Here is a 113,259-nt window from a genome sequence, read left to right as displayed (position 1 = left end):
AAATCTCAGACTTTCTTTTCTTTGTCCAAGATTTGGGGTGCGGTTCAGTGAGCGGGGCTTCTTGGTGAGCAGGGTCTCTGGGGTTAGCGGATGAACTTCGCTAGGACTCGGGCGAGGAGGCTGGGCTTCTCGGGGCGTCGCTGGATGCCGGAGTGGCTGGGCGCCTGCATGGGCTCGTTGATGACCTGCGCCTTCACCGGTACGGGCTGGGCTGCGGCCTCGGCGGGCTTGGGGGCAGCCTGCGGCTTCGCAATCGCTTCCGCCTCGGCGGCTTTCGCGGCGGTCTCGGCCTCGAGCGCGGCCTTGTGGGCGGCTTCGGCCTCCCTGGCCGCCTTTGCGGCTGCGGCTTCCGCCTTGGCCACGGCCTCCACCTTAGCCTCGGCTTCGGCCATCTGCGCCTGACGCTGCTCGTTCATGAGCTTGCGGGAGTTCGCATTGCGTGCGGCCTTAGCCTTGGCAGCCGCCGCGCGGGCGCGCTGGGCCTCCTTGATGAGGAAGTCCTGCGACTCGAACTTCGGCTCGTCGGGCTTGGCCAGCTCGCCGAGCTTGGTATAGGTTCCGTCGGCCTTCAGCTCGCGCAGCTTCGCCGTGTCGCGCAGGCACGTGGCGATGTAGTCGAGCACCTGGTTGCGCAGCCCCTCGTCGAGGATGGGCCATGCGATCTCGACGCGCTTCTCCATGTTGCGCGTCATAAGGTCGGCGCTGGACAGGAAGATCTTGATGTTCTCGCGCGGGCCGAAGCCGTAGATGCGGCTGTGCTCGAGCAGACGGCCCACGATGGAGACCACGCGGACGTTGTCGGTGTAGCCGGGCACGCCCGGGACCAGGCATGATATGCCGCGCACGAGCAGCGTGACCGGCACGCCCGCCTGGCTTGCCTCGGCGATCTTGACGATGATGTCCTTGTCGGTGACGCTGTTAGTCTTGAAGAACAGGCCGCACGGCTTGCCTTCGCGTGCAAGGGCGATCTGCTCGTCGATGTTGGCGATGATGCCGGGCTTGATCTGCAGCGGCGCCACGGACAGGATGTCGTAGTTATCCGAGGCGTTCTCCAGCTGCATGTTGCGGAAGAACTCGGTGGCATCGCGGCCGATGGTCTCGTCGGCGGTGATGAAGCTCAGGTCGGTGTAGAGCTTCGCCGTCTTCTCGTTGTAGTTGCCCGTGCCCAGCTGCGTGATGTATTGCAGGCCGTTCTCGGTTTGGCGCGTGATGCAGCAGATCTTGCTGTGCACCTTGTAATCGCGGAAGCCGTAGATGACGTTGCAGCCGGCCTCCTCGAAGCGTTGCGACCACTCGATGTTGTTCGACTCGTCGAAGCGCGCGCGCAACTCGAACAGCGCCGTGACCTGCTTGCCGGACTCGGCGGCGGCGATGAGCGCCTCGGCCAGGTGCGACTGGCGCGCCAGGCGGTACAACGTGATCTTGATGGAGATGACGGTGGGGTCTGCCGCGGCATCGCGCAGCAGCTGCACGAACGCGTCCATGGACTCGTAGGGGTAGCTGAGCAGCACCTCGCGCTCGCAGACCTGCTCGATGATGGAGCGGTTGCGGTCAAGGCATGCCGGCCACTGCGGGGTGAACGGGGGGTTGGACAGCGCCATGCGCTCCTGCTCGGGCAGATTGCTTCCAAGGCCCCAGGTCCAGCTCATGTCGAGCGGCACGCTGGTGACGTAGGTCTGATGCGGCTTGAGGTTTAGGCGATCGAGCAGAAGCTCCTGGAGCACGCTGGAAAGCGGGCGCTCGGACTCCAGGCGCACCGGTGCCAAGCGGCCGCGCTTCTTCAGGATGCGCTTCATGTGCTCGCGATAATCCTCGTCGGACTCGTCGGTGTTCTCCGTGGCGTCCAGGTCGGCGTTGCGCGTGACGCACAGGACGTTGGTGTGCTTGACGGTGTACATGCTGAACACCTGGGCGGCGGTCATCTCCACCGCGTGCTCGAGCAGGATGAACTGGAAGCCCTCGCCCGGCAGCTTGATGACGCGGGCGCACTGGCGCGGCATGGGAAGGATGCCCACGGTGACGCCCTCGGCGCCCAGGTTCTCGCTTTCCTCGGCGGAAGGATGGATTTTCGCGGCCTTGACGGTTTTGCCGTCCTTGGCCTTGTCCTTCTTCTTGGGCTTCTTCGGGCCCACTTCCTCGTTAAGGCGCACGATGACGTAGAGCGACCCGTTCTCCAGATGGGGGAAGGGGTGGCGCGAATTGATGATCTGCGGGGACAGGAACGGCATGATGTTGGCGGCCGTGTAGTCGGCCAGGAAGGCGCGCTGCTCGTCGTTGAGATCGGCGGGGCGCAGATGGCGCACGCCGTGTGCGGCCAGGGCCTGGCGCACCTCGGCGTAGGTCTGCTCCTGCACGGGGTACAGCTCGTGGCAACGCTTGTGGATGGCGGAAAGCTGCTCCGCCGGCGTCATGCCCGTCTTCGAGTCGAGGACCTGCTTCTTCAGAAGCGACAGGTCGGTCAGGCTGCCCACGCGCACCATGAAGAACTCCTGGAGGTTGGACCAGAAGATGCTGATGAAGTTCAGGCGCTCGAGCAGTGGAACAGTCTCATCGGCGCCTTGGTCGAGCACGCGCTCGTTGAACGTGAGCCACGACAGCTCGCGGTTCTGCATGTAGGGTGTGGATCCTATATGCGTTGTGGATTCGTTTGCTTTCATGGCGTTCCCTTCCCTCGACGTCATAGATGAAACGTGCGTCGGGCGATGCGTCTTCGTTGATTCGATGTGCGGGCGGCCGCCTGCGGGCGGCCAAGTGGAATCGATGATTGCATAACGTGCGACGCCAAGGTGACGGGGTTCCCCAACAACCACGTCCCCTCAACTCATATTTTACTCTGTTTTGATGCTGCGACCGGCCGAATCCGCCACCAGGCTCGGAAAAATGGGGTGAAAAAGGTAACGATTCGGTTTCGGATTCGATCAGTCCGCTTGCGGGGGTGCCGACACGGCCCCGAGCATGCGCTCGATCAGGTACCCTTCGCGCACGCCGTGCTTGCATACGACCAGCTTATCGGCGCCAAGGTGGCGGAACAGCTCCGCTAAGATGACGCAGCCCGGCACCATGGTGTGCACGCGTTCGGCGGACGCCTTTAGGGCCGCGTGCCCGAACGCGGAGGGGTTCTCGTGGCAGGCGCGCAGGATCTGGAGCACCTGCTCGGCTTGGATCTCGCGCGGGCGGGTTTGCAGCTCGTCGAGCTGCTGGACCAGTTTGGCCGCCGCGCGCGTGGACCCGCCCACGCCGTAGAGCGTGGGAGCCTTGTAGGGCTCGAGGCTGGGAAGCTTGCGCAGGTTGCCGCGGAACTCACAGGCTATGGCGTTCATCTCGATAGGCGCGGGCAGGATATTGCGGACGAAACGCGCGAACGACGACAGCGATCCCTGGCTGAGGCTCACATCGTCGCTGTCGCGGCCGCCCTCGACGCGGGTGAGCTCGGTGGAGCCGCCGCCGATGTCGACGAGCGTGCCGCGCTCGAGCGGGGTGGAGCAGCGGGCGCCGACGAACCCGAGGTGCGCCTCGTCGCGCGCGGACAGCAGCGTGACCGCCAGCCCGCAGCGCCGCTCGATTTCCGCGACGGCCTTGGCGCAGTTCGCGGCGTTGCGCAGCACGGCGGTGGCGAACACGTCGACGCGCTTACAGCCGAAGTAGCGCACGCGCTTCATGTGGCTTTTCAGCACGTTGACGGCGCGGTCCACGCCGTCGGGCGTGAACACGCCATCCTCCACGAACGCGGCAAGGCCCGCCATCACCTTGTCGTTGATGATGCTTTTGAAGTCCTTGCTGGAATAGGTGCTGCGACGATCGTCCTTCACTTCGTAGATGACAAGGCGAATGGAGTTCGACCCCAGGTCGATGACGCCGTAGGTGGGCATTGCCGTTTTCCTTCCTCGATGGTGCTGCGCGCCGATTGCGCTTTGCGACGATGCCGGCGCGATGCGTCGGCATGAAGTGAACCTTACCCATGATAAAGGTTGCGGGCCTTCGCTTGACGTGCGCAGGCGTCGCTGACGGCTTTCGAGAGAAGATTTTACGCTCCCTTAACGTTGGAGCGTTCGGGGGGGGGAGGGGGAGGGTGGCGAGGCGGCGTCGACCGGCGCCGGCTCGGCCGATGATTCCGCTTCGCCCGCCGACAAGGATGCTTGCGAAGGCGCTGATACCGCATCGCCCGAAGGCGGTGAAACAGGCTCCAAGGCCGCCGGGGAAGCCGCCGATGCGGGGACGACCCGGCCGAGCGCGCCGCCGGCGATGAGCCGGCGCAGCAGGGGTCCTGTACCCGTTCGGCAAGCTCATGGCCAGCGGGTATGTTTATGCTTGCGACGAGCGGGGCGATTTGACGAAACCCGTCGATGAGAACGACCCCGAGCGCAACGCCATCTTCGCGCGCGACGTCACGAATCTCATCGTCGACTATCACGTTGCCAACATACCCAAGGGTCTGTGCGAGGGCTTGACGAGTCTGACGTCGGTGCGCTTCGAGAACGACCGTCTGGATTCCATAGGCGATTTCGCCTTCGCCGCCTGCGCGAAGCTCTCCTTCATCAGCTTCTCGGATATGCATATCGGTTCGATCGGCGCGCAGGCGTTTGCCGGCTGCTCCTCGTTGACCAGCCTTTCCATCAAGAAGCCCGCTGAAATCGGCGCTTTGGGTGAAGGCTGCTTCCTGAAAAGCGGCCTTGAGTCCACCGGTTTGGGGAGTGTGAAGGGCCTGACGTCCATCCCCGCCGACGCATACGAGGGGTGCCAAAACCTGTCCGATACGGGGTTGGGTCAAAACCAGCAGATCGCCTCGGTTGGCAACTGGGCGTTCGCCAACTGCCCCAACCTGCACCTGACGGGCCTTGAGACGAACACGTCGGTAAGTCAGCTGGGCGACGGATGCTTCTCCGGGTCGAACCTTGACGGCGGCTTGATCTTGCCGAACGGCTCGCGGATCGAGCTGCTGCCCAGCCGGACGTTCGCCGGCACGAACTTAGACTATGCGTATTTCCAGTGCGACCATGCGGTGCTCATCGACGTCGATACGTTCCCCAAGCGCGGGATGCAGGTGATGGTGCCATCTGACTTGGTCGGCCTGTATCGGTCGGGTTTCCCTGAGCTGAATTGGGACGGCTGCAACGGCGCAACCCCCGTTAGCGTATCCGAGTGCTTGAGGGACCTTCGGATCGAGCACGACCCTAACGTTATGGAGTACGCCGAGGACGATAAGGTTTCCCTTGCCGGCATGAAGGTCACGTTCAACCACGGTTACGGCAGGAGCTCGTTCGATTACGAGGACTTGATGAACTGCGCATTCGCTCAGTTCATCGAGGTGTATCCCGATGACGGGTACCTGTTCCGCTCAAGCTTCCACGGCCAGCGTATCCACATGACCTATGACGACGGCGAGGTGTACCTGGACGCGTACTCGGCCGAGCCCATGCGCGAGCGGGGCAATACCGATCTGGCGGTGGATATCCAGTACAGCGGCGCGCTCTCCTCCGGGGACAGTGCGACCGGCGCGGGCCAGTACAAGCCCGGCGAAACCTGCGTGGTGGTGGCCAACGCCATGACGCCCGGCAGGACGTTTGCCTATTGGACCGACGAGCAAGGGGACATCCTTTCCGAGGACCAGTGGTACGAGTTCACGGTGGAACGCGACACGCTGCTGACGGCGGTGTTCGCTGACAGTGCAAAAGTGGCGCCCGAGGTCCGCCTGGGCAGCGCCGACGGGCGGCAGGTTATCGGCGCAAAGGCCAGCGTGTTGGTCGACGGGCGCGACATGGGGACGAGCTTCACCACGTATTCGGGCAAGGCCGTGACGCTGACCTGCAAATACGATGCGTCGAAGTACCGCTTCGACCACTGGGAGAGCTCGCTTGACAAGCACTATTTGGGAAGCCGCCCCGGCGACACCATCGAATACGAAGCCGTTGCGGGTGAGACGCCCATCGCCGTGCTCGTGGAGTACGGGCAGGCCAACGTGTCCGCGGCGCGCGCTGACGACCCGGAAAAGAAGTACAAGCTGGTGGAGTGGCCAAAAGCGACGATTCGGGACGCACCGTCATCGACCGCGCCGATGTGTGCGAGTACCGCGTGGACGGCAACGGGCGCGTCACGGCCGTGATGGACGGCAAAGACGCTCATTCCGTTCGCGCCCGTGGCCGACTGCGCGGTGGCCGCTCGCTTCCAGCGTCTGTGCAAGGTGAGCGTGGTGGCCGAGCCCGTCGATCAGCTTGCCGGCAAGTACACGGTGACCGGCGACGGCTACTGCGTAAGCGGCAAGCCCGTCACGCTTTCCGTGAAGCTTTCCGACGACGTGCGCGACAAGTTCACGTTCAAGGGCTGGTACCTTGGCGATTCCGGGGTTCCCGTGGGAACGGACCCTGACCACCTTGAGCTCACCCCCGAGCAGGACACGATGGTGCGCGCGGTGTTCGTCCCCAAACGTTACCGCATAAGCGTGGAGACCGATTCGCGCCTGGTCGAACGCGGCACCGTCGAAATCGAGGGGCATCCCGGCGCGGACGCGGTCATGGTGGAATACGGAAGCACGGCGACCATCAAGGCGAACCCGAACGAGGGCTTTCGGTTCGCCCATTGGAAGGACGGCAAACGCAAGAAGCATCCCGAGCAACAGCTGACCGTGCGCGTGACGGGCGACCAGACGTACAAGGCGGTGTTCAAGGGAGCGGAGCCCGAGGTGGTGATCGCAGCCGACACGTGGCTTGGCGGCACCGTCACCTGCAACGGCATCGAGGTCACCCCGGCGACCGATTCCTTCTCGCTTGGCCAGACGCTGCACTTGAAGGCCGAGCCGAAGAAGGGGTACTTCTTCTGGGGCTGGTACGTGAACGGCATCTTCACCAGCCTTGATATGGAATGCGATGTGGTGGCGAAGGGGCTGACCGGCAAATCGGAGCGGTGCACGGTCACGGCGGCGTTCAAGCCTTACGAGGTGGTTTGCCTGCCCGTGGCGAGCCCTGCCGACGGCGGGTCGGTGCGGGCCAGCCGCGTGTTCACCGAGCGCGGCGCGGAGGTTGCGCTCAAGGCGCAGGCGTCGCCCATGAACGTTTCTGCAGGTGAAGGTTATGGCAGCGCCACGGGCTCGGGCACCTACGCCGCGGGCGAAGTGGCGTGCGTCAGCGCCGTCCCGGCCGCCGGGGCGCATTTCATCGGCTGGTTCAGCGGCGGCGCGTGCCTGTCCACCGACGCCATGTACCGCTTCCCGGTGAGCGCGGATATCGATTTGGAAGCCGTGTTCGGCATGGGCTCGTTCACGGTGAGCATCATCACCGCGTCCCAAAGCTCCATTTTGCGCGGAAAGGCATTCCTGACCAGCGGGAACGGCTTGACAAGCGCTACGAAGACCTGCGACAAGGGCGACCCGTTCGTGGCCATGGCCATCCCGTGGTCGACCTACCGCTTCTCGCATTGGATCGATGAACGCGGAGCGCCGGTGGGCTTCAGCCCGATCATCGTGCGGCCGGCGGTGGCGAACAAGACCTACACGGCATATTACGTAAGGGATTCGTGGGACGTCGTGGCGGTCGACCCGCGCGACGGCGGGTACATCTATGGCTCGTCGGAAAACGATGAGTGGGGATGCGCCCTGGTCGGCAAGGTGGAGAACGGCTCCTCGTGCACGTTGCGCGCCGTGCCTGATGAAGGCTACGTTTTCGATGGCTGGTATGCGATCGGGGAAGACGGCGCCGTGAGCGGCGAGCCGCTGAGCACGGACGCGGCTTGGACGTTCACGCCCGACGCCGACGTGACGGTGACGGCCAGGTTCGCGGAGGCGCCGAAGTTTGAGGCGAAGCCGGAGCCCGATCCCGGGCCGGGACCCGTAGACCCGGACAACCCTGATCCGATCAACCCGCCGGAGCCTGGTCCGAATCCCGATCCGGATCCTGACAACCCGGATCCGGGTCCGACTCCCGATCCCGACAACCCCGACCCTGACCCGGGCGATCCGCCGAATCCTCCAGAGCCGGGTCCGGGACCTGATCCCGATAATCCGGACCCCGGTCCTGGTCCCGACCCGGCAAACCCGATCCCGAACCTGGTTCCGGCAACTCGGACGACTCGAATTCGGACAATTCGGGCAACCCTGGCGACTCGGATAACCCGGACGGCTCCAACGGTTCGCCGTCCGGCTCAGGTTCCGCCAATGCTTCTGTAGCTGCAGCGCTTGGGCAAACGGGTGACGCTGCCGCTAAGACCGGCGCCGCGGCAACCGGTGTCGCGGCGCTCATCGCGGCGGCGATGGCTGCCCTTGCGGCCGCTCTCGCGACGCGCCGGCATCGCAGGTAAAGTCAACGGTTGGTTACGATTCCCCGTCGCCGCCGTTCCCGCTTCGGCGTGTGCTAGCATGAAAGGAAGGATTCCCGCCATGCTGCACGCGCCGTTGCGCTGCTCGGGGCCGCTAGCCGTGTGGGATGGTATCGATTGCGAAGGGGAGGGCCGCCTATGCTGGAGACCGTCGATTTCTCTGAGGAACCGCTTCCGAAGGAAGAGTACAAGGCACGCCGCGATGCGCTGACCGAGCGTTTGGTGGTGCTGCAGCAGGAAGCGCGCGTCGCCGGCGTGGGCCTTGTGGTGCTGTTCGAGGGCTGGAACGGCGCGGGCAAGGGCAGCCGCATCTCCGACCTTATGTACAACCTTGACGCCCGCGCCACCAGCGTGTACGTCACCGAGAACTTCAACGCCGTCGATGCGGCGTCGTTCGCGGGCGCCGAGCACGGCGTGGGCGGCTTCTATCCCATGATGCAGCAGTTCTGGAAGGCGCTTGGCGGGCGCGGCACCATCACGTTCTACGACCGCGGCTGGTACACATCGGCCGTGCAGCGCATGCTCTACACCCAGTTCGGCGAGGTGAAGATCAAAAACGGCAAGGTCCTCCACCCCCGCGCCACCGTTGCGCGCGCCGTGCGCGAGGCCGCCGAGGAGCGCCACATCGACGCCCTGCGCGGCGCCCTTGCCAGCTCTGCCGACTTCGAGAAGCAGCTCACCGACGACGGCTACGTGGTGGTCAAATTCTTCGTCCACGTGACGAAGGAGGCGCAGCGCAAGCGTCTGACGCGCCTGCGCCGCGACCCCGCCACCGCCTGGCGCGTGTCCGATGGCAAGATGGCCACCATCGGCGAATACGAGGAGGCGTACCGCCTGTACGACAATCTGCTCGAGGGCAGCGACTTCTCGTACGCGCCGTGGCACCTGATCAACGGCGAGGACAAGCGTCGCGCCAACCTCAAGATCACCGAGACGCTGGTCGACGCGCTCGACAAGGCGCTTTACGCGAAGAAGGACCCCGCCGCCCTTGCGGCGGCCGCGAAGGCGCAGGCCAATAGCGCCGGTGCGGCTGAGGAGGTGCCGTTGGAGGGCCGTTCCCCCGAGCAGCAGCTTGCCGTGGCGCAAGCCGCCGCCGAGCAGGCTGCCGCGCAGGCCGCTCACGCCCCGCGAGCGAGTCGCTTCCGCATCGTGGACAGGGTTCCCAGCCTTGATGAGGTCGATCATGGCCTGGTGCTCGATTACGAAGAGTACAAGGATCGCCTGAAAAAGCAGCAGAAGCGCCTGAACAAGCTGGAAATGGAGATGTACCAGGCGCGCGTCCCGCTCGTGCTCATGTTCGAGGGCTGGGACGCGGCGGGCAAGGGCGGCGCCATCAAGCGCGTGGCCCAGGCCCTCGATGCGCGCGCCTACACCATCTTCCCCAGCCCGGCGCCCACCAAGCCCGAGCTTGCCCACCCTCACCTGTGGCGCTACTGGACGCGCCTTCCCAAGGCTGGGCACGTGGGCATCTACGACCGAAGCTGGTACGGCCGCGTGCTGGTGGAGCGCGTGGAGGGCTTCGCCACCGATGCGCAGTGGGCACGCGCCTACGACGAGATCAACGAGTTCGAGCAGGAGCTGGTGCGCTGGGGCGCCGTGCTGCTGAAGTTCTGGGTGGATGTCAGCCAGGAAGAGCAGCTGGCCCGCTTCCGCGCCCGTCAGGAAGACCCTGCCAAGCAGTGGAAGATTACCGACGAGGATTGGCGCAACCGCGACAAATACCCGCAGTACAAAAGCGCCGTCGAGGACATGTTCCGCCTGACGTCCACGCCGTTCGCGCCGTGGATTGTGCTGGAATCCGACGACAAGCGCTTCGCCCGCGTCAAGGCGCTCGAGGTCATCAACGATGCGCTTGAGGTGCGGTTGCACGGCGAGTGAAGGCGCGGTAGTATTGCTGGATAACCACATTGGGTGCAGGGCGCCGGCCGGTTTAGGAGTCGGCAGACGCATATATAGATGAAAAGGGGTTGCATCATGCCAAGTTGGACGATTCCGGTCATAGTCGCGGTCATAGTCATCGTGATCATCGGCTTCATCTTGAAGGGCTTTCTCGACGAGATGAAGAAGAAATAGGCCGAACGCGGAATGCCTGGCGGCAGTCCGAGGCGAGGGAGCGCGTCGTGCGTCGTGCACGGTGCGCTCCCTCGCGTTTTCGCGCGCGATGGCCTCGCCGCCCGCTGCGCATCGCATGCGGTTTTTGCGGGCTGCGAGGAATTTGAGCGCGTAAAGGGCGTGCTTTGAAGGGGAGGCGCCTTGGGTGCCTGTCGGGCGGCTGTTCGCGGCTGCGCCGTGCAGGTGCTGGGCGGTTTTTCGAACATCCTGCGTTGATTTGGGGCATTTCGCGGGCGGCATGTCCCCCGACCTGGGGATGTTTCGTACTATGTAACAGGTAGATGAGGTTTCCGAGCTACTGCGGAGGCGTCTTGCGTGTTTTTCGCGCTTCGACGCTTGGGAAGGCGTGAATTGTCCGAATACCAGCATAACCGCGTGCAATCGCGCGGCGCGCACGCAGCCCCGCAAGGGCAGGGTCCCGTGCGGCCCGTTTCCGTTTCCCAAGGTAGGCGTAAGCCCAAACGCTCGGGCGGCGTGTGGCGCGTGGTGTTCATCATCTCCCTCATCGTGTTCTTATGCGCCGCAGGCGCGCTGGCCTTCATCGGCTACGGCTATTGGCACGGCCAGCAGAACAACAAGCAGCTCGAGCAGATCGGCTTCAACGCCCCCGATGCCGCTGCGCTTCAGCGCATGGACCTTGCAAGCTTCACCGTCGATTGGGACGCTTTGCGGGCCATCAACCCCGACGTGGTGGGGTGGATCTACGTTCCCGGCACCACCGTCAACTTCCCCATAGTGCACGGCACCGACGACGAGCACTACCTGAAAACCGACTTCTACGGGCAGACCAGCTGGGTGTCGTTCGGCAGCATCTTCCTGTCCGCGGCCAATGCCGCCGATTTCTCCGATGCGAACAACATCGTGTACGGCCATCATATGAACGACGGCTCCATGTTCTCGCCCTTCGCCGATTTCGGCGACGCGGACACGTTCAACGGCCACCGCATCGTGTACGTGTTCACGCCCACGGCGAACTACCAGCTCACCACCTTCTCCATCGTGCATTGCGCGGCAGACGACCCTTTGGCTCAAACGGTGTTCGCCAGCGAGCAGGAGCGCCAGGCCTACGTGCAGGACAAGGTCGACCGTTCCGTCGTCACGGTGGCGGGGCTTCCCTCTGCCGCCGACATGAAGCACACGTTCGTGTTCTCCACCTGCGACAACCTGGCCAGCAACGGCCGGTGGGTGCTGTTCGCGTACGAATCCGGTTCAACAGCAGCGGCCAGCAGCGTCGTTGCCGCTGATAGCAACATCAACCCCGAGGACGTGGCCGCCGTCAGCGAAGCGGCAAAGGAGACAGCAGCATGAGCACCTCGATTCTGCCGGGAGAGCGCCCCGACCGCTTGGAGGAGGAGTGCGCCGTGTTCGGCGTGTTCGCCCCCGGCGAGGACGTTGCACGTATGACGTGCTTCGGCCTGCAGGCGTTGCAGCACCGTGGGCAGGAGTCGGCCGGCATCGCCGTGGGCGATGGCGAGACCATCATGGTGTCGAAAGACCTGGGCCTGGTCACCCAGGTGTTCGACGAGTCGCGCCTGGCCGCGCTCGAAGGCTATGTGGCCGTGGGCCACGCGCGCTATTCCACCAGCGGCTGCGCGGCGTCGTGGGAGGCCGCGCAGCCGCACATCTCGGCCATTGATGAGATTCTTATCGCGCTGGCGCACAACGGCACCCTGGTGAACACCAACAGCCTGCGCGCCCGCCTGATCGACGAGGGCATCCAGCTGCGTGCGGGCACCGACTCCGAGGTGGCCGCTAAGGCGATCGGCAGCGTCACGCAGAAGACGCACCACCTGCGCGAGGGCATCCGCTACGCCATGCAGTACATGGAGGGCGCCTACGCCATGGTGCTGGCCAGCCCCGACACGCTGTATGCGTTCCGCGACCCCAACGGCATCCGCCCGCTGTGCATCGGCAAGCTGCCCGAGGGTCGCGGCTGGGTGGTTTCCAGCGAAACCTGCGGCCTGGATATCGTGGGCGCCGAGTATGTGCGCGACGTCGAGCCCGGCGAGATCGTGCGCTTCAACAAGGAGGGCGTCACCTCCGAACAGGGCGTCGAGCCGCGCAAGCGCGCCAGCTGCATCTTCGAGTATGTGTACTTCGCCCGCCCCGACTCCATCATGGACGGCCAGTCGGTCTATCAGGCACGCCGTAACATGGGCCGCATCCTGGCCCGCGAGGCGCCGGCCGATGCCGACCTGGTGCTCGGCGTGCCCGACAGCGGCATCCCGTCGGCCATGGGCTTCGCCTTCGAAAGCGGCATCCCGTACTCCGACGGCATCGTGAAGAACCGCTACGTGGGCCGCACGTTCATCCAGCCTACGCAGGCCATGCGACAGCTGGGTATTCGCCTGAAGCTCAACCCGCTGCCTTCCGTCATCCGCGGCAAGCGCCTGGTGGTCATCGACGACTCCATCGTGCGCGGCAACACGTCGAAGAAGCTCATCGAGATGCTGCGCGACGCCGGCGCCACCGAGGTGCACATGCGCATCGTCAGCCCCGAGGTCATGTGGCCGTGCTTCTACGGCATCGACACCGACACGCGCGACCAGCTGATCGCCGCGAACATGACCAACGACGAGATGTGCGAGTGGATGGGCGCCGACTCGCTGGCGTTCATCAGCCTGCAGGGCCTGCGCGACAGCCTGCCCGACGTGCGCACGCCGGGCTACTGCGAGGCATGCTTCTCGGGCGAGTACCCCGTGGACATCCCCGCCTACACCGCGCGCAACAGCTTCATGACCAAGGCCGACTTCGCCGCAGCCTACGAAAAGGAAGCGCAAGAAGCCGAGAACACCCAAGTCAGCGTCTAACAACCGCAAACACGCCAGACAGTTCGGGGGCGTAGCGTTAAGTGTCCGGAGTTGGGCTGCATGCCGCCATGTGAACGGGGGACGGAAGTGCGTTCGCTGTTCGCCGTTTGCGGTCCGTGGTTCGCGCGAAACTGGACAGATAGGGGCATGTCCCCAAGTGTCCGGGTTTTGGAAGGTTAGCGGTGCGGGAGCGCCGGCCGGTTCGCCGGTCGGGTTCCCGCCTATCAGATAAGGAGCATCCAGTGACGAAGCAGGAAGTTACGTACCAGGCAGCAGGCGTGGACACCGCCGAGGGCGCGCGCGCCGTCGACGCCATCAAGGAGACGGTGCACTCCACGTATCGCCCGGAGGTCGTCGGCGACATCGGCGGCTTCGGCGGCCTGTTCAGCATCGCGGCGGCCAAGGACATGGCCGAGCCGCTGCTGGTTTCCGGCACCGACGGCGTGGGTACGAAGCTCAAGGTTGCCCAGCTGGCCGGCAAGCACGGCACGGTGGGCATCGACTTGGTGGCCATGTGCGTCAACGACATCCTGGCGTGCGGCGCCGAGCCGTTGTTCTTCCTGGACTACATCGCCATCGGCAAGCTGCGCAAGGAGCACGTGGCCGAGGTCGTTGCCGGCATCGGCGAGGGCTGCCGTCAGGCGGGCTGCGCGCTTATCGGCGGCGAGATGGCCGAGCACCCGGGCGTCATGGATCCCGACGACTACGACCTGTCCGGCTTCACCGTGGGCGTTGTCGACAAGCAGAAGATGCTCGACCCCGAAAGCGTGTCCGAGGGCGACGTGCTCATCGGCCTGGCATCCTCGGGCCTGCACTCCAACGGCTACTCCCTGGCCCGCAAGGTGTGCGTGGAGGGCAAAAGCCGCGAAGAGCTGCTGGCGCCGGTGGAGGCGCTTGACGGCCAGTCCGTGGCCGACGCGCTGCTCACGCCTACGCGCATCTACGTGAAGCAGGTGCTCGGTACGCTGAAGGCATGCCCGGGCGCCGTGCGTGCGCTGGCCCACATCACCGGTGGCGGCATCTCCGAGAACCTCAACCGCGCGCTGAACGAGCGCGTTGACGCGCAGGTTGACCTGGGCACCTGGCCCGTGCCCGCCGTGGCGAAGTACGTGTGCGACGCTGCCGAGCTGTCCGAGCCGCAGGCGCTCAAGACGTTCAACATGGGCGTTGGCATGATCTTGATCGTGGACCCCGCGCGCGCCGAGGAAGTCGAGGCCGCTCTGGCCGAAGCCGGCGAGAAGACCTATTGCGTCGGCCGCATCATCTCCGGCACCGGCGAGGTGCAGTACACGGGCGAAGGCAACCTGTACGGGTATCAGGGGTAAACTCCGGCATCTCCGTTACAACTTGCATGACCGCAAGGACCGCGTTTGCGGTCCTTTTTGATTAATGACTTCAGTCTGGCGCGCGCGTAGCCGCGCCAAGTAAACTTCGAGACGCTCACGAACCCGCTCATGAAGGTGACGCATATCGCTGGCGTGAAGCGCACGGTGGGAGAGGGGATGCGCGTGGAGCGCCACTGCGCCAACGCGCTGGCGGTGGCCCGCTACCTGGAGGGCGTGCCGTGCGTGAAGCGCGTGCTGTACCCCGGGCTGGAAAGCTCGCCGTATCACGAGCTGGTGAAAACCCAGATGAACGGCTTGGGAACGGGGATCCTGTCCTTCGAGTTTGCCGACGACGTCAATGGTGTGGGGCCTCGGCCCGAGGCCCCACGCTAGCGCATGAGCGGAGCGGCGCCATGGCAGGTGATGGCGCCGAGCAGCGGCGCCGCTTCTTGCGGGTCGACGCGTTTGCCGCGACGCACCCATTCGCGGTAAAAGTCCAGCGCCGTGGTGCGGATAAAGTTCAGCACCAGCTCCTCAGCGTCGGCGTCCATCCATGCAAAAGGGTCCTGCCCAGCGGACTTATAGCGCATCATCTGCTCACGATAGATATGGTTGCCAAAGTCGTAGGGTCCGGGCGAACAGATAAGCTTCTCAATGGTAGGAGTTTGCCCGACAAGGAACATAAAGAAACGCTGCGCATGGCCGTCAAGGTCTTTTGGCTGGTCGGCAGTGGTTTCGTAATTATCGAAAAAGTCGTTCATAACTTCATTCATCACGCTGTCGTACAGCGCTTCGATAGATTCGAAGTGCAGATAGAACGTCTTGCGGTTGATGCCGGCGCGCTCGGTTAAATCCTTCACCGTGATTCTCGCCACGCCCACTTCGCCCACCATATCCATGAACGCATCGCGTATGAGTTTGCGCGTGCGCACGACGCGCAAATCTGTTTTGCTTTTGGTCATGATCCCCCCGTACCTTGGCTGCGCCCATGCGTTTCGCCACAGAAAAAAGCACGTGTGGCGAAATCCCCTTCGTTCGAAATGTGTCGATTATACCCCGGTTTCTTGCGTTCGTCGCCTAAGCACCATATCGCGAAGCTGGGCAGTGAACGAGGTTTCCATACCCTCCATAATGCAGGTGCGAAACGGGTCCGGTATAAATCGGTCATCGTAATTATATCTCTTTTACCTGGGAAAACGGGATATGCGGAACGAAGGAGAGGATATGGAAAGCAGCAAAAGGATGCGTGCGGTGCTTAATCGTCGTAGCTTCCTCAGGCTAGGTGCTGCCAGCGGCGCACTTGCTGCTGTGGGCGGTATGGCCACCACGCAGGGCTGGCTGGCACCTGCGCAGGCAACAGCGGCGCCTGAGGAGCGCACGGCGTTCACCTACCACAACGAGCATTGCCTGTGTAACTGCATGTTGCAGTGCACGGTGCGTGACGGACGCCTGGTCATGGTGCAACCGCGCCCGAATAGTGACAAGCGTTTCCAAAACGTGTGCCTTAAGGGCATTTCCGAGATCGAGCACATCTATGGCGAAGCGCGTATTCAATCGCCTATGCGTCGCGTGGGAGAACGCGGCAGCGGTCAGTTCGAGGTAATCAGCTGGGACGAGGCGTTTAAAATCATCGCCGAGAATTTTCAGGCCACCATCGACAAGTACGGTTCGCAAGCGTTGTGGATTCAATACTCCACGGAGGCTTCGCAGCGCTTCAGTCCGCTACTAGCTTCCATTTTGGGCGCGCAAGCTGGCGGTTTGAACGGCTACGACATGGGCCAGGGCAACGGTCAGGGTCAAGCGTTCGGCTGGTCGGGCATGTTCGCGCTCAACACCATATGGGAGTGGAAGCAGGCTAACGTGGTGCTTATGGCCAACTGCAACGTGCTGGAAACGGGCATGATGTGGTCGCGCGCTTTCCTTGATGCTCAGGCTGCTGGCACGAAGATCATCGTACTCGACCCGCGTTTCACGGCAACGGCAAGCAAGGCGGACCAGTGGGTTGGGCTGCGCCCGGGTACCGACCCGGCGTTTTTCCTGGGAATGGTGAAGTACCTGCTGGACAACGACTTGTGCGATCGCGAGCACATGCTGGCGCACACGTCGTTCCCCTTCCTTGTGAACGCGAAAACAGGTGAGGTGCTCGGCGAGATGCACGATACAGTGGATAAGGAAACTGGCAAGCCGAAGCAGGTGAAAGCCCCGTATGTGTGGGACAGCGCAACGGGTGCGGCTGTGCTGCATGATACGCCGGGCGCGCAGCCTGCGCTCGAAGGCACCTTCACGGTGGATGGTGTGCAATATATCACCGAGTATGACTTGCTCAAGCAGCAGATGGCCGACTACACGCTCGACTGGGCCGAGGGCGTTACCGGTGTGCCGGCCGATACTATCGCCCAGGTGGCGCGCGAGTATGCAAAGGGTCCGTCTATCATCTGCAATGGCGTGGGCGGTATCGATAAGTTCTTCAACAACGACATCGCCGGCCACTGCTATGCGCTTATCGCCTCGCTAACCGGCAACTATGGCAAGCGCGGTACCGGTTGTGGCATCTACTGCTACCACACTGTCCTGTCCGAGGCCAAGTTGGGCGCCTGGAAGCTGCCTGAGGACAGAAAGCCCACGCCTAGCAAAAAAGGCTTCTACGACATTGTGAACACCGACGACGTGCACGCGGCCATGTTTTTCGGCGATATTCCCACGCAGAAGGCGGCGAACTGGGCAAAAACGCAGCGTTGGTTGGATTCGCTTGACTTCGTGTGCCTGGCAGACATCTATCACAGCTCGGTTGTTGACTATGTTGACCTGGTGCTTCCCGTGTGCAGCAAGTTCGAGTGCGCCGACAGCGTGGGCGGCGTGAAGAACGCCAACGGCTACATTCTGGAGAACCAGAAGGTGCTTGACCCGTTGTTCGATTCCAAATCCGACTTCTACATTGAGAAGGGCATTGCCGAAGCCATGGGGCTGGGCGGTTTGTATCCGGAGAATGGCGAAGAATACGCTCGCGCTATCTTGACCACGGACGACCCGTCGTGTGAAGGTATCACACTTGAAGCGCTGAACAGGGAAAACGGTGCCTGCAAGCTGGTGCTGGATTGGGACGATACCGTCGGCGAGGAAGTGGGCATGACCTACGCAACGCCTTCGACCAAGCAGGAGCCGTACTACGAGAACATGCTGGCGTGGGGCCAGGCGTTCCCGCAGTGGGAGCGTCCTAACGAGGCGTACCCGGAAAACCCGCTGCGCGAAAAATACCCGCTGCAGTTCAGTCAAGCTCGTTCGCGCTTCCGCGTGCATTCTGCCTATTCGGGTGCGAAGTGGATCCAGCAGCTGTTCGAGCCGCATATCGAGCTGAACCCGTCCGATGCCGCTGCGCGTGGCCTTGTCGATGGCGACGAGGTTGAGGTGTACAACGATCGCGGTTCGTTCCGCACGAAGCTGCGCCTGAACAACGCCGTGCAGCCTGAAAGCGCGTTTATGGCCGAAAGCACGTACCGTCAGTATCTTGAGGGGACGCTGATGCAAAGCGTATCCAACGATACGATGAACCCGCGCGGTTACGACATGATGTTCGGTCCCATGATTCCGTATAACGACACGCTCATTGAGATCAAAAAGGCAGGTGAATAGCCCATGACGAAACTGGCTATCGCAATAGACCTGCACCGCTGCATCGGGTGCAACACGTGCTCGATCGCTTGCAAGATGCAGAACAACGTCCCTGATGGCATGCTGTGGAACCGCGTGCTTACCGAGGGCGTGGAGATGTTCGACGACGCTGTTGGCGTGTACCCCAACCTTTCGCGTACGTATCTGCCGGTTGCTTGCCAGCACTGCGAGAATCCTGCATGCATGAAGGTGTGCCCGACCGGCGCCACGTACAAAGATGAGCAGGGTCGCGTGGAGATTGATTACGACCGCTGCATCGGCTGTCGTATGTGCATGGGCGCCTGTCCGTATAACGCCCGCGTGTTCAACTGGAACGAGCCTGTACGCGCGACAGGTTTCCACTATGGCGATGCCGACGTGCCGGTTCGCCCACGCGGCGTGGCCGAGAAATGCAGCCTGTGCAAGGAGCGTACCGATCGCGGCGACGAGCCTATGTGCGTGCATTGCTGCCCGGGTGATGCTCGCGTGTTCGGTGATCTGGATGATCCGGATTCGGCAGTGTCGAGGCTTTGGCGTCGTGGCGGTCATGTGCTGCTCGAGGAAAAGGGCACGCGCCCGCAGATGTTTTACGTGAACTAGGGGGTTGATGGATGGATAAGCGAAAAGCCCTGTTCAGCGGGCGAACTATGGCGGTTGTTGTCGTGTTGGCGGCGGTGGTTTTAGCCGCGGTGGGCTGCTGGGTTGCCCAGCAGACGTACGGCCTGGGTATCACGGGCATGAACAACTCCAACTCATGGGGCCTGTACATCATGGCGTTCATGTTCTTCGTCGGCCTGTCGGCTGGCGGTCTGATTGTGGCAAGCTCGGCGCACGTGTTCGGCATAGAGTCGTTTAAACGCGTGTCGGTGCCGGCGGTCATCACATCCATCGTATGCATCTGCTGTGCTGGCGCGTTCGTGCTCATCGACCTTGGCGGCGTGGCGCGTGTGTGGCGCATGTTCGTGGGGTTGAACTTCGTCAGTCCGCTTGCGTGGGACATGATCGTTATCACGTGCTACCTGGTCATCAACGTGCTTGACCTGGTGTGGTTGGTGCGCGGCGACGAGCGCAAGGTGGCAGTGCTCTCTCGTGTGGCGCTGCCGGTTGCCATCCTGGTGCACAGCGTGACGGCATGGATTTTCGGCCTGCAGATTGCCAAGGCGTGGTACTCGGCGATCATGGCTCCCATTTTTGTGGCATCGGCCTGCGATTCGGGTCTGGCATTGCTGCTTATCTGCCTTTTGGCGCTTGACCGTGCGAAGTTGTTCAAGTTCGACCGCGATTTGATGAAGTCGCTGGCGGGGCTGCTTGCGGTGTTCGTGGCGGTGGACGCGTTCTTCATCGCTTGCGAGTGCCTGACCATGGGCTACCCGGGTGCGGGCGAGGCCGAGGCGCTGGCTATCATGACCACCGGCAAGACGGCGCCGTTCTTCTGGTTTGAGGTTATCGGTGGCTTGGCTGTGCCGTTCTTGGTACTCGTGTTCGCTCGGAATCGCGAAAATCCGGCGTGTGTGGTGCTGGCGAGTGCGCTGATAGTGCTTGGTGTGTTCTGCAAGCGTGCGTGGCTGTTATTCACCAGCTTCACCGTGTCGAACGTCTATGGCGGCAACGGCATTACGTTGGGTACGGCTGCCGCTCAGGTAGGCGATGCCGGCGACGTGTGGACTACGCTGGGCGTGTATGCGCCTACGCTGCCGGAGGTCGTAGTGTTTGCGGGCGTGGTGTGCGCGGGTGCGCTGGCGTACATGATCCTATCGAAGTGCGTGCTGCCAAAATGCGGTAGTGAACAATAGCTATGGCGTGTAGGAGTCGGTTGCAATCGGTGACCGGCTCCCTTTTTCGTGAGAGGTAGCGGATTGCGATGATGGTGGATAGGGAAACGTTTGTGCAGGTGGCGCCCTGGCTGGCGATTGTCGGCAACGCGCTTTTAACGCCGCCCTTGCAGGCAGGTGTGCAGAGTGCGGCTATATTTGATGCTTGCCTATGGGAAGAGCTTGCGGCGTGCGGAGACGCCGAGGTGGCGAATGCGGTAGATAAGCTGGTGAAGTATCTTGACGGGTGCGAAGAGGCGGCGGTCGCGTCGCGGGAAGCGCAAGCCGGTGTTTGTATTTTAGACGCCAGGGATGGCGCGAGTAATCTTGATGATCGAGTGCAACGCGCATCGGTGGAGTTCGCGCATCTGTTCGTGGGGCCGCCGAAACCGGCTGTTGCCCCGTGGGAGACGTTTTATTGCCAGCAGGGTTGTGCCGTCGGGTTCGGCGAGGCGACTCATCAGATGCGCGCGGCCTTGCGCGGCAACGGTTTGGAGTTGGCGCAGGCGGGTAGACAGTATGAGGACCATATGGGCATCGAGCTTCTGCTGGCAAGCGAATTATGCCGCCGAGCAGGTGAAGGCGAGGATTGGGGCGCAGATGCAGGGTGTGCTTCCTCTGCTGCGAGCGAAGGCGCGGATGCGAATACGCAAAACGCCCTGAGCGCGGCGCAGCATGCTGTCGACTTCGTGCGCACCCGCCCGCTTTCCTGGATGCCAGCCTTGCGAGAAGCGGTAGAACGTGAATCCCCCAACGGTTTTTACGCACCTCTGTTGCAGCTAACCCAAGCGTTGTTGGAACTGGTTGCGTAAGGAGGGGATATGTCGTCAGCGGTAACATAGCTGATAGTGTTTGAGGTTTGCGCTCTACTGCCCGTTCAAGGCGATGCTCGTATAATCCTGGCTTACGTTGCGTGCAATCCAGAACCTCGAAAACGGCGATAGCGCGGCAGTGGCGGCGGATTTTGAGGTGCACTGAAACGTGCTTGCGCCAGCGCATGCTGCCCTGGTTTCCTGATTTCTCCGAGCGAGCCATGCAGCTTGTCCAGATCCGTTTCTATCGTAGTGTTTTGCGCATGGCCGCCGGATGGTTTGCGTTCGATACCGAAACCATCGATAGCTTGAACGAGGCGATCAGGTAACGAGGATCGAAAAGGCATGTCTTTGCTCTTTTCCTTGAGTATTGGATGGCGCTTGCCCTACGCCGATTCCTAGGCCGCCGGCGTGCAGATCGCGCCCGATGCTTGCTCAGCAGGATGACGAGATTTGGGCAACGTGTAGGGTGGGGAAGCGTTTCTTGTGACTTGCTGATTAACTTGCTAGCTGTTTGGCAAGTTGATCGGCTTGCGGCATTAGTCGGCTGATGTTCGCTCAGTAACCATTCGCGAGAACGCACCTCCGCCCTCTGCTCGGTTTGTGGTCACTTTGATGCAACGTGACCGAAATCTGCCAGAAATCAAGTGCGGATATGCTCGTCCTGTTTACTTAGGCTGTGAGAGGGAGAGATCATGGGGCTGAAGAAAGTGCTCGGAAAGGGCGTCCTTATGCTCACGGGCTACGCAACGGTGGTGGCATCCGGTTTTGCCATCGGCGTCGGTGGCGCGGCGGAAGCGGCGGGACCTATGGCAAGCCTGAGCTATTGGGTTATCGGCGGTCTGGCGACGTTGGCAACGGCTTTCGTGTTCTCTGAGCTTGCGACGATGTTCCCGAAATGCGGTGGCATTTGGGAATACACGAAGCAGGTGTTCGGGAAGGACCATCCGGTATCTTTCATGCTGGGGTGGATCTACTGGTTCGCCTTGCTGTTCGGCCTGAACGTCGAGCTTGTGTCGGTTGGCATCTACGTTCATGTGCTTGTCCCCGCGATTCCTCAGTGGGTCGGCTCCGTCGTCTGCTCTCTTATCTTCTTGGCCGTCAATAGGGTTGGCGTGAAGCTATCGGCGCTGGTTGAGGCGGCGTTCGGCGTTATCCTGATCGCCTCGAGCGCGCTGTTCGTCGTGATGGGCGCGACGATGATCGACCCGACTAACTATCAGCCGTTCGCCCCGTACGGCACGGTCGAGCCGTTTCTGCAGACGCTTCCTTACGTGGTGATTGCGTTCTGCGGCTTCGAGGTCGTTGCGACGCTTACCGAGGAATCAAAGAATCCGACGAAGGATATCCCTCATGCGCTTATCGGCGCCGCCATCTTCCTTACCGTGTTGTTCGGCGCTTTCGCCACGGTCCTGTACGGCTTGTTCCCGGCCGATGGTTTTGCCGAGCTGGGAACCGATGCTCCGCTTATCGTCGTCGGCGGCTCTTTGTTCGGCCTTGCGGGCATCGTGTGGATGACCATTCATTGCTTCACCGGTTCGATGAGCACTGCAAACGGCGGCGTTATGGGTCAGACGCGCGTGCTGTACGCTATGGCGCGCGAGGGCTGGTTCCCGCGTTCGTTCTCGAAGCTTGACGAGAACGGCACCCCGACCACAGCGCTGCTCGTCACGGCGGTTTCCATGATCTTGGTCTCGTTCCTGCCGATCGTGACGCCGGACGCTTGGACGCTTGCGGGCTTCCTGGGCGTGTTCGGTTACGGCCTGTGCTACATGTTCGCATGTGGGCTGCTCATCTACCTGCGCGTTAAGCGCCCGGAGCTTGAGAGGCCTTTCCGTTGCCCGCTTGTCCCCGTGATTCCCGCCATCGGCATTGTTCTGTATGCGTTGGCGATCGCGTTCTCGGGTATCCAGGTTATCGTTGTCGGCGTTGTTTGGTGTGCGGCGGGTGTTGCCTATTACTACCTGGTGGGACGCCGTTCGCGCGCAAAGTATCTGGCGGAACAGGGAAGCGAGACGGTGGTTTCCCCTCGGAATGCGGTGGCGCAGCCTGCTGCCATCGTCTCGGAATAGGTGAAGCATGAAGGTTAACGATCGCTATTGCTCTTTCTATTACGAAGATGACGACGATTGGGGCGAGGTTGAGATCGACCCCGAAACCACGGCGCTGCTCGTCATCGATATGCAGCACGTGTTCATCACCCGTCCTGAGATTGCGGATCCCACGGAGGCGCAGCGCAAGCGCGCCGAGCGATGGGAACAATTCTATCGGGCGATCGACGAGGTGGTGGTGCCGAACAACGAGCGCATCCTCGCCGCCTTCCGTGAGCGCGGCATGAGCGTGAACTTCGCGCGCATCGCGTGCTTGAAGCGCGACGGATCCGATAGATCGCTTGTCCAGCGAAGCTCGGGTTACAACGATCTTCTTGTCCCGCTCGACGATCCGGTCGGGCAGATCGTGCCGAAGCTTGCGCCGAAGGATGACGAGATCGTGTTCACGAAGACGACCGACAGCGCGGTTGCGGGCACGAACCTGTCGCTTCTGTTCCGCAACATGGGCATCGACACCGTGGTGTGCACGGGCGTGCTGACCGACCAATGCGTGTCGGGAACCGTCCGGTCCCTTGCCGACGAGAGCTTCAAGGTGTGGCTGATTGAGGACGCTTGCCGCGCGTCAACCGAGGAGATTCAGCGCGCCGAGTTGGAAATCCTCAACAACATCTACTGCCACGTGATCAACACTGATGAACTGCTCGCCGCATTGGGCGACGCGTAGGGCGGGGAGCGCTTCTTGTGGCTGCTGATCAACTTGCTAACCGTTTGGCAAGTTGATCGGCAAGCTGAATAATGATCGGCAATGGTCGGTCGATGTTGGTTGCGCACGCGAACAGGGGGACGGAGGGCGAACGGGGGACGGAGGCGTGTTCGCGTTAACCTTTCGCGCTCCTGAACGCTGTTCCGTGAACGAAACCTCGTCCCCTGTTCACCAGGCGACCGTTCGCGTGAACGTGTCTCCGTCCCTGTTCTCTCTCATGCCTGAGAAGAGACAGGGCGCTCAAAAGGCCGCGTATGCGGTCTTTTTTGCGATGCTCAGACACTCGTGCGAATCGTGTTATTTTCTTAAAAACCCATCACCATTTTTGGGTTATAGGGATATCTGACCTGCGGAAACGACATGTTACCCTGGTTTTCCGCTTGCGAGGAAATCGGCGCTCAGGGGTGTTTTCTTCTTGTGACGTGCGCTACAATCCCAATCGTTGAGAAAGCAATCTGCTCGTTCGAGCGTTTCTGATTTCTCCCATCGGGCATGCGTTGTGCCTTGGTGCTCTATATGTCTCCCTATTGTTGTGGTTATCGTCGCGAAGTGGCGACGTTGTCCCCTATGCCGTATGCGTCGGGGCGGTTTCATCGTGCGCAGATTGCGCTAGGAAGGGAAGAGGAAATGCTCGTTTCGCAGTTCACGAAAGAACGTTTTGGCACGGCGTCGGCTGTTGCCGCTTCGTTGGAGTGTCGTTTCGGCACCTCCTATGCCGCTTCCGACATCGTTATGGCCAGCGGGGTCGACAGCGCCATCAACGCGTTTATGGGCGCGGTGCTCAAGCCCGAAGACGAAGTGATCGCGTTTGCGCCTTGCGGCCAGACGTATCGCGCGATCGTCGAGGATAGGGGCGCTCGCCTGGTTGAGGTCCCGCTTGACGAGGAAACGATGCTGCCCGACTTCATCGCGCTCGAGTGTGCGCTCACCCCGCGCACGAAGTTGGTCATCGTGAGCACGCCGAACGATGCGAGCGCTATGGCATATCCGGAAGCTGTCGCTGACGGCATCGCCGGCGCTCTGTTCCGCGCGCCCAACGCGCGTTCGGCCATTCGATCATGCTGCTTTCCGACGAGGCTCATAGCGATATGGCGAACGACGGAGCGCAAAACCCTTGGTGGCCTGCTTTCTATTGCAATTCCGCGGTTGTGCGCACATCTGACGTGTCGGCTTCCGTCGCCGGGGAGCCTGCCGAGTATGTCGCGTTGACGCCGGAGATGGCCGACCGCGGCGATGTCGTTGCCGGCATCCGTCGCGCACTTCGCGAAGCCAATGTCGCGTACGCACCTGCCATGGCGCTGCGCGTGACGGTTCTGCCCTCGGCCGCATCCCCTGTCTCGTTCGCCGCTCGCTTCGCCTCGTAGCGCACAAGGTTGCGCTAGGGGCGGGAAGCCCCTGATAGCGCTAACCGCGGCTTCGAGGGTGTCGGGCTTGCGGCGAATATTGCTATGGCCGTCTCCCTCACCTTTTTGTTCATTACTGGATAGCATCTTTCATTTAGGCTTGCACACGTCAGCATTTTCAGGTTCAGTTAGCTTTTTCAGCATGCGTCAGCTTTGTTAGGTTCCGTTAGCATAGTTAGCAATCGTCAGTTCCAGTGCATTAGCTATAGGACTGCCAAGAGTGCTTGGCAGCCCTTTCTGTATTGAGCGTTGCTTGCTAACGGTTCGTAACAAGCGGAAAGCGAGACAGGACGGCTTTCGCCCGTTCGTCCCGCGCGTTCTCGGTGGAAAAACTAGGGCGCATCCGACCTCGCGGACACGCCCTTGCAAAACCAAGTGGTTTTTCCAGCAGAGAACAATCATGGCCGCTTAGGCGTTTGCGTGTCAATAAGCTTGAGCAGAAAACGTGGCGCACGAAACCCGACGGCGATCTTCTCGATTGCAGGCTTAGGGGCCCATGTACGCTCCAGCAAAGAAGGCTGCGACATTTTTTCAAGAATGCGTTCTCTATCTCGAGTTTGCGGATGCATCTTCTTGCCTCGTGCAAGCGCGCGGTTCTCGGCCTTCGAGTCAGGCTCGCTTGTGAGTTCGTTCCTTTGCGGGAACTACGGGTCGCCCGGCAAGCACGGGCGGGGTGGCGGACGGGCAACGTTACCGAACGCCCATTTGATATACTAATTAACTGTTGGTATACTATATGGCAATGGCCCCGGGAATGACCTCTGATTCAAGTCACCGGGGCTCGATTTGTATCTATAGGAGTTTTCTTGGCTGACGAGCAATGCAACCATCAGACGAAACGCGCCTGCGTCAACGGCACGAATATCCTCCCGTGGGTTGAGAGGTGGCTTTCCCCTGAACGTCTTGCCCCTTACCTCGAAGCTAGCGAGTGCGATGCCGAGAAGGCGCTCGAACTGTACCGCTGGAACGTTGCGCTCGGGCAGTTCCTCATGCGCGACATCTCGTACTTCGAGGTGGCTCTCCGCAATGCTTACAACGATACGATGGAGGCTCGTTGGGATGGCGAGTGCCACTGGCTTCTCGATGGCGACTCTCCTGTGCGCAGGCCTGTCATGAGAAAGTCAGGCAAGGGCACGGTGGACGTCAACCGCATCAATCGGAAGATCATCGACGTTGCCGTGAACGGGCTTCCCGAGGGGTTTTCGAGCGGTGACCTTGTCTCGAATCTGACACTTGGCTTCTGGGTTCATCTTACGGACCGCAGCCGCGAGGCCGTCATCTGGCGAACAGGACTTTATGCCGCCTGGCCGAAGGGCACGAGGCGCGTCGCGCTCCAGAATCGGCTTGACGGCATCCTGCGCGTGCGCAACCGTATCGCGCACAACGAGCGGCTCTTCAACCCGAAGTGCGAGCAGCTATCCCCGATGCGCGTGAACGCTGACGCTCTGGCGCTTCTCGGGCAGCTCTGCCCCGAGGCGGCGGCGTACGTTCGAGGGTCAGACAAGGAGACTATCGAAGATTTCCTTGCGCGCAACCCTGCGCCTGTGAACGTGAGGCTTTAGCTACTAGCCCCGTTCAGCATATTGCCGCTCATCGTTATGAGCATGTGAGCTACAATTCAGTTAGTGAAACAGTCCTTGCGGACTCTACGTGAGGCAAGGACAAAGGAGGGTCGCTGGAACAACCAGCGGCCCTTTGATTAATGACTTCAGTCTGGCGCGCGCGTAGCCGCGCCAAGCAAACCGCCCGCTATGCGGGCGGACGACAACCTGCTTTACAAAACCACCCTCCCGCCGGATATTGACGATTGTTCAGGCCGTCAAGAATCCGAGAAGGAAGGGTGGTGTTCGGCTATGGCCAACAAAGCCTACAGCCTTTCGCACACGAAGTGGATGTGCAAGTAACACATCGTGTTCACGCCGAAGTATAGGCGAAAGGCCGTCTACGGCCAAATCAGGTCCGACATAGGGGAGATCCCGAGGAGGCTCTGCGAGTACAAGGGCGTCGAGATAATAGAGGGGCACCTCATGCCCGACCATGTGCGCATGCTGCCGGCGATACCGCCGAAGTACAGCGTGTCGAGCGTGATGGGCTGCCTGAAGGGCAAGGGCTCGCTCATGATCTTCGACAGGCACGCCGAACCTGAAGCACAGGTTCGGCAACAGGGGGTTCTGGGCGGAGGGCTGCTGCGTCTCCACCGTCGGGCTCGACGAGGCGACCGTCGCGAAGTACATCAGGGAGCAGGAGGCCGCCGACATCGCGCTGGACAAGCTGAGCGTCAAGGAGTACTCCGATCCGTTCAAGAAGTAGCCGGGGCCCGCCGGTCGACCGGCTCGCCACGGGTCAAGGGCAATAGGGCCTGAACAGCGTGAAGGCCGGCGTCTTTAGGCGCGCGCCGGCCTCCCATGGGTTATACCCTAAGAGCAAACCACCCGCTATGCGGGTGGTCCTGGTTCTGCAGGTGATCATGGTCATCGGTCCTGTGGTGGCACCCTGTGGGCCTACCTGCTCACTTCGCGCAAAGCGCATATCAAGGAGCTGGAGAAGTAAAACGGCGGGATTTTTCAATCGCATATGGATTAGCGCCATTTTGTTGGATGAGGTGCGCGGTTTTGCTGATGGGCATTATCGAGAACGTAACGAAAACGAGCTTGTTTCAGCGCTTTGAGCATGCTATGAAAAGCGACCGCGTTTAATGATTTTGCAAAAAAGGCACGCGCTGGTGACGCTGTTCTGCTATATCAACATGAGTCCCAGCACCACTTGCTTGCCCGCTGGCACGCTGGCCAGCGGCGCGAAGCTGCCGACAACATCGTACCTGTTCGGACCGGAATTCGTCATGAGGGCGCCTTTTGTCAGAGGTTTCCTTAGCTTTGTTGGCCGCTGTCCTTATAGGTGCGGCGTCTATTGCGCGTCCGGGTGCCGTGCTTCGCGAACGCAAGCGGTATAAAATCGATTTCATGAGCAAGCAGTATGCCTTGCTTTTGGCGGTTCAGGAACTCACAAAAATGACCACTGTTGGACAGAAAGTTGAGACCTTGAACGATAAAAGACTTCTCATATGCTTGATTAGCCTGAATCCGTATCACCTATTCCATGAATTCCTTCGTTGAGTACATATTTGGATACTCATTTGCGCCCTGACGGTGACTGGTAAAACGCTCCTTCGGTATCCTCGCAATTTGTCCTAAATTCCTTCAGCTTCTCGAGATATTGCCCAACAGTGGCCACTTTTTCGAAAAGATGAGCATCATATGCTGCGCTCGTCTCCCTTGACGCCTGACTGCTTGATTCGCAGATTTTGCACGCCCTATAGCGAAAGGGCCTTGAGGCCGAAATCGCTAGGAAAGGACTGCATATGCGAACGCTAAACGCTTCGCAGCCAAAAGCGCGGGAAAGCAAAGCTGAGAAAACTTCCGCGAGTTCATCGCCGAATCCCGCTTGCTGTTCAAGCGTTGAACAGATTTGCTGGAATTCGGGAGGACGGCAGATGAACAACGCACACGAGCACGGTGGCTGGACGATTTCGGAGGTTGAGCGCCTGACGGGCTTGCCGCGGCGCGACATCCAGCGCTGCTGCTACAGCGGGAAAGGAGGGCTGGGTATTGTAAAACCTCAGGACAGCACGTGGGGAAGAAGAACCTATAGCGCACGTGATGTTGCAACGCTGTTCGTGGTCCGCCTGGAAAAGCAGCAGGGACTGAGTCTCCCCGAAATCGGTGAAAAGCTGCGCAAGCACCCAGCAACTGGAAGTGAGGCAGAACCCGGGCTGCTGGCGGTACACATAGAAAGACTCAAAGAACGACAAGAAGAGGTTGCGGGGCAGCTCCTGGCTGCGCGAGCGTTGCTGATGGCTTCGCAGGGTGAAGAACCATCGTTGGCTGGCGAGCTTACCGAGAACGAAATCGATGCGCAGGTGGTTGAAACCCTTCGCAAGATGGCAGACGAAGAAGCAAGGCAGGACAGTGTGTCTGCCGGCTGTGCCGCCCATCGCGGGTGGCTTATTCGCTCTTTTGCACCACTTGTGGAGAATGTCGATTCTTCTGAAGCATCAGTGTGCGCCGCGCTTGCGCTTGCAGGCGCGATTGACGACATCCATGGACGTTACAACGTGTCGCATGTTGCTGCAAAGGCAATTCTGAACTGGGCATTGAATGCACCCGGCATGTCCGTTGTTGTTGATGTGTGGCTTGGACCGGGAGCCTACGAGCTGCTTTTGCGGACGCTTCGTTAGTTCGCGGCTATATGGAATACGACCGAAAGGAACCATTATGAAACAGTCGATCATCGTTGCAGCAGGCGCCGCAATGTTTGCCTTAGCTCTTGCGCTTGCTGGTTGCGGCGCACCTCAAGACCAGCAATCAAACGTCGAGCAGAAAGTTAGCGAGGCCCAGCAGGAAATGGCTGTTCAGCAAAGCGAACTGATTAAGCCTTCTCCTGATAAGCACACATGGTACGTCAAAGACTACCGCGGAATGAACGCGGCATCTGTTGGCTATACCGCTTTAGACGAGTTGCGTCACGACCGGTATGGTAGCGGCACCTCGGGGATCGTCTACGTCAGCGCTGAAGGAGCGTATATTAACCCGACGGACGAAGAGGGTCTGAAGCAGTACGTTGTTTACGACCAAAATCTGAAACCCAATACAGAGATCAAGCTTGAGTTTTTGAAGCAGGAAGATGGGACCGAATACGATAATCTTGTGGCAAGCGAGTCTCAGGAAGAGATAGTGCTTGCAGTAAAGAAAATCGGGGAAGCCGACGGTACGGCACCGTGCATGACCGCAATCGATTTCTCACCAGATAAGTACACGCGTGCGTTGCGGGATTACGTTGGGCGCAATCTTGCTTCGTGCGGATATATCAGTATGGCGGGCTCGCTTGCCGACCATTATGGTAGCGGATACATCACGATGAATGTGCTAGCCAGCGATGGAAGCTATATCGAGCTCGATGACAAGGATTCGTTGGCTGATTATGTGGTAGTCGGGCAAAGCATGCAACCGAACACCATGATTACCATGGAGTTTAGCAAGAAAGCCGACGGCACGGAATACGATAACCTTGTGAGCAGCCAAAGTGTGAAATCGCTAGACCTGAAAGTGGCCAAGCTGAAATCCTGATGCTTGTGCAATACGAGGAGCGTCTATGAACTAGCAAGTTTTGGATACGGGCCGATGTGAAAGCGTCGGCCCGATTTGGCTTGGTTAACGTGTGCACAAGCTTTTCGGAGACGCGGGGAGTTATCGGGGCGGGCGTCGGCCGGCTAGAAGTCGATCAAGTCGCGCACGTTAACTTCAAGGGCATCGGCGAGGCGGCACAAAAGGTCGAGTCCCACGTTCACGGTGCCGTTCTCGATTTGCCAAATGTGCGTCTGGTTCGAGCCAATCATGAGGGCAAGCTTGCGCTGGGACAGCCCTTGCTGCTCCCGTAACGTCTTGATGCGCGCGCCCATCCGCTTTCTTCGCTCGTCTGTGCTCATAAGCGCATCGTAAAAGCTATAATGTTTAGGGTGACTTGCTATAGCAAGTCAGCAGCCGAAACCGCAGATGATGGGTATAGGGAAGAGTCTGAAAAAGCCGCACTGGCGGGAAGGGTGACAGGATGGAGCTTCTACCCGGAAACACCGAGCCGAAAGCAAATGCGCGATTCTACATGCGCTACGCTATCAGTGCGTTGGCGCTGATAGCCGTGCTGTTTTGTTTCACGAAATTTGCAAACACCATGTCGATGATTGCGTTTGCCCTTGTGCTAGTCTTGCTGACGGCAATAGCAACCCCCACCTTCGCCTACGTGCTGTTTGCCACCAAGCTGCATGATCGAACTTTACTCAACGAATCGGGATTCGCGGCGAAATACACTCGCGGCAAAACCATTCGCATCATTATGTCTTTCGTGTTGTCCGTATTCGCGATGGCCAGTTTGCTGCTGTCGGTTGTTCGCTGGGGCCAGTCTGAATGGATGATTGTGGTAGCTGGCGCTGTTGTGTGCCCGTTTGTATTCATGCTGGCGAACAAGATTGCGGCACATGAGTTCAAGCTGGCCTTCGAGAAAACGGGGACGCTGGTCCTTGGCGGATTTCTTCTGACGGCGGCGCTCGGTATTGCCTCGGCTGCCGTCGTCGCAAACACGCCTGTACTTCAGTTCGATAGCGTCCTCGAATCCTATTTGGCTCACGAAAACCCTTTCGGCGAATCATCGTCGACGTTGTTGATGGATGCTGGTCTGGTGGCAACGTATACCGACACAGTGATCGCCTGCCTGCTGTCTCAAGTCGCCGACGCATCGTGGAGCGGATATGTCGGCCTGCAGGTTATCCTGACGATTTGCTCACTTGGCGGTTTCGTGAACCTGCTTTGCGCATGCATGATGCCCGATTGCGTTTTGGAGCTGTTCCTCCCGCTTGTTGATGTGGGCGAATCGGAACAACGCATTCAGCGGCGGAAGCCGCAAGCTGGGCTCGTTGTGCTTGCGGCCGTCTTGGTAATCGCCCCCGTAGCGGCAGCGCTATGGGCCGAAGGAAAGGCTGCGGAAATCAAGTCTGTCGAAGGCGTGTCGCAAGGAAAGCAACTCGTGCAGGATCAAATCGGCAAAGCGGTTTACATGATCGACGGCAAAACGTACGACCAGGAAGCCGTTGAGATGGTGCTGGGCGAATTGTCGGGCGAATCCTCGCAGCTCACCGACCGCGTGCAGAACACGCTTGTGCCCCTGATCAACGCCTCGTTCGATAAGCGGATCGAGAACATCGACAACTATCTCGATTGGTATTACTCGCCTCCGGCAGATTACGAACGAGTGCTGCGTGTATTCACCGGCAGCCTTGAAGAGGGGTTGAAAGACCAGCTGACAACGTCGCTTACCGAGGGCATTGATGATTCCGAGCTCAACGATGAGATGCAAGCTTGCACTGAACAGGCCGCCCAACTGCAGGAAGAGCTCAAGAGCAGGCTTGCGGACTGCGAGGTGAGCAACGTCCCCGATTGGCTGATGAAGCCGGCCGAGTTCGACCCGCAGCGATTGACGGACATCGAGAAGCCAATCGAGAAGCTCATGGAGGATAGCCAGAGAATCACCGCCAGCGTCGGAGCGGGCGCGCTCGGAGGTTTTGTGGCGAAGAAGGTTGTCGACCGAATTGTCGGGAAAAAAGCCTTTGAGAAGATGGCGACGACACTAGCGAGGTCCATAGAGGTGAAAGGTGCGTCATCGGCAATCGGCGCGGCAGCGGGCAGCGTTGCGCCCGTTGCCGGAAACATCGCAGGTGCCGCAGCCGGAACCGCCATCGGAATTGGCGTCGACTTCGCACTGCTAAAAGCCGACGAGATGCAAAATCGGCAAAGCTATCACGATGAAATAGCGGAAACCATCGAAGAGCAGCGAGCAGAAGTCCTAGCAGCGCTACCGCAGCCGCCCGCAGGGGAGTAAGAGAATCAGTCAACTGGCCAGATGCTAGTTAGCCAAGACAGCGAGAAAGGGAATCGAATGAGCGAGGAGCAAAATCAGGAACGAGCAATCATCGCCGACGAGCAGGATGTCGAATACGAGATCGGTCATCTCGATGAGACGCAAGGCAAAGAAGCTGAGGAATTCGCTTTAAAGGTGATTAAGGCAGCGGCATCTTTGAAGATGGTTAAAATCGACCGAGGAAAGTTCTTGCGCACCGAGCTGCAGAAACATTACCCAGAAGCTGATTTAGACCTCGCCGTGTCCGAGACTCCAGCCGAAGCAGGAGTTCCAGCAGAGGTTCTCGACACCATCGCTACCGAAGCCATAGATTTCGAAACTAAAAAATGCTCGGCATTTTCGTTTGCTGCAGGAATACCAGGCGGCTTGGCGATGGCGGGTACGGTTCCCGCAGATTTGGCCCAATATTTCGCCCATGTTATGAGAATCGAGCAAAAACTCGCCTACATTTACGGATGGCAATCGTTTCTTGAGGACAACGACGAAGTGGATGACGAATCCCTCGCAAAATTCATCATGCTGCTCGGTGTCATGATGAACGTCGGCGCGGCAGCAAACGCCATCAATTCTTTTGCGAACCAGACTGCAAAAATAGGGGTTCAGAAAGCGATTCAGAAACAAGCGCTGACGAAATTGCCGTTCTGGCCCGTCCTACGGAAGATCCTTCGCGTACTCGGCGTCCAATTGACGAAAGAAGCGTTTTCCAAAGGTGTCAGCAAGCTGATCCCGGTCATTGGCGGACTTGTATCAGGTGGCGTAACCTATGCGACGTTTAAGCCCTCCGCCGAGCACCTGCGTAAATACCTGCGCGAACTTCCAAATTCTGGGATCGAACCGGGCACTCCCGAGATCGAACAAGCAAATCCAGCTCAAGATGCGGTTCATGCAATCACCGATGGGGCAGCTGCCGCGGCAGACGTTGCCGCAAAGGCGGGATCTGCGGTAGTCGACGGCGCGGCTCAAGTCGGCTCCGTCGTTGCCGAAGGAGCCGCGCAAGCTGGTAGCGCCATTGCGGATGGCGCCGCTAAAGCGGGATCTGCAGCAATGGAAGGAGCCGCGCATGTAGGATTCGCCATCGCTGAGGGTGCTGGCAATATCGGCAAGTTCTTCGGGTCGTTTGGGAAACGATAAGGAGGAGGTTTGCTCATGGGAGCGCCGTTTGATGTTTTTGCCTTTGCTAATGACGTTGGGAAGGGGGTTGGCGGTCTAGTTAAAGGCGCTGCCGACGTTGCCGCAGGTGCTGTCGGAGTAGCAGCGAATCTTGTCGAAGGGGCCACAAGCGAAATCGCGGGTGTTGGCGAGCGCCATAACGCGTCGGAGCTTCCAGAACCTCGTTACCGCGACAGCATAGTTTCTGAAGTCAACAACATCGCTATCTCCTATATTCGCGTGCGGCGAGTCGAGCTTGACCACGAGCAAAGGGTGGTGGAAGGACCGGAGAAATACCTCCGACTCTCCCATAGGGGGCTTGAGTTGATGAACAACGAGCCAGACCTCGGGAAAGGGTGGATAGCAATACTTGCAGATGCGTTTGACGACGAGCTGCCCGCGCCGCTTGAGCCCGAAACTGCGATACGCGTACGAAACGCGTCAGTGTACTCAAAAGAGAAAGACGCCGGACTTGATTGGCTTCGCAACGCGTCGATTGGCGGCATCATCGGGGCATTAACGCCCGGAAAGTTTGTTGCCGCTGTCGGAGGCGCAATTCTTGGCGCTACGCTGACGCCAGGACCTGAGCGACGTTGGTTCCTGGACATCCTCGATTACGATACGAGCAAGTGGGTATTCGAACTCGAAAACGAAGAAGCGGGTAAAAAGGTGATTACATTTCTGGATGAGCATTTGGCTGTCTAAATTGTCCTTGCTTTTCGGGTATAGCTTAATCGCGCAGACGACCTGTCTCTGCTCCAGCAACCATTTCCAGGAAGGGGCTACGTGAATCACGCCTTCGGGGACGTTGATATCGGTTTCCTCGTCAAATGTCACGATGGTTGCGGTGTCCTTTTCGAAGCGTGCCATGGCTTCTTGTAGGGTAGGCATTCTGAATATTTCGCGTCGCTTTCTGCAACCTGTAACAGATTTTTACAGTTTTGGCCCGAAACTGTAAAAATCTGTTACAGGTTGGGTGGGCTATGGAGGCGAACGGTCTTGCGCAGTCCGCTGCAGTTGGCCTCCCCAAGCGCACGAGACCCGCAGGTGGGAATTCCTGACCTGCGGGTTTCGTGTTTGTGCGCTCCTGTTGGGCATGACGGTTGCTTGCGTTCGCCCGAAGCGGCTAGCTTGCGGTCGCTTCTGCCAACAGCTTACTGCTCGTCGGTTATGCCGGCAGCTTCCTCGAGCAGCTTGCTGTCGGTGTAGCTCAGCCAGCCGTCGGGCACCACGGCGTCGGTGTGGCACTGCGTGCAGTAGTTCACGCTGGCGCGGTGAGCCTTGTGGCACGTGGTACACTTCTGCTCACCATGCTGCGGCGTGTGCGGGTTGATCTTGCCCATCCACGCCGTCTTCTTCTCCAGCTCGTCGCGGGTATAGGGGTGGCAGCTCGAATTCATGCAGAACTCGTCGGAGTTCTCAAGGCCGCGTGCCTCCACCAGCTGCGTGGCCGTGCGCTCGCCAAGCGGGCTGTCGAAGTTGCCGCTGATCCACTCGGTGCCTTCGGTCATCTGCTCGTCAAGCTGCGGCACGTGGCAGTCCATGCAGGTCTTGCCCACCTGGTTGTGCACGGCGGCCAGCATGCTGCTAGCGTCTTCCACCTCGTTGCCCCACTTGTCGGTGGCCGGCTGACCAGGTACGGCCTCGAACGTGGGCAAGTAGGGGTCCATCGGGTCGTGGCAGATGGCGTTGCAGAAGCTCGGCTGCTCGTGCCACACCAAGAAGCCGGCGCCGGCCACCACCAGCACGACCGCGATGCAGCCGAGCGTGATGCCCAGGCGCTTGCGCTTCTCCATCGGGCGTTTGGCCGCCGGCTGCGACGTCCCTTCGCGTTTCGTCTCTTCGGATTTGCTCATCGCTTACTTCCTTTCGAACGCGGTGGGCGCCTATGCGATACCCAGGACGTTGCGCACGGCGATACGGCCGAACGCGCAGCATTCGCCCAGGTTGCCGCCGCCGTTGTACATGTCGCACCACACGCTGCCGAACTCGCCGGCGCTGTAGAGGTTGGGGATCGCATCGCCGTTAAGGTCGAGGATCTGCGCGTGCTCGTTGCGGCGCGGGCCGCCGTCGGTGTTGAGCATCGTGGTCGAGCAATGGCAGGCATGGAACGGTGCGCCCTTGATGGGGGTCAGCGTCTTCGCCGGACGGAAGAATGCCGGGTCGCTGCCGGCCTCGCAGTATTCGTTCCACTGCGCCACGGTCTTCACCAGCTCGGCCTTGTTGATGCCCGCCTTGTCGGCCAGCTCCTCGATGGTGTCGGCCGTGTAGCCATAGCCCTCGCTCGACGGTTCGAAGTTCGGGGCCGTGGAGTAGGCCATCATCTTCTTGTAGCCCTCGTCGTCCAAGATGTACCACGTGGTCTTCGGCATGGGCAGGTGCGGCCATTCGCCGCCGAACTGCATGTGGCCGTGGCGGCTGCCCACGTTGATGTTGAGCGGATTCTGGTCGATGACCTCCCAGTCGTGCTCATGGTCGGAATCCCAGTCCATAAAGAAGCGGCGGCCGTTTTCGGCCACGGTGATGCCGAATTGCTTGGGCGTGCGCATGGTCACGTCTTCGCCCTCGATGGGGCTGACGCTCGTCCACATGCCTGCGCAGCTGTTCATGTGCCACATGTCGGCGCCGATGCGGGCGCAGATGTAGTGGCCGTCGCCAGTGTTCATGCGGCCGGCGATGCAGCGCGCAGTGGTGGCGGACAGGTAGTCGGCGCGCATCTGCTTGTTGTTCTCGAAACCGCCGCAGCACATGATGACGCCCTTGTTGGCCTTCACGTACACGGTTTGGCCCTCATAGGAGTACACGCCGCCGAGGACGGCCTTGCTCTCGGGGTCCTGGATGAGCGCGGTGAGCGGAGCGTTCAGCTTGTGCGTGATGTTGGGGTTATCCGCGAACACCGAGTTCACGAACTTGATGACGTGGTCGTACTTTTCGTCCTTGAAGAACAGCACGCCCAGGTTGTAGCCGTGCGGCAGCTCGGCGTACTCGGGGTAGCACGTATCGCCGGTGCCGGGATGGAAGTGCGTGGTTGCCTTGATGTAGTCGTCCTGGAACCCGGGCAGGCTTTCCAGCCACGTGCGGTTCTCATGAATGCCCTCGGCGAACGCATCGAGCACCGTGTCGGGCGTGTTGTCCATCTCGCCGCGCAGCTCGTAGAGGTACTGGCGGAAGCCTTCGGCGTGCTCGTCGTCGGTCCACAGCACGCGACCGGCGGAAAACGGGCTGTCGCCGTCGCCGAGCACGAGCGCGCCTTTCTCGAGCAGCAGCGCCTTGGCGCCGTTGCCCTCGGTGGCCACCGTTGCCGCAGCCGCTTGACCGGCCAGGCCGCCGCCCACGATGAGCACGTCGGTTTCCTCGTCCCAATCGATCTCGCCGATCGACTGCGCGAAGTTGTTCTTGTTGGGCTCCTTTCCCTTTGCGGAGCATCCGCCGAGCGCGGCGGCCGCGGCGCCAGCGAGCACGGTTGCGCCCGCCGCCTTGATGAAGCCGCGACGCGACTGCGTCAGGTTCAAATCAGCCATCGAATCCATCTTCGTCCCTTTCCGTGAATTCCGATTCCCACGTCTGTGGCTGATAGGAACGATACGCAAGCCGGCTGAGGGAATCGTCACCCGCACCTGGGGTAACGCATGCGTCAAAGCGGGTGAAATAGGGGGGTACCCGAAGAGGGGGAGATACGCATTTCCGCAGGTGAGTGCTGCTCGCCGGAGACGGGGTGGCGTTTCCGGCAAGCTGTAGAAGCGAAAGTTGCGAAATATGGCGAGGGGCGGGCGTGCCATTCGGGTTCTAGGCTTTTTGACCAACTGCGGCCATTCGTCGGAGTTTCTGAAACGACTTCGGCTGCAGATGGCAAATTGATTGACGAGACAGTCGGAGAATGCGATTTGCCCCGCATATCTGCGTGCTATCATGCCTGCAGCACATTTCAAATACTACAGGAGCGAGGAACATGGAACGTAGCAGCGCGAGATCGTCTTGCGGCAAGGTTGCTGGCGGAACGGTCGCAAAGGTCCAGGAACCGCGCGAACGAAAAGCGGATGGGCGAAAGGCCGCGGCAGTATCGGACGTTCCCGCAAAGGCGATAGCCGCAGCAGGGAAAACCCCTTCTGCGTCGAACAAGCCACGTTGGACGTCCATCGGCATCTGCTGCACGCTTGCATGGGCGTTCCTTATCAACGCAGCAGGTGGAGAAGCACCTACTGGCCAGCTTTCATGGCAAGTATCCTATTTCGCGCTAGCGCTGGCCATGGTGGCCTTCGGCTTCATCGCCCGCAGCAAACCCGCCTTCGTGGAATCCCCGATGGCGGGCTACGTTGCCGCCGCCATCGGCGCGCTTGGCGCGGCGGCGCTGTTGTTCTCCAGCGTCACGCCCGCCCTCGATGCGCTTGAATACCCCGCCACCATCGCGTGCTCGTGCGTGCTTGGCTGGCTGTACCTGCAGTGGGGCATGTTTTACGCGCGCGTGAACCTGCGAACGGCCATCGGCTGCCTGTTCATCGGCAACATTGCCGCATCGGTGTTGAAGTGCGCAGCGCATTTCAGCCCGCTTCCGCTCATGTGCGCCATCACTATGGCGCTGCCCGTGGCATCGGTGCTGCTGTGCCGCATGTCGCTTATCGATGCGCCGGCGGGCAGCCGTGCCGCCGTGCGGTTCGAGTCGCATAACCTGCGCGGCCTCTGGAAAGTAGCGGTTGCGGCGGCGGTGCTCAGCTACGTTACCGCGTTTTTGGTGGGCACGTCGTTCGGCAACCAGAGCGCGGCGGCGGCCGACGTGTTCCTGCTCGGTCGCGCGTTCGAGGTGCTTATCTCGGGCGTGGTGCTAGCCATGGTGATTGGCGCGAAGCGGGCGTTCAACTTCGCGCAGCTGTGGCGCATCGTGTTGGCGGTTCTGGCAGTCGACGTGCTCAGTCAGGCGTTGCTGCCGCAGATCACGTTCATTCGCTGCGTGGAAAGCAGCGCATGGGACTTGCTGGTGCTGTTCACATGGCTGACCGTCATCGACATTGCGCGCCACGCAAAGGCCGACCGTAATGTGGTCATTGGCGTAGGCTGGGCCGTGTACGCGGCTTCCTTTGCTGCAGGATCGGTGCATTCGAGCTGGTTTTCGCTAGGGCATCCCGGCATGGCGCTCACCACGCTGTTGATGTTCGCGCTGGCCATGGTGGGCACGTTCTTCCTGGAAGTGCGCGACCAGGACACCAAATGGATCTTCGCCGAGTTGTCCGGCGAACGCGTGAGCGCCCCGCAAGACCATCGCAGCATCGACGAGCGTTGCGATGCCATCGGCGCCGAACGCAACCTAACGCCGCGCGAGCTTGAGGTGATGAAGATGCTGTGCAAGGGCCGCACGAAGTCCTACATCGCAGAAACGCTGTACTTGACAGAGAACACCGTGCGCAGCCACACCAAGCACATCTATACGAAGCTCGATGTGCACAGCAAGCAAGAGCTCATGGACCTGGTAGGTGCGTAGCTGCCGCTGCCTTGCGTTGATAAGTCGTCGGGCGAAGCGATAGACCTGGCCGATATTGACGGCAGCAATCAGTTGTTTTCGGAAGGGTGCGCCGCCGCGTAGGCGGTTTTGATTGCATCGCGGTCCATGACGGCTATGTCCGCGCCTCCGAAGTCCAGCTGATGCCTAGATGCCGCGCTTGAGCCAGTCTACTGCGTAAACCCTACCGCGCCCCGCGCGAATCATATAAGCCCCTATGGTCTACCTGCCTTTCGGTCGTTATTGGTTCGCATTATCCTACCGGGCCGAACAGGGGACGGAGGTGTGTTCACACACTAAGTGAGAGACAGGTGCCCGTTGAAGTCGAGCTGCCCATGATCGTGACGGTCGGACCGGAATCTGTGCTGAAGGCTACCTCGACCTCCCCGTCTTCCAGGCGGTCGACCCAGTTGGTCTTGAAGTGCGGCGTGCCGATGATGGCGATACGGTGCCGCTGTCGAGTTCTGGCGCCGAGCCGAACTTGCTCCCGGTGTTCTTGCCTAGCCATGCCGACAATTGGGCGTTGTCCTCGAGTGGTGCGAAGTCCACTTCGGCAATCTGATCGTTCGTGCCTGTTATAGCCGGGGAATGCCGGAGCGCAGAGGGCGCTGTGCTTGTTTGTCCACAACGAGGTGGCGATGTTGAGACGATAGTCGCTCGAGGCATTCTTTGGGTTGTCTTTGAGTATAGGGAGCATGTTTTCAACGTTCTTCCGCGTTGCCAGGGACCGATTCAAGCTCCTCGAGCGTTTTGCTCTCGGCTCCTCCGGCTAGCATCTCCAGCGCAGTGTAGAGGCGCGCTGGCAACGTGATGTAGCTTTCCGTGCCTGAGAAGTCGTCCTTGAACAAGCGAGCGACGATGGACATCGGTCCGGGTTTATTTCATCTGTTTGGGACGGAATCGGAATGTATCTTGGTGCTGCTCCTTTTGCTTGTGCTGACTTTTGCGTCGCTAGAGGTGCGGGGGATTAAGTTGTCTCTAGCGAAACAGGTGTCATAATCATGGTCTAGGTAGCTTGCGCTCATGCGACCTTCTTGCATGCGGAATGTGAACACACGGAGGTGGCTCTATGCCGCTATAGAGAAAGCCCCGATTGCGCTTGCAGCGATTACCGCCTCGCCAACTTCGATGTATCCGCCCGCCGCACAACTACATGTCCCCCTTCCACATATGCTCGCGGTACTCCTCCAGTAGATCGACCAAAGTTGCCGATTCCCTTGCATGGCGCTCTATGCTCTCGTAGCGATTCGTTGAACCAGATAGATTACCAGGCACACGGCGCGAACGTGTTTGTTGCCCGCAACGGTCAAGGAACTCATCCCAGTGAGTTTTGATCCATTCCTCAAAACAAGTACGCTCATTCTCATCCTCGAATGTTGGGATAAGCGTATCAAGCAAACGAACTTCTTCGACTGCGCTGGGACCTTCTTTGCTTTCATCTAGCTCAAACATCATCGCGATACGCTCAATGGAGCCCTTAAGGTAATAGGCGTAGAAATGAGCGGCTTCGGAAAAAGCCGTGCGGTAAGAATTGCGAAGGGTGGAGATACTTGGCGCCGGGATCCACAGATGGTCGGAATATGCACCGGGCATTTTATGAATCGTTGTCTGATGGTAGTAGAAGTAGGCTGTCCACCAGTTTGGGTGCGAGAAAAACGGGCTAGCCAGCATAAAGTACTCGACTCCGGTCCAGCCTTCTTCAGGCTTGCGAACAAAAGTGAACTCGGGAAAGTCGGCGTGGCAATAGCAGTACCCGCCGTATTCCTCATCCCTCGCTAAAACAGGAAGGGTATGAACCCATTTGGAAGGCTCGGAGAGTAGCTGGGGGAGCCTCTCGAGCGGCGTTTTGTCCAAACCAAAATGCCTACGCCAAAGTCGCTCGGTCTCGAGCGGGTTAGCCGTCTCCTTTTTTGGGGTATTGTTGTCGGCGCTTCTCGTATAGACAGCACCTGCTCGAACAACACTGCGCCCCTCTCCATAATCAACGGCCAAATAATAAGGCAGGGATTCGCTATCGTGGTCAATTAGGACAACGTCAACGCAAGCGTTGTCCAGCTCTATCGATGCGACGCGAACTTTGGGGATCCCATCGGCCCAGTGCTTTGTACGCAGCATATTAACGATGCTTTGCGTATTCCTCCGTTCGCCCAAGAGATTAGCGTCACCGGTTGGCTGAAAGTCCTCTTCTTCATCAATGCCGATAAGCAAAAGCCCCGTTGTGTCTTCGGGATTGTTCGCCATGCAGATTATGTCGTGAAGTAAGTCTGCCTTGTTTCCATGCCACTCACGCTTGAAATCCCAGTAGGACCCTTCGCGCTTGAGGTTGGCGAGATCTGCGACCAGTTTGGGCAATGATTCATCATTCGTATATCTTGGTTCCATCCAGCACCTGCTTTTAATCGTTGCCCTTTTGCATAAGAGACTCAATAGTTCTTGCGAGCGAGCTCCAGAACGATAGGTGGGCGCTCTCGACCACCTATCTACTCGTTTCTTTTGAAGTTCTCTGCCTGGTCCATGACCTTTTCGAAGACTTCCTCGTCCCACTCGGGCGGATAGCCGTTCTTGTAGAGCAGCACGGTGAGGTCCATGTTCAACTGGCTCTTGATGTCGTCGCGCGTCGACCAGTCGGCGTACTGCGCCTTGTCGTTCACGAGCTTCGAAATCTCTTTTGCAAGCGCGATGCACCTCTCGTTCTCGAAGATAAAACCGTGGTCGTCGCGCACCTTAACCAGGATGTCGTAGAACGCCTTCTCCTCGTAGGTTATGCCCATCTTCTCGAAGGAATCCTTGTCCTCCTTAAGATCGCGAAGAATGTCAATGAGCTGCTCGCTTAGGTTGTCAACAAAATCAGATACGACCTCGCTCGTAAAGGTAAGGTTGTCGCGTGAGTTGTAGGCGTCCACCACTTTGCGAAGGCGCTCATCGAACTGTTGCGCTTTCACCTTGTTGGTGCGTCCGTAATCCTTAATTGCCCGCTTTACGAGCTTCATCAAAGCGTTGAATTTAGTGATGGGCATCTTCATGGCGTTGAGTTCGGCAACTGCTTTTTCGCCGAAGAGGTCCTCGGGGCCGTCGGCGTCGATAACGCTCTCGACGCCCGTGCAACTAATCGCCTGCCGCACCATATCCTCAACGACCTCGTTCATCATCTCGGCGTCGGGCGCGTCGCCCTTGGTCTGCTTGTAGACGATAGAGCGGATCGCCAGGTAGAACTGGGACATCGCGGTCTCGCGGTCAGAAAGCTCTCCCGAGGGGAAGCAAATCTGGTACGCGGATTTCAGGATGCGCGTAAGCCCCATGAATCGCGTCTGGAGCTCCTTCGAGAGCTGCACGTACTCGGCGGCCCTGTTAAGGCACCCGAGGCGCTCGAGGGGCTTGCCCGTATGGAAGGCGCTCGAGTCAAAGTTGACCATGAGGTCATCGATCATGGCCAGGTGGTTGCGGAAGATGCCGAGAGCGACGGTCAAATCATCAATGGCGCCAGAACCGTCGCCGCCGTAGGTCTTGAGCGCCTTCATCATGTTCTCTTTGATGCCGATGTAGTCGACCACAAGTCCCTGGTCTTTGCCTTCGAATACGCGGTTCACGCGACTGATGGTCTGCACCAACGTATGGCATTGCAGCGGCTTGTCGATATACATGACGGCGAGCGAGGGAACGTCGAAGCCCGTGATCCACATGTCGCATACGACGGCCACCTTGAAGTTCGAGTCATTGTTCTTGAACTGCTTGTCCAGCTCCTTGCGCCATTCCTTGTTGCCACAGGCGTCGAAGAGGTCCCTCGGGTCGTCCTTGCCGCGCGTGGCCACGATGTTGATCTTGGGCAGCGCCTCGAGCTCCTCCAGCTGCTCTTGCGAAAGCTTGCTCTCGTTCTCTGCCTTCTTCGCCATGCCCCATTCGGGCCGTATGGACAGGATGGCGTTGAGCAGGTCGAAGGCATGGGCGCGGTTAGAGCAGGCGATCATGGCCTTCTGCACCACGCCCGGCTTCTCCCCGCAGAGGCGCTCGTAGTGCTCGACCATGTCAGCTGCGAGTTTCTTCAGGCGGTCGGGATCGCGCAGCAGCACCTCCATCGAGCTCATGGCGCGCTGGCTCTCCTCGATGGCGTCCTCGGTCGAGCCCTCCTCGGCGCAGCGGTCGTAGTATTCTTGGATCTTCTTCGCCTCTTCATCGGAGAGGAGCACTCGCGCCAACCTTGGCTCGTAGGCGATGCGCACGGTGATTCCGTCGTCGCTCGATTCCTTCATGGTGTAGCGGTCCACAACGGGGCCGAACACGGCGATCGTCTCGTCGATGGGCGTGCCCGTGAAGCCGACGTACGTCGCGTTCGGGAATCCGTCGCGCAGGTATTTGGCGAAGCCGTAGCGGGTGAAGGCACCCTCTTCGGTGATCATGAGCTTAGAGCCCACGCCCGTCTGGGTGCGGTGCGCCTCGTCGGAAATGCAGATGATGTTGCAGCGGTCGGAAAGGAGACCCATCTGCTCGCTGAACTTCTGGATGGTGGTGATGTAGACGCCGCCCGATTCGCGCCCGCGCAGAGTCTCAGCCAAGTCGTCGCGCGTCTCGATGCTGCGCACGTTCTCGTCGTGCAGGAACCGCTTCGCGGTCACGAACAGCTCGCTTGCCTGGTTGTCCAGGTCCTCGCGATCGACGATGAGCACGATGGTGGGATTGCCCAGCTCTTCGCTACGTCGAAGCATCATCAGGCGCGAGAGGAAAAGCATCGTGTACGTCTTGCCGCAGCCAGTGGCGCCGAAGTACGTGCCGCCCTTGCCGTCGCCCTCGGGGCGCAGGTGCTCGCAAATGTTGTCGAGCATCCTCGTCGCTGCGAAGTACTGCGGGTAGCGGCAGACTATCTCCGTGGAGTTTTTGCTGTCGTCTGGGAAGAAGACGAAGTCGCGAACGATTGCCAGGAAGCGGTCGGGGGCGAAGGCGCCCTCGACCATGGTGTAAAGCGAGCTGATGCCGTTCGACACCTTGTCGACGTCATTGGCCTTGTTCCAGGCGTAGAAATACGAGTACGGGGTGAACACGGTGCCGATCTTGCTGTTGGCGCCGTCGCTGACCGCGGCGATGCAGCAGTACTTGAGCAGACTCGGGATGTCACGCGCGTAGCGAATGGCAATTTGCTTCCACGCGTCGTGGATGGTCTTATCCTCCTCTATGGCGGTCTTGAACTCGAGGATGGCGAGCGGTATGCCGTTCACGAAGCACAAAAGGTCGGGGCGGCGGGTGCGCACGTCCTCGACCGTGTATTGGTTCACGATGAGGAAATCGTTGCTCGAGATGTCGTCGAAGTCGATGTACTCGATATGGACGGCAGGCTTGTTCGCGTCTTCGCGAAGAAGGGTGTACCCCTCGTTGATGAGCCAGAACGCTCGCCGACACCCGTCGTAGAGCGGGGTCGAGGGGATACGCTTGAGCTCGCCCACGAGCGTCTGGAGCTCGCCCTCGGTCAGGTCGATATCGGCATAGCGGCGTCGAAGGCTCGACTTCAACCGGTCTTCCATGAGCGGCTCGTCGAAGCGGCGGTGCAGCAGCTCGCCGTTGGCATAGCTCCAGCGCATGCCATTGGCGTCCTGCTGTTTGAACAGCTCGATGATCGCCTGTTCAAGCTCGTCCTCGGTGAACTTGCCGTTTTCGAATTTAAGGTCTGCCGCTTCCATACTTGCCTACTCTTTGCCGGTCGTTTCCTGGATGAGGTATGTGTTAAGGGCGCACGCCAGATTGACGGCAAGGTTGGCCATGGGCCCGCTCATCTCGCGCCCCGTCGCTCCGGAGCCGTGCGCCGCCGCCTTGTTGCGGATGATGGGAAGCGACATGAGGACACTGCTCTGGAGGGCCTCAGGCTTAAGTCCCACCGGGAGAGATAGCTTGCCGGCCTCAAGCAAACGCTTTGTAAGGCCGTTGGCCGCCTCCGTCTCGGACTCCGAACCCAAGATGACCTTGAGGACGCTCTCGTAGCTCTTCTCGGCATTGATCACAGCCTCGGCGTAATCGCCGCGCCCCAGGAAATCGATGGCCTTCCTCAGTTCGTCGTAAGCTCCTTGATAGAGAGGGCACGCATCCTTGAGTTCCTTCATCTCACCGAGAGTCTTGAGCTTTAGGTCCTGCTCGAACTGCTTGGGATCAATCTTCACCAACCGTCCATCGACGAGAATCCAGGGGATATCTTGCTCGCGGAGCACCTTGTTGATCTCTCCGCGGAAGCCGCCCTTGCCGTTTTCGGCGTCGTCGGAAAGCTCCTCGTATTGGAGCTCTATGAGGTCGAAGAGGTGCGGTGTGTGGACGTTTGCAAGGGCATGGACCTCGTCAAGGCCCGAACCCATGCGCATCATATCCAAGTCGACGACCCGGTAATCGACGCTCTCGTTGAGCTCGCGTATCGCAAGATCAAGGGCGTCGGTATCGACGGTATAGTTATCGTAGCGACTGGGCTGGAGATTAATCGGCTCACGGAAGTCCTCCATGACGCGTGCGATTAGGACTTTAGCGCTATAGGGAACGCTGCCGCCGTCATCTCCGCCAAACCAGTTTGACTCGTCCTGAAGCAACTCCTCATAACGCTCAGAGAATAGGTGTCCCATGATTACCTCGACGCCTCCTCGACTGAGCCCCGGATAAGTATGGGGCATAAGTCCTTGAGCTGGGCTATGAGGCGGGCGTTAATTCGCGCCCTCGTCCAATACGCTCTCCTTAATTCAGCGATAGCTTTAATTGTTTCACCGTCGGGGATTGGCATTTCGCAAGATAAGAAGCGGTCAATAGCCATGCTGCCTCGAATGCTGTCATCGCAAATAAACCAGCCATTGCGACCAATTTCCGCACGAGAGAACCAAGCCATTAGAAACACTGCCATATCAGTATTCGATGCCATGAAAACAGAGTACGCTGGTGAAACAGCAATACAGGAGTCCGTTTCGTTCACCGCAATCGGATAAGAGGCATCTCTACCGACATGAAGCAGATTGCATGCAATCTGACCTGGTTTGACCAGCTTGTATTTAAGCAAGTCGTCGCTGCTTGCCTTGGAGAGCATAAGCTCCTTCTTGATGTTGACACCGTAAGCTACGCCACACTTGCCGTCAAAGTTGCGAACGTCGACTTCACGTAAGTAGTTACCGACAGGTTCCCACGTCTTCGATTTCTTGCACCGATCAAGAAGCGCGTCGCACGTCAGCTTGAGATCGTCGAGGCCCTTCTCGTATGCCCGCTGGTTAGCCAGCATCGCCTCATAGATGGCGACATACTTCCGTTGCACCTCAATCGGCGGCAACAGGATTTCGGTTTCGCAAAAGTCTTCCCAATTAAAGAACTCTGTCGAACTGCCCCATGAGTTTTGAATAACGTAGCGGTCGTACTCGTTGCGACAAACGTACAGATAAAGCCAGCTAGGGCAAAGCTTACCTTCGTTAGCCACGCGAAATACAACATAGTCCTCGGTAACAATATGGGGCACATCGTCATAGTTGTACGTGATACTGAACTTCGACCCATTGCGTGAAGTCCTATGGTTAAAGAAAAATTCACCAGGCATCACTATTTGAAACTTTGTAAGGTCGCGAGAAGAGATGTCTGCCTTCGTTCGTATCATGAGCTTTTGGTTATTGACACCACGGACATCATCAATGCCATAAACGGCTTCGCTATTGGGGCGTTCAACAAGCTCTAGATAATGCCGCAGGCTAGCTTTAGTCAATTCCATAGCCGATACCCTCGAACGCGGCCTCGAGCATGGCCTGGGACTTCTTCTCGGTAGTCAAAAGCTCCTTCATCTCGGTCTGGATGCGGCTCATCTCCTTCTCGTAGTCGATGTCCAAATCATGGTCGATGAACTCAATATATTTGCTCGGCGTAAGTGTGAACCCATGGCTCTCGATAGTGAGTCCATCAGAGTCGTCGCCCTTGATGCGTACGGATTTGCACAGCTCCGGCACGTCCTCGTAGCTGCCATCAACGCAGCGCCAGCTCTCGAAGATGTCTTTAACACGAGCAATCTGTTCAGACGTGAGTACGGTCTTCTTCTTGTTCTTGTTCTTATCGTACGTATACTTCTCGATATTCTCGTCCCACGTGCGCAGGTCCATGAACAGCACTTCGCCACGACGATCGCGCAGCTTGCGACCTGCCTTTTCGCCGGACCCCTTGTCCATGTTCAGAATCCAAAGCGTCACAGAGATATCAGTGGTGTAGAACATATCGCGGGGCAATACGATGATGGCCTCGACCTTGTCGTTCTCGAGGATCTTCTGGCGTATAGCGCCTTCGTTGCCGTCGGCGTTGAGAGCGCCGTTAGCGAGCAGAAAGCCCGCAATCCCATGGTTAACGTCGAGCTTGGAGAGCATGTGCAAGATCCACGCGTAGTTTGCGTTTGATACTGGGGGCACGGGATAGCCTGTCCAGCGAGGGTCCTTGGTAAGCTCATCCTCTCCGCGCCAGTTCTTAAGGTTGAACGGCGGGTTGGCCATGATGTAGTCGACCTTCTTGTCCTTATGCTGGTCTTTCTCGAAAGTCGAGACGGCTTCCTCGCCAAGGTTGTTCGATATGCCGCGGATGGCAAGGTTCATCTTGCATAGGCGCCACGTGTCGGGGTTCGACTCCTGCCCGACCACCGAGATCGCGCTGCTGTTGCCGTGGTGACGTTCAACGAATTTGTGAGACTGCACGAACATGCCGCCGGAGCCGCAGCACGGGTCGTAGACGACCCCCTCGTACGGCTCGATGAGCTCGGCGATAAGCTGAACGACGCAGGCGGGCGTGTAGAACTCGCCGTCCTCCTTCGAGCTGCCGACGGCGAACGTCTGCAAGAAGTACTCATACACGCGCCCGATAAGGTCTTCCTCGTGGTAGCGTTTCTCGCTGATCTTGGCGATCTCATCTATGAGCGACTTAATGGAGCTCTTGGTCGCGCCGAGCGTGGCGAACAGACCCAGCGGCAGCGCGCCCTTAAGCGAGGGGTTCGCCTTCTCCGCCTCGCTCATGGCGTTGTCGATGATGGTGGCGATCGCGTTGTCGCCTGCGTGGTCGACAAGGTAGGTCCACCGTGCGGGTTCGGGCAAATAGAACACGTTGACCGCGTTGTAGAAAGAGGGCTTCTCAAGGAACGCTGGGATGTCGCCGTACTGCTCGACGAGCTCTTTGCGGCGATTATTAAACTTGTCGCCGGCGAACTTCAGGAATACGAGGCTGATGACAGCGTCGCGGTTCTTCTCCATGCTGCCGACGCCGCGAAGCGCGACGCGACAGTTCCACAGCACTTGCTCAAGCGTAAGCTCGGAATCGTTCTTCTTGGTGCTTTTGCGTGCCATAAGGCTCCTGTGAGGTTGAAAAGCGGGAAGTGTAAGATAAGGGAACCAACCGCTCGTGAAAATCGTTTCGCATTAGTTTAGCATTCAACAGGACATAAAACCCATGGTAGAAGTGGGTATATATCGTAAATGCGATGCAAATGGAGAGGCGAACACGCTATGTGCTCTTTGTTGCCGAAAACAAGGGCACTATGGGTGCAGTGGGGATCTTCGACATGGAGAACGTCAAAATCGTTCGCGTCAGGAAGTTCTTTTATAAGATGGGCATGAACGACGTGTTCTGCCACAATGGGGCAACGTACGAGGACTTGCTTGAAGCGATGGAGGGATGGATCGGGAGTTGACCATGAGCCACAAGGAGAATCAAGAGGAGGCAGAGCTGTCCGTTTATGAGCAATCGTTGAAAGTCGCGAAGGCAAAAGGCGGAGAAGCGAGAAGGAACGTCGCCCGACTGTCGGGCGACGCCCGCCCATTCGATAGGCCCGATATTCTCATCACAGCCGAAAGTGGAAGAAGAATGGTCGGCATGGAGCATTTCCGGGTCGACCATCATGTCGGGAAGGGCAAGAAGGTTGAGTCGAAATCTGCAAGATTCTCTTCCGATGCGGAGCGGTTTCGAAAACGGCACGAAGTTGCCGCTTGCGCAGGTGCTTTAACAGAGGAGGCTTATCAAGAGTTTGGCGATTTGATCAGCCGGGCGATACGGGAGCAATCAAACGCCTGCGTTGACGACATCAGCACTTCGCTTGATGCTGGGCTGTTCGGTACGGACGGTCGCGGGCACGTGTCCAAGCTCGATGTGTATCGCGAGCGAATGGCGCAGCTTTATGCTAATGCCGATATTCAACTTGGACTTTTAATTGAGTTCCATACGGATTTGAGCCGATGGTTCCTCACTGATGGCTTTAGGGAGTCCAGGCTATCTCCAGGTCAGTTTCCAATTAGTTGCGATGCCTATGATCTTCTCAAGAAAGCTTCGGCTCATGTTGATTGGATTATGCTTGCGTTTTGCCCGCTTTTCGGCGAAGAGGTGAAGGACGCTGCGATTATCAGATGTAACAATGGCATGTTCGAAACGAGTACCACTCGACAAGGCATAATCCAGACGCCATATTTAGGCCTTGGGAAAGAAGCGCCTTTCGGTAAACAGGATAGACAAGGAAAGGTTAAGTTCAGCGTAGCAAACGACGGTGTTGACTATCTGGTCGAAAACGCTTCCGAGCAGATGGACGCCATCGAGTTGTTCAGCAATGCGATAAACGGAGCCGCCGAAGCAGTCAATCTGGTGCGGAAGGGAAAGCCCTTTGCTGCGACGACGTCCGTTCAGCTTGCCTACGACATAACAAAAGATTCCTTGAAGCACAAAAGTGGGAGTATCGAACCGCAGGATGTTCTTAAGGCGATTGGCGGGATGAACCCATCGGAGAAGCGCGCGCGGATGGAGAATTGGCGGAAGCGCTGGGGCAACGATAGCGCATAGCTCAATTCTCAATTGATACGGGCGAAGCGGCTACGCACCAATGATTTGATAGGAATGCGATGAAATACAACCTCGACAAACTCAAGAAGGTTGAGCTGCGCGATGTATGGCCACACGAGGCGCTTGACTTCACCAAGTGGCTCTCCGAGGAACCCAACCTTGCCATACTGAGCTCAGCAGTCGGCATTGAGCTTGAGCTTATAGAAACTGAGTCGTCAGTGGGCTCGTTCAACGTCGACATCTATGCGCAGGATTCCGGCACTGGGCGCAAGGTGATCATCGAGAACCAGCTCGAGGACACTAACCGCGACCACTTAGGCAAAGTAATCACTTACGCCGCTGGCAAGGGCGCCGAGGTCGTCGTGTGGGTGGTGTCACGTGCGCGCGACGAGCACCGTCAGGCCATCGAGTGGCTCAACCAGCACACCGACAGCGACTTCGAGTTCTTCCTGATAGAGATAGAGCTGTGGTCCATCGGGGACTCACTGCCCGCCCCGCGCTTCAACGTGGTCGAGCGGCCGAACGAGTGGACGAAGACCATCAGGCTCAGCGAGGGCCTCTCCGAGACCGAGCGCGTCAAGCTGCCGTACTGGACCAAATATCGCGAGGTGGCCCAGGCGATGTCTGAATTTTTGAAGGCGTTCAACCCGCAGAAGCCCTCGAAAGACCACTGGACAACGTTGTGCTGTGGTACGTCCGCTTACCATATTGCGCTGCTTATAGATACGCAGCGCGGTCGCATCGGTATCGAATTTTACGTGCCGGATGATAAGGAGATCGGCTACAAGGCCATTGACAATACTGCCTTGTTCGAAGAAAGGCTTGGTCTTGTAGCTGCACCCTTCGATGCCAAGAAGGCCTCGGGCCTTCGCTTCTACACGGATGGTTGCAAAATTAAGGGCAACGAAGCTGCGTGGCCTGGGTTCATAGCCAAGCAACTCGAGTGGGCTCTTGCCATGAAGCAGGTTATCGGCGAGTTGGGGCTGTAGGCGCTTACGCGTTTAGTCGAATCGCCGCCCTTCGCCCTATGCTTTGCACAGCGCATCCTTGGGGTCGACGTTGCGTAGCAGGCTGGGGTCCTCGAACAGGCGGGCGCAGATCATTTCCGTGCGGTTCAATTCTCCGCCGTCTTCTCCGATGACGTTTTTGTAGAACCGCATCAGGAACGAGTCGTCGGGGAAGATCTTCGCGGCTGCGTTGCGATATTGCGCTCGCACCAGCGCATCGCGGAAGTACCGCACGTGTTTGGCGAAGGGGTCGTTCGCCACCTGGAACCCCAAGCTGTTCAGGTATAACTCCGAGAACACGGCGACGGTGCGGGTGTTCCCTTCGTAAAACGGATGGACCTGCCACAGGAACGCGATGGTCTGGCAGAAGCGTCGCAGCTCCTCGTCTGTGAACGTCGTGTACGCCGCGGCTGCCTCGTTCGCGAATGCGCCGCGAAGGGACATCTCGTAGGTCAGCGGGTCGGTGTACAGCACGCTGTCGCCGTTGAGGACCTCCTCCTGCTTGATCAGGCGCTCGCTTTTGAACTGGCCGGGGTGGTATACCGCGGGGTCGAGGTCCTGGAACAGGTATGCGTGGATGGTGGTGAGCATGTCGGGCGAAAGGAAGAACGCGCCGCGCGTGAGCAGCTCGGCGATTCGTTGGCTTACCAGGTCGGCTTCCTTGCTTTCGCCGTTTGCGTCGGCGCCGGCATATCGTTCGCGAACGAGTTCGCCAACTTCATCGAGCCCCTTTTCGCCGAGGATGTAGGCATGAGCTTGGTCGCGCAGGTAGTCGGACACCTTCAGGCCGTCGACGTCCTGCAAACCGATGGCGACGGCCCAACAGTGCCTGCGTCGCTCTTCCGAAGTGTATTCGGAAGCCGGCCGATAATCGAAATCATCGTAGCTGTCTGCGTACATAACGGTTACCCGGGGTCGCCCCGCTCCGCGTAGGAGCCCCTTCCTATGGTTGCGCCGCAATCGCGAACGCTTGTGCGTTATCGGAACATGATAACACGCCAACCGTCGACGTCGCTCAGATGTGCGCCTGCCCTGCGTACGAACAGGGGACAGGGGCGTGTTCGCGAAGGCCTCTCGCGGTGAACAGGGGACGGGGGTGTGTCCGCGATGACTCTTCGCGTTTCCAAGTGCTCCCGCGCGAACGCGCCGCGCGTGCTTGGCGAAGGGGTCCTTCCCCTTTCTCCTTCCCCTTGAATACTTGATGGCGCTTGCCGAGAGCGGGGGCTTGCTTCGCCGCCTGCACGTATACTGGTTGCATAGTGCGAATCGCGGGGCTGGTTGGGCGCCGCTTGATGAAAGGCTGTCTCGTGTCCGAAAAGTTGAAGATCGGCGTGCTGCTCTCCGGCAGCGGCACGAATTTCCAGGCCATCCTCGATGAGGCGGAAAAGGGCCTGCCCGTCGAGGTGGTGAAGGTGGTCGCGTCGCGTCCCGATGTGTACGGCATCGAGCGCGCCAACGCCGCAGGCATCCCCGTGCTGGTCATGAACCGCGAAAAGTACGCTGACCCCGAGGCGGCCGACGCGCAGATCGTGGCCGCGCTGCAAGAAGCCGGCGCGCAGTACGTGGTCATGGCCGGCTACATGCGCAAGGTCACGCCCGTCATGCTCGACGCCTTCCCCAACCGCGTGCTCAACCTGCATCCGGCGCTTTTGCCCTCGTTCAAGGGCGCGCACGCCATCGCCGATGCGTTCAACGCGGGCGTGAAGGTCACGGGCGTCACTGTCCACTTCGCCAACGAGGATTACGACAAGGGCCCCATCGTGGCGCAGGAGCCGGTGCGCGTGGCCGAGGGCGACACGCTTGAAACCCTGGAAGCCCACATCCACCAGGTGGAGCACGAGCTGTATCCGCGCGTGCTGGGCTGGCTGGCAGCCGGCCGCGTGAACGTCGACGCGGGGGGCAAGGTGCACCTTGCTGACTAAGGAAACGCTGGCGGGCATCGCCGCCGATCTGCGCGCGGGACGCGCGGTGGAGCTTTCGCCCGCCGACTTCTCGTGCTTTTCCGCCGAGGCGCTGAAGGGCAACATGCACGTTTCGCCCGACGACCTAGGGAAACTGTCTGCCGCCCTCACCGCCGCAGACGCGCCCACCTTCGAGCGCGCTGCCCGCGCCATGGAAGAAGGCGACCTGGCGTGGCTGGGCTTCAAAGTGGTGTTCGACCCCGCCGCCGCGCAGGCCAACACCGACAACGAGGTCACGAAGAAGTACGGCGACACCGGCTCGGCCGACGGTGCCGGCATGGTGTTCTTCTGCAACGACGCGAAGGAGATCGTCTCCGCGCGTACGCCCAGCCCGCGCGACGTGTTCCAGATGAAGGACATCACCCGCGGCCCCGGCATGCACAACGAGCAGTTCGATGGCCTGACCTGGCTTTCCGTCCCGCTGTTCGATCAGGTGCGCGTGTGGCTGCTCGGCGCCTCCGACGCTGCGGCCGAGGTGAGCGCGCTGGCCGCGCACGTGGGCTTTGCCGTCACCGCGGTCGACTACGACCCGGCGTACCTGTCGCCCGAGCGCTTCCCCGACGCTACGCGCGTGCTGCTCGACGGCGGTAACTTCGACGAGCTGGACAAGCTCACCCCCGCGCCCGGCGACTACGTGTGCGTGCTCACGCGCGGCCACATGTTCGACCCCGATGGCTGCGTATGGGCTGTCAAGCACAACGTGCGCTACGTCGGCATGATGGGCTGCAAGGGGAAGAACTCCACCGTGCACGATCTGGTGCTGGCCCGCGGCGCCTCCGAGGCGGACTGGGAACGCATCAAGCGGCCCATCGGCCTGAAATTCGGTGCCAAAACCCCGGCGGAATTGGCTATTTCCATCGTGGCCGAGCTGGTCGATGTACGATATACGCAGCGCTACAGCCCCGAGGCGCGGGCGCGCCACGAGGAAAGCCTGGGCCGCTAGGGCTCGGCAGGCAACCCCAAAACAGGCATCTTGCGGGCGGCGCTTCGGCGCAAAGCCCCGCTTTGCGATAAGGAACGGACTTAACAGGAACGGTTCAAGGTAAGGAGAGAGCAAGTGGCAGATCCGAAGGTCAAGCGCGTACTCATCTCGGTGACGGACAAGACGGGCGTCGTCGAGTTCGCCCGCGCGCTGCATGACGAATTCGGCGCGGAGATCATCTCCACGGGCGGCACCGCCCGCGTCATCGCGGAGGCCGGCGTGCCGGTCACGCCCATCGACGAGGTGACGAAGTTCCCCGAGATGATGGACGGTCGCGTGAAGACCCTGCATCCCATGGTGCACGGCGGCCTGCTGGCCAAGCGCGACAACGCCAAGCACATGGCCGAGGCGGCAGAGCACGGCATCCAGATGATCGACATGGTGGTCGTGAACCTGTATGCGTTCGAGAAGACGGTCGAGTCCGGCGCGGACTTCGGCACCTGCATCGAGAACATCGACATCGGCGGTCCCTCCATGCTGCGCAGCGCCGCGAAGAACTTCGAGAGCGTCACCGTGGTCACCGACCCCGAGACCTATGAGGGCATCCTTGCCGAGATGCGCGCCAACGGCGGCGCCACCACGCGCGAGACCCGCATGGAACTGGCCCTCGAGGTGTTCGAGACCACCAACGCCTACGACGGCGCCATCGCCGACTTCCTGTTCGACCAGGTCCAGGCTGCGCATCCGCATGAGCACGGCGAGGGCTGCGGCTGCGGCTGCGAGGAGGGCATCGAGGCCCAGGGCGAGTTCCCGCCCGAGTGCGCCCTGTACATGCAGAAGCAGCAGGACCTGCGCTACGGCGAGAACCCGCATCAGCAGGCCGTCTTCTACCGCGTGGACGAGTTCGCCCATGAGCACAGCCTGGTCAACGCCCAGCAGCTCAACGGCAAGGAGCTGTCCTACAACAACATCCTGGACACCGACGCGTGCTGGTCTCTCGTGCGCGAGCTCGACGAGCCGGCGGTCATCATCCTGAAGCACCAGAACCCCTGCGGTTCCGCCACGGCCGAGACCATCACCGAGGCCTACGACAAGGCCTTCGCCTGCGACCCGAAGAGCGCCTTCGGCGGCATCATCGCGGCGAATCGCCAGGTCACGCTGGAGATGGTTGAGCACATCAACGAGAACAAGCAGTTCGTCGAGGTGCTCATCGCCCCCGAGTTCGAGTCCGCCGCGCTTGAGCTTCTGCAGCAGAAGAAGAACCTGCGCGTGCTGCGCACCGGCGGCATCGACGCCCCGGCTGCCGTTGAGGTCCGTTCCGTTGACGGCGGCGTGTTGGTCCAGGACGTCGACCACGTCTCCGAGGATCCGGCAACCTTCACCGTTCCCACCGATCGCAAGCCCACGGACGCCGAGATGCACGAGCTCATGTTCGCATGGCGCGTGTGCAAGGGTGTGAAGTCCAACGCCATCCTGGTGTCGCGCAACCACGCCGGCATCGGCATGGGCCCGGGCCAGCCTAACCGCGTGGACAGCGCGCTTTTGGCGTGCAAGCGCGCTCATGAGGCGTGCGAGCGCATGGGCGTGGAGCCCAAGGGCCTGGTGTGCGCGTCCGACGCGTTCTTCCCGTTCCGCGACAACGTGGACACGCTGGCCGAGTGGGGCATCACTGCCATCATCCAGCCCGGCGGCTCCGTGCGCGACGAGGAGTCCATCCAGGCGTGCAACGAGCACGGCATCGCCATGGTGTTCACCGGCCATCGCCACTTCCGCCACTAATCGGCGTTGCCGGCGGGCGGGTCGGGTGTGTGCCGCTTGACGCGCCCGCCTGGTGCGTCCGTGCTGGCGGGTGCGCCTCGCTGAGAGTGTGTGCGCGTGATGCGCTTGCGTCCGAGTCGCCGGCATCGTGTGCGTCCGCTGCGCCCGTCAGGGCGTGGGGAAGCGAAGCCTGTGAGCGGCCCGCCTTTTCGGCGGGCCGCTTTCTTATGCGCTGATTTTGGCGAGTCCGTGCGATTTTCGCGCTGGTTTTTTCTGACGAATGCGTGACATCCCCGGCGTTGCGGTTGTGCGGCGGGCATCGTCCCGTATAGTCGGCGTTATGAAGAAATCAGAAGCACTCAAAATACTGGGCTTGGCCGACGGGGCTAGCGACGATGAGATCAAGAAGGCTCATCGCAAGCTCGTCATCGCCCATCATCCCGACAAATTCCCCCTGGACTCGAAGGAGCGCGCCGAGGCCGAGGAGCTCACCAAGCAGATCAACGAAGCGCGCGACGTGCTGATCAACCGCAGCTGGTCGCCCGAGTTCGACCCGCGCCGCGACCCGCGTCCGTATGCGGGTAACCCCTATGCGCATCCGACGGGCTCGGCGGGGCAGGGCGGCGCGTCCGGCCAGGGCAACCCGTTCGACCCGTTCGCCGGCTGGCCGTTCGGCGACGCGACCCAGGGCCAGACCACGTACGTGTGGACCAGCTGGGACGACATCTTCAGCGGTGCCGCGGGTTCGCAGCGTTCGGGCTCGGGGCAGAACGGCACAGGTCAACGCACCGGTGGCGCCGAGTGGCCGTTCGGCGGCTTCGCTGTTGAGTACGACCCCTTCGACCCGTTCGCGCCGTTCCGCGCCGCACGCGCGCAGCAGCAGACCGGCGAAGAGGTGTTTGCCCGCGCGAAGAAGGGCCTGCGCGACGAGGCGCTCATGGTCGCCGCCAAGGTGGTGGCCCTCGCGGTGCTCTCCATCGCCGGTTCCTCGGCAACGGGCTTGTTCCTGTACGTGATGGCGTCCATCATCTACGGCCTGTACAAGCGCATGGGAAGCCTGCTCGTCATGCTGCTGGTGCCCATCATGATTTTCGGCGCGCCGCTCATCTTCATGCTGGCGCCGCGCAACGGCTTCGTAGGCGCTCCGCTCACCGTGGCATTTTTGGTATCGGTGCTGTTCGACGTGCAGAACCTCCGCGACCGCATCCGCACGTACCAGGCAGCGAAGGTGGGGCTGTAGGGAAGCTAGCCGCCCAGGATTGTGTGCGCCAGGGCGAAGCTCAGTGCGGCGGCGCCTAGGGTCGAGCCGTAAGTGACCACCAGATATGCGGCTGCTTCTCCGCGATGCCCTTCCGCGGCCATATCGACAGCCTCGCAGTTCATGGTGGAAAGCGTGGAGAAGCCGCCCAAAAAGCCCATGGTCAGCGCTATGTAGGCGGTTTGCCCGAGCGCGGCGGCCCCAGCGAGTGCTGCTCCGGCAACGGTGCACGACGCAAGGTTCACCAGCAATGTTGGCCAGGGAAACCAGCTGTTCGAGCGGGGTTTCATGAACGAAAGCGCCCTGTGGCGGCACAGCGCGCCGGCCGCTCCACCCACGCCCACCATGATCAACGTCAGTGGGCTCATTGCGCATCGCCCCCGTTTTGCGGAGAATCCGCCGACGAAGCCGTGACCTGGTGATGCTCGCTGTAGCGCGGGCCCATAGCGTCGGCAATGCGCTTTCCCGCGTAGGCGGCCCCGAACGTGGCGAACACGGTGATGCCCAGGTACAGCGCGAGCATGCCGAAACGCCCCTGCTGCAAAAGCGCCAGGTTCTCGGTGGAAAGCGCGGCGATGGTGGTGAACGCCCCGATAAGCCCGATGCCCATCGATTTCACCAACGGCGCCGGCAGGTTCGTTCGGCGCGCAACGAATTGATTGACGATCTCCAACGTGAAACAACCGAATATGTTCACCGTAAGCGTGGCGACGGGGAAGCCGCATTGTGCGGGCAGGAGCATCTCCAGGGCATAGCGCGCCGTGGCGCCCAAAAAGCCCATGACCAGCACCAACGGCGCCAAGGAGCGAGGACTGCGCAGCGCATGGTCCACCGCATCTGGGATATTGCCGTGCACTGATGCCCCTTTCCGAATCGGTTATTCTGCGCAGCAGTATACCGCGCTCCGCAAGGGGCGTGCTGTTTGTTGCGTATTGCGCTCCGCAAGGGTCGGGCTTGCTGGCCGCTTTTGCGGAAGGTGCCGGGACTCTGTTGCATAGGCGGTGGCATTGGTTTCCCGTCCGGCATCAAGGCTTGAGGGGCTTCCGTGCGCAAGCGCGCTCCGGTGCCTTTTCGCCTCATGCCTGTCGGGCGCTGCTCTTTGCGTGAGGGCCGGGCGCTGATCGTGCTGTGTAGCGCTGATGGGGGTATACTTCCTTATTATGCTTAGAGGGTCGTGTTTGCGCTGGCCGCTAGAGAAGGGGGTTGCCATGGTCATCCTTGACGAACCGTATGCTTCGCCGCAGTTGTTGGAATGGCTTGAATCTTCGCAACACCCCGTGCTTCGCAATGCGTTCTCCGAGCGCACGGCTTTTGCGTCTGGGCGGGCGTTGCACTTGGTCGACGAGGCCGAGGCGGCCTCGCGTCTTTCCGCGGGCGAGCGCGTGTACACCAACTCCGAGAACACGCTCGAGTGGATTTGCGCGCATGCGGACAATCCAGGCCTTACGCGCGCCATCACCGTGTTCAAGGACAAGGTTGCCATGCGCAAGCTTCTGGCGCAGATGGACGAGGGCTTCTTTTTCCGCGCATGCACGGCTGATGAGCTGGGGAAACTCGATTTCGCCGAGCTTGAGCCGCATATGCCGTTCGTGGTGAAACCCGCCCGCGGGTTTTGCAGCATGGGCGTGCATGCGGTGCGTTGCCGTGCCGATTGGGACGAGGCGCTTGCCGATTTCGCGTCGAACGCGGCTGCTTGGGCGGACATGTATCCCGACAGCGTGGTTGCCGGCAGCGATTTCATCCTGGAGCAGTTCATCACGGGGCAGGAATATGCCCTGGATGCGTTTTTCGACGAGCAGGGCGCGGCGCACGTGCTTAACGTGCTGCGTCATGATTTCGCCGGTCCCGATGACACATCCGACCGCATGTACGCCACGTCGGCAGCCATCGTGCGCGAGAAGGCGCCTGCCTTCGAGGAGTGGCTTTCGCGCGTGAACGCCCTGGTGGGAGCACGAAACTTCCCGGTGCATGTTGAGGTTCGCGTGGACGAGCAGGACGGCGGCGTTATCCGGCCCATCGAATTCAATCCTTTGCGATTCGCCGGCTTGGGCGGTACCGACGTTGCCCAGCACGCTTATGGTTTCCGCACCTACGAGGCGTTTTTGACCGACGCGGTGCCCGATTACGATGCCGCGTTCGCTTATGCGGGCGACCATGTGTACACCATGTCGCTGCTTAACCCGCCGGAGGGCGTGACGGGGAACGAGGAGTTCGATTACCCGGCGTTCTCCGAGTGCTTCGATAGGGTTTTGGAGCTGCGCGAGTTCGATGTGCCCACGTTTGGCTGCTACGGCTTCCTGTTCCTGGAAACCGACCTTGACGAACGCGGCAAGGCCGAGCTCGACTTCCTGATGCACACCGATTTGCGCGAGTTCCTGAGCTGCGGCGACGCCGCGGGTCAACGTTAGGCGGCCGCATGAAATTCAACGTCAAGAACCTGTTCATGGGCGTGGTGCTCATCATCGTGCTTGCGGTGGTGTTTTTGCGCGGCGACCAGTTGGTGGAGCTGGGGGAGACCATGAAGCAGGGAAGCCCCCTGCCGCTGGTAGCGGCCATCCTCACGCAGCTGGGGAAGTACTTCGCGCAAAGCTTCGCCTATTCGCGCAGCTTCGCCGCCGTGGGCGAGCGTATGGAGCCGAAATCCACGTTGCCACTGGTATTCGGTACGTTTTTCATGAATACTATCGCGCCGTCCATGAACCTGGCGGGCACCACGTTGGTGGTCGACGACGCGCGACGGCGCGGCATCCCCGCCGGCAAAGCCACGGGCGCGGCGCTGCTCATGCAGATCACCATCGACGGCGCGTTCTCCACGCTTATGGTGTGCGCGTTCATCTTCTTGGCGGTCACGGTGGGGCTATCGCCTGTGTGGTTCCTTATGGGCATGGTGGTATTGTGCCTGGTGGGAACCATGGTGGCGCTGCTTATCCTGGCGCACAAAAAGCCCGATTTGCTTATGCGCCTTTTGCGGCCGGTCGAACGTGTGAGCCGCAAGGTGGTCGCGCGTGTGCGCAAAAAGCCGCTTGAGCCGTGGGCCGAGCGCATCGCGCAGGCGTTTTCCGAGGCGGCCGGCATGATCGGCCATAGCCCCAAGCCTACGCTTCAGGCGTACGGGTGCTCGCTGATCGCCAGCTTGTGCGAGCTTTCGTGCTTCGCGCTGGTGGGTATCGGGTTCGGCGTCGACACGGCGCCGGCGCTGGTGTGCGGCTACGTGGTGGCAACGCTGTTCGCCATGATCTCGGTCACGCCGCAGGGCGTGGGCGTGGTCGAGGCGGCCGTCGTGGTGGCGTTCACCAGCTTCGGCGAGTCGGCGGCGGCCGGTACGGCAATCGGCCTGGTGTATCGCGGCATCGTGTTCTGGATGCCGTTCATCATCGGCGCCGTGCTCATCAACACCACGAAGGCGTTCAAGGGCGACGTGAAGCAGGCGGCGTACGACCAGGACATGGGAGCTGTCGCCGGCACGGCCGCTACTGCGGCGCGCCTGCAGGAAGAGGCGCATGCCGACGCCGTGCGGTTCAAGCGCGCTGCCGCGCTTCGCTCACGCATGGTGGATGCGCATGCGGCGCATGGCGGGCAGCAGGCCGCAGGTGCGGCGCCGGAAGGTGGCGTTGCTGTGGCGAGTGCCGCTGCTCAGACGGTGCCTTTTGCGCAGGGCGATACGCCTGCGCTGGTCGCCGGCACGGTTCCCTTTGTGGAGGGTGAAACGCCCGTGCCTTCAGCCGGTACGGTGCCTTTTGCGGAGGGGATTGCGGTTTCACCTGCTGCTCAAACGGTGCCGTTCGCCGAGGCCGGTGTGCCTGCGGAAGCGGAGCGAACCGAGCCTTCTGTCCGGATTGCGGACACGCAGGAGCAGCCTAGCGTGCCTTTTGAGCCGGCGACTATTGGGCAGGCGCCGCATGCGGCGGACACGCCTGATGATTTGCCCGGCGAAGAGGGTTGTTCGTAACCGTATACTTATTCACAAACCAAGTTAAGGTTGGGGGCCGCGCTTGTGTGCGGCCCTGTTTCGTTATCAGGAGGAAGCTTATGACGTTGCTCGACACCTTGGGCATCACCACCATCAGCGTTGAGAAGAACCGCGTGGAAATGCGCATGCCCGTGCGTCCGGAAATCTACCAGCCGCATGGGTTTTTGCACGGCGGCGCCACCATCGCGCTGCTGGAATCGTGCGCATCGCGCGCTGCCGAGGAACTGACGGACTTCGACAAGGAGCTTATTTTCGGCCTGGAAACCACCATTCGCCACAAGAAGGCGCGCAAAGACGGCGTCATCACCGGCGTCGCCGAGCTTGAGCGCGAGGATCCCTCGTACGGCGGCCGCAAGCAGTTCTGGCACGTCATCGCAACCGACGAGCTTGGCGACACCATCTCGGAGGGCACGTTCATCACGAAGATCGTGACGAAGGAGCATTTCGCCGAGAAGCAGCGCAAGCTGGCTGCGGAGCACAAAGCGTAAAGCGCTAACCGCCTGCCGCTGGGGCTGAACGCGCGTTGCGTTTTGAGGTGTGGCGGCAGGCATTCCATCGCGCTCGCATGCGGCGTCGATGCGCTTGTGCGGGCGCACAAAACGAAGGAGGCGGCAATGACGGCACCCGAAGGACCTATGAAGGACTATGTCCGTACCAGCCTGCGTATGCTGTACGAGCGCAATCGCGCGTTCATCAACGATATGAATCCCGAGGTCATCGAGCCGGGCTTCACGCGAAGCACGGTAACGGTGCCCGAGAACGCTACGAACACCGGCGGCGGCACGTTCGGCGGCTTCCTTATGGCCGTCATCGACGTAGTGGGCTCCACCATCACCTGGTCGTACGGCAAGCACGCCGTCACCCAGTGCGCCAACGTGAACTTCGTTCGCGGCGTCGCCATCGGGGAGAAGCTGGTGCTCGAGGCCAGTAACGTGCATTTCGGGCGCTCTTCGTGCGTTGCCGAAGTCGTGGTGAAAAACGAAGCCGGGAAAGTGTGCCTGACGGCAACGTGCACCATGCACAACGTCGCCGACATCAAGCCCGACGACCCCATCGTAAAGGAAGCCTTGGAGCTGTTCGGGGAATAGCGCCGAGGTTACGCCGCGCGGCAGGTTGAGCTGCCCGGGTTTCGATCAGCTTCGCATTGTCGTTGAAGACGCTGCTTGTCCTTTGGGCAGGCAGCGTTTTTTGGCTTTCAGGAATGCTTCAGCTATCGCGGTTACCATGTTCGAAAACGAACGCAAGCCGTACGCTTTTGCGTGCGCGCAAATCTAGGAAGAACGTGGTGATGGGAGAACCTATCGACATTTATGCTGAGAAGCACGCGTCCTTGCAAGGACGCCATGCACGCGTGACGCTTCCGCGTCATATTCGTTCATGTGACGAGGCGCGGCTTAATGCGGGCGCCTTCCGTGTTGCGCACAATGGCGTGTTTATCAGGGGCGGTGGCGCGGTGATCGGCGGTAGCAGCTGGTTTGCGCGCAGGCGTTTGCTCGCGATTGCGGCTGCTGTGTTAGCTGTCGTTGTGCTCGTCGGCGTCTTGACGACCTATGGGCACGTCGTGGCAAACGGTGGCGGCGATCAGGGGGCCGCGCAGGAAGCCTTGGAATCGCAAGCGCTTGAAACGGCGTACGCTTCCGACGGCTCGGTGGAGGCGCAGCAGTCCCCGGATGCCGAGTCTGCTGAATTCGTTGCGCCCGGTATGCGCCCTGACGACGCCAAGGGGTTCTCCCGCAATCGCCGCGACGTCCTGGGCGCGATGGGTCAGGAGGCCATGGGCGGTTTCGGCCGCGCAAATGTGACGCAAATGGCAGGTTTCACCGGTTTGAGCGGCACGAGCGCGAGCGTGCCCGAGTTGTTCCAGTATCCTAGCATGCCGGCAGGGTGCGAGATTTATTCCCTCGCCGCGGTTTTGCAGGCTATGGGCCACGACGCCGATCCCGATTCCATTGTGGCGAACCAGCTGCCATTCGACGTGGAAGGCGACGACTACGCCTCGGCGTTCTGGGGTGACCCGTATTGGTCGGGCGAGGGCATGCCGCCCGCCATCATGGCGGCAGGCAACGCCTACCTGGAGGAAGAAGGCGCAAGCGAGCGTTTCTCTAATCTCACCGGCGCCGATTTCGACGAGCTTGCCAGCAAGGCGTCGTCTGGAACGCCGGTGCTCGTGTGGACCACGCTCGATTTCGAGGACCCGTATTTCGACGAGCCACTTGAGGCGAACTCCTTCTATGACCTGGAGCATTGCGTAGTGCTGCTGGGTGTGGAAGGCCACCGGGCGTGCATCATGGACCCCACGCAGGGCTACGTGACCGTCAACTACGACTGGTTCAAATATCTCTACGAGCAGTGCGGCTCCATGGCGCTGGCGATTGCGTAAACGGTTCGCGGTCGCATCCCGCACCTCGGGTGCCGAGCGCGTTTCGGACACATAACCCTATGTCCCCAAAGTGTCCGTGACGAATCGTGACAGATCGGGGATGTAGCATTAAGTGTCCGGGTGCTTGGTTTGCGTGCTTGGGCGTGTTTGCTCCGCTTCTTTTCGCCGCCTTATGCTCCGCGTCCGCGCCGCGTCTCCTGTGCGATTTCGGACACAAAACCCTACGTCCCCTAAGTGTCCCTTAAGTGTCCGGGTTTGCGCGTTTGTCGGTTGCGGCATAGACGCCGATTACGATGACGGCTGCCACCACCAGCATCGCCAGCAGTGACGCGTACGATACCAGGTAGGTGCCGAACGCTTCGGTCAAAAAGCCCGGCAGGAAGGTGAAGATGAACCCGCCCAGCGCGTAGCACACCTGGAAGTTCTTGATGGTGCGCGTTTCCTTGCCGCGCGGCGCTAGCTCAATCGACCATACCGAAATGCCCACGGTGCCGAGCGACATGCCGATGCCGAACATGAGCACGCCCAGCCCGGCAAGCCCGGTGTTGCCCATGTCGGACAGGCACAGCACCGCCGTGCCGGCGATATACAGGGCGAAGAAGACCGCCGACCCGCGTTTTGTGCCGAAGCGGTCGAACGCCATGCCGCTGACCAGCTTCGCCACCGTCAGGCACGCGCCGTTGACGGCCACGAGCGTGGCGGCGTGCTCGGCGGAGAAGCCTTCGGAGGTGAACAGCACGGCCAGGTAGTTGCCGCCGCCGACCGACACGCAGCCGATGATGATCATGGCCAGAAACAGAAGCGGCATGGTGCGCGGGGAAAGATCGCGGTTGACGTGGCGTTTCCTTACGCGTTCAAGCTGCTGGGCGCTCTTCTCTTGCTCGCGTTTCACCGCCTTCGGGCTTCCCTCGTAGGGGGCAAGGCCCATGTCGCGTGGGTCGTTTCTCAGCAGAGCGAACACGGTCACGCCGATAACCAGGGCCAACGCCGCTTCTGCCCTGAATGCGGTCTGCAGGTCGAAAGCGCTGATGAGCGCCACCGCCGCATTTGGGATGACGATGGCTGCCACGCCCGAGCCCACCGCGGCGACGCCGGCCACGGTGGCCACGTTCGCCCTGAACCACCGATTGATCAGCATGGTCGAGGCGATCATGCCGCCGAAGCCGTAACCCAGGCCCGTCAGCGCCGAGGCGCCGCACAGCATGCCGAAGTTGCTGCCGGCGAGCGAGTACAGCGCAAACCCGGCACTGACGCTCAGCGTTGCCAAAAACGCGCCGATGCGGCAATCGACCAGGTCATAGTAGCGTCCAACCACGAGCATGGCCAGAAGCGACACGAACGTGCGCACCGACACGATGATCGACCCGCCCGAATGCCCAACGCCCGGCAGATCGACCAGGTAGGGCTGGTATACGGAAAACGACGTGGAGGGCAGGCCCACGTTCGTGAACAATATCAGGAAGCAGCACACGGCAACCACGGCCTCGTAATGCTGCTTGATCTTGGCGAATAACATGCGTTGGAACCACCTTCGGGACGGTATTGCCGTATCGCGCTTAGCGCGTACGGTTATCTAGCATAGCGGCGTCATGTTTCAATCGGCGAAAAGCTGACGGAATCGCGATAATGCGGCGAGCGAGGCGCGGGTTTGCGCTTGCCGGGAGGTTTGCCCGTTGCGCTCGAAGGCAACGTGATACCCTTGCATCTTATGATTAGGACGGAAAACATATCGCTTCGGTCGGCTGTGCGCGTGATTCGGGCTTTTGCGGCGCGCGAGACCGTGCTGGTCGTTGCTGTTGCGGCGGCCTTGGCGTCGTGCGCCCTTGTGCCGCCCGATGCCGGGTATGCCGCCTACGTTGATTGGCATACGCTGGCGCTGCTGTTCTGTCTGATGACGGTGGTGGCGGGATTCCGTTCGCTTGGCGTACTGGATGCCGCGGGAGCGTGGCTGGTCGCACGTGCTCGGACGCAGCGCGCTGTTGCCGGCGTGCTGGTCGGGCTTGCGTTCTTCGCCAGCATGGCGGTGACCAACGACGTCGCGCTCATCACGTTCGTGCCGCTGGCTTTGGTGGTTTTGCGCCGCGCGGGCATGGAGGGCCGCATGTGCCTGGTTGCCACGCTCATGACCATCGCGGCGAACCTCGGCAGCATGTTCACGCCCGTGGGCAATCCGCAGAACCTGTACCTGTTCACGGCCTCGGGCATGGGTGTTGGGGAGTTTCTCCAGCTCATGGGGCCGTATACCGCTGCGTCAGGTGCGATGCTGGCGCTCGCGTGCGTGCTGTGTTTTCGAGGCGGCGAAGTGCGCGGCGCGGGTGGCGTTGGCCGATTTGCATCATCGGGCGGTTTTGCGTCCGATGACACCGCCGATAATTCGGCGATGCAGGTTCCGCCTGCGCGCTGGACGGCCCCGGAAGGTTCCGCGTCTGATTTTATGCCCGCCCGCTCAGCGAACGGGGCTTCGCCGGCATCCTCGTCGATTGAGTCCGCTTCCCTTGAATGCTTCCCCGCCCGCTCGCGTAAGCGGTTGGCGATGTATGGCGTCTTGTTCGCGTGCTGCCTGGCTGCGGTTTTGGGCGTGCTGGATGTTCGCGTTTTGCTGGCGTTGGTGCTGGTGAGCGTTTCGCTCTCCGATGCAAGCTTATTGCGGCGCGTCGACTGGGGGCTGTTGGCTACTTTTGCGGCCCTGTTCGTGTTCGTGGGGAACATGGGTCGCGTTCCGGTGCTGCACGAGGCGCTTTCTGCGGCGGTGGGCGGCAACGCGCTGCTTGCCGCGGTAGGAGGCAGCCAGGTTATCAGCAACGTGCCGGCAGCGGTGCTGCTTTCGGGGTTCACCGATCAGTGGCAGGCGTTGATCGTGGGCACGAACCTGGGCGGTTTGGGCACGCTCATCGCGTCCATGGCAAGCCTCATCACGTTCAAGGCGGTCATGGTCGGTCGCCCCGGTATCCGCGGGCGCTATCTGCTTGTGTTCACGGCTTGGAACATTGCGTTCTTGGCGGCGCTGCTTGCGCTTGCCGTGGTTTTGGGGGCTGTTTAAAGTCCAGGTCGTGTTCGGTCGCCACCACCGTGGCGCCTTGCTCGACCAGGTGCTGGAACACGTTCGGCAGCGTGCGCACGCTGCGCGGGTGCCTGGGCGGCTTGGGCGGCCGTGGCGCGTGCGGTTGCGTACTGCGTGCGCTAGCTGTGCGCGCTGGCGCACGCCGGTGAAAAGGATACCCCATTCGGTCTTGCGCCGGTTACAGTAGGAGCTCTCCGGTTTCAACCTCACTGCATACCTGGCGTAGCTAATGTTCGTGCAGGCGTACGCCTATACAAAAGCGTTGCCGGCATGCTTGGGTGCACCGGCTTCGCGGTTTCCCTACTCTTGCTGTCCTGAGGTGATCTCGTGACGGTAGCGTTCGAATTCGTCAAGCAGCTCCATGCGCGAGTGAACGTCTGCCTTTCGGTATATGTTGTGCACGTGCGCGCGAACTGTCGATTCTGCTACGAATAGCTTTTCGGCTGCAAACGATGTCGTTCGCCCTGCCAGTAAATACCCTAAAACTTCGGTTTCGCGCGGCGACAGGCTGACGCGTTGCGCAAAAGTTGCCATAGCGGTTTCGCGGTCAGGGAGGGACTCCTCGCTTTCTTGTACTGCACGATCATCGGCAATGCTCAGCATCATTACGCGGTCCTTGTCCGTAAAGGCCAGCGTTGCCGTCAGCAAGACGATGAGCAAAGCGAACACTGCCAGCAGCTCGCTGGGATCGGCTGCTTGCAGATGCGGGGACAACGCGAATCCCGCAGCCCACCCGACAAGCATGCCTAGAGAGTTGACGAGCCTTGCGAAGGCGATCGTCTTGAACAACGAAGCGTCGCTGGCCTTCACGATGTTGCAAAAGTCGTTATAGGAAAGCACTTCGAACGTGAGGTATCCCAGCGTTACGAACAGCCCCGCAATCAAAGGCTGGACGTGAAGCGCAAGCAACGCGAATCCGACGCCGAACAGCGGAGCCACGATGCGATACAGCGCATAAGGCGTTGTCGTTTGCGCGAATCGAAAGGCGAGCAAAGCGATCGCCGCGAGCGCCACGGCGCTTGTCGGTTCGACGATGTACGCCTTCGAGAAGGAGTTCCCCCCAAGCGCCGCAATGCCCAGATACAACGAAAATGCGAAGGAATACAACGCAAGGCCGATAGTCATTTTCACGAGCGGCCTGGTGAAGCTTAGGTGCGCCGATGAATTTTGCGCATACGCCCTGAGGTTCTCGGGCTCTTTTTGCTGTTCGACGGATGCCTCGCTGGCGGCATGGTATCGAGTGGAAAGCACGAACGCCGCGCATGAGGCAGCGGGCAGCACTGCGGAAGTAGCGCTCATCGCCGTCTGTCCGGCAAAGAGCGTGGCCAGGCAAATTACGGCGCCCGTTGCGTACGACGCAACAAGCAAGGCGAGCGTTTCCCCAAGCTTCATGTAGCCGAAAAACGTCATCCACAGCAAGAACAGCGAACACTCCGCAACTGCTGCTAATACCGATGCCGCAAAAACAATCCCTGTTTGTTCGCTTGCGAGGAGCAGGACGGTTGCCGTCGTGCCGCAGACAAGCGCCGCAAGCAACTGAACGCGCTTCCCGCGTTCAGTGGAAAATCTTCTTGCAAACGCGATGGCACCGATGAGGACGATGACGCGAACCAGCAGCTCGCACATTTCGAACGGGACGTCGCCAAAGCCAAGCGGCCTGCCGAAAAGGGGCGATGGCGACAAGACGGCTAAGAACAGCCACGCCCAGAATAAACCGAACCCTAGAAACCGTGCTGGGAACAATCCTTCGCTGTTCAATGTTAAACCTGTTTCCCCCTGCTGTTTACGTGCTCATCCGAACCGCCTCTCCGCGGAACGTCTGTTTGAGATTATACGGCAAAAGAGGTGCTATACGGCAAAAGGGGTGCGCATGGCGGCTTGCCTGGGTTCGCATGCTTGCTTGCAGTTTTGCCCCGCTGTCTGTTTTAGCCGTTTTACCTGGCTAAACTCTGCAACCTAAACGTTATTGTCTAGGCGTTTGGCCGAATTTAAGCCCTATTGTGAAGTGGTCAGCTGCCATGTATTCCGGTAGTTTCCCAAATATCGAAGCGCGGCACAGCGGGTTGTATATCGAAAAACAGCCTTCCCGCAAAGCCGGCGCACAAGGGCGTCAAACGTTTGGCGCATCGGTAAGGGGGGATGATATGGACTGCAGATTTGCACGTTTTAAGGTGGCCGTCGATGGGTAAAACGGCATTGCTGCAGCGCACGGTAACGCGCCGCAACCTTATAGAAGGCGGCATCGCGGCGGGCGCGCTGATTGCGCTCGGGGGAACGGTAAAAGCCTTTGCCGGAGAGGGGGACCTTCTTCGTCCTCCAGGAGCGCAGGACGAGCAGAGCCTGCTCTCGCTTTGCATCCGCTGCGATCGATGCAGAAGCGCATGCCCGACCAACGCCATTGGCGTCGGGCATCTTTCCGACGGCATCATCAATGCTCGCGTTCCCGTGATGGATTTCCGAAGCGGGTTTTGCGACATGTGCGGCGGCGATTTTAAATGCTTGGCGGCATGTCCCGTTGCGGCTATCAAACCGTTTGACGAGCACGTCGACAAGATAGGCATGGCGGCAATCGACGAAGACGTTTGCCAATTGTTCGGTGTCTCTGCGCATTGCAACGCCCCTTGCATAGATTCTTGCACCTACGGTGCGCTTTCCCTTGACGGCAATGGGCGCCTTCACCTTGACGAGTCGGCATGCAATGGATGCGGTGCCTGCGAAAACGCATGTCCGGCGAGTTCGTATGGAAGCTACGACGCTACCGGGCGGCGGGGGATCAACGTTGAACCCTGGAAAGGAGGTCGCGCATGATTCGCATTCGGAAAGCAGTTCGATTTCTGATCGTGGCGGTTTTGCTTATCGCGCTGTTTGCAGGATGGCAGACGGGCACACTGTGCAGCGTCGGTTACGACGCTATCGCGTATATCTGCCCGCTCGGTGCGCTGGAAACCATATTCGGTAGCTGGGCTTTCGTCCCGCGCGTGCTCATCTGCCTTGCGGTTGTCGTGATCGTTGCGCTTGTGTTTGGGAAGGCGTTTTGCAGTTGGGTGTGCCCCGTTGCGCCTCTGTCCGATTTGCTGCGGGGTAGGAAGGCGCGCGAGAAGGACGAATGCGAGCGTACGCAGGCGGCTCACCGAGTTCTTGAACGCTGGAGCGATACCAACGCGGCGCAAGCGGAAAAGCATAAGCCCTTCCGATCTCGGGTCGACGGACGCCATGTCGTGCTGGCCGGGTCCCTCGCATCGGCGGCTGTGTGTGGCTTCCCGGTGTTTTGCCTGGTATGCCCCATTGGTTTGACGTTCGCGAGCGCGATTGCCCTGTATCGCCTGATCGGTTTCAACGAGCCTGCTATAGAGGTGCTGGTGTTTCCCGCGTTGCTGGTGCTCGAACTTACCGTGCTTCGCAAATGGTGCCACCGTTTTTGTCCGGTCGGTGCGTTGCTATCGCTGCTTTCCCGCGGTAATCGCACGTTCAAACCGCACGTGGACGCAAGCATGTGCGCACGTCATGCGGGTAGTTCATGCGCCGCATGTGCTCAGGCGTGTCCCGAGCATATCGACCCGTGTGCCGATCTTGGCGATCGTTCGCTTGCCGAATGCACTCGGTGCGGGGCCTGCGTGAACACTTGCCCTGCTAAGGCATTGAGCTTTGTGAACAGAAAGGAATAGATATGGTCGAGCAGTTTCAAGAGCCTTCCTCTGTGCTTCAGCAAACGCCATGCGAGAAAGATTGCGATACGCAAGCGATTGCGCAAACGCCCGAGGATGCCAAGGCGCGTCTTAAGGCGGTGGTGGAACAGGTGCCAAGGCATCGCGAGATGTTCATTCGCTTGCTCACGTTTTGCAAGCAGCGGCGCACGCTTGAGGAAGCGGAAACCCAAATCGCTTCGTATCCCGAATACCCTCAGGCCGCGCAATCTCCCTATCACCTCATCATGACGATGGTCAACGAAGGCGGGCTGCGCTGGATCGAGCTTGACGCGCAGGGACAAGAGCTCACCGATGAGCGCAAAGCGGGGCTGACCGAGGACGAAATCGATGACATTATCGACGTTTTTGCAGTTCAAACAACGGAAATTGGCGAAGACGTCGCTCAGGAGCTTTCACCTGAATCGCGCTTGCGTGCATTGTTTGACAAGGTTCCACAGCGCTTGGGCGCTTACCTCGACGTCATAGATTTCTGCACGATCCCGCGAAGCTACAAAGAGGTCGATACCTTGCTTCGAGCCGGGGATGCGCTTCGTGCGAGCGTAGCTAGCAATTCTCAACCGCTTCAGCCGAGCTTCTTCCTTGACATGTTGGAGCGCAACGGCGGGCTGGTTTGGAAAGATGGTTGGATTGCAACGGGGAAGGGGAAGGAACTGGCCAAAACCTTACGCGCTGCCATGGCGTAGGAGAAACGATTTCGAGACGATCAAAAACGAGATGATAGGAGAGGACATGTCGACAACGAACATGACCCGTCGCAGCTTCACGAAGGTTGCTGCCGCGGTGGGTGCGGCTTTGGCGGCCACGGAATCCGTGCAGCTGCTCGAGGACGCCGACAAGGCGTTTGCCGCGCAATCTGTTGAGCGTGTGATGCATAAAACCGCATGTCACGGTTGCACGAATTGCTGTCCGGTTCGCGTGTACACCGAGGATGGCAAAGTGGTGAAGATCGAGGGTGATCCCGATGGACCGCTGAACAAGGGCGGTGTGTGCCTGAAGTGCCTGAGCCAGATTCAAACATTGTACAGCCCTCGCCATGTGCTGCATCCCATGAAGCGCGTGGGGGAACGCGGCCAGAACAAGTGGGAAGCCATCAGCTGGGATGAGGCGCTTGACCTGGCTGGCGAGCAGATCGCCACGGCTGTGAAGAAGTTCGGCCCGTATTCGTATTGGTCTGCCCGTGGCGGTGGCGGAGCCTATATCGAATGGGAAACCTGGGGTATGGATTACACGGTTGGCGGTTGCAATTCGCTGGCTTCGGGTGCATGCCAGTGCGCCATGCCGCGCGACTTCGTGTCCTCCACGTCGGTGGGCTTTAACTGCTGCCTGGATATGGACAACGTCGACCGTTTCGTGGGTATCGTCGACAACGCCGAGATCGACGGCAAGCGCCGCGATGATTCCGAGCGCGTGTTCGTGATCTGGGGTAGCCAGCCCTCTGCCTCAAAGGCGGCTCATGGCGGTCACGGCCTGGCCGATGCCCGCAGCAATCTTGGCGTGAAAACCGTGGTAATCGACCCGTATATGACCGCAGACGCGGTGAAGGCCGACGTGTGGTTGCCCATTCGCCCGGGTTCCGACACAGCGCTTTTGCTTGCTTGGATTCGCTACATCATCGACACGAAAGCCTATGACGAGCAATTCGTGAAGTACTGGACCAACATTCCGTGCTTGATCAACCCCGAGACGAAGCTGCCCTACCGCGCCGAAGAAGTGTGGCCCGATTACGTCAACCCTGCCGCTGACGCTGCCGGTGTGTACGACACTCCCGCATATGTGTGCTTCGATGCGCGCACGAACTCCGTGCAGCCGCTGCCGTTTTCCGCTCCTGAGGCAAGTCCGGTCGACCCTGTCCCGTTCACGACGGCGAACGTCAACGGGGTAGAGGCGAAAACCGCTGGTCAGATTTATTGGGAAGAAGCAGATCCCTGGACGCTTGATGCCGCTGCGAAAACGTGCTGGCTTGACGCCGATCGCATCAAGGAAGCGCTCGACTTGTACATTTCCGCTGATTTCGGCGGCGTGTCCGGCGGCGTGTTCTCCGATCATCAGGAGTGCTCTTCCACGGCGCCGCTGGGCATGCTGGCCATCGACGCGCTGCTCGGTCGAATCGAAACGCCCCTGTCGGCGTTCCAAAACCATGGCCCGGCTTCGCTGACCGCCGACCGTCCGACAGCTCGTTTGGGCGAGGCGTCCACCAGCTTTGCTCGTTACGGCCTGGGCTGGACGACCGGTTTCACGAAAGAGGAAAACGACCGTAAGCTCGACAAGGTCGTGGAGGGCTGGAACGAGAAAGGCCGCGACGGCGAGCAGATGCGCCGCTACTTCTTCCAGTCTCGTTGCGACACGCTCGGTGCGAACGCACACAAGGGCATCCATCAGTGGCAGACGTGCGCTCCGAAGGAGCTGCGCCAGGCCATCACCACCGGCGAGCCGTACCGTCCGCGCGTCATGTACGAGATGTCGGGCAACAAGTACGCCGTCATGGGTCCGTCGCTGCAGTGGAAGGACGCCTTCGACCAGCAGGATTTCGTCATCCAGCAATATCCCAACATGACGTCGTTCACCATCCAGTCCGTCGACCTGTTCCTGCCCACCACCGAGTGGCTCGAGTACGATAGCTACGAGGCGCCCGGCACGCATTTCAACCGCCATTACGCGCGTTGCGCCGTGACGCATCTTGGCGAGACGGTCAACCCGTTCGTGTCGCCTTATCAGGTTGGCAAATCGGTGGTTGAGCACCTTGGCGCGGAAAATTGCTTCGATCCGGATGCGTTCAAACAGCCGTTCTTCGAGAGCACCGAAGCCGCACGCGCCGCATGGGCCGAGCAGATGGGGCGCAGCTCATGGGATGAGATGCTATCCGACATCGACAAACGCTATACCGAAGTGCCGCTGAACCAGTACATGGTGTACAAGCAATACGAGGGCATCGTGTCCGACGGCTTGCCGCGCGGTTTTGCCACCATGTCGCGCAAGGTTGAGGTATACAGCGAGGCTATGCTGCGCCTGGCGCGTACCGGCTTCCCGTACATGTACCCCTACGAGCAGCCTTCCTGCGACGACTATTCGCCTATTTGCGTGTTCAAGGAGCCCACGGAAAGCCCCTTGACCGATACGGAATACCCGTTGGTCATCACCACTGGGCGCCTGCCGCATTTCCATCACGGCACCATGCGCCATGCGCCGTTCATCCGCGAGCTCATGCCCGTTCCCGAGCTGCGCATCAACCCCAAGACCGCTGCGGAGTACGGCATCGAGCATTTGGATTGGGTGAAGATCACGTCGCGACGTGGCAGCTCCCATGCCCGTGCGTACCTTACGGAGGGCATCGCGCCAGGCGTGCTCATCACCGAGCGCTTCTGGAATCCCGAGTGCTTCGACGATACGCAGAGCTCCATTACCCCAGGTTTCGAGGAATGCGGTTACAACGTCATGTCGGCCGACGAGTTCCAAAACCCCGTGTTCGCGACGAACAGCTACCGCGCGTTCACGGTCAAGATCGAGAAGTCGACGCGGCCTGAGCGTATATGGATTGAAAGCGAGCAGTTCGCGCCGTTCATGCCTGCGTTGCGCGACGAGCCGGTTACCAAGGAGGTGTTCTAAATGGCGAAGGGTTTGCTGATCAATCTGGACCGATGCAGCGGTTGCGACAGCTGCATCGTGGCATGCAAGCTTGAGAACGGGCTTGACCTTGGTCACTTTTACAACAAGGTTATCTCGATCGGCCCCGTTGGCACGTTCCCGAACGTCGAGAAGTATTGGCTTCCCTCGCAGTGCCAGCAGTGCAAGAACCCCGCATGCGTGGAGGTGTGCCCGACGGCGGCAAGCTACCGCGACCCGAAGACGGGCTACGTGCTTATCAACAAGGAGAAATGCATCGGGTGCAAGTATTGCATGTATGCCTGCCCCTACGGCGTTCGCAGCTTCGACAAGGAACATGGGTGCGTTGAGAAATGCACGTTGTGCAGCCAGATCACCGCTGACGGATCCGATGTACCGGCGTGCGTGCACAACTGCAACTGCGGTGCGCGCTTCTTCGGCGATTTCGACGACCCTGATTCCGACGTGTGCCGAGAGATGGCGAAATATCCTGCTGAGGCGATCCACGCGCTGCCCGATCCTGGGAACGCCCAACCGCTTACGCGCTACATTTTGTCGCCGAAGGTGGCAAGCTGGAAGGAGCTGGTGTAAATGGAGATTCAATGGCCTTTGGTGCTGTTTTCCCTGTTGGCAGGCACCGGTGGCGCGCTGGCGGCCTTTGTCGGCCTTGCGGGGCTGCTTGGCGGAACGCGTAAGGTGCGCGAAACCGCCGCGTTGTGTTCGATCGTTTTGGTCGTGCTTGGCGGTTGCTTTTCCGTTTTGCATTTGGCTTCCCCGCTTCACGCCATCAGCGCCGTGACGAACCTGCTGTCGTTCTCGGGCGTTTCCATCGAGTTGATGCTGATCGGCATCAACTTCGTGGTAATGGCCGCATGGCTTATCCTCGCCCGCCGCGAAGGCTCTGAGGCGGGCTTGAAGTGGGTTGGCGTTGTCGGCATCGTTGCCGGATTAGCGCTCGGCTTCTTCTGCGGCCATGGCTATGTGATCGAGGGACAGCCTACGTGGAACACCAATGTGCTTCCGTTTGCGTATCTGGGGTCTTCCCTCGCTTGTGGCGCGTTTTTGTACGGGGTTTTGGCTGTCAAGTTCGGGGATGATGGCGAGCTTGGCGGAAAGCTGGGCGTTTTCACGTTTGTTTGCGCGGTGATCGGCGCTGTGAGCGCCGTTGCCTACGCGGCCGTGCTCGGTGGATCGGCTTTCTCGCAGCCTTTGGTTATGTGGGGCGGCGTCGTCGTGTTCGGTGTGGTCGGTGCGATCGCGAGCGGTGTTTTGGCGATGCGGCTCAAACAGGAACGCCTACTTGCCGTTAACGTTTGCGGTCTTGTATGCGCTGCGATCGGCGGCCTGTCCATTCGCATTCTCATGTGGCTGTGCGCAACCGGTTTCATCGATCTGTTCGCGCATACCGTTCCAAGCGTGATGCTTAACTTGTAGCGGTTTGCTCGCCGGGAACGTATATGCGTTCCCGGCGAGCCCCGATACGCCAACCGCAAATAGAACAAGTTTGCGGTTGGCGTATCGGGGTCGCAGCAAATGGGCCTCGTAGCTTTCGCGGCAATGTGATGGGGCTGCGGGAAAGCGAAAAGGTTGTAGTGCGCGCGGCGCTTCGATCAGGTTGGCGTAAGCGATCGGAGCCGTCGTGCAAGTTTGAGGAGCAAGGTATGGACGAGAAAACGAAGGGGCTGTCGCCCCTGTACGGCATTGAGCTGCTTTCGCAACGAGCGGAGATGTACAAGGTTTTGGCGCAGTTGTATTTTCGCCCCCTTTCCTCCGAGCAGGTCAATGCTTTGTCCGAGCAAGACTGGGAATCGCTTGCCGAAGATGGTTCTGCGGCAGCGGATGCTTGCAACGACATATATCGCGCATTGCGACGCATGAATACCGGCACGGTAGATGATTTGGCGGCTGATTTCACCGCTGTGTTTTATGGAGCTTCAACCCATGATGGGAAAACGGCCCAACCATATGCTTCGCTGTTCATGCATGATGGCAATCAGATCATGGGGGAAGCATGCTCGGAGGCATACCATGCGTTCAAGAGCGAATGCATCCGGGTTGCGCAGGGCATCGACATGCCCGACGATCACCTTTCGTTCATGTTCGAATTCATGGCGAAGCTGTGCGAGCGCGCAAAGCTGTGCGTGGATGCCTCGGACGAGTCTGAGGCAGTGCGTATAGTTTCACTCCAGCGCACGTTTCTGGAAAAGCAGGTTACGCCGTGGGTGAACGATTTCCTTGACTTGGCGCTTTCGATGGTCGCGACGAGGTTCTATCGCGGGGTGATCAAGCTGACCGGCGCCTTTTTGAATGAAGAGAAGCAGCTGCTCGAGGAAGTGGGGTAGCTGTCCTTGACGGCTGCGATGCTGCCGGTTTAGCCAAGGAACGCGTGCAGGGGGCCTTACGCGACTTTGCGCTCAAACCTCATGGCAAAACGTCGGATTCCCTTTAGGCGCAAAGAGGTGCGATCACAGATACCTTCCCGTCACGCTGTCGGGGTTGGCCGCTATCTGCTCGGGCGTGCCGCAGGCCACCACGCGACCGCCCGCTTGGCCGCCGCCGGGCCCCATGTCCACTACGTAGTCGGCGTTGCGGATGAAGTCCAGGTCGTGCTCGATCACCACCACCGTGGCGCCTTGCTCGACCAGGTGCTGGAACACGTTCAGCAGCGTGCGCACGTCGCGCGGGTGCAGGCCGATGGTAGGCTCGTCGAACACGAACAGCGCCCCGTCCTGCGCTTTGCCCATTTCGCTGGCCAGCTTCAGGCGCTGCGCCTCGCCGCCGGAAAGCGCCGGCGTGGCCTCGCCGAGCGTGAGGTACCCAAGCCCCAGGTCATGGAGCGTTTGCAGCATGGCGTGCGCCTTCTTCAGGCTGGCGCACGCATCAAGGGCTTCGTCGATGCTCATGGCCATAAGCTGCGCGAGCGTGCGCCCATTCCAGGTGATGGCGTCGGCCTCGGCGCCGTAGCGGCGGCCGCGGCAGTCGGGGCAGGGGACGTCCACATCGGGAAGGAACTGCACGTCAAGCGACACCTGGCCGGTTCCGTCGCAGGTGGGGCAGCGTAGCTTGCCGGTGTTATAGGAGAACGCGCCCGCCTTCAAGCCCGCGGCTTTTGCCTCGTCGGTGCGAGCGAACGCGCGGCGCAGGTCGTCGAGCACGCCGCAATAGGTGGCGACGGTCGAGCGCACGTTCGCACCGATGGGGGTTGCGTCGATGAGCTGCGCGCGGACGATGCCGGCGGGGTCGATCCCGCGCACGCTGGATGGCAGCGTTTCGTCCGCGTTTACGCTGTTCAGTGCGGGAATCAGCTCCTCCAGCACCAGCGTGGTCTTGCCGCTTCCGGATACGCCGGTAACCGCTGTCAACCGGTTGACGGGCAGGTCGACCGACAGCTCGTGCACGGTATGCAGCGGGCTGGTTTCCAAGTGGATAGTGCCGTGCTCGAACAGCTGGCCCTCCGGGCAGCGCGGGCGCACGTTGGACATGGGGTCGGATGTGGAAGCGGAAAGGGACGCAGCTTCGGGGGCTTCCGCCACGCAAGCGCTTGCCCCCGCCGATGCGGCGGGCGCGTTCGGCGCCGCGGCAGCCCCCGCCGGCGCGTTTGCGATGCCCTTCGTTTCGCTGTCCGGCAAATACCTTCCGATCAGCGAGCGGTCATCGGCCCGCAACTCGCCCGGCGTGCCGCAGGCGACCACGTGCCCGCCGCCCGCTCCGGCTTCTGGGCCCATTTCCACCAGGTAGTCCGCCGCGGCCAGGATGCGCGTGTCGTGATCGACCATCACCACCGAGTTGCCGTCAGCCAACAGGTCGCGCATAACGCCGAGCAGGCCGTCGATGTTGGCGGGGTGCAAGCCGATGGAGGGCTCGTCCAACACGTAGAGCACGCCGGTGGTGCGATTGCGCACGGCGCGCGCCAGCTGCACGCGCTGGCGTTCGCCGGTGGACAGCGTGGAGCCTGCGCGATCGAGCGACAGATAGCCCAGTCCCAGCTCAAGCAGCCGTCGCGCCGTATGCTGGAACGACTCGCAGATGGAGACCGCCATAGGGCGCAGGTCCTCAGCGAGCGTTTCCGGGACGCCATCTACCCAGGTCACGGCTTCGTCGAGCGTCATCTTGCACGCCTTCGCCAGGTTTATCCCGCGCACGAGCGGGCCTCGCGCCGCCGCCGACAGGCGCGTGCCCTCGCAATCGGGGCACGGCCCTTCGGTCAGGAAGCGGGCCACGCGCGCCAGGCCCTTCTCGTCCTTCGCCTTCGCCAGCGCGTTCTCCACGGTGTAGACGGCGTTGTAGTAGGTGAAGTCGAGTTCGGCGAAGTTGTCGCCTTTCTTCGCCTTGTACAGAATGTGGCGCTTTTCGGCGGGGCCGTGGAAGACGATGTCGCGTTCCTCGGGCGTGAGCTCGGAAAACGGCACGTCAAGGCGCACGCCCATCTCGCCGCACACCTGCTTCATGAGGTCCCACATCAGGCTTCCCCAGGGAAGCACGGCGCCCTCGTTGATGGTTTTGCTCTCGTCGGGGACCAGCGCGGCCTCGTTCACGCGCCGCACGGTGCCGGTGCCGCCGCAGGTGGGGCAGGCGCCGCCGCTGTTGAAGGCAAGCTCCTCGGCGCCGGGCCCGAAGAAGGTCTTTCCGCAGGTTGCGCACGTGATCGGCTGCTCGGCGGCCACCGACATGGAGGGCGGGGCATAGGTGCCGCAGTGCGGGCACGGGTGGCTGCCCACGCGGCTGAACAGCAGGCGCAGGCTGTTTAGCAGCTCGGACATGGTGCCGAAGGTGCTGCGCACGCCGGGGACGCTCGGGCGTTGGTGCAGCGCCAGGGCGGCGGGGACGTAGCGCACCTCGTCGACGTCGGCGCGCGCGGCCTGCCCCATGCGCCGACGCGTGTACGTGGACAGCGCCTCCAGATAGCGACGCGAGCCCTCTGCGTACAAAACGCCCAGGGCAAGCGAGCTTTTCCCGCTGCCTGACACGCCGCACACGCCCACCAGCTGGCCCAACGGGATGTCGACGTTCACGTTCCGCAGGTTATGGACACGCGCCCCGCGCACCTCGATATGCGTAGGGTTGGCGGGCGTGATGCTGGTTTTGCCGGTGGGCAGGTGATTCATGGCGGGGCCTTTCAGGCGATGGCGTAAGGTTGCCTTTCATTATAAGGCGAGTCCGGGGTGGGGACACGGAGGGTGTGCCGCGGGACACGGGCGGAAGCTGGAAGGACACTTCGGGGACGTAGCGCTAACTGTCCGGATTGATTCGCCCGTATGTTAGCCATTTCGCCCGCCCGGACACATAGTGCTACGTCCCCGAAGTGTCCGAGGCTCGAAGTGTCCGGGGTGTGTGCTTGTTTGGTTGGCGGCGGTTGGCGCTTGTACAATGGAGTCGACACCTACCGGGTCATCCAGACGAGAGGATATTCCTATGAGCAAGGTCTTGCTGGTTAACGGCAGCTCGCGGCAGGAGGGCAACACGTCGGTTGCGCTCGCCGAGGTTGCCGCCGCGCTTGAGGGGCACGGCATTGAGACGGAAACCGTGTGGCTGGGCAACAAGCCCGTCAACGACTGCATCGCCTGCGGCAAGTGCGCTGAGCTGGGCGGTAAGTGCGCCATCGACAACGATGTGGTCAACGAGCTGATCGCCGAGGCTGCGCAGGCCGACGGCTTCGTGTTCGGCACGCCGGTGTACTACGCGCATCCCTCGGGCCGCATCCTGTGCGCGCTCGATCGCGCGTTTTACGCAGGTGGCGCGGCGTTTCGCCATAAGCCCGGCGCGGCGGTGGCTGTTGCGCGCCGTGGCGGCACCACGGCATCGTTCGACGTGCTGAACAAGTACTTCACCATCTGCGAGATGCCCGTCGTGTCGTCCACCTACTGGAACAACGTGCATGGGCGCCTGCCGGGCGAGGCCGCGCAGGATGCGGAGGGCCTGCAGACCATGCGCAACATCGGGCAGAACATGGCGTGGCTGCTCAAGTGCATCGAAGCCGGGAAAGCCGCGGGCATCGACGTCCCCGTTGCCGAGCGCGGCCAGATGACGAACTACATCCGCTAGCTTGGACGGCCAGATTGCGAGCTAGCTCTGCTAGTTCGCGCGGTCGGATGACGAACCGCGTCCGTTATCTCGATCGGCCAGATTGCGAACCGCATCCGCTAGCTCGGGCGGCTCCAACCGTTATTTGACGCATTCGTGAAGCGCCGGCCATGTACCGGCGCTTCCGTGTTAAATCCGGGAGCCTCTACGTTACATTTCGGAAATCTCGGGGAAATCCGCCGCAAAATGGGCCCGTATGAAAACTGCGGCGGTCGCGGTTGCGCCGCCGCTTGCGGAAACCGAACGTGCAAGGAGGCCCTTCGTGGCTAAGGTCAACCCGAATTACCAGAAACTTCCCGGCAGCTATCTGTTCTCCGAGATCGCTCGCCGTACCGCCGCGTACTCCGAGGCGCATCCCGAGGCGAAGCTCATCAAGATGGGCATTGGCGACGTCACGCGCCCGCTGGTCCCGGCCGTCATCGAGGCGATGCACGCCGCCGTCGAGGACATGGCCAAGTCCGAGACCTTCCACGGCTACGGCCCTGAGCAGGGCTACGATTTCCTGCGCGCCGCCATCGTCAAGCGCGATTTCCATGCGCTCGGCGTCGACATCGCCGACGACGAGATCTTCATCTCCGACGGCGCAAAGTCCGACTGCGGCAACATCGGCGACATTCTGGACGTCGACAACGTGGTGGCCGTGTGCGACCCGGTGTATCCCGTGTATGTCGACTCCAACGCCATGGCCGGGCGCGCAGGCGACTACGACGAGGCCGCCGAACGCTGGACGAACATCGTGTACATGCCCACCACCGCCGAGAACGGCTTTTGCCCGGCGCTTCCCGAGGGCCGTGCGGACGTCATCTACCTGTGCAGCCCGAACAACCCCACCGGCACGGTGCTCAACGCTGAGCAGCTGAAGGTGTGGGTCGACTACGCAAACGCCAACGACGCCATCATCATGTTCGATGCCGCCTACGAGCGTTTCATCACCGAAGAGGGCGTGCCGCACTCCATCTATGAGGTGGAAGGCGCCAAGACCTGCGCCATCGAGTTCCGCTCGTTCTCCAAGACGGCGGGCTTCACCGGTGCGCGCTGCGGCTACACCGTGGTGCCCAAGGAGCTGGTGCGCGACGGTCAGAGCCTCAATGCCATGTGGAATCGCCGCCAGTGCACGAAGTTCAACGGTGCCAGCTACATCATCCAGCGCGGTGCCGCTGCCATCTACACCGAGGAAGGCGAGCGCCAGATCGAGGAGACGCTGGCGTACTACCGCAACAACGCGCGCGTGATCAAGGAGGGCCTCGAGGCCGCCGGGTTCACCGTGTACGGTGCGGTGAACAGCCCGTATATCTGGTGCAAGACGCCTGAGGGCGTGGGCAGCTGGGAGTTCTTCGACAAGCTGCTGACCGAGGCGAACATCATCACCACGCCGGGTGCGGGCTTCGGCCCCTCGGGCGAGGGCTACGTGCGCCTGACCGCCTTCGGTGACGCCGATGCCACGGTCGAGGCCATGGAGCGCATCCAGAAGCTCATGGCGAAGTAGAGACGGCGGGCGATCGTTTGCTAGTGCTGCGATTGCGATTGCCATAGCGTACGCGGTAGCTTTGGTGTATATAGCCCCCGTTGCGTGCATAGTTGCAGCACCGGGGTTGTGATGGCCGGTGCTGCAGGTGCAGTTGTCGCAGCGGACGCGGAGGTTGCGGCGTACTCAGCTGTTGTTGCATATGTAGTTGCCGAAAAAGGGGGCCTGCGGTCCCCTTTTTCGTATGCTTGGATGCACTTGCAGGGATATGACAACCAACCAGTTCAATGTGCATTCAGTTATCTAAGGTTACCGGTGTAGACCGGTGACCGGGATGCGGAGCGCAGGGTGGGAGAGTGAAAACAGGCCTAAAACTGTGCATTTTCTGCACAGTGAGTAAATCGATCATCATTCACCATAGTAAAAGGCCCCGGATGTGGTATAAGCCACAATAATATGCTAAACGATGCGCAACGAATACCAATTGCAATGCGTTGTCTTGTGGGGTGCTGCAAGTTGGATGTTGCGAGGCATTTCGAACGCGATCATCGCGAGGGTGCCTGCGGGGCTCCATCTTGCTTGGCCGTCAAAAAAGGGCGGTCGGTAAACTGCCGACCGCCCCAAACGGCATAGGGGTCGCACCAATTGGCATCAGCGCTTCCTGCCAGCAGCCCTCGGCCGCCATTGCGCCCTATGCCTGCGGGGCGCTTGCGGGCGCCTCGCCATGCGTCGGCGCAGCGCCGCCTTCGGGCGCCCCGGCCTCGTCGGCGTAGCTGCGCTCCTTCAGCAGCATCGATACCGTCAGCGCGGCAACTGCCAGCACCAGCGTGAACGCGAAGCCCCAGTGCACGCCGTTGGTGAACGCGACCGCGCCGCTTTCCGCGCTTGCCGCCTGGCCCATGCCCAGCAGGCTGGTGGCAACGGCGGTTGCGATGGCGCCGAGCACCTGCTGCAGGGTGTTCATCATGGTGGAGCCGTCCGCGTTCATGCGGTGCGGCAGCGAGTTCAGGGCGCTCGTTTGGCTCGGCGACATGGCCAGCGGCACACCGACCATCAAGATCACGTGAGCGCAGATCACGTACGTGATCGAGGAGTTGGGCGTCGCGAACAGGAACATCACCGTGCCCGCAATGGACAGGGCGAAGCCTGCGCGGGCCGGGATGCGGGCGCCGATGCGGTCGTACAGGCCGCCGGCGATCACGGACACGATGCAGTTCACCACGCCGCCGGGCAGCATGAGCATGCCGGCCATGGCCACAGGCAGCAGCATGCCGCTTTGGATGTACTGCGGCAGCAGGTACATGGCCGACAACGTGATGCCGAAGTTCAGCATCACCAGCGTCACGCCCACGCGATAGCCCTGCTGGCAGAACACGCGCACGTCAAGCACGGGGGTCTCCATGCACAGCTGGCGATTCACGTAGGCGGCAATGCAAATCACGCCGATGACCAGCGCGGATACCACCTCGATGCTGGTCCATCCGTACAGGCTGGCAAGCCCGGCGCCCAGCACCACGCCGCCGAATCCCAGGCATGACAGCACGCACGAGAGCGCATCGACGCGCGGGCGCGTCAGCTCGTAGGGGTTCACCAGGAACTTCGCTGCGAACACCATGGCCACGGCCAGCACCACGGCGAAGGTGAAGAAGATGAAGCGCCAGCCCAGCACGCCGAGGATGATGCCCGAAAGGGTGGGGCCGATGGCGGGGGCGAACATGATGATGAGCGCCGTCAGGCCCATCGCAGCGCCGATTTTCACCGGGGCGAACACCTCAAGAACCACGGCGAACATCATGGGCAGCACCAGGCCGGTGCCCACTCCCTGCACCAGACGTCCCGCCAGCATCACCTCGAAGCTGGGGGCAAACCCGCTGATCAGCGAGCCGACGAAGAACGCGCCCAGCGCGAACAGCGTGAGCTTGCGCACGCTGAACCACTTCATGAGCAGGCTGGCGAAGGGCAGCACGATGCCGATGACCAACATATAGCCGACGACCATCCACTGCATCACGGCGACGTCGACGCCGAACGCTTCGGTAAGCTGCGGCAGCGCGATGTTGAGCGACGTTTCGCTGAACATGCCCGTGAAACCGCCCAGGTACAGGCCCATCATGGTCAGGTAGGGGTGCGCAACCTCGATGTGCGCCTTATGGGGATCGAAACCTTGCATATTGTTTTCCGTACAATCCTTTCCGACTTTTGCGCAGCGCCCGCGCGGGCACAAATGCCCGACAAAACAAAAAGCGGGGGCTGCAAAGGAAGCTTTCATCCTTTGCAGCCCCCGCTTAAGGGCGCTACTGACTACCACTAATTGCTTTCAGCCTAGCAGAAAACAAGCCCACTTCGTAAGCGTGGAAATTGTGGAGAATCGAAAAGCGCCTCCCGCGAAGGGAGGCGCTTCATACGCGTTACGCGCGGCGTTGGCTGAAGCCCCTTCGCGCGGCGGCCCGCTTCGCTGCCGCATCCCCGCCTGGCCCCTCGCTCGTTTCGGCTCATTGTACGCGCTCGATCGGCTATTGTTCCCCTGAACGAAAAGTCGGGCCGCGGGTTGCTGAAATGCGGCTGAAAATGGGACGGCATGGCGCTTCTGAAACGCCCGGATTTGGTAAGCTGTTATCAGAGGTTTTCTTCACATACGCATTCGGGAAAGGGAAAAATCCATGGCCCAAGAATCGGTGAACTATCAATGTCCGAACTGCATGGGGCCGCTGCGCTATAAGGGCGATAGCGGCATGCTCGAGTGCGAATTCTGCGAATCCACGTTCACGCCGGCCCAGGTCGAGGAGGCGTATGCGGCCAAGCAGCACGAGGCCGACGAGAAGGCCCAGGCCGCGGCGGCACGCGCCGAAGCCGGCGAGCAATCAAGCTTCGAGCGCATGGCCGACGACGCCGCCGGGGCGTCGTCGGTGGTCACCGAGGACGTCATCGACGCTGCCGTGGCGGTGGGCGCCCAGGCCGAAAGCTCCATCGCTTCGTATCTCTCGCGTGCCAGCTGGAACGAGGAGGAGCGCGCCGGCATGCGCACGTACCTGTGCTCGTCGTGCGGCGCGCAGCTGACGTCCGACGCCACCACCGCCATCCAGGAATGCCCGTACTGCGGCAACCAGGCCATGGCGCCCGGCTCGTTCGTAGACACTGCAAAGCCCGACCTGGTCATCCCGTTCAAGCTGGACAAGGCCGCCGCCGAGCAGACGCTTACCGAGTATTACAAGGGCAAGAAGTTCCTTCCGAAGGAATTCGCCGCGCAAAACCGCATCGCCCATGTGCAGGGCGTGTACGTGCCGTTCTGGCTCTACGACGGGTCGGCGAGCGGCGAGGGCACCTTCGAGGCGCGCAACATACGCACCTGGCGCGAGGGCAAATACGAGGTTACGGAAACCCATGTATACAACGCGTGGCGCCAGGGCTCGTCGGAGTTCACGCGCATCCCCGCCGACGGTTCGGCGAAGATGCCCGATGAACACATGGACGCCATCGAGCCGTTCGACTACGACGAGCTGACCCCGTTCTCGGTGGCTTACTTGCCCGGCTTCTCCGCCGAACGCTACGACCAGGACTCCGACGCATGCTGCCATCGCGCGGTGCGCCGCATGGAGAACACGCTTGCCGACCAGCTGCGCGATACCGTCACCGGCTACGACCAGGTCGACCCGGCCGACGTGGACGCCGAGGTGTCGTTCTCCGAGATCAAGCAGGCGTTGCTGCCGGTATGGATGCTGCACACGCGCTGGAAGGACAAGGACTTCCTGTTCGCCATGAACGGCCAGACGGGCCGTTTGGTGGGCGATCTGCCGGTGTCGCCGCTGAAGGTGGTGCTGTGGTTCTTGGGCATCTTCCTGGTGGTCGGCGCCGTCATGCTGGGCGTGGACTTCGGGTTCATCCAGTTCGACGACACCGTCACCCGCGTGGGCGTCGACGCGGGCGTGCCGCTGGTCGTGGCGGCCGGCACGTGCATCTATTTTTACTCGCAGATGAAAACGGCGGTGGAGCAGCGCAGCGCGCATGCGTACGTGGTCAATGGCAGCTTCGACTTGACGGGCAGCGACGACACGTTCGTCACCTCGTACCAGACGCGTACGCTTGTGGAAACGGATGACGACGACAAGCGGTAACCGATTTTCACCGGTTGCAGCAGCGCCGATCATCGCTTCCGTAACGGAACGGCCGGTGCCTTGCGCGATCGGGTATAACCAAGCTCTATCTAATAGGTTTTGGAGTAGCGAACGAATAGGCAGCATCGGAGAAGGAGGACATCATGGGTTTGATCAAAGCGGGCATCGGAGCTGCAGGCGGCGTGCTGGCCGACTCTTGGCGCGAGTACTTCTACTGCGACTCGCTTGAGGCCGACGTGCTGTGCGCGAAGGGCCAGAAGCGCATCTCGGACAAGGGCCGCAGCTCGAACACCAAGGGCGAGAGCAACATCATCTCGGATGGGTCGATCATCGCGGTGAACGAGGGCCAGTTCATGATCATCGTCGAGCAAGGCGCCATCGTCGACGCTTGCGGCGAGGCGGGCGAGTTCGTGTTCGACAAGTCCACCGAGCCCAGCCTGTTCTTCGGCGAGTCCGGCACGCTGGGCGACCGCATCAAGAAGTCGTTCGAGCGCGTGGGCGCGCGTTTCTCCTTCGGCGGCGACACGGGCAAGGACCAGCGCGTGTACTTCTTCAACGCCAAGGAGATCGTGGGCAACAAGTATGGCACGGCTCAGCCGGTGCCGTTCCGCGTGGTGGACGCCAATATCGGCCTTGACGTGGACATCTCCGTGCGCTGCAACGGCGAGTACTCCTACAAGATCGTCGACCCGCTCATGTTCTACAAGAACGTTTGCGGCAACGTGGAGGAGCCCTACACGCGCGACAAGATCGACTCGCAGCTGAAAAGCGAGCTTCTGACCGCGCTGCAGCCGGCGTTCGCGAAGATTAGCGCCATGGGCGTGCGCTACTCTGCCGTGCCGGCGCACACCACCGAGCTTGCCGACGCCCTGAACGAGGTGCTGTCCGAGAAGTGGGGAGAGCTGCGCGGCCTTAAGGTGGCAAGCTTCGGCGTGAACGCCATCGCGGCGTCCGAAGAGGACGAGCAGATGATCAAGGACCTGCAGAAGGCCGCGGTCATGCGCGACCCGAACATGGCGGCCGCCAACCTGGCGGCTTCGCAGGCCGACGCTATGCGCACAGCGGCCGCGAACGAGAACGGCGCCATGATGGGCTTCATGGGCATGGGCATGGCAAACGCGGTGGGCGGCATGAACCCGCAGGGCCTGTACGGCCAGGGCGGCAGCGCCCCGCAAAGCCAGTATCCCGTGGCGGCAGGCGGCGGCTTCGCGGCGCCAACCCCCGAGCCCGCTGCTGCGGCAGCGCCGGCTGCGGCCCCTGCTGCAGGCGGCGATGCGTGGACGTGCTCCTGCGGCGCCTCCAACACCGGCAAGTTCTGCAGCAACTGCGGCAGCCCCAAACCCGAGCCGTCTGCGCCCGCCGGCGAGTGGACCTGCTCGTGCGGTGCGACGAACTCCGGCAAGTTCTGCTGCAACTGCGGCAGCCCCAAGCCCGCAGGCGACGGCGGCTGGGATTGCCAGTGCGGCCAGCACAACACCGGCGCGTTCTGCAGCAACTGCGGCACGAAGCGCCCGTAAGGCGGCTTGTGCGCGATGCGCGGCAGGACCCCCGTTCCGCCCCTGGCGTGGGCGTAGGCCTCGCCGGCAGCTGAGCGCCCGGAAGGCTGTTAGCTCGCCGACGCGCAGCGGCAGGGCGTCGGCCCGACCCTTGCGGCGAAGCGCGATGCGCAAACTTGATGGCGGCGCCCGTATTTCATGCGGGCGCCGCTTTTTGCGGGTAGGGGCTCTTCGCCAACGATGCGCCGCTCATGGCGCTTGGGCCGTGATTGAGGCACGCTTAGAGTCCAATCGGCTACTTCGCAACGCGTAGCTTAGGGAGGGTTGCGAGCATGACGGTGCCGTGGCTGGAGCTGTTCTCGACTTCGATCGTGCCTCCGTGAAGCGTCGCGATTTCCCATACCAGCGACAGGCCCAACCCTACGCCCCCGTATTCCCTGCTGCGAGACTTGTCGACGCGGAAAAACGGCTGGAACACGCTGTCTCGGTGCTGTTCGGGGATTCCGAAACCCTCGTCTTTGATGCGGACGAGAACGCGATCGTCTTCCTCATCGACGGTCACGTCGATCGTCGAGGCGGGACGGCTGTAGCGAATCGCGTTCTCGACAAGGTTGAACATCATCCGATACATCAATGGGTCGCTGCCGTTCATCAGGCTGTTCCCGCGGCAGGCGAGGGCGATGCCCTTTTGGTCGGCGAGCGGGGCGAGGTCTGCTAGCACCTCCTCGATCAGGGGCGCGAGTTCGATTTCGTCGTTGCAGGGGATGGCGCGCAGCTCGCTCATTTCGAGCAATGTGCTCGTCATGCTCGACATCCTCTCGGTTTGCTCGTGCAGCAGCGTAAGGAGGTCGTTGGTCGCGGGCGTTACGTCAGGGTGTTCTACTGCGAATAGCTCCATTTGGGCCTGCATGAGCGCCAGAGGCGTGCGCAACTCGTGCGCGGCGTTGCCGGAGAACTGGCGTTGCGCGGCGAAACCCGCGTCAAGGCGATGTATCATGCCGTTGAACGATTCGCTGAACCTTTTGAATTCCGGAAGCACGTCCTCGCTGATTTTCGAATCGGCAAGATTCCCTGGTTGCACGTGTTCGATTTGCGCGGCGAAAGCCCGTAGGGGTCTGAGTGCGCGGCCGCTTGCGAAGTATGCGAGCACGCCTCCGATCAGCGTCACCATAGCGGTAATGCACCAGCTTGTAGCGCCGAACGACTTTTGCGCGTCGCTCACTACGATCGTCAGCTCATTGCCGACGTCCTCGCTTTCTGGGTCGAATGACTTGGGAACATCCTCGTTCACGTTGCTATAAGCCGATACCCCGCTGCCGATCTCATCCATATATTGCATTCCGGAGTAGCCGACAAGGAAGTTCATCGATAGGCAGGCCGCGCAGACGAGGGCGGCTGTCATCAACGTGATGCGCCATTGCAGTGAAAGGCCCTTCATTCGCTATCCTCCATCACGTAGCCTTGCCCTATGCGGTTGCTGATAGGGTCGTGCCCGAGCGCTTCGCGCAGCTTCTTCCTGAGCGCCGACATATGGACCCTGGCTGAATTGCTGAAGCTGTTCGCGCTGCAGTCCCATACGTGCTCGAGGAGCTCCTCCTGGCTAACCGGTCGCCCTTGGTTGAGCATCAGGTATTCCAATATGCCCGTTTCCTTTCGAGTCAGGGAAAGGGATCGATTGTTTGCGCAAGCCTTACGAGAGCTTGTGTCAAAAGAAAGGGTTCCGCAGGTCAGCACGGTGTTGTCTTGAACAAATCGCCTGCGGGTCAGGCTTCGTATCCTGGCTGCGAGCTCTTCTAGATGAAACGGTTTTGTCAGGTAATCGTTGGCCCCGGCATCCAAGCCGCATACCTTATCAGCGATGTCGCATCGTGCCGATAAGATCAGCACCTTCGTGTCGTGGTCGGTTTCCCGAAGCGTTTCAAGCACCGTCATGCCGTCCGCTTCGGGAAGGTTCAGGTCGAGCACGACCAGGTCGAAGGTTTCGATGGCGAGCAGGTCGATGGCCGTTTGCCCATCATGGCAGCAATCGACGCTATAGGCAAGATGGCGAAGGCTGCGGGTGATTGCGTCGCACAGTGCCTTTTCGTCCTCGACAACCAAAATACGCATATCGGCCCTCCAGCTCATACGTGTTGTTCCTTAACGCGGATTTTATAGCAGATATGATTACATATGCCCAAGAACGAAAGGAGTGTCAGATTGTTCAAAACAAGGAAGGCGGTATTCCAGGCGATCTTGCTGATCGTCGGGGCTGCCATGGTGGGCGTCGGCGCCCTTCGGGGTGAGGTCGACATCGTGCTCAGCAAGGCTATCAGGCTGTGTTTGGAGTGTGTTGGGATTGGGTAAGGGAAACTTCCATGCGTCGTGGTTCTTAAGCCGTTTCCGCGGGTTTATCCAGGCGGGTGCCGCATTGCTTTCGAATATCCACCTGCCGAACTTTATCAAGGGCGGTATTTACCAGGGTGATTCGAAAGCGGTATGCGTGCCTGGTTTGAATTGCTACTCCTGTCCAGCTGCTGCGGGCGCTTGCCCTATCGGCGCCTTTCAGGCGGTGGTCGGATCTTCGAAGTTCAGCTTCTCGTATTACGTGACCGGGTTCTTGATTTTGACGGGCGTGCTGCTGGGACGTTTCGTGTGCGGTTTTTTGTGCCCGTTCGGCTGGCTGCAGGAACTGTTGCACAAGATTCCGGGCAAAAAGCTGTCCACGGGCAAGCTCAAGCCGTTGAGATACGTGAAGTACGGGGTGCTGGCGTTGACCGTAGTGCTCCTGCCCGCGGTGCTCGTGAACGACGTCGGCATGGGCGACCCGCTGTTCTGCAAGTACATCTGCCCCCAAGGCGTTCTCGAGGGTGCTATCCCGCTTTCCCTCGTCGATAGCGGCATCCGATCGGCGTTGGGGGCGTTGTTCACGTGGAAGCTTGCGGTATTGATCGCAGTAGTTGTGCTGAGCGTGCTGTTCTATCGGCCGTTTTGCAAATGGGTTTGCCCCCTTGGCGCGTTCTACGCCCTGATGAACAAGGTTTCCTTGCTGGGGATGAAGGTCGATCAGGGCAAATGCATCTCCTGCGGTACGTGCGCGAGGACTTGCAAGATGGATGTCGACGTGACGGCTTCACCGGACCACGCCGAATGCATACGCTGCGGGATGTGCGTGAACGCTTGCCCTGTTGATGCCATCAGCTATCGCTTCGGCATGTGCGCGTCATGCGGTCATCGCGCCGCGGAGGCGGATAGGCTCGAATAACGGATATCGATTGAAAAACGGAGGAACCAAAATGAGGAAGGTCAAGAACATGAATGCGAAGTTGTTGAAGGTTTCGGCGGTGCTGGCCGCATCCCTGCTGGCAGTCGGTCTCGCTGCGTGCTCCGCCAGTGGCGGCGGAGATGAACGCCCGGCAGACACATCCGATGCCGCCGCGTTGATCGAGACGCAGCCGAGCGGAGCCGATGAGGCGGCGAAGCTGTACGCGCAGCTTATGCAAAAGGAAAACGAAGTGCTTTCGTCCGATTCGCAGCTTTGGGAGAAGCTGTTCCTTTCGGCAAGCAAGGAAAGCCCGATGGTCGAGGATGGCAGCAACTATGGCGACTTCCTTCTGGCCACGCTGGAAAGCGCCAAGGATAAGTTCACGGCGCAGGAGCAGGAAACGCTGAAAACCGGGGCTGAGCAGATCAAGCAGATCGAGGACAAGCTGGCGGCCCTTGAGCGAGAATTCCCCGGATGCGGCAGCACGCCGGGCCAAGGCGAGAGCGTTGATGCTCAGAGCGCGGGCATGACGGCAAAAGCCGAGGGGGCGGAAAAGTTCCCGAGCTTCAACGGGAAGGACCTTGACGGCAACGACGTGAACAGCGACGAGCTGTTCTCGAACAACACCGTTACGGTTGTCAACTTCTGGTTCACTACCTGCAAGCCGTGCGTGGGCGAGCTGGGAGAATTGGAGGCGCTTAACCAGAAGCTGGCGGAAAAGGGCGGCGCGGTCGTAGGCATCAATTCCTTTACCCTTGACGGCGACAAGACTGCGATTTCCGAAACGAAAAGCATCTTGGAGAAAAAGGGCGTGTCCTATAAGAACGTCTGGTTCGGCTCGGATAGCGAGGCCGGCGAGTTCACCTCCAAACTGTACTCGTATCCGACCACCTGCGTGGTTGATAGCAATGGCAATATCGTGGGGGAACCCATCGTGGGTGCGATCTCGTCCGCCGAGCAAGCGAAGAAGCTCGACGCGCTGATTGATGAAGCGATCGCGAACAGCGGACGATAAAGCGGGGCGGTTACGCTGAGCTCGGCAAGGGTTTGCGGCGTGTGGGCAGCGCGGGTCTTCGGGCGCGATAGCTTTCCATGCGGTACCGATGGAGCGGATGGCGTCGGCCCGACCCGCGCGGCGAAACGCGATGCGCAAACTTGATGGCGGCGCCCGTATACCATGCGGGCGCTGCTTTTTGCGGGTAGGATAGCAAGCGATATCGAAAGAAAGGAACCCGCCATGCTCGAACCCGTTTCCCTTCGCCATGGGCGCCTGAGCGCCGCCGTCGACCCCATGGGAGCACAGCTGCTCAGCCTGCAGCTGGATGGCTGCGAGTATCTATGGCAGGGTGACCCGCGGTTTTGGGCCAGGCGGGCGCCGGTTCTGTTCCCCATCGTGGGGTCGTTGCGCGACGGACGTGCGGAGTCGGCGCAGGGCCCGTGCGTGATGGTGCGCCACGGTATCGCGCGCAACTACGAGCATGCCGTGATCGACCGCGCCGCCGATGGGTCGTCGGTCACCTTCGAGCTGCGCGATTCGGCCGAGACGCGCGCCGCGTATCCGTATAGCTTCAAGCTGAACATGACCTACGCCATCACGGGCGAGGCCACGCTTTCCCAGACGTTTCACGTGACGAACACCGGCGATGCAACGTTGCCGTTTTGCGTGGGCGGGCATCCGGCGTTCAACGTGCCCATGGGCGCATCTTCGCAGGTTGCAGGTGCTCCCGAGGGGGATGCTAGCGCCGCCGCGGTTGAGGCGTGCGACGAAACGAGCGCTACTGCAGGCGAAGCGAACGGTACTCCAAGCGCTGCCCGTACGCGGCAGCCCGTTGCGGTCGACGAGGCGTTCGAGGATTACGTCCTCAAGTTCGCCCGACCCTGGAGCTGCACGTTGCCGGTGATCGGCGAAGATGGCCTTATGAACTGGGATAATGCATTCGAATGCCCGCAAGGTTCGGACACCGTGGCGCTCACGCATGCGTCGTTCGCCCATGATGCGCTGATGTTCACGGACGTTCCCGACGGCGTGCTCACGCTGCTGGGCGCGAAAAGCGGGCACGGCGTGCGCGTCGAATTCCCGGGCTTTCCCTATATCGGCGTATGGTCCGCGGCCAACGACGCGCCGTTCGTGGCGCTTGAGCCCTGGTCGGGGCACACCACCGCCCACGACGAGGACGACGTGTTCGAGCACAAAGCCGGCATGACGCTGCTGGCCCCAGGCGAAACCAGCGAGCGCACGTTTCACCTCACGCTGTTCTAGCTGGTCCCCGCTTTAAGGTTCGATCCATTGCTTGTATAAGAGACTCACGAGTATCATACCCATAAGCATCTTATACAGAGCTCATCGCGCAGCAGCGCCCCGAGTGCAACGGCGAACGACGCTGCCGATAACGTCGCCGCGACGGCTGTCGCTGCCTCAAGGCGCCGCAACCGCTAAAGAGCTGAGCCCTCAACGGCGTTCGCGTTTCGGGCGCTCGCACCTTCGATTCCCCCGGCCCCCAAATACCACGGTATATTGATAGTTGTTGCGTTTCATTTTTCGTAAAGCTGGCCAAAATCCCATATAAAACGGTTATGCAGCTCAAAATGAATCCCCATCGAGCAAGTGAATAGGGGGTGACATATCACGCTTGACGCATACAGTAGCGTTGCGCTAAAGTACCCCAAAGCTAGGTTTTGAGCGACGGCTTCTGCCGATTATGGGAAAAGTGAGGGGATTGCTGTGAGTCACGCCGGAGCGGAGCCAGCTCGGCGGCAACAAAGCGTGGGGTTGACCAATTCTCAACTGAGGATTCTCGGCTATATCGCTTCGTGCGGTGCGCAGGGCTGCTCCGACACCAAAAACGCCATCGCGGAAAAACTCGGCGTGTGCCCGAAGACGGTCGATCGCGCCGTGCGTCGCATGCGCGACGATGGGCTGATCGTCTCGACGGCGCGTTTCGACGAAAACGGCTCTCAGCTCGGCAACGTGTATTTCATCAGAGCTGGTTCAAAGCAATAGATCGCAGTTGTTCTCAAGCCGCCGACGGCTCAGTGCGTCGGCGGCTTTTCGTTAGGGTCGTACAGGATTAACTACGAGTTCCGTATCGCCGGCTTGCTCGGTTTTCCGAGCGCCCGCGGGCCTTTCTGCATTGCCAAGAGCTTCTGCCCGACTACTGCTCCTGTGCCATGCGGCGGTAGTGGTCGAAGCGGCGCATGGCGTCTTCTTTGCCCTGCTCGAACAGCCTTTCGGCCTCTTCGGGGAAGCTCTTGGTCAGCGAGGCGAAGCGGTTCTCGCCGGCGACGAAGTCCAGGTAGTCCATGGTGGGTTCCTTGGAGTCAAGCGTCATGGGGTTCTCCTTGCGCGGGTCGTAGCGGTACAGCGACCAATAACCGCTTTCCACCGCTCGCTTCATCTCGCCTTGGACGTCGTGCATGCCGCACTTCAGGCCGTGCGAGGTGCAAGGCGCGTAGGCGATGATCACGGACGGCCCCTCGTACTCCTCGGCTTCCTTCAGCACCTTGACCAGCTGGTTGTAGTTGGCGCCCATGGCCACCTGCGCCACGTAGACGTTGCCGTAGCTCATGAGGATGGCGCCCAAGTCCTTCTTGCCGGTCTTCTTGCCGCTGGCCGCGAACTGCGCCACGGCGCCGGCCGGCGTTGCCTTGGAGCTTTGGCCACCGGTGTTGGAGTACACCTCGGTGTCCACCACCAGCACGTTGACGTTGGCGCCGCTTGCCACCACGTGGTCCAGGCCGCCGAAGCCGATGTCGTAGGCCCAGCCGTCGCCGCCGAACATCCAGAACGTCTTCTTCGCCAGCTGGTCCTTGAACTTGAGCACCTCGTCGCACACTTCCTGTGCGCTGTTGGTCAGCTTGCCCATGGAAGCCTGTGCGCACGCCACCAGGGCATCTGCGGCCTTGCGCGACGCGTCGAAGTCGTCGAACGCGGCAAGGTAGTCCTCGCAGGCGGCCTTCATGGCGCTCATGACGGCGGCGTCGGGCGTGTCGCCTGCATCGGCCTTCGGCTTTTCCAAGCCATGCGTTAGGGCGCGGGACAGCTTCTCCACGCGCGCCTTCTCCACCGCGCGTTGCTGCACGGAACCCAGGAACAGGCCCAGCGAAAGCTCGGCGTTGTTCTCGAACAGGCTGTTGGTCCAGGCGGGGCCGAAGCCGCGCTTGTTCACCGTGTAGGGGATGCCGGGGAACGGCGAGCCCCAGGCCTGCGAGCAGCCCGTGGCGTTGGCCCAGTACACGCGGTCGCCGAACAGCTGGGTGAGCAGCTTGGCGTAGGGCGTCTCGCCGCAGCCCGCGCAGGCGGCGGAGAACTCGAGCAGCGGCTGCTTGAACTGCGAGCCCTTCACGGTATAGGGGTCGAACGCGCCGTCCTTGTCGGAGATGGTCAGCCCATAGTCCCACAGCTTGCGGGCCTGGTCGGTGAGCTTGGCCGGCTGCATGTCCAGCGCGCCTGCCGGGCACACGTCGGCGCAGCTGCCGCAGCTGGTGCAGTCGAACTGGCTGACCTGGATGGCGTAGCGCGTGCCCTCGGGCAGGCTCTTGCCGCCCTTGAGCGCAACCGTCGTGAACCCTTCGGGGGCGTTTTGCGCCTCGTTCTGGTCGAGCAGGTAGGGGCGGATGGCGGCGTGGGGGCACACGAAGGCGCAGCGGTTGCACTGGATGCACGCCTCGGCGTTCCACGCGGGCGTCTTCACGGCGATGCCGCGCTTCTCGTAGGCGGTCAGGCCCATATCGATGACGCCGTCCTCGTAGCCGGCAAAGGCGCTGACGGGCAGGCTGTCGCCCTTCTGGGCGTTGACGGGGCGCAGGATGTTCTCGACCACCGCGGGCACGTTGGCCTGGTCGGCGGGCTCGTCGAGCGGGGCATCGGCCCAGCTGGCGGGCACGGCAACCTCCACGCACTTCTGCGCGCCCTCGTCGATGGCGGCCACGTTCTTCGCCACCACGGCATCGCCCTTGCTTGCGTAGGACTTGCGGGCCGCGTCCTTCATATAGTCCAAGGCCTCATCGACGGGCATCAGGCCCGCGATCTGGAAGAACGCCGCCTGCAGCACGGTGTTGATGTGGCTGCCCAGGCCCACGCGCTGCGCCACCTCCACCGCGTCCACGGTGAATAGGCGGATGCCGTTTTGCGCGATGTAGCGCTTCATCTTGCCGGGCAGGTTGGCGTCAAGCTCCTCGGGCGTCCAGTTGGTGTTCAGCAGGAAGGTGCCGCCGGGCTTCACTTCCTGTACCATGTCGTATTGACGCACGTAGCTTTGGTTATGGCAGGCCACGAAGTTCGCGCGCTTCACGTAGTAGGTGCTGCGGATGGGCTTCTTCGAAAGGCGCAGGTGCGACTTGGTCACGCCGAAGGACTTCTTCGAGTCGTACTCGAAGTACGCCTGTGCGAACATATCGGCGCAGTCGCCCAGGATGCGGATGGTGTTGTGGTTCGCGCCCACGGTGCCGTCGCCGCCCAAGCCCCAGAACTTGCAGCTGTAGGTATCGGCATCCTCGAAGTCGTCGAGCGGGCGCACGGGAAGCGACAGATGGGTCACGTCATCGTCGATGCCGATGGTGAAGCTGCGCGTGGGCTCGGGTGCAGCAAGGTTGTCGAACACGGCCACGATCTGGGCGGTGTCGGTGTCCTTGGACGCAAGGCCGTAGCGGCCGCCGATGACCGTCACCTTGCCCGCGCGGCTGCTGTTGGTGATGACGTTGGAAACGTCCAGGTACAGCGGTTCGCCCGCCGAGCCCATGCACTTGCAGCGGTCGAGCACCGCGATGCGCTGCACGGTTTCAGGCAGCGCGCCCAAGAAGTGCTTCGCCGAGAACGGGCGATACAGGTGCACCTGCAGATAGCCGTAGCGCTTGCCCGTTCCATCGGCCTGCGCGCGGGCGTTCAGGTAGTCGCACGCCTCCTGCGCGGTTCCCGACACGCTGCCCATGGCCACCACCACGTCGGTGGCGTCGGCGGCGCCGTAGTAGTCGAACACGTGATGCTCGCGACCGGTCACGCCGGCCACCTGCGCCATGACGTCCTCGACCACGTCGGCCAGCTGGTCATATGCGGTGTTGTTCGCCTCACGCTGCTGGAAGTACGTGTCGCCGTTCTGCACGGTGGCGCGCAGCATGGGGTGCTCGGGGTTCAAGGCGCGAGCACGGAAGCGGTCGAGCGCCTCGGTATCCATGAGCGCGGTCAGCTCCTTGGTGTCGGGCATGTCGATGCGCGACAGCTCATGGGAGGTGCGGAAGCCGTCGAAGAAGTGCATGAACGGGATGGAGGCCTTCACGGCGGCAAGGTGGGCGACGGCGGCCATGTCGGCGGCCTCCTGGACGCTTCCCGAGCTGAGCTGGGCGAATCCGGTGTCACGGCAGGCCATGACGTCGGAGTGGTCGCCGAAGATGCTCATGGCGTGGGTACCAACAGTGCGGCTGGCCACATGCAGAACGCCTGGCAGGCGCTCGCCGGCGATGCGGTAAAGCACGGGCACCATGAGCATGAGGCCCTGGCTAGACGTGAAGCTGGTGCCCAGGCCGCCAGCCTGCAGCACGCCGTGGATGGCGGCGATGGCGCCGGCCTCGGATTGCATCTCGGTCAGCTGCACGCGCTGGCCGAACATGTTCAGACGGCCTTGCGCGCTCCAGCGGTCGGTGTGCTCGGCCATGGGCGAGGACGGCGTGATGGGGTAGATGGCCGCCACCTCGGTGAAGTCGTAGGCAACGTTGGCCGCAGCCTGGTTGCCGTCGACGGTTTGATAGTTGCTCATTGTGAAGCCCCTCTCCGCAACGATGGTTCGAAACGCGAGCGGGGGCGCGCAAAACGGCCCCCGCGAAATATCGGTGTATGGAAGCTGCTACTTCTTCACCAGGTCCTGAAGCCCCAGCTCCTCGACGGCGGCTTCCCTCATCTTGTACTTGAGGATCTTGCCGGCGGCGTTCATGGGGTAGGACTCCACGAACTTGATGTAGCGGGGCACCTTGTGACGCGCGATGTTGCTCTTCATGAACTCGCGGATCTCGGGCTCGGTCATGGTCTCGCCGTCCTTGAGGATGATGCAGGCCATGGCCTCCTCGCCGTATTTCACGTCGGGCACGCCGATGACCTGGCAGTCGCTGACCTTGGGGTGCGTGATGACGAAGTCCTCAATCTCCTTCGGGTAGACGTTCTCGCCGCCGCGGATGATCATGTCCTTCAGGCGGCCGGTTGCCACGAAGCAGCCGCGGTCGTCGCGCATGAGCAGGTCGCCGGAGTGCAGCCACCCGTTCTCGTCAACCGTTTTGAAGGTGGCGTCGGGCATCTTGTAGTAGCCCTTCATGATGTTGTAGCCGCGCGAGCAGAACTCGCCGATTTCGCCGTTGGGCAGCTCCTCGCCGGTTTCCGGGTCGATGATCTTGCACTGTACGTGCGGGAACGCGTAGCCCACGGTCTCGGTGCGCGTGTCAAGCGGGTCGGTCCAGGCGCTCATGGTGGAGCCCGGGGCCGATTCGGTCTGGCCGTACACCGACACGATGCCGGTCATGTTCATCTCGTCGGGCTGCGCGGCGCGCTTCATGAGCTCGGGCGGGCAGCCGGCGCCGGCCATGATGCCGGTGCGCATGTGGCTGAAGTCGGTCTTGCGGTAATCGGCATGGTTGAACATGGCGATGAACATGGTGGGCACGCCGTTGAACGCGGTGATCTTCTCCTGCGTGATGCAGTGCAGCGAGGCCATGGCGCTGAAGTAGGGCATGGGGCACATGGTGGCGCCGTGGGTCATGGATGACGTCATGGACAGCGTCATGCCGAAGCAGTGGAACATGGGCACGTGGATCATGAAGCGGTCCGCCGTGGACAGGCCCATGCGGTCGCCGATGCACTTGCCGTCGTTGACGACGTTGCGGTGCGTGAGCATGACGCCCTTCGGGAAGCCCGTGGTGCCCGAGGTGTACTGCATGTTGCACACGTCATCGGGGCGGACGTCTGCGGCCATGCGCTGGATCTTCTCAAGCGGCACGAGCTCGGCGCGCTCCATGGCCTGTTCGAAGGTCAGGCAGCCGGGCATCTCGAAGCCGACGGTGATGACGTTGCGCAAAAACGGCAGGCGCTTGCAGTGCAGCTGCTCGCCGGGCTTGGCCTCGGCGATCTCGGGGCACAGCTGGTTGATGATCTGGGCATAGTTGGAGTCCAGGGCGCTGTCAATCATGACCAGGGTATGCGTGTCGGACTGGCGCAGCAGGTACTCGGCCTCGTGGATCTTGTAGGCGGTGTTCACCGTGACCAACACGGCGCCGATCTTGGTGGTGGCCCAGAAGGCGATGTACCACGCGGGCACGTTGGTGGCCCAGACGGCTACCTTGCTGCCGGGCTTGACGCCCATCGACACGAGCGCGCGGGCGAACGTGTCCACGTCGTCGCGGAACTCCTCGTAGGTGCGGGTGTAGTCCAGCGTGGTGTACTTGAAGCAGTACTGGTCGGGGAAGCACTCGACCATCTTGTCGAGCACCTGCGGGAAGGTCAGGTCGATGAGCTCGTCCTTCTTCCACACGTACTCGCCGGTGCCGTCGTGGTTGAGGTAGAGCGTGCGGCGCTTGCCGCGGGTGTCCTCGAACTGCTCCATGTAGTTGACGTAGTGGGGGAAGATGACCTCCATGTCGGTGAGGTCTGCCATCCACGCGGGGTCCCACTCAAGCGACACGAAGCCGTCGTAGTCGATGGAGGACAGCGCCCGCACCACCTCGTCGATGGGCAGGGTGCCTTCGCCCACCAGGTTGAAGGAGCCGTCGTCGTCAGAGTCGCGCATGTGCACGTGCTTGACGTAGGCGCCCAGGTTCTTGATGGTGGTCGCCGGGCTTTCGCCGCCCACGCGGTAGACGTTGTGGACGTCCCACAGGGCGCCCAGGTAGTCGCTGGCGTAGCGGTCCATGATGTCGGTCAGGCGCGAGGTGCTGGAGAAGATGCCGCTGGATTCGATCAGCAGCACCACGCCGTGCTCCTCGGCGTAGGGGACCAGCTGGGAGAGCGCGGCGTGGATGGCGTCCTCGTCATCGTGCTGGACGACCACGCAGACCATGCCCACGCTGGCGGCCTGAGCCAGGTCGATGAGGTCCTTGGCGTCCTGAACCTGTTGTTCGCCCGCTGAGATGTCGACCGAAGAGTCGAACGCGGGGATGGAAAGGCCCTTGTCGCGCAGGGCGCGGGCCGTTGCCTGCGTGTTGTAGCGGTCAAGCGGGCCGCCCTTGCCGGTGAACGCCGCGTTGGTGATGGGGTTGTGGATCTCGATGCCCGAGAAATCCATCTCAAGGGCGGTGCTTACGAGCTCGTCCCAGGAGTGATCGGCCCAGCCGCGGGTGGAAAAGGAAAGCTTCATTAGTTCTGCTCCTCGTAGGCGATCTTGTTGAGCGCGTTGATGTACGCGCGGATGCTGGACTCGACGATGTCGGTGGAGATGCCGCGGCCGGAATACACCTTGCCGTCGGCGATCAGCTTCACGACCGACTCGCCCATGGCCTCGCGGCCCTCGGTGACGGCCTGGATGCTGAAGTCGTCAAGCTCGTAGTGCTTGCCGACCACCGATTCGATGGACTTGAACGAGGAGTCGATGGGGCCGTCGCCCAGGGACACGGCCTCGATGAGCTCGCCGTTCTTGCGCAGCGAGATGTGCGAGGTGGCCTTGAAGCTCAGACCGGAGTTGATGACGTAACCGTCCAGGGTGTAGGTGGGGGGCACCTGCAGCGCGGCGGAGGCCACGATGGCGTCCAACTCGGTGGCGCTCACGCGCTCCTTGCTGGCGGCGATCTTCTTGAAGGCCTCGAACACCGCCTCGGCGTCCTCGTCGGAGAGGCTGTAGCCCAGGCGCTCGACGTACTGCATGACGGTGGCCTGGTCGTCCCCGGCGGTGAGTACCACGCCCTCGACGGCCTCGGAGACGGCGCCGGTGAACAGGGATGCCTTGGAGCGGTCGTCGCAGCACAGGCGGGAGATCTGGTTCATGGCGCGCTTGAGCTCGGTCACGCGCACCTTGCTCTGGGCGCCCAGGGCGTCGGCCTTGGCTGCAAGGATGCGGGCCACGTTGTCGAGCGCGACGACGCCCATGGGGTAGGACGTGGCCTTGACGATGGAGGCGCCGGCCATGACGCCGGCCACGGCGCAGGCGTCGGCCATATTAAGGTTATTGCAGCACGAGATGCCCAGGTCGATATCCTTGAGCTGGGGCGCTGCTTGGCACAGATCGGCGATGAACTGGGCGAACTCCTCGGGGAGCATGGAGCCGGCCGCGTCGCAGACGGTGACCGTCTTGGCGCCGGCGGCGACCACGGCGTCGATGACGCGGGCAAGGTAGGCCACGTCGGTGCGGGTGGCATCGATGGCCACGAACTCGACGTCGTCGGTGAGTTGGGCGCACTTCGCCACCGCCTCGGCGGCATCGGCGATCAGCGTGTCGGCCTTCTTGCGCTGGATGTACTCCATGCAGGAGGGGCTGACGGCCGCTTCCACCTGCAGGCGGACGTGCTTCGCGCCCTTCGCGGCGTTCCAAGCGGCCTGGATGCTGTCGTCGTCCATCTTCACCGGCACGGCAAGCGTGCTGTTCTTCACCAGAGAGGCGATCGACTTGATTCGCAAGCTGTCTACCTTGGAGGACTCGATGCCCTCGACCTCGATGGAGCCCACGCCGATACGGTCTAGGATCTTCACGATTTCCAGCTTTTCCTTGAAGGATAGGGAAAGCGCCTTGGAGGCGATGGCCTCCCTCATCGTGATGTCGCTGACGCGTATGTCTCTCATGTGTGACTCCTGACCTACTATGCGAACGTGATCTTCTTTGAAGATGCTGCTCAACGGTTGATCGCAGCACCCGCAGGTGGCCGAACGCCTACCAAATGCTAAGCAGATAGGTTATCGCAAGTTATAACGTGCCAAGCTGCATAAACGCGGCATTGACGGAAATTAATCCAGAGTTAATACAGCTGCGTGGACGTGGGCGAAGGCGGTATCCACAGATTGCGAAAAGTGTGGGTGTGCACGGTAAGAAGGGGCGGGGGACGAGGGGTGCGAGGGCGCGACACCGGGGAGTTGTAGGGATGCCGGAATGTCTGATTTGGGCTGGGGATCTCCCCTCGCCGCATTGTGCTTGCTTTGCGCAGAAAAGCATGCTGACGTGGCGTTTCTTGGCTATCGGGAGATTGTTTTCGTGCGCTTGCATCGCCTTTGGGGGAGTCGTTGCAACCGGTGGTAGGGGGCCTGCCATGGGGAGGGGCGGACACCCTTGACATACGGTTTTCCGCGTGATATTTTTCATGTCGGCAAAATCATCGAAAGGTGATGACGCAAAGCTATAGGGCCTGAAATGGCAGCCAGTTGCACAGTTTCCCTTCCGGGGAGCTACTGCAGCTGGCTGCTTTTTGTTTCTCCAGTTCAGCTTGCAGATTTTGCTCGCCTTGCGTTGAAGGCGAGCGGGGGTCATAAGCATTGGAACGCGAACCTATGGAGAAGGACTATGATGACTGAGATGACCGCTGAGACCACGACCGAGATCGATGACGACATCACGCTTGCGGACGGCAAGCGCACGCTGACGAACTCGCAGCTGCTTATCCTGGGCTTTATCGCCTCGTACGGCGTGGCGGGTTGCTCCGAGTCCAAGCGCGACATCGCCGAAGCGCTGCAGGTCAGCCTGAAGACCGTCGACCGCGCCATCCTGCGCCTGCGCAAGGAGGGCTTCATCATCTCGGTTGCCCGCTATGCGGAAAACGGCATGCGCCTGAGCAACACCTACCACGTGCCCACGCCGGAGGCGAAAGGCGAGCAGCTGCACGCGATCGCCGGGTAAGGTCGAGTTCTGACAGACCGGGCACGGTACGACGCAGCTCCAAATAGAGCAGGATTCGCGATGGTCCTGCGCCCTTGAAAGCGAAAATCCCGATTCCGAGTACGGAATCGGGATTTTCTTGTTTTGCGGCGCGGTTTCACGAACGGGAAAGGCCCGCGAACTTGTGGCTTATAGGACAAAAAGTGTGTCCGGAACATTTATTCACTCCGTTGCGTACGGGTACCTTGTCGCGTGATGCAATTCGTCCCAGACAAGCCCCTCTCCCCATTTCTGCGGAGCGCCGACCTCGTCTGCCTTGACCCCGTATTCGTCCCTCAGCCTTTCGACATCGGCGTCGGTCGGCATCTCCCGCAAGGTGTCGGCCATGCTTTTCGGGCTCTCCACGTGCAGGTAGCACCACCAGAAGACGGCTTTCGCCCGTTTGAGCGCGCTTAGCCCCCGATGGTTCCTCAAAACGGCCCTCAGCTGGGCGTTGATGGCGCCCTCGATCCTGTTGTTCATCGCCGGCATCGGGCCTTCGGCCGTCAAGCCCGGGCCAAGGTACGTGAACAAGACGCCTTTGTTCACCAGGCGCGTCAGCCCCGACCTCGCCTCGCGGATTCTCCCATGCGCGTAGACCCTGCGTCCGTCGACGATCGACGTCTCCTCGAGGAAGTCCGCCCAGAACTCGCACCATTGCATGTACCTTTCGACCCACCAATCGGCTTGATGGAGGGTCTCGATATGCAGCAATTCCTTCGCCAGCGCGTACAGCTCCTTCCCCGCCTGCAGCTTCGGCCTCGTTGTCGTCTTCCTCCTTACCTGGCAAAACGCGTGGAAAGTGCACCTTTGAACCTTAGTCTCCGGCCACTCCTTCGCCGCCGCCGAGGCGAACCCGGAGCCGCCGTCCGCGACCACCGTGTCAGGCGGCGCGATGCGCGAGAGCGGCGATCGCCAAGCCGAGGCCGTCTCGGCGCGGGCGAGGTGCCAAGACAGAACGTGCGGCTCCGAGCACGCGATGAGGACGACCAGGTCGCGGGCGATCCAGATGCCGTCGACGAACACCACGCGATGAATCTCGTCGACGACCTCGGGCATGGGCCAGATCCCCCAGAACCGCGACGTCTTGCGCCTGAAGGTCCGGCCCTGACCCGGCATATCGAGCTGGGTGTCCTTCGGCAGCAGCCATCCGACGAAGGATCGGAGGTCCCTGGCGGCGGAGTCGTTGGCGTGGGTCGAGCTCGCCCCGCACGCACGGCAGCGCCAGCGCTGCGCGCCGGATCCCGTGCGCCCGTTTCTCTTCATTTCGCATCCGCAAGCCGGGCATTTCTTGTTATTCACGGCGACCTCCGCAAATCGGTGACTTTTTACCGTGATTTTCCGGGCATGACCTGCATATTCACCAATCGACAGACGCACTTTTTGTCCGAGCGGAAAAGTCGATTTATTTGACTTATTCAATAAAAAATGGGCGTTGACCTGCGTCAACGCCCAAAACTGGACACACTATTTGTCCTATAACCCGAACTTGTTCTGTTTCACGAACAGGGAAAGGTTCGCAGGGTCGTTCGGTTTCCCAAGTGCCCGCGGGCCTTTCTGTCGCCGGTCCCGCGAAGCGCTTGGGCTTTGCGGGACCGCGCGTTTTAAGCGTGTGCTAGAAGCGCAGGCTGAGGCAGGACAGGCCGCCGTCGATCTTGCGGTACTCGGAGGTGTCCACCACCAGCGTCTTGTAGCCCAGGTCCTGGACGGCCTTGAGCACGGTGGGATAGCCCTCGGCCACGATGACGGTGCCGTTGACCCAGATGCAGTTCGCGCCGTAGGCCTCGTCCTCGGGCACGATCACCTTGTTGTACTTGGCGAAGTCGGGCTTGTCGATGAACTCGCCGGACACCAGCATGTTGTTGTCCTCGATGTAGTTCACGCCGGTCTTGAGGTGCAGGACCTCCTCCAGCGGGACCTCGGAGCCCTCCAGGCCCCAACCGGCCAGGATCTCGCAGAACTGGCGGATGCCCTCTTCGTTGGTGCGGGCGGAGCGGCCCACGTAGAAGTGGTCGCCCACCATCATGACGTCGCCGCCGTCAAGGGTGCCGGGGGCGACGATGTGCTTGACGTGCTCGTCGTCGAAGAAGCGACGGACCACGGGTTCGATCTCGTCCTTTTCACCGTTGCGACTGGCAGCGCCGGGGTTGGTGATGATGGCGCCGCAGCGGGTGATGACGGCCGGGTCCTCGACGAAGCAGCTGTCCGGGAACTGCTCGAGTGCAGGCAGGACGGTGACGTCGACGCCGCACTGCTCGAGGGCATGCTCGTAGTCGTAGTGCTCCTCGATGGCGCACTCGTAGATGGGCTGGCCCAGCTCGGGTGCGCTGGTGATGCCGTCGCACAGCGACTTACCAGGGCGGCGGATGATGACATGGTTGAACTTCGTCATGCTTCTCTCTCCTTGGGTGCATGGTTGCCGGCGCGCATTGCAGCTGCTTGTCGCGCGGCACGTTCGTAGGGATATAAGATAGCTGCTTCCTTGGGCATTATAGCCCGGAAGCCGGCGAAACGAGCGGGAAACAAGGTGTTGCCTGCGGTGGACTTAATGTCGGGGGTTTGGGGTAGGCGTGTTTGGCGGCGGCGCGGGGATGAAATGGCATCGGTTGGGTAAGGGCGGACTGACCTGCGGGCATTGCAGCAGTCTCACTGTTTTCGCCAGCTAGCCCCAGTAGGTCCGAACACGCAGCTCAGCGGGCTATTCGGCCGCGGTTTCGCTTGGCGGGCTTTCCCGATGCGGGGCTTTCGCCGCTCGAAGATACACCGGCTGCGGAGTCGGCCACGGCAGCTTCGCCGCCCTTGTCGCCAAGCTGGGTTGCCACGATGGCGGCGAAGATGAACGCGAAGCCCACCGCCATGCGGGCCGTGAGCACCTCGCCGAAGAACGCCACGCTGAACAGCGCGCAGAACACGCTTTCGAGCGAGCAGAGCAGGCCGGCCTCGGAGGGGGACAGGTTGGCCTGCGCCATGTTCTGCGCCACAGCGCCGAAGGCCGCCGAGAGCATGGCCACGTAGGTCATGGCGCCGATGAACTCGGGCGTGGCGACCTGCGCCATAGTGGGCATAGGCTGCGTGACCAGGGCGAGCAGCAGGGCCAGGATCCCGGCGGTGAACTGCTGGACGACCGTGATGGTCAGGACGTCATTGTCGCGCATGACCAGGCCGATGATCACGATCTCGCCGCCGTAGAGAAACGCTGAGGCGATGCTCACGCCGTCTCCTAAGCTGATGGAGAAGCCCTCGGTCAGCGACACCAGCCCGATGCCGACGGTGCAGATAGCTGCCGCGATAAGGGTTTTCGCAGGCGGACGGCGACGGGAGACCACCCACCAGATAAACGGCACGGTCAAGCAATAGCACGCACTCAAAAAGGCGTTTTTCGATGGCGTGGTCAGGCCCAGGCCCAGAAACTGCGTCCAGAAGCCGACGAACGTGGCCATGCCGATGATCAGGCCCGCCTTCAACGTTTTGCGGCAGAAGTTGCGCTTGAGGTGGGGAAACAAGAGAATGACCAGCACAACGCCCGCTCCAAGGAAGCGGATGGCGGTAAACCAGGTGGCGCCCACGGTGCCGATGGCGCCTTTACCGATCACGAAGCCCAGGCCCCAAACCGCGGCCGCCGTCATAAGGATGAGACGATATACGTTCAGCGGGTACTGCTTGTCGGTGATGCCCATGATGCTCAGCTCCTGGCAACTCGGAAAACGATACGGTTAGCGCAACGGGGCTAGGATGTCGGTCGCCTCTTCAAGCAAATGCATGAAATGGATGCCCCGTTGCCTGCACGGCGAGGACGACCCCATATCGCTCATTTGATTGAGGAGCGCGCGCAGATCATCGTAGAAACCGTTCAAATTGAACAGTATGCACGGCCCGTCCAACAGTTCAAGGCCTATGAGGGAAATGACCTCTGAAACCTCCTCCAATGTCCCCGTGCCCCCAGACATGGCGATGAGCGCGCCGAGGCTCATCGCAGCTCCTTCGTTCGCTTGCGCACCGGCTTCCGAAGCCCGATGCTTCGCGGGGCCGTGCTCCGGACGATACGCTCGTCCGGAGCACGGCCCCTTGCGATTTGCGACGCTTTCATGCCTATCAAGCCTGGGCGCGGTTTCCCCACGTCTGTTCGCCCTGGTGGGACGCTTGCCGGCTTATGATCGGGCTATCGGGTTTGATGGCCCGGCAAAGCGCTAGAAGTTAACGTTGCCGACCTCGGAGAGCTTCAGGTCGGGGTTGTGGTCGATGGCCCAGTTCACGTTCCAGGAGTTCGTGAACAACAGCAGCCTGCCGCCGCGCATGTCCTCGACTAGCTTGGTGTCGCGCGTGATGTTCAGGCGCGAGGTGTCCAGCTCGTTGAGGTCGTTGGCGATCCAGCGGATGTCGGTGTAGGGCATGCCCTGGCGACGCACCTCCACGCCGTATTCGTTCTTCAGACGCGTTTCGAGCACGTCGAGCTGCAGTACGCCGACGACGCCGCAGATGACGCTTTCCATGCCGAAGCCGGGCTCGCGGAAGATCTGCACGGCGCCTTCCTGGGCCAGCTCATGCATGCCCTTCACGAATTGCTTGCGCTTGAGCGTGTTCACCTGCGTGATGCGCGCGAAATGCTCCGGCGAGAACGTGGGGATGGGCGGGAACTGCACGTGCTCTCCCTTGCACACCGTGTCGCCGATGCTGAAGATGCCGGGGTCGAACAGGCCCACGATGTCGCCGGCGTATGCCTCGTCGACCGTAGCGCGATCATCGGCCATAAGCGACGTGCCCGTTGCCAGCTTCAGCTTCTTGCCGCCCTGCACGTGGAACGCTTCCATGCCGCGCTCGAACTTGCCCGAGCAGATGCGCACGAACGCGATGCGGTCGCGGTGGTTCTTATCCATGTTCGCCTGGATTTTGAACACGAAGCCTGCGAATTCCTTGCGCTGCGGGTCGACTAGGTCGCCCGAAATGGTGTCGGTGTAGGGCAGCGGCGCGGGGGCCAGGCGCAGGAATTCCTTCAGGAACGGTTCCACGCCGAAGTTGGTGAGCGCCGAGCCGAAGAACACCGGCGACAGCTTGCCTGCGCGCACCGCGTCCAGATCGAACTCGTCGGCGGCGCCGTCGAGCAGCTCGATGTCGTCCATGAGGTTCTGGTGGTTGTCGGAGCCGATGAGCTCGTCAAGGGCTGCGTCGCCCAGCTCGGCCTCGATCTCGGCGACCTTCTTGGCGGAGTTGCCGCGGCCCTCGCCGTCGAAGGCGATGACGTTGCGCGTTTGGCGGTCGAACACGCCTCGGAACGTGCGGCCGTTGCCGATGGGCCAGTTCATGGGGTAGGTGCCGATGCCGAGCACCGTTTCGATCTCCTCCATGAGCTCGAACGGGTCGCGGCTTTCGCGGTCCATCTTGTTCACGAACGTGAAGATGGGGATGTGGCGCAGCGTGCACACCTTGAACAGCTTCTTCGTCTGCGCCTCGACGCCCTTGGCAGCGTCGATGACCATGACGGCGGCGTCGGCGGCCATGAGCGTGCGGTATGTGTCCTCGGAAAAGTCCTGGTGGCCGGGGGTGTCAAGGATGTTGACGCAGCAGCCGTCGTGCTCGAACTGCAGCACGGAGGAGGTGACGGAGATGCCGCGCTCCTTCTCGATGTCCATCCAGTCGGAGACGGCGTGCTTCGAGCTTGCCTTTCCCTTGACCGAGCCGGCGGTCTGGATGCTGCCTGAATACAGCAGCAGCTTCTCGGTCAGCGTGGTTTTGCCCGCGTCGGGGTGCGAGATGATCGCGAACGTGCGACGCGACGCGATGTGTTCTGCCAGCGTTGGCATGGGGTTCCTTTCCGCAAAACGGCCGATGGCGCGCCCTGTGACGCGTTGCCGGCCGATGTGGTTTGAGCGTAACTAAATTAGTATAGCGGGATGCCTCGATGGGCGGAAGGGGGGCTTGCAAGCGCATAGGGAAAGAACAGGAAATACCGGTCATAATCGGTGACCGGCGATGGTGGCGAGGGGGTGTTCCTATAGTTCTGTCAAGAGGGATTCGCCCTTTCGATGGGCGTTTTCGGCAATGCTGACGCAGGCCCTGCCGGGCCCGCGATCTCCGCCGGCCCATGCGTCAAATGCTCGCTACCGAAGTTCATCGATAGCATATCTCAGGCCGTAATGGATCCCTTGTCGCTCTGCTGCCCTAATCGGGCCGATTGTCCGCGCCCTCGCAATCCCGCTGCCATCGCGCAGGTCTTAGAGATCGTGCCGCGCCCGCTCATACTCGTGAGCGCGGTATCATCATCAGCGACGCCGGTCATCACCCAAATCTGCTCGCCGCCGAGCCCGCACTCGAATTCGGGCTCGGCGCGATGGCGTGCGAGGCGCAGGAGCTTGAGCCTACCCCTTGACGCGGCGGTATACGATAGGGTCATCGAATCCGAAGACCCGCTTGCCGTTTACTTCCATGGTCTCGACGACCTCAAGCGCGTCGTCGGAAAACCTCTCGAAAAGGCGGAACTTCATTGTCGGCGTGAACATGGAGTCAGACCCTCCCTCCCATATGCCGTTGCGCTCGCGGTAGAGCGCCGGCGCAAATTTGCGGGATTTCTTGAGGGATGCGTACTGCGCGGGCACCATGGTTCTATACGAGAGGGTGCGCTTGTCGTTGCCCTCCGGGGCATCGTAGGAGGTTAGCAGAATGCCATCCTGCTCTTCTGTGAACAGGAACAGGTGCGGCGACGAAGAGCTTTTCCCATCAATCTCGTAGTAGCTCTCCTCGACCATGAACACGCCGGAAAAATCTGCCGGAAGGTTCAAAATCTTGTCGTTACATGCGGTGTTGACGTGTCTGGCAAGAGGGAAAGGCTCTCCGGCCGCCTTCTTCGCCTCGAACTGCTCACGGTTGTCGAAGCTCCCCAGGAGAAGCCCCATGAAGTCATCCAGCTTTGACATTGTTCACTATTTCCTTTCCGATTGACAGGGGAATATGTCAATTCGTCGGTCAAGGATAGCCCTGGTTCTAGACGTCTGCGAAAACGTTACGGCAACCGCACGTTGACTTCAAATAACGCCTATGAAAGACCGACGGGCTTGGCGGGTTAGTTGGGCAACTGACAGCCGAGTCGGCGCCGTCTCTCAATCCGCCAGCACGTCGAAGCTGAGCGACTTGATGCTGCAGGCGTAGCCATGCGCGAAAAAAGACTCGGCCACAACAGTTCCAGAATCGTCGTCTGCCCAGGCGTCTCGCGAAGGAAAATCACGCGCTAGGAAGCGCAAGGAGGAACCATATGTATATCCCGGACAGCTATCTCGATGAGCTTATCGCCTCCGACATCCCCGGCGGGATCGACCTGACCACGCATGTGCTGGGCATCGGCGCGCAGCCGGGCCGCATGGAGTACTACACGCGCGACGCGGCCCTGCTTTGCGGGACCGAGGAGGCCGCCCGCATCTTCGGCCGCTTCGGCTGCACGGTGGCCGAGGCGCTTCCCAGCGGCAGCATGCTCGCGCCTGGCGACGTGTTCATGACCGTTGAGGGCCCTGCTGCCGGCCTGCATATGGGGTGGAAGATCTGCCTGAACATCTTCGAGTACTATTGCGCGCTTGCCACCAAGGCCAGGCAGATGGCGGACGCCGTGCATGCCGTGAACCCGCTGTAGGGGAGCGTTGCCCCCCCCCCGGGCCGAGCGTTGAGCGCGGCCGCCGGCTTATCGGGCTGCGCTTTCGGGTCGCGGGTTCAGCTTGACGCCGCCTCGCGCGGCGCCAGGGCCTTTTGCAGCGTTTCGTCGTATTCGAAATCGAAATCGGATTCCACGGTGATGCCGCCGCCGACGCCGAGCGATGTCCTTTTCCCTTCTCGTACGATGGTTCGGATCGCGATGTTCAGGTCGCAGTCGCCGGTATCCGAGAAGTATCCGATGCTGCCCGTGTACAAGCCCCTGCTCGATCGTTCGAGCTCGTCGATGATCTGCATCGCGCGGATCTTCGGGGCGCCCGTGATGGAGCCTCCGGGAAACGCCGCCTGCACCGCGTCCACGGCGCACCGGTCTTCCCTGAGAGCGCCTTCGACGGTTGCCACAAGATGAAAGACCGTCGGATAGGCCTCGACCGAGAATCTGCCTGCGGTCTTGATGGAGCCCGGTTCGCAGGTGATCGACAGGTCGTTCCTTTCCAGATCGACGATCATCGTCAACTCGCTGAGATCCTTCTCGCTGCAGGCGAGCTCTTCGCGGTACGCAAGGTCCTCGGCAGGCGTGCGCCCGCGCGGGCGTGTGCCCTTTATCGGGCGCGTGACCGCATGGCCGGAGCGGATCTCCATGAATCGCTCCATGCTCGAGCAGCATATGTCGAGGCCCGGCGCTCGCAGGTAAGCGGAGAAGGGCGCGGGGTTGTAGGTGCGCAGATATCGGTAGATGCTGTAGGGGTCTTCGGAGGTTTCAAGGGAAAGCTGTTGCGTCATGTTCACGACATAGGCGTCCCCGGCGTGCAGGTATTCAACCAGGCGAGCCAACGTGTCCTCGTAGCTTTTGCGCGTGAAGGCAGATGCGAACGGCGCCAGGCTGTTTTTGCGCGCAGGACGCGAGACGCAAGGGCATCTAGCGATAAGGTCATCCGCCCAGGCCGCAGCTTCGTCTGCCGTCATCGTCTTTCCCTTGCAGCAGCAGAACAGAGCTTGCTTCCGAAGGTCCTCGATGATCAGCAGGTCGTAAAAGACCATGCTCGCCTCCGGCATCTCGGAGTTCCGCTCGTGCACGGTCGGGACGCCGCAAAGCTCGCGGCCGAAGTCGTATCCCAGGTACCCTATCGCACCGCCCGTTAGCGGCAGGCGCGGGTCTTTCGTCCCGGCATCGGCTTGCAGATGCTCCTTGACGACGTCGAAGAAGCTGCTTTTCACGGGTTTGCCGTTTACCAGGCACGCCCCATGTTTCTGCTCGATTATGAGATATGGGAAAAGACCCAGGATCGAATAGCGCCCCTGGGTGCCGGGCATGGAGGAGTCCAGGAAGGCGAGCCTGTCTGCGTCCCGCGCGCGTTCTACGATATCGGCAAGCGGGCGGTGGCGATTCAAGGGGATGACCGATGTGCTCATCGCGGCTCTCCTCCCTCGACCTTACCTGTCGGCTTCGCAAGCTCGGCGCTTCTTTCCTCGACGGCCTTCTTTCGGCGGTGCTTCTTCTCGGCATAGGCTTGGTTCACCATATGCGACACGTGCCCCGGTTCGAATCTGGTTTCCCCGAGGCGGGTAACGGGCATGGCGCCCATAAGCGAGTTGGTGAGGAACACCTCGCTGGCTGTTGCCAACTCGGACGGCGTGAAGGGGCGCTCGACGGCCCCCGTCAGGTCGATTGCAAGCTGACGCATGATGCCTGGCAGCAATCCGCAGGAAACAGGGGGAGTCACGACTTCCCCTGCGATGACGGCGAAGATGTTCGAGACGGCGCCTTCGGCAACCTCCCCGTGCGCGTTCAGGAACAGCGGTTCGTCGATGCCTCGTTCGCGCGCACGACGCTTCTCGATGATGTTCTCGGCATAGGCGAGCGTCTTCATACGCGTAAGGGGAGATGACTCGTTTCTGCGCACGGAACTGAAATCGCAGGAAAATGCGCGTTTTGCGTTCGGGCTTGCATACGGGTTGCGCCTTGTCGAGGCGATGCGGTTGCGATTTGCGACCGTCAGCTTCAGGGCCCATTCGCCTGTTGGGTCAAGTTCTGCGCACGCGCGCAGCGCAAGCGCCCGCAAGTCCGCGTGTGCGGCTTCGATGCCGAAAAACTTCAGCGTCTCCTCCATGCGCGTTAGGTGCTCGTCTAGGAACAGGGGCGTCTGCCCTGATACCGCGATCGTCTCGAAGGCCCCTATGCCGAAGAAGAAGCCGTCATCCGCGTATGCCCAGCCCTCCTCCGCTCCAGGGGCTATGATCTGCTCATGCGCCTTCATCCGCTGTTCTCCTTCCTTGGGCTTTCATGAAGTTCGCTATCAGCTCGTGCCCATACAGGGTGCGAGCAGCTTCGGGATGGAACTGCACGCCGAATAGCGGCAGCCGTGCATGGCGCAGCGCCATCACCGCGCCGTCGTCGCTGCGCGCATCCACGACCAGGCAGGAGGGGAGGCTCTGCTCGTCTACCACAAGGGAGTGGTAACGCGTCACCGGAAACTGCGCGGGAAGGCCCCGAAACAGCCCGTTCCCGTTCGCATGAATCGCCGTCACTTTCCCGTGCATGGGCCGCTTGCCGCGTATGATCTGCGCGCCGAATGCGGCGGCCAGGACTTGATGGCCCAGGCAGACGCCTAGAAGCGGTATGCGTCGCTCGACTGCCCAACGAACGGTTTGAATGCAATGCCCGCAATCCGCCGGGCTTTTGGGCCCGGGCGATATGACGATCCCGTCAAGCGCGCTCTGCGCATCCATCTGCTCGATGCCCTCCAACGAGACCTCGTCGTTTTTCTTTACGACCATATCCGCCCCCAGTTCGGCAAAGTAGCTTGCGAGCATCGCTGTGAAGGAGTCGTAGTTGTCGATCATGAGGTACATGAATCCGCCCATCCCAACGTATTTGAAGCGAAAAAAAGACTGCCGAGGCAAGCCTGTTATGGCTGGCTTCGGCAGTCTTCCTGCATTTTCCCGTGCAGGGCACACCTTGTGTCGCGTAGTATAACGCGCCCGAGGATTGCGGGCAAGAAATGTGCGATATGCGCAAGGTCATCCGATTTGGCTGCAACGTGTCAGCAAGTTGCCTGCGCGCTACAGGAGCCGGTATGTGCGGCCTTCGTAGTCGATGACGCCTTCCTTGCGCAGCTTCGACAGCTCGTTCGACAACGCGCTGCGGTCGACGCTGAGGTAGCTTGCCAGCTTGGTTTGGCTGTAGGGGATGGCGAAGGCGCGGGCGCCGGCCTTTTTCTGCTGCTGCGAGAGGAAGGCGAGGATCTTGCCCCGAATGGTTTTGGGGGTCATGGCGATGGCGCGGCGGTTCATGTCAAGGTTGCTTAATGCTAAGGCGCGCATGAGGTTCGAGGAGATGTGCGCGTGGCAGCCGCACTGCTTGGGGCAAGGGTGGATGATGCGCTCGGCTTTGAGCAGCACCACCTCGCAGGCCGAATCTGCCAGCACGTCGATGTCGAGGGGCTCCATGCTGCAGGCGTATCCGTGAGCGAAAAGCGAGCCGGGCCCCAAGATGTCCAGGATCGTCGTCTCGCCCCAGGCGTCCGAGACCTCGATCCTCACGCGCCCGGACAGGACGATGCCGAGGTGCTCGGTGGGCTGGCCGGCGCGCATGATCCGCTCCTCCCGGCCGAAAGCCCTTCTTCTCGCCTCGAGGCAAGGCAGCATCAGGTTCGCTTCGTCCTGGGCTATGCCGGCGAAAAGCATTGAAGAAGAAGTGGGGATATCAAGCATTGGCATCACCTGTAGGTTCTACAACAGAAACGTACGAGACACAACAGTATAGTGCAGTCACTTCGAAAATACACCCTTTGATCGAGGAGCGCGAGATGACTGACGGGAACATGTTCTGCTTCCAATGCGAGCAAACGGCGGGATGCACCGCCT

Annotated in this window: 87 protein-coding genes, 1 pseudogene and 1 riboswitch; of the genes and pseudogenes, 53 read left to right on the top strand and 35 right to left on the bottom strand. The window is 61.0% G+C overall.

The genetic code is table 11. The features are described 5' to 3' along the window. Positions 1–83: 83 nt before the first annotated feature. On the bottom strand, positions 84–2,657 hold the full coding sequence (ppk1, locus tag DW178_RS03460; RefSeq protein ID WP_286168488.1) for a polyphosphate kinase 1: 2,574 nt from the start codon (positions 2,655–2,657) through the stop codon (positions 84–86). Between the two features lie 261 nt (positions 2,658–2,918). Then, positions 2,919–3,869 (bottom strand): Ppx/GppA phosphatase family protein, encoded by a 951-nt coding sequence (locus tag DW178_RS03455; protein ID WP_118349706.1) that lies wholly within the window; start codon positions 3,867–3,869, stop codon positions 2,919–2,921. A gap of 458 nt (positions 3,870–4,327) precedes the next feature. Here DW178_RS03455 and DW178_RS03450 point away from each other — a divergent pair, with 458 nt between their 5' ends. From DW178_RS03450 to DW178_RS03420, 7 genes are all read left to right on the top strand, one after another. Next, positions 4,328–6,100 carry a leucine-rich repeat domain-containing protein gene (locus DW178_RS03450; RefSeq protein ID WP_158574044.1) on the top strand — a complete coding sequence of 591 codons (1,773 nt, stop codon included), beginning with the start codon at positions 4,328–4,330 and terminating at the stop codon, positions 6,098–6,100. 87 nt (positions 6,101–6,187) lie between these two features. Next, positions 6,188–8,155: an InlB B-repeat-containing protein gene (locus DW178_RS03445; RefSeq protein WP_158574042.1), complete on the top strand. Its 1,968-nt coding sequence runs from the start codon at positions 6,188–6,190 to the stop codon at positions 8,153–8,155. A 287-nt stretch (positions 8,156–8,442) separates the two neighbouring features. Then, entirely contained in the window at positions 8,443–10,182 is a 1,740-nt protein-coding gene (locus DW178_RS03440) for a polyphosphate--AMP phosphotransferase (protein WP_118349703.1), read from the top strand. Positions 10,183–10,767: 585 nt separating this feature from the next. After that, a complete protein-coding gene (gene srtB, locus DW178_RS03435) occupies positions 10,768–11,724 on the top strand; it encodes a class B sortase (protein WP_286168487.1) in 957 nt (318 codons plus the stop codon). Continuing rightward, the gene (gene purF, locus DW178_RS03430) at positions 11,721–13,226 is read left to right on the top strand and encodes an amidophosphoribosyltransferase (RefSeq protein ID WP_118349702.1); all 1,506 of its coding nucleotides are present in this window, start codon (positions 11,721–11,723) and stop codon (positions 13,224–13,226) included. Before srtB ends, purF begins: the two co-directional genes overlap by 4 nt. 242 nt (positions 13,227–13,468) lie before the next feature. Beyond that, positions 13,469–14,551, top strand: coding sequence for a phosphoribosylformylglycinamidine cyclo-ligase (purM, locus tag DW178_RS03425; RefSeq protein WP_118349701.1), 1,083 nt, complete (start codon positions 13,469–13,471; stop codon positions 14,549–14,551). A 129-nt stretch (positions 14,552–14,680) separates the two neighbouring features. Beyond that, the gene (locus DW178_RS03420) at positions 14,681–14,944 is read left to right on the top strand and encodes a PLP-dependent transferase (protein WP_118349700.1); all 264 of its coding nucleotides are present in this window, start codon (positions 14,681–14,683) and stop codon (positions 14,942–14,944) included. Here the strand turns inward: DW178_RS03420 and DW178_RS03415 are convergent. After that, on the bottom strand, positions 14,941–15,483 hold the full coding sequence (locus tag DW178_RS03415; RefSeq protein ID WP_286168490.1) for a TetR/AcrR family transcriptional regulator: 543 nt from the start codon (positions 15,481–15,483) through the stop codon (positions 14,941–14,943). The two genes, DW178_RS03420 and DW178_RS03415, sit on opposite strands and share 4 nt — an antisense overlap. A gap of 292 nt (positions 15,484–15,775) precedes the next feature. Between DW178_RS03415 and DW178_RS03410 the strand changes: the two genes are divergently transcribed. The 4 genes from DW178_RS03410 (at position 15,776) to DW178_RS03395 (ending at position 20,822) form a co-directional block, all read left to right on the top strand. Further along, positions 15,776–18,181, top strand: coding sequence for a molybdopterin-dependent oxidoreductase (locus DW178_RS03410; protein ID WP_158574038.1), 2,406 nt, complete (start codon positions 15,776–15,778; stop codon positions 18,179–18,181). Between the two features lie 3 nt (positions 18,182–18,184). Beyond that, entirely contained in the window at positions 18,185–18,799 is a 615-nt protein-coding gene (locus tag DW178_RS03405) for a 4Fe-4S dicluster domain-containing protein (protein ID WP_118349697.1), read from the top strand. 11 nt (positions 18,800–18,810) lie between these two features. Further along, positions 18,811–19,992 carry an NrfD/PsrC family molybdoenzyme membrane anchor subunit gene (nrfD, locus tag DW178_RS03400; protein WP_286168486.1) on the top strand — a complete coding sequence of 394 codons (1,182 nt, stop codon included), beginning with the start codon at positions 18,811–18,813 and terminating at the stop codon, positions 19,990–19,992. A 68-nt stretch (positions 19,993–20,060) separates the two neighbouring features. Next, complete coding sequence (locus DW178_RS03395; RefSeq protein ID WP_118349696.1) at positions 20,061–20,822, top strand: TorD/DmsD family molecular chaperone; 762 nt, start codon at positions 20,061–20,063, stop codon at positions 20,820–20,822. 92 nt (positions 20,823–20,914) lie between these two features. Here DW178_RS03395 and DW178_RS11125 read toward each other — a convergent pair whose 3' ends face one another. Beyond that, the gene (locus tag DW178_RS11125; RefSeq protein ID WP_147363801.1) at positions 20,915–21,169 is read right to left on the bottom strand and encodes a hypothetical protein; all 255 of its coding nucleotides are present in this window, start codon (positions 21,167–21,169) and stop codon (positions 20,915–20,917) included. Positions 21,170–21,517: 348 nt separating this feature from the next. Between DW178_RS11125 and DW178_RS03390 the strand changes: the two genes are divergently transcribed. The 7 genes and pseudogenes from DW178_RS03390 to DW178_RS03355 all read left to right on the top strand — a co-directional run bounded on the left by DW178_RS03390 (position 21,518) and on the right by DW178_RS03355 (position 30,162). Then, a complete protein-coding gene (locus tag DW178_RS03390) occupies positions 21,518–22,894 on the top strand; it encodes an APC family permease (RefSeq protein ID WP_118349695.1) in 1,377 nt (458 codons plus the stop codon). Between the two features lie 7 nt (positions 22,895–22,901). Next, positions 22,902–23,597: a cysteine hydrolase family protein gene (locus DW178_RS03385; protein ID WP_118349694.1), complete on the top strand. Its 696-nt coding sequence runs from the start codon at positions 22,902–22,904 to the stop codon at positions 23,595–23,597. Between the two features lie 666 nt (positions 23,598–24,263). Then, positions 24,264–24,845: an aminotransferase class I/II-fold pyridoxal phosphate-dependent enzyme gene (locus DW178_RS03380; RefSeq protein ID WP_158574034.1), complete on the top strand. Its 582-nt coding sequence runs from the start codon at positions 24,264–24,266 to the stop codon at positions 24,843–24,845. A 1,000-nt stretch (positions 24,846–25,845) separates the two neighbouring features. After that, a complete protein-coding gene (locus DW178_RS03375; protein ID WP_158574031.1) occupies positions 25,846–26,601 on the top strand; it encodes an Abi family protein in 756 nt (251 codons plus the stop codon). Positions 26,602–26,946: 345 nt separating this feature from the next. Continuing rightward, positions 26,947–27,349, top strand: a pseudogene (gene tnpA, locus DW178_RS03370) (IS200/IS605 family transposase). A gap of 1,180 nt (positions 27,350–28,529) precedes the next feature. After that, on the top strand, positions 28,530–29,273 hold the full coding sequence (locus DW178_RS03360; RefSeq protein WP_158574029.1) for a MerR family transcriptional regulator: 744 nt from the start codon (positions 28,530–28,532) through the stop codon (positions 29,271–29,273). Between the two features lie 37 nt (positions 29,274–29,310). Beyond that, entirely contained in the window at positions 29,311–30,162 is an 852-nt protein-coding gene (locus tag DW178_RS03355) for a hypothetical protein (protein ID WP_118349689.1), read from the top strand. 143 nt (positions 30,163–30,305) lie between these two features. Here the strand turns inward: DW178_RS03355 and DW178_RS03350 are convergent, their stop codons facing one another. Further along, a complete protein-coding gene (locus DW178_RS03350) occupies positions 30,306–30,494 on the bottom strand; it encodes a helix-turn-helix domain-containing protein (protein ID WP_286168485.1) in 189 nt (62 codons plus the stop codon). Between the two features lie 149 nt (positions 30,495–30,643). Here DW178_RS03350 and DW178_RS03345 point away from each other — a divergent pair, with 149 nt between their 5' ends. From DW178_RS03345 to DW178_RS03335, 3 genes are read left to right on the top strand one after another with little or no spacing between them, the layout of a single operon-like run. Continuing rightward, the gene (locus tag DW178_RS03345; RefSeq protein WP_118349687.1) at positions 30,644–32,464 is read left to right on the top strand and encodes a hypothetical protein; all 1,821 of its coding nucleotides are present in this window, start codon (positions 30,644–30,646) and stop codon (positions 32,462–32,464) included. Positions 32,465–32,521: 57 nt separating this feature from the next. Beyond that, positions 32,522–33,634 (top strand): hypothetical protein, encoded by a 1,113-nt coding sequence (locus tag DW178_RS03340; RefSeq protein WP_118349686.1) that lies wholly within the window; start codon positions 32,522–32,524, stop codon positions 33,632–33,634. A gap of 15 nt (positions 33,635–33,649) precedes the next feature. Next, complete coding sequence (locus DW178_RS03335; RefSeq protein ID WP_118349685.1) at positions 33,650–34,357, top strand: hypothetical protein; 708 nt, start codon at positions 33,650–33,652, stop codon at positions 34,355–34,357. Between the two features lie 449 nt (positions 34,358–34,806). Here the strand turns inward: DW178_RS03335 and cgr1 are convergent, their stop codons facing one another. Together cgr1 and DW178_RS03325 are read right to left on the bottom strand one after the other, a co-directional pair. Further along, positions 34,807–35,508, bottom strand: coding sequence for a cytochrome c-type protein Cgr1 (gene cgr1 / locus DW178_RS03330; RefSeq protein ID WP_118349684.1), 702 nt, complete (start codon positions 35,506–35,508; stop codon positions 34,807–34,809). 30 nt (positions 35,509–35,538) lie between these two features. Beyond that, complete coding sequence (locus DW178_RS03325) at positions 35,539–37,182, bottom strand: FAD-binding protein (protein ID WP_118349683.1); 1,644 nt, start codon at positions 37,180–37,182, stop codon at positions 35,539–35,541. A 419-nt stretch (positions 37,183–37,601) separates the two neighbouring features. On the opposite strand from DW178_RS03325, the gene DW178_RS03320 reads away from it, so the two are divergent. Then, entirely contained in the window at positions 37,602–39,125 is a 1,524-nt protein-coding gene (locus DW178_RS03320; RefSeq protein WP_158574027.1) for a helix-turn-helix transcriptional regulator, read from the top strand. 719 nt (positions 39,126–39,844) lie between these two features. Here DW178_RS03320 and DW178_RS11110 read toward each other — a convergent pair. From DW178_RS11110 to DW178_RS03295, 6 genes are all read right to left on the bottom strand, one after another. Then, positions 39,845–40,009 carry a serpin family protein gene (locus tag DW178_RS11110; protein ID WP_147363798.1) on the bottom strand — a complete coding sequence of 55 codons (165 nt, stop codon included), beginning with the start codon at positions 40,007–40,009 and terminating at the stop codon, positions 39,845–39,847. Between the two features lie 283 nt (positions 40,010–40,292). Then, positions 40,293–41,525 (bottom strand): ATP-binding protein, encoded by a 1,233-nt coding sequence (locus tag DW178_RS03315; RefSeq protein ID WP_118349681.1) that lies wholly within the window; start codon positions 41,523–41,525, stop codon positions 40,293–40,295. A 98-nt stretch (positions 41,526–41,623) separates the two neighbouring features. After that, a complete protein-coding gene (locus tag DW178_RS03310; protein WP_118349680.1) occupies positions 41,624–44,809 on the bottom strand; it encodes a type I restriction endonuclease subunit R in 3,186 nt (1,061 codons plus the stop codon). A gap of 6 nt (positions 44,810–44,815) precedes the next feature. Continuing rightward, positions 44,816–45,730 carry an abortive infection family protein gene (locus DW178_RS03305; protein WP_118349679.1) on the bottom strand — a complete coding sequence of 305 codons (915 nt, stop codon included), beginning with the start codon at positions 45,728–45,730 and terminating at the stop codon, positions 44,816–44,818. A gap of 2 nt (positions 45,731–45,732) precedes the next feature. After that, positions 45,733–46,848 carry a restriction endonuclease subunit S gene (locus DW178_RS03300; protein WP_118349678.1) on the bottom strand — a complete coding sequence of 372 codons (1,116 nt, stop codon included), beginning with the start codon at positions 46,846–46,848 and terminating at the stop codon, positions 45,733–45,735. Beyond that, complete coding sequence (locus DW178_RS03295; RefSeq protein WP_118349677.1) at positions 46,835–48,451, bottom strand: N-6 DNA methylase; 1,617 nt, start codon at positions 48,449–48,451, stop codon at positions 46,835–46,837. Before DW178_RS03295 ends, DW178_RS03300 begins: the two co-directional genes overlap by 14 nt. Positions 48,452–48,642: 191 nt before the next feature. On the opposite strand from DW178_RS03295, the gene DW178_RS11245 reads away from it, so the two are divergent. From DW178_RS11245 to DW178_RS03280, 3 genes are read left to right on the top strand one after another with little or no spacing between them, the layout of a single operon-like run. Then, a complete protein-coding gene (locus tag DW178_RS11245; RefSeq protein ID WP_158574025.1) occupies positions 48,643–48,795 on the top strand; it encodes a hypothetical protein in 153 nt (50 codons plus the stop codon). 2 nt (positions 48,796–48,797) lie between these two features. Then, positions 48,798–49,931 (top strand): hypothetical protein, encoded by a 1,134-nt coding sequence (locus tag DW178_RS03285; protein WP_147363797.1) that lies wholly within the window; start codon positions 48,798–48,800, stop codon positions 49,929–49,931. 59 nt (positions 49,932–49,990) lie between these two features. Continuing rightward, positions 49,991–50,920: a DUF4268 domain-containing protein gene (locus DW178_RS03280; protein WP_118349674.1), complete on the top strand. Its 930-nt coding sequence runs from the start codon at positions 49,991–49,993 to the stop codon at positions 50,918–50,920. A gap of 36 nt (positions 50,921–50,956) precedes the next feature. On the opposite strand, the gene DW178_RS03275 is transcribed toward DW178_RS03280, so the two are convergent. Beyond that, positions 50,957–51,838, bottom strand: coding sequence for a Fic family protein (locus DW178_RS03275; RefSeq protein WP_118349673.1), 882 nt, complete (start codon positions 51,836–51,838; stop codon positions 50,957–50,959). A gap of 407 nt (positions 51,839–52,245) precedes the next feature. On the opposite strand from DW178_RS03275, the gene purN reads away from it, so the two are divergent. The 4 genes from purN to DW178_RS03255 all read left to right on the top strand — a co-directional run bounded on the left by purN (position 52,246) and on the right by DW178_RS03255 (position 56,819). Then, positions 52,246–52,860: a phosphoribosylglycinamide formyltransferase gene (purN, locus tag DW178_RS03270; RefSeq protein WP_118349672.1), complete on the top strand. Its 615-nt coding sequence runs from the start codon at positions 52,246–52,248 to the stop codon at positions 52,858–52,860. Beyond that, complete coding sequence (locus DW178_RS03265; protein ID WP_118349712.1) at positions 52,853–53,842, top strand: XdhC family protein; 990 nt, start codon at positions 52,853–52,855, stop codon at positions 53,840–53,842. The genes purN and DW178_RS03265 overlap by 8 nt, the downstream gene beginning before the upstream one ends. Before the next feature lie 114 nt (positions 53,843–53,956). Beyond that, positions 53,957–55,600, top strand: coding sequence for a bifunctional phosphoribosylaminoimidazolecarboxamide formyltransferase/IMP cyclohydrolase (gene purH / locus DW178_RS03260; RefSeq protein ID WP_118349671.1), 1,644 nt, complete (start codon positions 53,957–53,959; stop codon positions 55,598–55,600). A 319-nt stretch (positions 55,601–55,919) separates the two neighbouring features. Next, positions 55,920–56,819 carry a J domain-containing protein gene (locus tag DW178_RS03255; protein ID WP_118349670.1) on the top strand — a complete coding sequence of 300 codons (900 nt, stop codon included), beginning with the start codon at positions 55,920–55,922 and terminating at the stop codon, positions 56,817–56,819. 5 nt (positions 56,820–56,824) lie between these two features. On the opposite strand, the gene DW178_RS03250 is transcribed toward DW178_RS03255, so the two are convergent. Both DW178_RS03250 and DW178_RS03245 read right to left on the bottom strand, forming a co-directional pair. Beyond that, the gene (locus tag DW178_RS03250; protein WP_118349669.1) at positions 56,825–57,205 is read right to left on the bottom strand and encodes a fluoride efflux transporter FluC; all 381 of its coding nucleotides are present in this window, start codon (positions 57,203–57,205) and stop codon (positions 56,825–56,827) included. Continuing rightward, a complete protein-coding gene (locus tag DW178_RS03245) occupies positions 57,202–57,693 on the bottom strand; it encodes a fluoride efflux transporter FluC (protein ID WP_118349668.1) in 492 nt (163 codons plus the stop codon). The genes DW178_RS03250 and DW178_RS03245 overlap by 4 nt, the downstream gene beginning before the upstream one ends. 352 nt (positions 57,694–58,045) lie before the next feature. On the opposite strand from DW178_RS03245, the gene DW178_RS03240 reads away from it, so the two are divergent. The 5 genes from DW178_RS03240 to DW178_RS03220 all read left to right on the top strand — a co-directional run bounded on the left by DW178_RS03240 (position 58,046) and on the right by DW178_RS03220 (position 63,187). Next, positions 58,046–59,245 (top strand): ATP-grasp domain-containing protein, encoded by a 1,200-nt coding sequence (locus DW178_RS03240; protein ID WP_118349667.1) that lies wholly within the window; start codon positions 58,046–58,048, stop codon positions 59,243–59,245. A gap of 8 nt (positions 59,246–59,253) precedes the next feature. Beyond that, positions 59,254–60,786 carry a lysylphosphatidylglycerol synthase transmembrane domain-containing protein gene (locus DW178_RS03235; protein ID WP_118349666.1) on the top strand — a complete coding sequence of 511 codons (1,533 nt, stop codon included), beginning with the start codon at positions 59,254–59,256 and terminating at the stop codon, positions 60,784–60,786. Positions 60,787–60,866: 80 nt separating this feature from the next. Next, the gene (locus DW178_RS03230; RefSeq protein WP_118349665.1) at positions 60,867–61,295 is read left to right on the top strand and encodes a PaaI family thioesterase; all 429 of its coding nucleotides are present in this window, start codon (positions 60,867–60,869) and stop codon (positions 61,293–61,295) included. 126 nt (positions 61,296–61,421) lie between these two features. Beyond that, the gene (locus DW178_RS03225; protein ID WP_118349664.1) at positions 61,422–61,895 is read left to right on the top strand and encodes a PaaI family thioesterase; all 474 of its coding nucleotides are present in this window, start codon (positions 61,422–61,424) and stop codon (positions 61,893–61,895) included. A gap of 422 nt (positions 61,896–62,317) precedes the next feature. Beyond that, a complete protein-coding gene (locus DW178_RS03220) occupies positions 62,318–63,187 on the top strand; it encodes a C39 family peptidase (RefSeq protein ID WP_158574023.1) in 870 nt (289 codons plus the stop codon). A 241-nt stretch (positions 63,188–63,428) separates the two neighbouring features. Here the strand turns inward: DW178_RS03220 and DW178_RS03215 are convergent, their stop codons facing one another. After that, entirely contained in the window at positions 63,429–64,703 is a 1,275-nt protein-coding gene (locus DW178_RS03215; protein WP_118349662.1) for an MFS transporter, read from the bottom strand. Between the two features lie 234 nt (positions 64,704–64,937). On the opposite strand from DW178_RS03215, the gene DW178_RS03210 reads away from it, so the two are divergent. Further along, entirely contained in the window at positions 64,938–66,227 is a 1,290-nt protein-coding gene (locus DW178_RS03210; protein WP_158574021.1) for an SLC13 family permease, read from the top strand. Positions 66,228–66,548: 321 nt separating this feature from the next. Here the strand turns inward: DW178_RS03210 and DW178_RS03205 are convergent, their stop codons facing one another. Beyond that, positions 66,549–68,006 (bottom strand): helix-turn-helix transcriptional regulator, encoded by a 1,458-nt coding sequence (locus DW178_RS03205; RefSeq protein ID WP_158574019.1) that lies wholly within the window; start codon positions 68,004–68,006, stop codon positions 66,549–66,551. Between the two features lie 381 nt (positions 68,007–68,387). On the opposite strand from DW178_RS03205, the gene DW178_RS11640 reads away from it, so the two are divergent. The 7 genes from DW178_RS11640 (at position 68,388) to DW178_RS03170 (ending at position 75,897) form a co-directional block, all read left to right on the top strand. Continuing rightward, positions 68,388–69,056, top strand: coding sequence for a 4Fe-4S dicluster domain-containing protein (locus DW178_RS11640; RefSeq protein ID WP_118349659.1), 669 nt, complete (start codon positions 68,388–68,390; stop codon positions 69,054–69,056). Beyond that, positions 69,053–69,913, top strand: coding sequence for a 4Fe-4S binding protein (locus DW178_RS03195; protein ID WP_118349658.1), 861 nt, complete (start codon positions 69,053–69,055; stop codon positions 69,911–69,913). The genes DW178_RS11640 and DW178_RS03195 overlap by 4 nt, the downstream gene beginning before the upstream one ends. 2 nt (positions 69,914–69,915) lie before the next feature. Further along, positions 69,916–70,638 carry a hypothetical protein gene (locus tag DW178_RS03190; RefSeq protein WP_118349657.1) on the top strand — a complete coding sequence of 241 codons (723 nt, stop codon included), beginning with the start codon at positions 69,916–69,918 and terminating at the stop codon, positions 70,636–70,638. Between the two features lie 46 nt (positions 70,639–70,684). Then, the gene (locus DW178_RS03185) at positions 70,685–73,558 is read left to right on the top strand and encodes a molybdopterin-containing oxidoreductase family protein (RefSeq protein WP_158574015.1); all 2,874 of its coding nucleotides are present in this window, start codon (positions 70,685–70,687) and stop codon (positions 73,556–73,558) included. Next, a complete protein-coding gene (locus DW178_RS03180) occupies positions 73,559–74,146 on the top strand; it encodes a 4Fe-4S dicluster domain-containing protein (protein WP_114619834.1) in 588 nt (195 codons plus the stop codon). Continuing rightward, a complete protein-coding gene (locus DW178_RS03175; RefSeq protein ID WP_118349655.1) occupies positions 74,147–74,989 on the top strand; it encodes a dimethyl sulfoxide reductase anchor subunit family protein in 843 nt (280 codons plus the stop codon). A 227-nt stretch (positions 74,990–75,216) separates the two neighbouring features. After that, positions 75,217–75,897 (top strand): TorD/DmsD family molecular chaperone, encoded by a 681-nt coding sequence (locus DW178_RS03170; protein ID WP_158574013.1) that lies wholly within the window; start codon positions 75,217–75,219, stop codon positions 75,895–75,897. A gap of 123 nt (positions 75,898–76,020) precedes the next feature. Here the strand turns inward: DW178_RS03170 and DW178_RS11500 are convergent, their stop codons facing one another. Then, positions 76,021–78,660, bottom strand: coding sequence for an excinuclease ABC subunit UvrA (locus DW178_RS11500; protein WP_286168484.1), 2,640 nt, complete (start codon positions 78,658–78,660; stop codon positions 76,021–76,023). A 307-nt stretch (positions 78,661–78,967) separates the two neighbouring features. Between DW178_RS11500 and DW178_RS03155 the strand changes: the two genes are divergently transcribed. Both DW178_RS03155 and DW178_RS03150 read left to right on the top strand, forming a co-directional pair. Then, positions 78,968–79,597: a flavodoxin family protein gene (locus DW178_RS03155; RefSeq protein ID WP_118349653.1), complete on the top strand. Its 630-nt coding sequence runs from the start codon at positions 78,968–78,970 to the stop codon at positions 79,595–79,597. A gap of 301 nt (positions 79,598–79,898) precedes the next feature. Continuing rightward, a complete protein-coding gene (locus tag DW178_RS03150; protein WP_118349652.1) occupies positions 79,899–81,122 on the top strand; it encodes an LL-diaminopimelate aminotransferase in 1,224 nt (407 codons plus the stop codon). A gap of 670 nt (positions 81,123–81,792) precedes the next feature. Here DW178_RS03150 and DW178_RS03145 read toward each other — a convergent pair. Continuing rightward, positions 81,793–83,271 (bottom strand): DHA2 family efflux MFS transporter permease subunit, encoded by a 1,479-nt coding sequence (locus tag DW178_RS03145; RefSeq protein WP_199669233.1) that lies wholly within the window; start codon positions 83,269–83,271, stop codon positions 81,793–81,795. Positions 83,272–83,761: 490 nt separating this feature from the next. Between DW178_RS03145 and DW178_RS03140 the strand changes: the two genes are divergently transcribed. Both DW178_RS03140 and DW178_RS03135 read left to right on the top strand, forming a co-directional pair. Then, positions 83,762–85,213 carry a TFIIB-type zinc ribbon-containing protein gene (locus tag DW178_RS03140; RefSeq protein ID WP_118349651.1) on the top strand — a complete coding sequence of 484 codons (1,452 nt, stop codon included), beginning with the start codon at positions 83,762–83,764 and terminating at the stop codon, positions 85,211–85,213. A gap of 143 nt (positions 85,214–85,356) precedes the next feature. Next, positions 85,357–86,730 (top strand): SPFH domain-containing protein, encoded by a 1,374-nt coding sequence (locus DW178_RS03135; protein WP_118349650.1) that lies wholly within the window; start codon positions 85,357–85,359, stop codon positions 86,728–86,730. Between the two features lie 274 nt (positions 86,731–87,004). Here DW178_RS03135 and DW178_RS03130 read toward each other — a convergent pair whose 3' ends face one another. Continuing rightward, the gene (locus tag DW178_RS03130) at positions 87,005–88,039 is read right to left on the bottom strand and encodes a HAMP domain-containing sensor histidine kinase (RefSeq protein WP_286168483.1); all 1,035 of its coding nucleotides are present in this window, start codon (positions 88,037–88,039) and stop codon (positions 87,005–87,007) included. Between the two features lie 104 nt (positions 88,040–88,143). After that, positions 88,144–88,836 carry a response regulator transcription factor gene (locus DW178_RS03125; protein ID WP_286168482.1) on the bottom strand — a complete coding sequence of 231 codons (693 nt, stop codon included), beginning with the start codon at positions 88,834–88,836 and terminating at the stop codon, positions 88,144–88,146. Positions 88,837–88,908: 72 nt separating this feature from the next. Here DW178_RS03125 and DW178_RS03120 point away from each other — a divergent pair, with 72 nt between their 5' ends. From DW178_RS03120 to DW178_RS03100, 5 genes are all read left to right on the top strand, one after another. After that, positions 88,909–89,055: a CD1871A family CXXC motif-containing protein gene (locus DW178_RS03120; protein WP_220240876.1), complete on the top strand. Its 147-nt coding sequence runs from the start codon at positions 88,909–88,911 to the stop codon at positions 89,053–89,055. A gap of 136 nt (positions 89,056–89,191) precedes the next feature. Further along, on the top strand, positions 89,192–89,953 hold the full coding sequence (locus tag DW178_RS03115; protein ID WP_286168481.1) for a 4Fe-4S binding protein: 762 nt from the start codon (positions 89,192–89,194) through the stop codon (positions 89,951–89,953). 31 nt (positions 89,954–89,984) lie between these two features. After that, positions 89,985–90,968: a TlpA family protein disulfide reductase gene (locus DW178_RS03110; RefSeq protein WP_286168480.1), complete on the top strand. Its 984-nt coding sequence runs from the start codon at positions 89,985–89,987 to the stop codon at positions 90,966–90,968. Positions 90,969–91,190: 222 nt separating this feature from the next. Continuing rightward, positions 91,191–92,213, top strand: a complete 1,023-nt coding sequence (locus tag DW178_RS03105; RefSeq protein ID WP_118349647.1) for an aldose 1-epimerase family protein — start codon at positions 91,191–91,193, stop codon at positions 92,211–92,213. 510 nt (positions 92,214–92,723) lie between these two features. Next, complete coding sequence (locus DW178_RS03100) at positions 92,724–92,954, top strand: MarR family winged helix-turn-helix transcriptional regulator (RefSeq protein ID WP_158574011.1); 231 nt, start codon at positions 92,724–92,726, stop codon at positions 92,952–92,954. 151 nt (positions 92,955–93,105) lie between these two features. Here DW178_RS03100 and nifJ read toward each other — a convergent pair whose 3' ends face one another. From nifJ to DW178_RS03085, 3 genes are all read right to left on the bottom strand, one after another. Further along, on the bottom strand, positions 93,106–96,702 hold the full coding sequence (nifJ, locus tag DW178_RS03095) for a pyruvate:ferredoxin (flavodoxin) oxidoreductase (RefSeq protein ID WP_118349645.1): 3,597 nt from the start codon (positions 96,700–96,702) through the stop codon (positions 93,106–93,108). An 87-nt stretch (positions 96,703–96,789) separates the two neighbouring features. Next, complete coding sequence (locus DW178_RS03090) at positions 96,790–99,282, bottom strand: AMP-binding protein (RefSeq protein WP_118349644.1); 2,493 nt, start codon at positions 99,280–99,282, stop codon at positions 96,790–96,792. Then, positions 99,282–100,697, bottom strand: a complete 1,416-nt coding sequence (locus DW178_RS03085; protein WP_118349643.1) for a hydroxymethylglutaryl-CoA lyase-like TIM-barrel protein — start codon at positions 100,695–100,697, stop codon at positions 99,282–99,284. The genes DW178_RS03090 and DW178_RS03085 overlap by 1 nt, the downstream gene beginning before the upstream one ends. 507 nt (positions 100,698–101,204) lie before the next feature. Further along, positions 101,205–101,278: riboswitch (cyclic di-GMP riboswitch) on the top strand. A gap of 131 nt (positions 101,279–101,409) precedes the next feature. Between DW178_RS03085 and DW178_RS03080 the strand changes: the two genes are divergently transcribed. Then, on the top strand, positions 101,410–101,742 hold the full coding sequence (locus tag DW178_RS03080) for a helix-turn-helix domain-containing protein (RefSeq protein WP_118349642.1): 333 nt from the start codon (positions 101,410–101,412) through the stop codon (positions 101,740–101,742). A 201-nt stretch (positions 101,743–101,943) separates the two neighbouring features. Here DW178_RS03080 and DW178_RS03075 read toward each other — a convergent pair whose 3' ends face one another. From DW178_RS03075 to DW178_RS03045, 6 genes are all read right to left on the bottom strand, one after another. Next, complete coding sequence (locus DW178_RS03075) at positions 101,944–103,062, bottom strand: IS1249 family transposase (protein ID WP_118349641.1); 1,119 nt, start codon at positions 103,060–103,062, stop codon at positions 101,944–101,946. A gap of 313 nt (positions 103,063–103,375) precedes the next feature. Further along, positions 103,376–104,152, bottom strand: a complete 777-nt coding sequence (locus tag DW178_RS03070) for a dimethylarginine dimethylaminohydrolase family protein (protein WP_118349640.1) — start codon at positions 104,150–104,152, stop codon at positions 103,376–103,378. Between the two features lie 298 nt (positions 104,153–104,450). Further along, positions 104,451–105,437 carry a DMT family transporter gene (locus DW178_RS03065; protein ID WP_118349639.1) on the bottom strand — a complete coding sequence of 329 codons (987 nt, stop codon included), beginning with the start codon at positions 105,435–105,437 and terminating at the stop codon, positions 104,451–104,453. A gap of 36 nt (positions 105,438–105,473) precedes the next feature. Next, positions 105,474–105,731 carry an LOG family protein gene (locus DW178_RS03060; protein WP_118349638.1) on the bottom strand — a complete coding sequence of 86 codons (258 nt, stop codon included), beginning with the start codon at positions 105,729–105,731 and terminating at the stop codon, positions 105,474–105,476. A 216-nt stretch (positions 105,732–105,947) separates the two neighbouring features. After that, on the bottom strand, positions 105,948–107,558 hold the full coding sequence (locus DW178_RS03055) for a peptide chain release factor 3 (protein ID WP_118349637.1): 1,611 nt from the start codon (positions 107,556–107,558) through the stop codon (positions 105,948–105,950). 555 nt (positions 107,559–108,113) lie between these two features. Next, on the bottom strand, positions 108,114–108,668 hold the full coding sequence (locus tag DW178_RS03045; protein WP_118349635.1) for a hypothetical protein: 555 nt from the start codon (positions 108,666–108,668) through the stop codon (positions 108,114–108,116). A 335-nt stretch (positions 108,669–109,003) separates the two neighbouring features. On the opposite strand from DW178_RS03045, the gene DW178_RS03040 reads away from it, so the two are divergent. Continuing rightward, positions 109,004–109,375: a beta/alpha barrel domain-containing protein gene (locus DW178_RS03040; RefSeq protein WP_118349634.1), complete on the top strand. Its 372-nt coding sequence runs from the start codon at positions 109,004–109,006 to the stop codon at positions 109,373–109,375. A 77-nt stretch (positions 109,376–109,452) separates the two neighbouring features. Here the strand turns inward: DW178_RS03040 and pabB are convergent, their stop codons facing one another. The 4 genes from pabB to DW178_RS03020 form a co-directional block, all read right to left on the bottom strand. Further along, positions 109,453–110,805 (bottom strand): aminodeoxychorismate synthase component I, encoded by a 1,353-nt coding sequence (gene pabB, locus DW178_RS03035; protein WP_118349633.1) that lies wholly within the window; start codon positions 110,803–110,805, stop codon positions 109,453–109,455. Beyond that, on the bottom strand, positions 110,802–111,650 hold the full coding sequence (locus DW178_RS03030; RefSeq protein WP_118349632.1) for an aminotransferase class IV: 849 nt from the start codon (positions 111,648–111,650) through the stop codon (positions 110,802–110,804). Before DW178_RS03030 ends, pabB begins: the two co-directional genes overlap by 4 nt. Next, positions 111,637–112,245 (bottom strand): anthranilate synthase component II, encoded by a 609-nt coding sequence (locus tag DW178_RS03025; protein WP_118349708.1) that lies wholly within the window; start codon positions 112,243–112,245, stop codon positions 111,637–111,639. The genes DW178_RS03030 and DW178_RS03025 overlap by 14 nt, the downstream gene beginning before the upstream one ends. Positions 112,246–112,455: 210 nt before the next feature. Beyond that, on the bottom strand, positions 112,456–113,040 hold the full coding sequence (locus DW178_RS03020; protein WP_286168489.1) for a Crp/Fnr family transcriptional regulator: 585 nt from the start codon (positions 113,038–113,040) through the stop codon (positions 112,456–112,458). Positions 113,041–113,259 lie beyond the last annotated feature (219 nt).

It is taken from the genome of Eggerthella sp. AM16-19, from assembly GCF_003474385.1.
In the GTDB taxonomy this organism is placed as follows: domain Bacteria; phylum Actinomycetota; class Coriobacteriia; order Coriobacteriales; family Eggerthellaceae; genus Senegalimassilia.
The sequence above is the reverse complement of the archived record's forward strand: the minus strand, read 5'-3'. Positions and strand labels throughout refer to the sequence as shown.

Bases quoted from the DNA above. Each gene is read 5' to 3' on its own strand.
- ppk1 (WP_286168488.1), bottom strand. From the start codon at position 2,657: ATGAAAGCAAACGAATCCACAACGCATATAGGATCCACACCCTACATG.
- DW178_RS03455 (WP_118349706.1), bottom strand. From the start codon at position 3,869: ATGCCCACCTACGGCGTCATCGACCTGGGGTCGAACTCCATTCGCCTT.
- DW178_RS03440 (WP_118349703.1), top strand. From the start codon at position 8,443: ATGCTGGAGACCGTCGATTTCTCTGAGGAACCGCTTCCGAAGGAAGAG.
- purF (WP_118349702.1), top strand. From the start codon at position 11,721: ATGAGCACCTCGATTCTGCCGGGAGAGCGCCCCGACCGCTTGGAGGAG.
- DW178_RS03420 (WP_118349700.1), top strand. From the start codon at position 14,681: ATGAAGGTGACGCATATCGCTGGCGTGAAGCGCACGGTGGGAGAGGGG.
- DW178_RS03410 (WP_158574038.1), top strand. From the start codon at position 15,776: ATGGAAAGCAGCAAAAGGATGCGTGCGGTGCTTAATCGTCGTAGCTTC.
- DW178_RS03405 (WP_118349697.1), top strand. From the start codon at position 18,185: ATGACGAAACTGGCTATCGCAATAGACCTGCACCGCTGCATCGGGTGC.
- nrfD (WP_286168486.1), top strand. From the start codon at position 18,811: ATGGATAAGCGAAAAGCCCTGTTCAGCGGGCGAACTATGGCGGTTGTT.
- DW178_RS03395 (WP_118349696.1), top strand. From the start codon at position 20,061: ATGATGGTGGATAGGGAAACGTTTGTGCAGGTGGCGCCCTGGCTGGCG.
- DW178_RS11125 (WP_147363801.1), bottom strand. From the start codon at position 21,169: ATGCCTTTTCGATCCTCGTTACCTGATCGCCTCGTTCAAGCTATCGAT.
- DW178_RS03390 (WP_118349695.1), top strand. From the start codon at position 21,518: ATGGGGCTGAAGAAAGTGCTCGGAAAGGGCGTCCTTATGCTCACGGGC.
- DW178_RS03385 (WP_118349694.1), top strand. From the start codon at position 22,902: ATGAAGGTTAACGATCGCTATTGCTCTTTCTATTACGAAGATGACGAC.
- DW178_RS03380 (WP_158574034.1), top strand. From the start codon at position 24,264: ATGCTCGTTTCGCAGTTCACGAAAGAACGTTTTGGCACGGCGTCGGCT.
- DW178_RS03360 (WP_158574029.1), top strand. From the start codon at position 28,530: ATGAACAACGCACACGAGCACGGTGGCTGGACGATTTCGGAGGTTGAG.
- DW178_RS03355 (WP_118349689.1), top strand. From the start codon at position 29,311: ATGAAACAGTCGATCATCGTTGCAGCAGGCGCCGCAATGTTTGCCTTA.
- DW178_RS03350 (WP_286168485.1), bottom strand. From the start codon at position 30,494: ATGGGCGCGCGCATCAAGACGTTACGGGAGCAGCAAGGGCTGTCCCAG.
- DW178_RS03345 (WP_118349687.1), top strand. From the start codon at position 30,644: ATGGAGCTTCTACCCGGAAACACCGAGCCGAAAGCAAATGCGCGATTC.
- DW178_RS03340 (WP_118349686.1), top strand. From the start codon at position 32,522: ATGAGCGAGGAGCAAAATCAGGAACGAGCAATCATCGCCGACGAGCAG.
- DW178_RS03335 (WP_118349685.1), top strand. From the start codon at position 33,650: ATGGGAGCGCCGTTTGATGTTTTTGCCTTTGCTAATGACGTTGGGAAG.
- cgr1 (WP_118349684.1), bottom strand. From the start codon at position 35,508: ATGAGCAAATCCGAAGAGACGAAACGCGAAGGGACGTCGCAGCCGGCG.
- DW178_RS03325 (WP_118349683.1), bottom strand. From the start codon at position 37,182: ATGGATTCGATGGCTGATTTGAACCTGACGCAGTCGCGTCGCGGCTTC.
- DW178_RS03320 (WP_158574027.1), top strand. From the start codon at position 37,602: ATGGAACGTAGCAGCGCGAGATCGTCTTGCGGCAAGGTTGCTGGCGGA.
- DW178_RS11110 (WP_147363798.1), bottom strand. From the start codon at position 40,009: ATGTCCATCGTCGCTCGCTTGTTCAAGGACGACTTCTCAGGCACGGAA.
- DW178_RS03315 (WP_118349681.1), bottom strand. From the start codon at position 41,525: ATGGAACCAAGATATACGAATGATGAATCATTGCCCAAACTGGTCGCA.
- DW178_RS03310 (WP_118349680.1), bottom strand. From the start codon at position 44,809: ATGGAAGCGGCAGACCTTAAATTCGAAAACGGCAAGTTCACCGAGGAC.
- DW178_RS03305 (WP_118349679.1), bottom strand. From the start codon at position 45,730: ATGGGACACCTATTCTCTGAGCGTTATGAGGAGTTGCTTCAGGACGAG.
- DW178_RS03300 (WP_118349678.1), bottom strand. From the start codon at position 46,848: ATGGAATTGACTAAAGCTAGCCTGCGGCATTATCTAGAGCTTGTTGAA.
- DW178_RS03295 (WP_118349677.1), bottom strand. From the start codon at position 48,451: ATGGCACGCAAAAGCACCAAGAAGAACGATTCCGAGCTTACGCTTGAG.
- DW178_RS11245 (WP_158574025.1), top strand. From the start codon at position 48,643: ATGGGTGCAGTGGGGATCTTCGACATGGAGAACGTCAAAATCGTTCGC.
- DW178_RS03285 (WP_147363797.1), top strand. From the start codon at position 48,798: ATGAGCCACAAGGAGAATCAAGAGGAGGCAGAGCTGTCCGTTTATGAG.
- DW178_RS03280 (WP_118349674.1), top strand. From the start codon at position 49,991: ATGAAATACAACCTCGACAAACTCAAGAAGGTTGAGCTGCGCGATGTA.
- DW178_RS03275 (WP_118349673.1), bottom strand. From the start codon at position 51,838: ATGTACGCAGACAGCTACGATGATTTCGATTATCGGCCGGCTTCCGAA.
- DW178_RS03255 (WP_118349670.1), top strand. From the start codon at position 55,920: ATGAAGAAATCAGAAGCACTCAAAATACTGGGCTTGGCCGACGGGGCT.
- DW178_RS03250 (WP_118349669.1), bottom strand. From the start codon at position 57,205: ATGAGCCCACTGACGTTGATCATGGTGGGCGTGGGTGGAGCGGCCGGC.
- DW178_RS03240 (WP_118349667.1), top strand. From the start codon at position 58,046: ATGGTCATCCTTGACGAACCGTATGCTTCGCCGCAGTTGTTGGAATGG.
- DW178_RS03235 (WP_118349666.1), top strand. From the start codon at position 59,254: ATGAAATTCAACGTCAAGAACCTGTTCATGGGCGTGGTGCTCATCATC.
- DW178_RS03230 (WP_118349665.1), top strand. From the start codon at position 60,867: ATGACGTTGCTCGACACCTTGGGCATCACCACCATCAGCGTTGAGAAG.
- DW178_RS03225 (WP_118349664.1), top strand. From the start codon at position 61,422: ATGACGGCACCCGAAGGACCTATGAAGGACTATGTCCGTACCAGCCTG.
- DW178_RS03215 (WP_118349662.1), bottom strand. From the start codon at position 64,703: ATGTTATTCGCCAAGATCAAGCAGCATTACGAGGCCGTGGTTGCCGTG.
- DW178_RS11640 (WP_118349659.1), top strand. From the start codon at position 68,388: ATGATATGGACTGCAGATTTGCACGTTTTAAGGTGGCCGTCGATGGGT.
- DW178_RS03195 (WP_118349658.1), top strand. From the start codon at position 69,053: ATGATTCGCATTCGGAAAGCAGTTCGATTTCTGATCGTGGCGGTTTTG.
- DW178_RS03190 (WP_118349657.1), top strand. From the start codon at position 69,916: ATGGTCGAGCAGTTTCAAGAGCCTTCCTCTGTGCTTCAGCAAACGCCA.
- DW178_RS03185 (WP_158574015.1), top strand. From the start codon at position 70,685: ATGTCGACAACGAACATGACCCGTCGCAGCTTCACGAAGGTTGCTGCC.
- DW178_RS03180 (WP_114619834.1), top strand. From the start codon at position 73,559: ATGGCGAAGGGTTTGCTGATCAATCTGGACCGATGCAGCGGTTGCGAC.
- DW178_RS03175 (WP_118349655.1), top strand. From the start codon at position 74,147: ATGGAGATTCAATGGCCTTTGGTGCTGTTTTCCCTGTTGGCAGGCACC.
- DW178_RS03170 (WP_158574013.1), top strand. From the start codon at position 75,217: ATGGACGAGAAAACGAAGGGGCTGTCGCCCCTGTACGGCATTGAGCTG.
- DW178_RS11500 (WP_286168484.1), bottom strand. From the start codon at position 78,660: ATGAATCACCTGCCCACCGGCAAAACCAGCATCACGCCCGCCAACCCT.
- DW178_RS03155 (WP_118349653.1), top strand. From the start codon at position 78,968: ATGAGCAAGGTCTTGCTGGTTAACGGCAGCTCGCGGCAGGAGGGCAAC.
- DW178_RS03145 (WP_199669233.1), bottom strand. From the start codon at position 83,271: ATGCAAGGTTTCGATCCCCATAAGGCGCACATCGAGGTTGCGCACCCC.
- DW178_RS03140 (WP_118349651.1), top strand. From the start codon at position 83,762: ATGGCCCAAGAATCGGTGAACTATCAATGTCCGAACTGCATGGGGCCG.
- DW178_RS03135 (WP_118349650.1), top strand. From the start codon at position 85,357: ATGGGTTTGATCAAAGCGGGCATCGGAGCTGCAGGCGGCGTGCTGGCC.
- DW178_RS03130 (WP_286168483.1), bottom strand. From the start codon at position 88,039: ATGGATGAGATCGGCAGCGGGGTATCGGCTTATAGCAACGTGAACGAG.
- DW178_RS03125 (WP_286168482.1), bottom strand. From the start codon at position 88,836: ATGAGCTGGAGGGCCGATATGCGTATTTTGGTTGTCGAGGACGAAAAG.
- DW178_RS03110 (WP_286168480.1), top strand. From the start codon at position 89,985: ATGAGGAAGGTCAAGAACATGAATGCGAAGTTGTTGAAGGTTTCGGCG.
- DW178_RS03105 (WP_118349647.1), top strand. From the start codon at position 91,191: ATGCTCGAACCCGTTTCCCTTCGCCATGGGCGCCTGAGCGCCGCCGTC.
- nifJ (WP_118349645.1), bottom strand. From the start codon at position 96,702: ATGAGCAACTATCAAACCGTCGACGGCAACCAGGCTGCGGCCAACGTT.
- DW178_RS03090 (WP_118349644.1), bottom strand. From the start codon at position 99,282: ATGAAGCTTTCCTTTTCCACCCGCGGCTGGGCCGATCACTCCTGGGAC.
- DW178_RS03085 (WP_118349643.1), bottom strand. From the start codon at position 100,697: ATGAGAGACATACGCGTCAGCGACATCACGATGAGGGAGGCCATCGCC.
- DW178_RS03080 (WP_118349642.1), top strand. From the start codon at position 101,410: ATGATGACTGAGATGACCGCTGAGACCACGACCGAGATCGATGACGAC.
- DW178_RS03070 (WP_118349640.1), bottom strand. From the start codon at position 104,152: ATGACGAAGTTCAACCATGTCATCATCCGCCGCCCTGGTAAGTCGCTG.
- DW178_RS03065 (WP_118349639.1), bottom strand. From the start codon at position 105,437: ATGGGCATCACCGACAAGCAGTACCCGCTGAACGTATATCGTCTCATC.
- DW178_RS03060 (WP_118349638.1), bottom strand. From the start codon at position 105,731: ATGAGCCTCGGCGCGCTCATCGCCATGTCTGGGGGCACGGGGACATTG.
- DW178_RS03055 (WP_118349637.1), bottom strand. From the start codon at position 107,558: ATGCCAACGCTGGCAGAACACATCGCGTCGCGTCGCACGTTCGCGATC.
- DW178_RS03045 (WP_118349635.1), bottom strand. From the start codon at position 108,668: ATGTCAAAGCTGGATGACTTCATGGGGCTTCTCCTGGGGAGCTTCGAC.
- DW178_RS03040 (WP_118349634.1), top strand. From the start codon at position 109,004: ATGTATATCCCGGACAGCTATCTCGATGAGCTTATCGCCTCCGACATC.
- pabB (WP_118349633.1), bottom strand. From the start codon at position 110,805: ATGAGCACATCGGTCATCCCCTTGAATCGCCACCGCCCGCTTGCCGAT.
- DW178_RS03030 (WP_118349632.1), bottom strand. From the start codon at position 111,650: ATGAAGGCGCATGAGCAGATCATAGCCCCTGGAGCGGAGGAGGGCTGG.
- DW178_RS03025 (WP_118349708.1), bottom strand. From the start codon at position 112,245: ATGTACCTCATGATCGACAACTACGACTCCTTCACAGCGATGCTCGCA.
- DW178_RS03020 (WP_286168489.1), bottom strand. From the start codon at position 113,040: ATGCTGCCTTGCCTCGAGGCGAGAAGAAGGGCTTTCGGCCGGGAGGAG.